Here is an 83,500-nt window from a genome sequence, read left to right as displayed (position 1 = left end):
CTCAGCATGCGGATTAACCACTACAGCCACAAGAATAAAGGAAAACAATAACAATGACTCATCACACAATCATCCTGACAATCGCCGCTGTGTTAGCCCTAAGCGCATGTACCGACAAAAATCCGGCAGCACCCACCTTAACCATCAAGGTGACACCACCCTCTGCTTACTCTGCTAGTGAAACTATTCATCTGGTCGGCAGTTTTAATGATTGGGCGCTGGAGGGTGACAAGGCTTACCCACTTAAAACCGAAAAGGGGGAGCTGAGCGTTACCATTCCCATCACCGAAAAAAATGTATTTTTCACCTTGGTCAAAAACAAAAATTGGCAATTGATGCCCGCCAACGAAATGGCAAAAAGCCAATGTATCTATCTACACAAAGCAACGGGTGGTGATGCCGAAATGACAGCGCATATTCCGCTTTGGACCGGTGATAAGCCGTTAAAAACAGCTGAGCCGAGTTTAAGCGGCAGCATAATACAGCATAAAGATTTTACGCTGCCCCAATTTGCCCGCAGCACTGATATATACGTTTATCTGCCCAAGTCTTACCAACACAACACCGACAAAACCTACCCGGTTTTATATATGTTGGATGGCCAAAATATTTTTAGCGCGCACTTAGCTCATAGCGATGAATGGCGCATTGATGAGCTGCTGGAAGAGCTGACCACTGCTGGCACTCTGGATGAAATGATTGTGGTGGCGGTGCCCAATAGCGCGCAGCGTTGGGTTGAATACAACCCCTGGGATTTTAAAGACCGCGATGGCAAGGCTGCACAAGGCCAGGGTGAATTAACGATTCGCTCGATTAAGGACACACTAAAACCCTTTATCGACAGTCGCTACCGCACCGATCCACAGCCAGCCAGCACAGGTTTAGCGGGCAGCTCGCTGGGCGGCTTAATGGCCATTTATGCCGCGCTGGAGCATAGCGATACCTTTGGTTTTACCGCCGCATTTTCACCGGCTTTAGCCATTGAAAATATGGATGGAATTAATGTGTTATTCGAAGCCATCAAACAGCAGCAAACTATTGGTAATAGCAAAATATATTTTGATATAGGGCAGATGGAATATGGCAATTACGAGCAAATTGAACAATTAAATAGCCTGCTGCTCAATAAGGGATTTAAACCGGAAAATCTGAAGTTGGTGAAGGATGATATTGGGCGGCACTGCGAAGTGGACTGGTCGCGCCGATTCCCTGCGGCACTGGAATGGTTGCAAGCAGGTATCTAATAGTGTTTAGGAGCAGGACTACACTTTGCTTATTTCTGCAACTCGCTCACAGCCGTCATCCGATCTAAAGTAAAACCCCAAACCAACACCGGGAGCTGCGGAGTGAGCATTCAAAAGTGAGCGCGGGAGGCGCGAACGGGCGAGCGCAGTAGTTGCCGGTGGTGGTTCGTGCCATATCTTTAGCAATTGCAGCAACGCCAATAGGGCAAAAGCAAGTATGCCTGTAATACGCTCTTTATCTATTACCAGATTTCAGCCTAAGCATGCTGCTTAAAGTACTTCTAACTCAGGTTAATGTTCCGCATCAAAGAAAAAACGCAGCAAAAGCTGCGTTTTTTTAGCTTGTGACTGATGGATGTAACAGCTATCTGGCGTTAGATTCCGCTACAAACTGCTGTCGCGATATAAAGGCTCAAGCCTCACGCCGCCATCAGATCCCAATATGCGTCTCACATCTCAATATACTGCGGCCAGCCCAGTAGTGGGTTTTGCATACCTTGTTTATGTTCAAAAGCATCCAGCTGCTCCGGTGAAGCGTTGGCCAGTGCCTTTTCGCGGTATTTCACCGCAAAGTTTAAGGTTTTTAACAGCGCAGGCGCGAAGTTTTGCCCTATGTCGGGGCGGATGGCCTCGCTGATGCCGGGCGGGAGTTCAGCCAGTGCCACTTCGGTTTGCAGCTGCAAATAAGCAACGTCGAACCAACGGTCCTGTAACTCCACCTGACGGATCCGCTGTTTTAAATCCTGTTTTACTTTGCTGTGGCCACAAAACACCCGGTAAATCACCACTTCGGCCAGCATGCCTTCCAGGTTAAAGTGCTCAAAAGGGTCAAGCACAGTTTGCTGGAAAAACTGCTGCTTCAGCACGCTGATGGCATTACGGCGGTTGGCTTCGAGCAGCGCATTTTGATAAATGCCCCAGCCTTGCCATTCTTCGGCGTCTGGCGGGCTGGAAATATCACTCAGCAGCTGCTCGTCCACATCACCAAACAACGATTTACGGTTTTGCTGTTTATTGCTGACCGTCACCAGCATGCTCCAGCCTTTTTGAAACGGCTTCATCACACTGTCGGCGCTGGTCAACAGTTGCAGCGCTTTTGGCAGATCCTGCTCCGTTAGTTCGGCCAAACCCAGGCTAATAACGCCAATTACATCATGGGCGGCCTGCTCCAGCAGGTGCATTTTGTATTTGTTGTAAAACTTGTCGGCAAATTTCAGGCTCATCAGCACAGCTTTGTTTTTCAGCTGCTCCAGCTCGTTATTGGACAGCAGTTGTTGCTCCTGCCCATAACGCAGCACCCGGCTGAAAAACGGGCCTTGATTGGTATCGCGTATCGCTAACTGCATGGCAAACCTTAATCCAGAAAACTAAACATCTCATCCACTTCGGCGTATTCGTCGGTGGCCTGGTTTTTCTCTTTGGCTTGCATCACCAGCTCAGTGGCAAACTTGTTGATGATATTTTCCCAGCCAGAATTTTCGTTACGAATGAGGCTCTTAATCGACTGTTCCACGTCAGGGGTTAACTGGCGAATCAGCGCCAATAAACTGCGAGGGTCGTCATAGCCTAAACCATGCACTTCTTCATTCAGATGACGTTCGGTAAAGCTGACCGCTTCTTCTAAGTCTTCCTCTTCTTCGTGCAGAATATCGTGAATTTCGTCTTCGTCTTCCACCACTTCGCCGCGGTATAACTCAATAAAAGGAATAGACAAATAAAATAAACCGGCCGGATCTTCAGCAATACATTCCAGAATTTCGGCTTGTTTTTCTTCGGTTTCCTGAGTGCGGATTAAATAAGTTAAAAAATCAAAAGTGTGCTGTTTGAGTTCTTCGGCATTATTTTTGATTTTTTCTTCCCAATACAACGGCTGCTGACAAACGATGTCACGGATTTTTTCCACTGTCATCAGCTCAGAAATAATGGAAGGAAAGGAAATATCGTGTTGGCTGTTAATTTGCGTCAGCGTCACAATATCAATATTTTCAATCACTTCTACTAACTGAGCATCAGACATTGTATTGGCCATCAGCTCAAATCTTTTGCTGGCTTGTTTGGGTTCTACTACGGCCAGTTCTTTGATTTCTGCAACTGCAATCTCAATCAGACTATTCATCAGCGACCTTCCCGTTTAAAGGTAATTTCATCATATTGATCATCGTAGCCTTCTTCGTCTTCATCATCGTTGCCATCGTAATCGTCGGCCGCCTGATCGCGTCTGTCGCTGTAGTCGTCATCATCTTCTTCATAACCTTCACCGTCGTCATGGCTACCCTGACTCCGTTGCACCGGCGAAGAAGTTTCATTCGACAACATAAAAAGCACAGCACAAGCTTCAATCAGCAGGCTTTCGTTATAAGCACGGATGGTTTTGACCAGCGGTAAATCGGCGTTATTAAAAGCCACTGTGGTTTTAAATTCATCCCAGAGCGGCGCGTTGCCGGTTTTTAACCACTGCGACCATTTTAATTTGGCATCCCCCGGGAATTTCACCCGGCCATACAGCGCCACCGGCAGATATTCCGGCACCGACTGCAGCATATCTGGTGCGGCCTGTAACACGCCTTTAATTTGTTCGGTAAAAGCGGCCAGCGCTTTTGGCGTGTCAGGGTCGTTGTAAGAATCAATGTTTTCAAAGGCGTCGGTTTTCAGTTGTTCTAACCGCGCTGCGTTAAATTTCTGGCTCATGGTTGGTCCTGCGGCTGTCCGGTGAAACCGGTTCTAAGCAATTTTTGTATATCTGATTGTGGCTGATGTTGGCACTGTCTGTGGTTTTACCGTGAAAGAGTTCTACCAGTTAAACCGGCGGGTAATATTGGTCCCACAACTCTTTCATGGCTGCTGCCGGGTCCGGCACTATCACATTGTTAAAATCTTTAATAAAAGCAGCCCGTTGTTTTGGGTCTGACAACACGTCATAAGCTTCTTTGACTCTTTGTAACTGCACAGCAGCTTGCTCTTTTTCATCTTCAGAGCTGCCTTGTAATTTATCCGGATGGTATTTGTTCGACAGCCTTTTGTAGGCTTTTTTAATCTCGTCTTCGCTGGCGCTGGCTTTTACACCCAACACGCGGAAATAGTTGATCATACAAGTCCCTGCTAAGTGACGGCTTTTGCTGAGTGTTTTAAAACATCAGCTTACAAAGCCGGTGGATGGCGCGATCATAGCAGAAAACATCGTGCTATCAGCAGGCTAATCTGCGTCCATTAAACATTGTTGTAATTGGCTGATATTGTCCACCACTTGCCAGGCGCCCTGAAACGCAAAACCGGCACAAAAACGGTGTTTAATCACCACACAACGCAGTCCGGCGGCAATGGCGGCTTGCAGGCCACGGGGAGAGTCTTCCACTACCAGCACCTCAGCAGGCTGGCGGCCACTCAGCGCAACACCCCGTAAATAAGGTTCAGGGTGCGGTTTACCGTTTTGCACTTCATCCCCGGTCAGCACAAAATCAAAATGCTGTAATAAGTTGCTGTGCTGGTGGATCAGTTCAAAGTGTTGGCGATGGGCGCTGGTGACAATAGCGTGCCGGTAGCGGCTGTTCAGTTGTGACAGCAGGCTGCTGATGCCTGGCACAGGCTGAATTTGCAGTTGCTGCAGCATGGCGGCATAACGTCTGTTGCGCTCTTGTCTGAGTGGCTTGATGTCGGTTTCACTCAGCTGTTGTGGCAATAAATGCCAGGCGCCGATGTTATCGAGTAAAAAACACTGAAAAAACTGTTGTTCGGAAAGCTCCAGCCCAAGCTCGCGGTAAAAGTCGCGATTGCAAAGAAAATACAACTCTTCGGTGTCGACCAATACTCCGTCGTTGTCCCACAAAATAAAATTTGCCATTGTTGTGCCTGTTGTTCAGGGTTTAAGCCAGTGCTGTCGCCGCGCCGCGATTATCTGCAGCTGCGCCATCCCAGGCAAGGTGATTGCGGCGAAAAGGGTAAAAAGGGCGGATTGTGTTGCAGCCAGAGTGGCAGTTTTGTTGTATTGCTGTGTTAGTTGCAGGCTGCAACAGTACTCTATTCTATGTGCCGGTTACCAAAAGCTCTGGCTTGAATTTTTCCTGAAATCACCGACAATGCCTGCATTCCGGCACTGCTGCCTGACAGCAAAACTCAAATGGCCCCTCTATGCAGATCATTGCTACCGACATTCCAGATGTACTGTTATTACAACCCACTGTCTTTACTGATGAACGTGGTTATTTTTTACAGAGTTTTCAGCAACAACAATATGAACTACTGCTGGGGCGTTCACTCAATTTTGTGCAGGATAACCATTCCCATTCCAAAGCCGGAGTGTTGCGTGGTTTGCATTATCAGCTGGCGCAGCCACAAGCCAAGCTTATCCGGGTTGTGCAGGGCGAAGTATTTGATGTTGCTGTAGATTTAAGGCGTTCATCCAAAACATTTGGTCATTGGGTTGGGCATTTGTTGTCGGCAAAAAACCAACAGCAGTTATGGATCCCGGAAGGTTTTGCGCATGGTTTTCTGGTGTTAAGCGACAGTGCTGATGTGCATTATAAAACCACAGATTATTATGCACCTGCAGCTGAACGCAGCATCAGATTTGATGATCCACAACTTGGGATTGCCTGGCCGCTGCAAGGCGCGCCGTTATTGTCACCCAAAGATGCCAAAGCGCCGGCATTTGCCGACGCTGAGTATTTTAGTTAAGGGTGGCCAAACAACGGCTCAGGGCTGATAAGTCACGGTAAATAAGGTTTGGGCGCCTGGCAGATGACGTTGTGTTTCTTTATTCGCTGCAGTAATAAACACATGGGGAATGGCAGGTAACTGCGGTAATAACTTCATATAATCAAAAGGTTCTGGCGCTTTTTTTAATAAAAGATGGTCAGGTGCACCACCCATTTCAATTTTACGGTATTGATAAGCAGGGTACTTTTGCTGATACCAGGCCAGAATTTCGTCGGCAGAAGCAGTGGAAGCAAAAGAAACACCAGGCAGACTGGTGACAGATTGGTCGCCAAAGCGGACTAAACCTTGTGCCGGTAAATGCACTAACACCTTACTGCCCGGATACATAGGCGCCGGAATATTGGCTGTGGTGCCCTGACTGGCATTCACCAGCATATCCACGCTCGAGCGCATTTGTGCTATGCCTTGCTGTTGCAGTTTTTCTGTCAGCTGTTCAATTTGCAGTTGTTCCGCCGCTGTTGGTTCTCTGTCGCCAATGCCATCAAAAAGTTTGCTCAGTTGCTCTTCAGCCGACGACTGCTGTTGTTGCTGTTGTGCCTGTTTGGCCAGCTGTTCACATTTTTGCACTGTTGCAGTTGAAACTCCGGACTGTTGGATCACCTGACGTTTAACACATTGTTCGTCTGGCATGCCGTTGGCGGTCAATGGGCATTGTTGCAAAGCTTTGGCTAAATGTTGTTTTAGCTGGCCACTGCTGACGCCGCTGCAAGCTGCAGCCTGTTGCAGCAGGCCCGACTGTTCGGCCATTTGCAGCAACATTTGTTGTTGGGCTGGTGGAATATTTTGTGCTGTGGCGTTATGGCTGACGGCCAAAGCCGCTGTTAATAAGGCAACACGAAACAACAGGCTGGTTTTTTGAATTTTCATAAGCTGATTTCCTTGTAAAAAGAGGCGGCTGACGACTCCGGGCTGTCAGATACTTTGCCAGTATGCTGCCATAAGCTGACTGATGAATGAACAATAAAGATAAAAGTCCTGCCGGTTTTTTCACCTCTGAGTGACAGGCTACTGACAAATTTATGATATTTGTTGCACTGTGATTAAGCCTTTGCATGTGGCAGCTAGAGTGAGCTGTGGCAGTTCAGCCACCTCATTTTATTATTCAAAGGATCATCAGATGAAAACCAGGAACATCAGTATTGCTGTGATTTGTGCACTTGGCATCAGCGCTTTGCAAGCAGCCGAACCGCTGCGGCCACCAACAACAAAACAGCTGGTGCACCCCATAGTGTATAGCTATGACGAAATGTTTAACTTTGATATTGAAGCTTATCTGGCCAGTCAGGCCCCCCATTTATTGCCTTATGCTGAGCATATTTCGCATTGGGCGGGTTACAGCAGTATCAGTCCCCGTGTGCTTCTGACGTTAATTGAACAACACAGTGGTCTGGTGACAGACCCTGGTGCTGACGAAGCCAGAATGCAACGTCCTTTTGCTTCTTTGTCAACAAAACTGGGTTTTAGTGCTCAGTTACAGGATGTTGCACATCAGCTGGCAGAACGTATTTATAGTGGGGAGCCGGCACCTGAAGCCAGCGAATTTGCCCGGCCAACTGAAGTGGATCCACTGGCTTTTTTAGTGGCGCCAGCGCCAACGGATGAAGCGCAAAAACCACAGGTGCAAAAAGTGCGTTTTATGCAGTTGTATCAGAAACTTTTTGCCGAAGATTTTGCGCCGGCACAGGTAAAAATACGGCAGCCGCAAAGTTTATTATTGGCTGGCCCTGCCAATGGATTTTTGCAGTTCCCCTTTCCAACCGGCCAGTCCTGGCATGTGGGTGGTGCTCATACCAATACCGGCAGCGGTAGTTACCCAATGTCATCATTGGATATGAGTCAGGGTGGTGGCTGGGGCAGTAATCAATCCGGTGTCTGGGTGGCCGCTTCAGCCAGTGGCAGTTTTAAACGGCATTCGTCTTGTTTTGCCGAAGTGGTGCATAGCGGCGGTTGGTCCACCACTTATTATCATTTGATGAATATTCAATATGGCACAGGCGCTACTGTGTATAAAAACACCCGCATTGCCAATCCGGCCAACAGTCAGCCACAGGCTTTGTGTAATGGCGGTGCTTCCACCGGGCCACACCAACACTGGAGTTTAAAACAAAATGGCAGCTGGACCCATTTACATGGTGCTTATCTGTCGGGCTGGCAAATTACCGCAACAGGCACCAGTTATGATACCAACTGCACCCGGTATTATTTAACCAAAAATAGTGTAAAACGTTGCGCCGGTTATTTTAGTCATTAAGCGGCAGCTGCTGGATACGCTTGTTTTTCAGGCTGACCAGAAAGACCTGATCTGAGGCCTGATGGCGTTGAATGTCGTAGTGCAATGCGAAGTCATACAGTTGTTGAGCCGGCAAGGTTTTTAACAAACAGTTCCGGCTCAAATCGGCTGAACATTGTTGCAGCGCCTGCACCAGCAGGGTCGCTGCAGCAAATCCTTCAAATGCAATATCACTGAGCGGTACTTCGGTACCTGCAGCCTTGCGGTAAGCCTGCGCCAGAGCAGATTGGGTACTGACCGGGTCTGGCATTACCATAGAAGCAAACACCTGATCCTGATTATTCAGCATCAGCGCCAGCTCAGACACTCCGGTAAAAGACACCACACTGTATTTGGGCCTGAAGTTATGCTGACTGGCCAGGGTGATGGCTTGCGCCAGCACCTGATAAGTGCCGACAGTCAGCACCAGTTCCGGCTGATGTTGCACCAGCAGTTTCACTGCCTGAGTTAAGTCGCTGCTGTTGCGCTGGAATCTGCTGATCACCAGAGGTTTAATGCCTCTTTTGTCCAGTTCGGTTAAAAAACTTTGTTCCAGCGTGGCACCAAATTCATCGGCCTGAATTAACAACGCAATTTTGCGTAATTTTTGTTGGTCAACCAGATATGCAATTTGTGCTTTGGCTTCTTCGGCATAACTGGCGCGGAAATTAAAAATAAAGTGGTCATCTTTTTGTCGCAGCAGATCGGCACCACTAAAAGGCGCCAGATAAGGAATTTGTTCATGGCGTAACAAAGGTAAAACTGCGCTGGCGGTTGGGGTGCCAATATAACCAAAAAGTGCCAGCACTTTGTGTGAATACACCAGTTGTCTGGTATTGGCAACAGTGCGCATCGGCTCATAACCGTCATCCAGCGTGACCAGCTGTAAAGCGCGGCCGGCAATGCCACCTTGTTGATTTTGTTGTTTAAATACCAGTTCAGCGCCATGGCGGTAACTTAAACCAAGCTGCGCCGCAGGGCCGGAGAAGGGGGCTGACATACCCAGACTTATTGGCTGTTTATCTTCGGCAACAACCAAAAAACTGCACAGCCATAACAAAAAGGTCCAAAATCGCCACATCAATACTAAATACCACCTGGATGCTGAATCTGAACTATAGCCTAAATACATCAAGGCCTGACTGTTTTGATACAGGTCAGGGAAGCTGCATTCAACAGCGGCAAAGATGCTGCTCAGTGAACTGATACGGCTTGTTGCAGCTGACGGATCAGTGCTTGTTTGCCCTGATGACCAACTTTGAGTTGGTTCCAGCTGTGTTTTTGCCAGAGTTTTTTAACAAAAATTGCCGCAACCTCAATCGGAACCTGTTGATAATGTTGATTAAACCAATGCAACAATAAAACTTCGACCAGCTCATAAGGCCTGTTGCCAGCGCTGAATAAGCTGAGTTGTTGTCGTTCGCTGCAAGATAAAACTTCTGCCGGCGGCCTGGCCAGTTGCAGCGCCAGCTCTGCAGCAAGCTGCCGCTGACTGTCGGCCAGCTGCCAATACAACTGTTGCCGGAATTGTTGTTGCAGCTTATCTACAGTGCTGCACAAAACTGGTGTTAACGGCTGTAACATCAACACCGAAGGTTCGCTGCTGGCTTGTTCTGCTTGTTGGCTGAGTTTCACCGCGACAAAACCGGCTTTTTGCCAGAAAGATAATAAAGGGCTGTTGCAGCCAAAACTGCTGCCAAGCAGGGCAAAACCGGCCTGGCTAAAATGGCTGTGCAGCAGCTGCAACATGGCAGAGCCTATGCCCTGTTGTTGTAAGCTGGGACTTACCGCAATTCTTTGAATTCTAGCCATTTTTTCGCATGCAACTTCAGGGCAGGCCAAGTGAAAAGCCAGGCTTTGTGCCATTAACTGGCCTTGCACCCTGCGTTCACCCTGATAAATCTGCTGGCTGAGCTCAGCTGGCAATTCACCTTCAATACTGATCACAGCACAAGCCAATAAGTGCTGTTGTTGCATCAACACAAAAAGTTGCAAAGCCGGATTATCCAGCAGTGCCCAGAGATCGGTGATACTGGTTTGGTAATGTGAAAGGCTCAGCAGCGCCATTATTTGTGGCAATAACGGCTGTTGCCCGAGTTGCTGTTGTGGCAACAGTTGTAACTGTAATGGCTGCTTGGGCTGGTATTCGGGCTGCTGATATTCTGTTGCCAGTAAAAACCTTTGAAAAATAAGCTGTTCCAGTGGGCAATCAGCGGCATAACGAATGGCTTGTTGTAACTGCAGTTTGTGCCAGCCAGGGCAGTTTTGGTCCAGATAAGGCTGAAACTTCAGCAAAAAACCACGGCCGGTGCCTTCATAACCATGTTCAGTGCTGGCCAACACCACCCGGCTATAATGCGCCACCAGCTGTTGCAGTTGTGGTGTTGGAATAGCAGCAGCTTCGTCTATCAATAACAAATCGAGTTTGGGTTTTTCTGCCAATAACACATCCACAGGCCAAAAGCGCAGCGCCAGCTCAGCCCCCGGCGACAGCTGCTGCAAATGTTGTTTTGCCATGGCAAGTGCCACTGCAGCACTGTCGGGGTGGGGCGCACAAATGGCGAGGCTGGTTTTGCCTTGATGTTGTAATTCTGCCGCCGCTATACCCAAAGCTGCTGATTTACCGCGGCCACGGTGTGCTGTCATTAACAAAGGCCGCCGTCTGTGGCCGGACAACACTTTAAAAATGCCTTGTACTGCTTGTTGTTGATCAACACTTAAATAAGGTGATGGCAGCGCAACTACCTGATTTTTATTGGTGTTACTGCTGTTATTGCTGTTTGCCGCAGGGAAAGACAAATCCTGTATTAGTGCGTTGTTGCTGCACACCAGCCAGTTATTTTGCTCTGGCTGATTGAGCCAGAATTTTAAAAAAGCCGAAGACGCCTGTGGGTGTGGGTAAGAGCGCAGTTTAGCGGCCTGATGATTGGGTTGTTGCAGCCAGAGTTCAGCGGCTGGACTCAATAAAATCCACAAGCCACCGGCCTTAACACAACCGGCGCTTGCCGCTACTAAATCCCAGTCGATACCTTGTTGTGCATTGATAACAAGCACATCACATTCAGCGCCCAATAACTGATTTTTACGCTGAATAAACTGCAGGTTTTTTTCAACGCCGGTTGCAGAGCTGGGCTCAGCGCTGCCTGTGCTGGCGCCTGAGACGCCTGGTACAGCTTCACCCAACCAGAAAATATCTGCTTTTTGTTGCTGTTGCAAAATGCCGGTAAGCAGCAAATTATCTGTGTTATCAGCGCTTTGCAGCCAGATGGGCAAACGCCAGCCGAAGCTTTTACATTGTTGCTGGCGCTGATTGATCAGTGTCAGTAAAGCTGTAAACCCGGCCTCGGCTGCCATATTAAACCGCCTCTAACCTGGCATAAGCTGTCACCAGCCATTTGCTGCCTAAATCGTCAAAATTCACCTGGATACGCGACTGATTGCCGGTACCTTCGTAGTTCAGCACTACACCTTCACCAAACTTTTCATGGAACACCCGCTGGCCCAGTTTAAAACCGGTGTTTTCAAAGGCGCTGTGGGTGGCGGCGCTGCCAAAACGGTTAAATTGGGTAGGGCGGCTGACACTGGTGGTCAGGCGGATTTCTTCGACATATTCGGCCGGAATTTCGCGTAAAAAACGCGACGGTTTGTTGTATTGCTCCTGACCATATAAACGACGACTTTCGGCGTGGCATAAATACAGTTTTTGCATAGCGCGGGTCATACCCACATAACAAAGCCGGCGTTCTTCTTCCAGCCTTGTTGGGTCGTCGCCCGACTGTTGGCTTGGGAACATACCTTCTTCCAGGCCACAAACAAACACCAGCGGGAATTCCAGACCTTTGGCGCTGTGCAAAGTCATCAGCTGCACAGCGTCTGAATGTTCTTCGGCCTGATATTCACCGGCTTCCAGCGCCGCTTGTGATAAAAAGGCCGACAGCGGGCTCATTTCTTCATTGGCGGAAAAATTCTGGTTGGCGCAGGCGTTGACCAATTCGTTTAAGTTTTCAATCCGGGTCTGGGCTTTTTCGCCTTTTTCCGCCTGATACATGGCATATAAGCCGGACTGATGAATGACATGGTCGGCTTGTTCATCCAGCGGTAAATCACGGATGTCGTCGTCCAGTTTGTTAATCAGCTCCATAAAAGCCGAAACCGCATTAGCGGCGCGGCCGGTCAGCTCTTTTTGAAATACCATTTGTTGCAGGCTTTGCCACAAAGTTTGTTGTTCACGGCGGGCAAATTCACGCACTTTATCCAGGCTGGAGTCGCCAATACCACGGGTTGGCGTGTTGATCACCCGCTCCAGTGCAGCGTCGTCCTGCCTGTTATTAATCAGCCGCAAATATGCCAAAGAGTCTTTAATTTCCTGACGTTCATAAAAACGCAGGCCGCCATAAATGCGGTAGTTCATGCCATCCTGAATGAGCGCTTCTTCCAGCACCCGCGACTGGGCGTTATTGCGGTACAACACTGCCGCTTCTATTAATTTGCCACCCTGACGGCGCCATTCGCGAATGCGGCTGACAATAAAACGGGCTTCATCCAGCTCGTTAAAAGCTGTGTAAAGTGAAATGGCTTCGCCGTCGTCGCCGTCTGTCCATAAGTCTTTGCCCAAACGGCCCTGGTTATGCGCAATCACCGCATTGGCGGCTTTTAAAATAGTGCCGGTTGAGCGGTAGTTTTGTTCAAGACGGATAGTGACAGGGTCCGGGAAGTCTTTTAAAAAGGTCTGGATATTTTCCACTTTGGCACCACGCCAGCCGTAAATTGACTGGTCGTCGTCACCGACGATCATTACGCGGGCATGGTTACCGGCCAGCAAACGTAACCACTGGTATTGAATAGCGTTGGTATCCTGAAACTCGTCGACCAGAATCTGGCGGAAACGCTGCTGATAATGGCTGCGGATCTCGCTGTTGTTTTTCAAAAGCTCAAAACTACGCAGCAGAATTTCGGCAAAATCGACTAAACCGGCGCGGTCGCACATGTCCTGATAAGCGGCATAAATTTTAATCATGGTTTCAAGGTTAAAATCGCCACCATGGGCCATTTTATTCGGCCGTTCGCCTTCATCTTTGCGGCCATTAATAAACCACTGAATTTGTTTAGGCGGCCAGTGTTTTTCATCCAGATTTAATGCTTTGAGCACCCGGCGTACCAAACGGTATTGGTCGTCCGAATCAATAATCTGAAAACCCTGTGGCAAATTGGCTTCGGCATAGTGGGCGCGTAACATGCGGTGGGACAAACCGTGGAAAGTGCCCATCCATAAATTGTTTAAACTGACGCCAACTGTTTGTTCAATCCGGGCGCGCATTTCTTGTGAGGCTTTATTGGTAAAAGTTACCGCCAGTAAACTATAAGGCGCCACACGTTCCACCTGCATCAGCCAGGCCAGCCGGTGTACCAGCACCCGGGTTTTGCCCGAGCCGGCACCGGCTAAAATCAGCATATGCTGGCTGGGTGCAGCCACAGCATCACGCTGTTTGTCGTTTAAACCATCAAGTAATAAAGAAACGTCCATTACGCCAGCCTATGGTTATACCCTTGATCGCTGAAGTTGCAGGGGTTTTGGCAACCTGCCCGCACCTGCAATGAGGTTGGGTATATACCCTGAGTTGCTGAAACCGTTGTTTCAGGCAAGGGGTATATATATGTACAGTGGTTTTCAGATTTCGGCAGTATATCAGGGCTTGTTGATAGGCTAAACCCGTTTGTCGGTTTTAAGCCTGGCAAGCTGACATCTTGCCGAAGAACAACAGTGTTGTTCGACAAAATAAAGGCTGGATAGCGGCAGCCAGCGGTTTTGGTTATGCTGCAAAAAAAACAACAGGATAAGGTGGGCAGGATGCGGGCAAAAGGGAAAATCAGTGAATGGCAGGACAATAAAGGTTTTGGATTTATCCGTCCCATGCTTGGCGGTTCAGATGTTTTTTTGCATATTTCCGCTTTGCAGAACAAAGGGCGCAGGCCAATGCCGGGTGAAGTGGTGACCTACAGCAAAACAACAGATAAAGCCGGGCGGTTGCAGGCTAAAGAGGTGTTATTTAGCGGCGAAACCCTGCGGGTTAAAGCGCCCAAACAGACTGCAACAGCGCCGGATTTTTTGGCTGTGGTTTTTTTATTGTGGCTGGCGGCGGCAGCTGCTTTCCAGCTGTTGCCCTGGCAAATTGCCGTGTATTACGCCGTTTTGTCTGTACTGACTTTTGCCATGTATGCCAGCGATAAAAAAGCAGCCCAACAAGGGCGTTGGCGTACCGCAGAATCGACATTGCAAATATTTGCAGTCGCAGGTGGCTGGCCAGGTGCTGTGTTGGCACAAAACAGGCTCAGGCATAAATCCAATAAAAACAGCTTTTTATGGATATTCCGCCTGATGACTATGCTCAATCTTTCGGCCTTTTTTTGGTTGATGTTTGCTGACAGCGCCGCGCCGCTTTGGCAGTGGCTGGCTTTGTGATGGCAACAAAACTGTTATTGGTGCCAGGCACCTTATGTGATGAACGTTTGTGGTTACCTATGTTGCAAACAGCTGCCGGGCAGCAACTGCAACAAAACTTTCAGTTGCAGCATGCCAATATCTGGCAAGCACAAAACCGCGCTTTGATGTTGGAAAGCATTCACCAGGCCGAAGCAGAACATCTGGTTGGTTTTTCGCTGGGCGGTTATTTATTGTTGTTGTTTCTGTTGTCACAGCCAGGCTCTGTTGCTGCAACAAAGCAAATAAAATCGCTGGTACTGATAGCAACCAGCGCCGGTGCTTTAACGGCCGAAGAGCAAAAAATACGGCAACAAACGCTGAGTTGGTTACAACATCATCAATATCAGGGCATGTCGCAAAAAAGACTCAGTGAATTTGTGCATGCATCAAAACTCAACGACCCGGCAGTGACTGATCTTATGCTGAAGATGGATCGGGAGCTTGGCCATCCAGTGTTGCTCAATCAATTAGCACAAACCAGCGAAAGGCCCTCTTTGCTGGACCAGCTTTATCAAATTCAATGCCCTGTGCTGATTATTGGCGCCGCAGACGATCAAAAAGTGCCGCTGGCTGCTTTGGAACAAATGGCAAAGCGCTTGCCGGATGCGCGTTTAGTCGTGTTGCCTGATTGTGGTCATATGCTGCCGCTGGAACAACCAGAGCAACTGGCCTTGTTGTTAAGCTCGTTTTATCAGCAGTGTGGCATTGTGGTTTAAAGTCTGAACCTGCCCAACAGCATCGGCCAAACCTTACTGAAAACAGCTTGCTGACATTGGGTTAATGAACTGATAATGTTGTGTAATTACAAAGCATTGTAGTAATGGCCCTTGCGGCTTTGGCTTTGATATGGGTATCCACATTATCCGGAGTGCTTTGTGCAGGCTCCATTTGCAGGACGCTTTTATGCCACCACTTTCTGAAGAAGCCACACCAGAGCCAGGCCGGCCGTCACAGTTGTTATTGGCATGGGTGCCGGCCTCAGTCCGGCAGCCACAACATCCGCTGTACCGTTTTGGTCAGCAGTTCAGCAGATTCAGGGTTGCTTGTTCCCAAAGATGGCAGTTATTGCATCTGGCGCAGCGTTGTTATCTGCTGGCTGTGTCGGCGTTAATATTGGCGCTGTTTGGGCTGATCCCTGCTGCTGTGGCCTTTTTGCTGGCAACTGTTGCCAGCATGACGGCCTTTACGCTGGATGCCTGGCCACAACTGGAAAAGTTCTGGCATAGCCTGTACGGCAAAGCATTGATGATATTTGTGTATGCCATTTTCCTGAATGTGGTGTTGGCTTATGCCGAAGCTTCAGTCAACCATCTGACCGGCGTAAAACCCGACGCTATGCGTTATACCGTCAACCTGGTGGCGCTGATGTTGGCACCGGCCTGGTTAATCGGCGGTTCTGCCTTATTAATGTTGTTATATATGATGTTGCATCTGAGCAAAATCAGTTTGTTTTTGTTGTTGCGGCCTTTGGGTTTGCGCAGCAAGCATTTTTTTGAAGGTGAAGCTTATCCGCTCAGTTCATTATTGCTGCGTATTTTGTTATTACCGTTCACCTGCATTATGTTGATCCTGATGACCGATGCTTATCTGGACGGTCGTGCTTATGTGAAGCTGGATGAAACTTATATTGGTTTTGCCCCTGATGTTGCCGATAACGACAAACAACAAGACTCCGGGCAACAGGACAATCAGCAACCAGGCTATCAGCAACAAGACAGTCAGCTGCAACAAAACAGAGACTGGCACTGGATCAGCAGTGACGGACCTTATCCGGACGATAACAAAATCAACACTTATCATTGGTATGAAATACTGGCGGCCGATTTTTTATATCAGGTAGAAAGTCAGGGCAAATCCAGTTGTGTGTTACAGGCCGAAGAACATGGGGTGCAGGTCGGGGAGTTTGACTTATTGGTGATAAAACCAGATAAGTCCGATGCTTCCGGTTACCACTTTAGTGTCAGACCCTGTAATTCTCCCGGGCAACAACAATGGCTGCAAGCAGGTGCGGCACTAAAAGCTGCTGCTGGCTGAGCCAGCGGATACAGTGCCTCGCAGCTTATTCAGACTTTGGCATTAATCATGAAAGCGGTGATGGCAAAACTAAAAATAATTGCCATCAGCGGGGCGTCCGGCAGCGGCAAATCAACACTGATTAAAAAGCTGGCGACTTTGCTGGGTTGTGGTTCGTTAAATTTTGACGATTTTATTGATGCCGGCACTTATCCGCCGGCTATGGCTTTTTGGCCGGCGCAACAACCAGCTTAGAGTGCCGCTAATTCTTCCAGCTGATGAATTTCAAGTTGTGGCAAAGTTTTAAGTTTTAACAAGGAGCCCGGTGTCAGATTGAGCCAGGCCGCCTGACAACCGGCGTTCAGCGCGCCTACGACATCAGATTTTACATGGTCGCCAATATGCAAAATCTGTTTGGGCTCTAGCTGCAAAAGCCCGGCAGCCTTTAAAAACAAATCCGGATAAGGTTTCATCCGGCCATCAGGCCCGGCGCGCAGCGCACACTGAAATAAATCGGCAATGCCCATTTGCTGAATGTCGGCATTGCCATTGGTTATGGCTACTAAAGGAAAACGGGCGGCCAGCTGCTGCAATAACGGCCGCACTGTCGGCGGCAGCTGAATATCGGTGCGCGCCTGCAAAAAAGCCGACATGGCAAGTTCAGCAATTTCACCCGCTTCACACACACTCAGACCTTGTGTGGTTAAACCCCGCTCTAACGCCAATAAACGCCAGCGACTGACATCGTGGCGCACCTCAACATCTTCTCTGGCCAGAATTTTACGTTGTTCAAACCAATACAGGCTGTTGTTGTGAAAAGATGCCGGTAACAACTGCGCCAGCCTTTGTTGCATCGCAACTTCGGCTTTGGCAATTACAGCGCTGTTTGGGTACAGCGTATCGTCTAAATCAAAAGACAAGGCCCGGATGGGGCTAAGGGCTTTATAAATGCGCATTGGGTTTCACTGCTTCACAACAAGTCACAAGGTGGATTATCCGGCTGCCGCCGTCTTTTTGCCAGCCGCAGGTTCAGTTAATTCAGGAAAATATGTTATTCAGATGTGTACTTTGTTAGTATCTGGCCGCTTTTTGGCGGCGTGACAGCCAATTTATACATCTTACAACAAGGAATGAATGTGATTTTTCGTGGATTAATTTTAACTTTAATGCTGCTGCTTGGCGGTTGTGCTTCATCATCAATGGTCAAAGCGCCTAATCAGCAACTGGCGGCTGTACCTGCCGATAAAGCGCAAATTGTGTTTATGCGCTCGTCAATATTTGGTGCTGCCATCAGTGCTCCTATGTTTGACGTCACTGCAGCAGAACCTGCTTTTATTGGCATTCTCGACAACTCCAGTAAATTGATGCTGGAAGTGCCAGCCGGTAAACACACCTTTATGGTGGTGTCAGAAGCGGCTGACTTCCTTGAAGCCGATCTGGTGGCCGGTAAAAGGTATTATGCAATAGTGACGCCGCGCATGGGTGCCTGGAAAGCCCGTTTTTCTATTTGGCCGGTGCGTGCTGACAACAGCGGCGAATTTAACAAGGCCGATGCAAAGGTGCAAAAAATTATCAGCAACACAGTGCTGATGCAAAATTCAGCGAAGTCTGAAGCCTGGTATCAAAAGAATAAAAACGACGTGAAAAACAAACAAGCTGAATATTGGCCGGTATGGCAACAAAAACCGACGGCTGAACTGTTAGAACGTACTTTATTACCCACTGACGGTGAATAAGCTTAAGGCAATTGTTGCAGCTGAAGTTGATTCAGCTGCGTGATTGTTTGCTGGCTGGCAACACAGAACTGATAACGCTGTTGTTGCCAGCAAATAAGCTGTCTGGCAAGCCGCGGCTCAGCTTGTGCCAGCATGGTCAATAACTGCCCACCTTTTAGTTTTAACGAAGCTTCCAGCTGGGTCCAACGCTGGTAAAAAGCTTCGTTGGAATCACAAAAATTCAGCAGTGCCGGATACAACAACGCATATTGTTGTTTGTCTCTTTTATGGCAGATGTATTCAATATCCAGCCCCACCGGCTGTAAAGGGCTCAGCAGCACGGCCACCACATGCTGGCTGTGGCTGACCGAACAGAAATAACGTTGGCCTTTGATATAAAGTTCAGGTGCCGCTTCAGAGGGCAAGCTGATCTGAACCTGTTCCGGCAATACTTGCAGTTGTTCAACACACAAGTGGCGCAACAAAGCCCTGGACCAGGCAAAACTGCGGGCGCGTTTGGCAGATTTGCCGCTAAGCCATTGCAGCTCTGTGGTATTCAGCCAGTGCAGCGGCAAGCTGTGTTCAGGACAAAGCAACACATAATGCAGAAATACAGCTTCAGCAGCAGCTGAAGAAAATGAGTCTGGCAACGGGGTTGTCAGCATAACGGGGCGCTCAGAGCTGTATTCTCATGTTTACAAATTTGCTGCGATTTAGGTATGATGTTCCGATTGCATGCAGCTATTGTCGGCGAAGCCGCATCTTTTTAGAAGAGCTTCATGAACATGTTTTGGTTGAGTCGTTTTTATGGATTTTTTTATCAAAGGCTGGCAATTCTGGCCAGCTGAAGCCGGCGCGGATGCCACTACTGCCGACCAGACATCTGCTGAGCAACTATGGCCGGCTTTGCCTCAGGTTCCCGCCATGCAAAGGCGCCGGTTAAGTCCACTCACCAAAATTGCCTTTGAGGTTGCGTTTAGCCAACCTATCCAAGCCGGTACTCCGCTGGTTTTTGCTTCCCGTCATGGCGATTTACATAAAACGCTTGAACTGTTAACCGACGTAGTGCAACAACAAGCTTTGTCACCCACTCAGTTTGCCTTATCAGTGCACAATGCCATTGTGGGCCAATACAGTATTTTTCAGCAGCATCAGGCGGCCCATTCGTCCGTTGCCGGTGGCGACAGCAGTTTGCATTATGCGCTGCTGGAAGCTGTTGGCTTAATGCTGGACCCTGAAGTTGATGAAGTGTTGGTGGTGTATGCTGACCAGCCGGTGCCTGAGTTGTATCAATGTTTTGAACAACAGCCGGCACAGGCGCAGGCCGCGGCTTTGTTATTATCAAAACACGAAGGTCTGGCGGTGCGGCTGCAGTATCAGGGCGGGGCGCCACATGCTTGCGGGCAACAATATGGCGCTCAGGCTGCTGCCGTTTACCCTAACCCCTTGCAACAGCATCAGGATGAAGTGCAGGCACTAAAAAGCTTTTTGTATTCTGAGCAGTCAGGCTCTGTGATCCGGACCCAAAGTGCCAGCTGGCAATGGCAACGGAGGCCTTATGTGGCAACAGCTTAATCACGGTTACCGGGTGCTGGCCACCGGCTTTTGTTTTAGTGTTTTTGGGATAGGTGGCCTGGTGTTGTCGTTGTTGTTATTTCCGGTGCAACGGTTGTTTATTCAAAATGCCACTAAGCGCCGTATTGTTGCCCGTTATACAGTGCACCGCAGTTTTAAATTTTTTATTAGTCTGATGCGCCTGGTGGGGGTTTTTCATTTTAATTTCCCGGACAAAAAACAGCTGGCCGCCAGCCGCGGCAAAATTCTGATAGCCAATCACCCCAGTCTGATTGATGTGGTGGCGCTGATTTCGATGTTGCCCCATGCCGACTGTGTGGTGAAAGCGCAGCTGTTTCGCAACCCATTTATGCGGGGGGTTATTCAGTCCACTGGTTATTTAACCAATGCTGATCCGGATTTATTGTTGCAGGACTGTGCCGCTTCGTTAAAAAGTGGCAATACCTTAATTATTTTTCCGGAAGGAACCCGCACCACACCAGGTGTGGCACTACATTTTCAGCGTGGTGCCGCCAATATTGCGTTGCGTACTGGTTGTAATTTTTTCGCTTGTTTTATTCAATGCAAACCCACTACCTTAACCAAACAGGAAGCCTGGTATCAGGTGCCGGCACAAAGGCCAACCTTAAGTATTCAGGTGCTGAAGGAAATTGATATTCAGCCATTTTTGCAGCAAGAATCGGCGTCTTTGGCAGCGCGGCAACTCAGTCGGGAATTAGAAACTTTTTATCATCAGGTAATGACAACTCATGGAACAACTGAAAGCAGAACTTAAACAACTGATTATTAGCAGCCTCGAATTAGAAGATATCAGTGCTGATGATATAGAGGATGGCGCCCCGCTTTTTGTTGAAGGCCTTGGGCTGGATTCAATTGATGCGCTGGAACTGGGGTTGGCGATTAAAAAACGTTACAACATCAAAATAGACGCCAACGAAAAACAAACCCAACAGCATTTTGCCAGTATTAACAATCTGGCGGCTTATATCATGCAGCAAGCAGTGGTGGAGAACTGACATGAAAACTAAAGAAGAAGTACTGAGCCTGTTAACCAGAATTCTGGTGGACGAGTTTGAACTGGATGCAGCGCAAATTCACCCGGATGCCCATTTGTATCAGGATCTGGATTTAGACAGCATTGATGCTGTGGATCTGGTGGTGAAACTACGTGAACTGACAGGCCGCAAAATAGAACCTGAAGCTTTTAAACAAGTACGCACTGTTGGCCATGTGGTTGACGAAGTGTTTGCCTTGTCACAAGCCTGATTTTAGCCGCAGTGAAAAAATTTTTGTTGGTGTTGGCCACGCTGTTATATCCGCTGTGGGTTTTTGTGATGGTCAGTTACCACTGGCTCTGGCTGGCGCCTGTGCCGCTTGTGCTGTTGTTAGTGTTGCGGATATTTAACAACAAAGAACAGCAGAGCCAACGTGGTTTTGCTGCCCTGACTTTGCTGCTGCTGACACTGGCCTTGCTGGCCGGACAAACTGAACTGGCGTTGTTGTATTACCCGGTTTGGATCAACGCTGGTTTGTTGTTGTTATTTGGCTGGTCCTTGTATTTCCCGCCCACAGTGATTGAACGTGTTGCCAGGCTGATGGAAGGGGATTTGCCGGAATCCGGTGTGCGTTATACCCGTAAAGTCACCCAGGTCTGGTGCCTGTTTTTTTTGTTCAACGGCACTGTGGCAGCAGGCTTAGCCTGGTATGGCAACTGGCAGTGGTGGCTGTGGTACAACGGCGCCATTTCATACGCCCTGATGGGCCTGTTAATGGGCCTGGAGTGGCTGGTGCGCCAACAGGTGAAAAAACATGGCTGAATTCTGGCACTTTAGCTGGCCTTCTTTACAACAACCGCTGTTTTTATCTGACAAAAACAACAACACAGCTGCTGTGACAGTGGTTGAATTTCTGACGCAACTGGCGGCCTGTAAACAACAGGCAGAGCAGCTGCAAGGGCAGAGGGTGTTGTTGTATCAGTCAGACAGTTATTGTTTTACCTTGTGGTTATTTGCGCTGCTGCAAGCAGGTAAAACCGTGATACTGGCGCCAAACGGATTACCCGATACCCTGGCCCAAGCCGGTTTATCTGCCGATATTCAGCTCTGTGACGATAAGCTTTGTGCCGATCTGCCTGCGCCTGTTACCTGCAGTATCGGAAATCAGCAGCCAGGCACAGCTGCATGTCAGTTGCCGCTTTTGGCAGAGCTGGTGTTTTTTACCTCAGGCTCCAGTGGTGAACCTAAGCTGGTTTATAAAAAGTTATGGCAATTGCAACGTGAAATAGCGGTGTTATCGGCCACTTTTGCTGAGCTAGGCCGTCCATCCGACAGCACTCAATCCGAAAACAGCAACACTCATCTGCTGGTGGCTGCCACAGTGCCGCCGCAGCATATTTATGGTTTGTTATTCCGGCTGTTATGGCCACTGAGCTCTGGCTGGACTTTGGCGCGTGACACTGTGCATTTTGCCGGGCAATGGCTGGCGCTGAGCCGTTATCAGATGCCGGTGTTGCTTATCAGCAGTCCGGCGCATTTATGCCGTTATGATGATGTTGTTGAGTTATTGCCGCAGTATCCGGAGCACAAGCAGCAGTTTATTGGTGTTTTTAGCTCTGGCGGGCCTTTGGCCAGCGCAGACGCGGCAAAGTTTTATCAGCAGACTGGCCTGGCGCCGCTGGAAATTTATGGCAGCACCGAAACCGGTGGTATTGGCTGGCGTCAGTACCAGCAAGATACACCAAACCCGGCCTGGCAGGCATTTACCGGCCTGCAACTGCGTCAGGATGAACAAGGTTGTTTGTGGTTAAAATCGCCTTATTTGCCGGATGAAAACTGGTTTGCCACTGCCGATCTGGTGAGTTTTATTTCGCCTTCGCAGTTTAGCCTGCAAGGCCGGGCCGACCGTATTGTCAAACTGGCGGAAAAACGGCTGGCGCTGGGTGAAGTTGAGCTTTGTTGTACCGAATTGCCTTATGTGGAAAAAGCGGTAGCACTGGTATTGCCGGGGCGTAGCGCGGCTTCAAGGCCACAACTGACGCTGGTGGTATTGTTAAATACACAAGGCCGTGATTTGCTGGAGCAGCTTGGCAAATTTCAGCTGAATCAGCAGATACGACAGAAATTGGCGTTACGTTTTGATACCGTGTTATTACCAAGACGTTTTTGTTATCCAACGCAGTTACCTTTTAACGCCCAGGGCAAATTGCCACGTCAGGCGCTGGAGTTATTGTTTTTAGCATGAATAAACTGTTTCCAACCATTTTGCAGCAACAACAGACAGGGCAAGGTGTTACCTTGCTGCTGGACATCAATGCTGATTTGCATTATTTCCAGGGCCATTTTCCCGGCGCGCCGGTATTGGCTGGTGTGGCGCAGCTGGACTGGGCAGTGCAATTTAGTCAGCAGTTGCTGATGGGGCAGCGTGCCGTGCTGGCGGTTGAAGTGTTGAAGTTTCAGCATATGGTGCAGCCTGGTTGTCAAATCAGCCTTGAATTACAACAACAAAAAGCCGACACCAGCACTTTTTGTTATTGGCTTGACGGCAATAAAGTAGCGTCGGGCCGGTTAAAATGGGAGCAGGTGGTTTGAAACGCTGTTTTGTCATTCCGGTGTATAACCACCCCGACACTATTGCCGCTACTGTCAGGTCTTTGTTGCAGTTTGAGTTGCCCATTATTGTGGTGGATGATGGCTCCGACGCACCCACCAAAGCACAGCTGGCAGCGCTTGCCACCCAAGTGCCGGCTATGGAGCTTTTGACTTTACCGCAGAATCTTGGCAAAGGCGGCGCTGTGATGGCCGGTTTAAACCGGGCCTTTGAGCGCGGTTTTAGCCATGCACTGCAGGTGGACGCAGATGGTCAACATAACCTGGCCGACATTCCACTGTTGTGGCAAAAAGCCTTAGAGCAGCCGCTGGCGCTGGTCAGCGGCGCGCCGGTTTATGACGACTCCATTCCTACAGGCCGTAAAATTGGCCGTTACATCACGCACTTCTGGGTTTGGGTTGAAACTTTAAGTTTTAGTGTCAAAGACACTATGTGTGGCTTTCGGGTCTATCCGCTGGCCTCTTGTATGCAGTTATTTGCCAGCAAAAAACCGGGCCTTCGTATGGATTTTGATATTGAAGTGATGGTGCGTTTGTATTGGCAACAAGTGCCGGTGGTGTTTGTGCCCACCAAAGTGATTTACCCTGAAGGGGGCCGTTCACATTTTAGGGTGCTGCGGGATAACTGGTTGATCAGCAAAATGCACAGCAGATTGTTTTTTGGCATGTTAAAACGTTTGCCCTGGTTGTTATGGCGCAAATGCAGGAAAACCAGCTAATGCAACAGCAACACTGGGCAACACAGCAGGAAAGTGGCAGTTACAGCGGCATCAGGTTTTTGCTGTTTTGTTATCGTCTTGGCGGTAAGTTTCTGATTTTACTTACTCTTGTGCCTGTGCTTTGGTATTTCGTTTGCACCAATCGCCGTGGCCGTGATGCGTCTTTGCAGTTTTTAACCAAAGTGCATCAGCAACTTGGGCCACAAAGTCCTTTTCAGAAGACGCCGGGTTACCGCCAGGCTTATCAGCATTTTTATAGTTTTGCGCTGGAAGCACTGGCCAAAATTGATGGCTGGCTTGGGCGCATTCCTGCTGACAACATTCAGCAACAAGGCCAGGTGCAGTTTGCTGATTTAGTGGCCGCCGGCAAAGGTGGCGTGTTGATTGGCAGCCATTTGGGCAACCTGGAATTATGCCGTGCTATGTCGGCCGGTAAATACAATAGCCGTATTCATGTGCTGGTGTTTACCCGCCATGCCGCCGCTTTTAACAAAGCGTTGCGCCAGACCAACCCGCAGGTGGAAATTAACTTAATTCAGGTCGACAGCATTAACCCTGTGCTGGTGATGCAGTTAAAAGAGTGGGTCGAACAAAACGAATTTATTGTGATAGTGGGTGATCGCATTTCGGTGACAGCACCGGAACGTGCTGTGTATATGCCTTTTCTTGGCACGCCTGCGCCTTTTGCCATAGGACCATGGGTGCTGGCCAGTGTGCTGGAATGTCCGGTGCATTTATTGTTTTGTATGCGTCAGGGTGACGTTTACCAGCTGACGCTGGAACCTGTGACTGAGCAGGTGCTGTTACCCCGCAAAAGCCGGCAACAGGCACTGGAAGCTTATATCCGCCATTACGCCAGCGTGCTGGAGCAATATGCGCTGCGTTACCCGCTGCAATGGTTTAATTTTTACGACTTCTGGCAGCAGCCAGGCGCTGCCAACAACAAGGATGCCCAATAGTGACTTCTGCAGTTTTTACTCCGGCTGAATTTTCCACCACCATGGCTGGACCCAAGCGCCAGCCACAAGCTACCGTGAGTTTTGGTCAGGGCCGTTTATCCTTGTACGACATCACTTCGCTTGCCCGTGCTGAATGCAGCGCAACTCTCACCAGCGACCACAGCTTCTGGCAGCGTATTGATGCCGGCGTGGCTTTTCTGGACAAACTGCTGCAGGAAGATGGTGTGATTTATGGCGTGACTACAGGGTATGGCGACAGTGTTACTGTGAAAGTGCCGCTGTCGCAAGTGTATGAATTACCAATGCATTTAACCCGTTTTCATGGTTGTGGTTTAGGCGCTGAACTCAATAAAACCCAAAGCCGCGCTGTGCTTGCTACCCGTTTATGTTCTTTGAGTCAGGGTTATTCCGGTGTCAGCCGTGATTTGTTAACTCTGCTGCAGGATTTTTTAAACCACGACATAGTGCCTTGTATTCCGGAAGAAGGCAGTGTGGGTGCCAGTGGTGATTTAACACCACTTTCTTATGTGGCGGGCGCCATGATAGGTGAACGGGATGTGATGTTTCGTGGTGAACGTCGTCGCTCTTTGGACGTGATGGCGGAACTTGGTCTCACTCCGTTAACTTTAAGGCCCAAAGAAGGGCTGGCCATCATGAACGGCACTGCAGTCATGACAGCTTTGGCTTGTCTGGCTTATGAAAGAGCCGAATATCTGACACGCTTATCCAGCCGCATTACCGCGCTGATGAGCCTGGCACTGAAAGGCAACAGCCATCATTTTGATGAAATTCTGTTTAGTGTTAAACCGCATCAGGGCCAGAATCAGGTGGCGGGCTGGATCCGGCACGATCTCAATCATTATGAACATCCGCGTAATGCCGACCGTTTGCAGGACAGGTATTCCATTCGTTGTGCACCGCATATTATTGGCGTGTTACGCGACGCTTTACCCTGGTTTCGCCACACTATTGAAAACGAATTAAACAGCGCCAACGACAACCCAATAGTGGATGGTATAGGTGAACATGTGCTGCATGGGGGCCATTTTTATGGTGGCCACATTGCCATGGTGATGGACAGCATGAAAACCGCTGTGGCCAACCTGGCAGATTTGCACGACCGGCAAATGGCTTTGCTGATGGACACTAAATATAACAATGGCTTACCTGCCAATCTGAGTGGCGCTGCGCCGGAGCGCCGTTTTATTAATCATGGTTTTAAAGCGGTGCAGATTGGCTGCTCCGCCTGGACAGCGGAAGCGTTAAAACTGACGATGCCGGCCAGTGTGTTTTCCCGTTCAACCGAATGCCATAACCAGGACAAAGTCAGCATGGGTACTATTGCCGCCCGTGACTGTTTGCGGGTGTTGCAGCTGACAGAACAAGTGATGGCTGCGTCTTTATTGGCCGTGCAACAAGGGGTGCAACTGCGTATTAGTCAGCAGGAATTATCACCACAGAGTTTAATCCCTGAGCTGCAACAAATGCTGGCGCAATTACAGCAGGAACATGGACTGGTGACAGAAGACAGGCCGCTGGAAAGCAATTTAAGGTCGCTGGTGGATGCTATTCAACACCAGCAATGGCCTTTGTATCAGGAGTAAATGATGAAAAAGGCCAGTGTTGTGATTGAAGTGCCGTTTTTTGATGTGGATGCGATGCAGATTGTCTGGCACGGCCATTATGTCAAATATCTGGAAATTGCCCGTTGTGCTTTGTTGCGTACTTTTGATTACGACTATCCACAAATGCAGCAGTCGGGTTATTTGTGGCCTATTGTCGATTTAAACCTGAAATACCGCGGTTCAGCCCGTTTTGGTAAACAAATTGAAGTGACCGCCACCTTAGTGGAATGGGAACACAGATTGAAAATTAACTACCGTATTATTGATCTTGAATCCGGCCAGACCCTGACCAAAGCCAGCAGTATTCAGGTGGCTGTTGATATGCAAAACCAGCAAATGTGTTATGAATCACCACTGATTTTGCTGCAAAAATTAGGCTTACAGCCATGAGGTTGTGGCACCAGGTTGTTGCAGCTGCGCTGCTGATATTGTTATGGCCAGTGGCGGCCACTGCCAGTGACAAAGTTATAAAAACCAACACCGCTAATGCCAGCACAGCTAAAACCAGCACAGCAGCACTAACAGCACCTGCCGTTTCTGCACCAGCGCAGTTGGCAAAGTGGCAGATGCTACAAGGCCGGTTTTATTTTCAGCAGCAAAAATGGATCCGCGGTTTAAAAAAGCCCCTGCAAAGCAGCGGATATTTGCAGCTTGAGACAAAACGTCTGCTGTGGATCACCGAAAAACCGGTGCAACAACAGATAGTGCTGGATAACAGTGGTGTGCAGCAACAGCTTGATGGTGCATTAAAACTGCAACCTGGCACAGAGCTGATTGGCAGCCTGATGCTGGCGGTAATGCAACAGGACATTACTTTTTTACAACAGCATTTTGTGTTGCAACAAATGCCAGAACATTGTGTACAACTACAACCGCTGAAAAAACCTCTGACAGATTTTTACCGCCATATCACGCTTTGTGGTGCTGACAAACTGCAACAAATCACCTTGCTGGAAATATCAGGCAACCGCAGTGACATTCAGCTCAGCACAGGTGCTACGCAGTGAAGCTGAAACAAAAAGCCGTGTTTATCTGGGCTGGCTGGCTGGCCACTGTGTTGTTGCTTGGGCTTTATTTGCTGTGGCAACTGCCACAAAGGCACTGGAGCAGCAGTATCACTGCGGCTTTTCCGGCGGCAGAGGCCGACTGGCAAAGAGATTTAGTGTCGCAGCACAGCGCCAATCGCCAGTTAAGGCTGGTGCTGACCGGCCTGGACGCTGAACAACTGGCACAGGCTGCCACACAGCTTCAGCAAGGGGTGTTGTCGACACAAAACCATGGGCTTGATGACAAAAAACCGCTGTTAAGCTGGGTCACGCCGGATCAGCAGTTGGCGCAGTTACAGCGTTATCTGCAGCATTCAGCGGCTTTAGTGGCAAGCCCAGAAGCAAAACAACAACTGGCAGCAGCACAATATCAGCCATTACGTGATGCCGCCTGGCAAAGGTTATTAAGCCCCCAACCTTTTGCCGATGCCGCACTGGCGCAAGATCCGTTGTTATTGTCGCAGCAGGCCACAGAAAGTTTGCTGAACCTGTTGAATCAACAGCAGCTCATACCGGCCGGTGGTTATCTGACAGGCAAGCTCGAAGCAGATCCTTTTGTGTTATTACATGCCCAGCTTGAGATAGACCCTTTTGACACTGCGCTGGCAACAGAGCTACATGGGGTGCTGATGCAACAACTAGAGCTGTTACAACAACAATATCCAGAACTTAGGTATCATCACAGCGGTGTGTTGTTTCATGCAGTCAAAGCAGCGGCCCGAGCGCAGGCTGAAATGAACTGGTATGGCGGTTTGTCGATGCTGGCCATCCTGTTGTTGTTAGGCTGGGTATTTGCCAGTGCCAAACCTTTGTTGCTGGCGTTGCTGACTTTATCTACCGCAGCTCTGGCCGGTTTAGCCGCTGTGATCTGGTTGTTTGACGCGCCGCATTTATTGGCTTTTGTGTTTGCCACCACCTTAATTGGTGTTGCCATTGATTATTCTTTTCATGGTTTGCTGGCGGTGCAACAAGGTGCGGCTTTTTTCCGCCGGATGTTGCCTGGATTAAGCCTGAGTTTGTTATCGACTTTGCTTGGTTATGCCGCTTTGTTGTTGTTGCCGTTGACGATTCTGAATCAGGTGGCGGTATTTATGCTGGTGGGTTTAACTACAGCTTACCTGATGGTGCGCTGGTTATACCCTGTGGCACTGGCGCAATATTCGTTGCAGGTGGCACCGCTGGCAAAACGTGCTGCAGCCGGTTTTATTGGCTTGTGGCAAGGGGTCAGCACAGGCAGGGCATGGGGTTTATTGCTTGGTGCAGCGCTGTTATCTCTGTGGTGTTTTGTGCCTTTGATGCACTTTAGTGATGATGTGCGGGGTTTTAACCGGCTGGATCCTGCGCTGAAAACACATGAACAACAAATGCAACTTTATAGCGGCCAGAGCTGGGACAACAAGTTTTTATTAGTGTCAGCCACCAGTCTGGAAGCCTTGTTACAACAGGAAACAGCGTTGCGGCCCTTATTAAGCAGCTGGCAACAACAAGGTGTGTTGGCCGGCTGGCAGGCGTTATCGGATTGGTTGCCGTCCCAACAAGCTCAGCAGCAGTTACAACAGCAGTTACAACAAGCTTATCAGTCGGATGTGCTTAAAGCTTATTTCACCGAATTGGGTATTGAAGCGCCTGCACCTGTCAGCAGCTGGTTGAGCGTCGCTGATGTACCGGCAATGGTGGCGCAACAATTGTTTCAGCCAACTCAGCTGGGCGGTGCCCCTGCTTATGTCAGCCTTATTTTATTAAAAGATGCCCGTTTGACAACAACACAATTGCAGCAGTTGCCCGCCAATGCTGCTGTGCAGTTATTTGACCCTGTTGCCGATGCTTCTGCCAGAGTGGCCGGGGTGCGTCAGCAGCTGATGCTTGGGTTAGCTGTGGCAGTTGCGGCAGCCATGTTGTTATTGGGCTGGCGCTACGGTGTACGTCAGGCCACTGCAATAGCGTTATTTTTGTTGGTGGCAGTGCTCAGTGCACTCAATGTCAGTCTGGCGCTGGGTTATAGCTTAAGTTTATTTCATCTGGTTGGCGTGCTGCTGGTGGTGGCGCTTGGCTTTGATTACGCCATCTTTTTTGTGTCGGGCCTGGAGCGGGCAGAAGTGCAGCTGGCGGTAGGGTTGTCGGCCCTCACCAGCATGTTGGCTTTTGGTATGTTGGCTTTTAGCCAGACGCCTGTGATCGCAGGTTTTGGTCTGACAGTGTTGATTGGCATTTTGGTGGCTGTGCTGACAGCACCTGTGTTAACAAAAATCGGTATCAGGGAGTAACCAAACCGATGAATAAAGATTTTTTACCTTTATACGATGTGATTATTATTGGCGCCGGGCCTGCCGGTGCTTGTGCCGGTGCTTTGTTACGCCGCGCCGGTAAAACAGTGCTTTGTGTAGAAAAAGCCCATTTCCCGCGTTTTTCCATTGGCGAAAGTTTATTGCCGCATTGTATGGAGTTTTTAGCCGAAGCTGGTTTGCTGGACAGGCTGGAGCAACAAGCGGACAGCTTAGGTTTTCAGTTTAAAAACGGTGCAGCTTTTTTAAAAAATGGCATGCGGACTGAATTTGATTTTACCCGCAAGTTTTCTAAAGGCCCGGGCACGACGTTTCAGGTCAAAAGAGCAGCTTTTGATGCTTTGCTGGCCGATGGTGCTGCGGCTCAGGGGGTGGATATCCGTTATGGGCTGGAAGTGACAGACTTTTTATACCCTGATGCTGAGTTGGTGCAGTTAAAGGTCAACAATGAGCAGGGTGAAAGCCGCTTGCTCAACTGTAAATTTGTGCTGGACGCTTCAGGTTTTGGCCGGGTGTTGCCGAAATTATTAGATTTGGAAACTCCGTCCGGTTTCCCGGTGCGTCAGGCCTGTTTTTGTCATATCCGTGATGGCATCACAGACCCAGGGTTTGACCGCAATAAAATTTTAATTACCGTGCATCCCACTTTGCACGATGTCTGGTATTGGTTGATCCCTTTTAGCGACGGCACTGCCAGTTTAGGTGTGGTTGGCGCCACGGAACGTTTTGCCGCCACTGACACCGCAGCTGCTTCGTTATGGCAAAAAGTGGCAGACGAAGCTGATTTATCGTTGTTATTGGCCAATGCAGAAGCCATTAACGAGGTACGCAGTCTGGTTGGTTATTCTGCCAATGTTGGCGATTTGGCCGGTGACAGGTATGCGCTGCTTGGCAATGCCGGTGAATTTCTTGACCCGGTATTTTCGTCAGGCGTGACTATAGCGCTGCGTTCAGCCAGCACTGCGGTGCCGCTGGTACTGAAACAGCTGAGTGGTGAAGCGGTGGACTGGAATGCACAATACACCAAACCACTGCGTCATGGCATCAGCACCTTCCGCCAGTTTGTCGAAGCCTGGTACGACAGCCGTTTTCAGAACATTATTTTTAACGAACAACGGCAGGAGCAAGTCAGTCAGATGATTTCTTCTATTCTGGCCGGTTATGCCTGGGATCAACAAAACCCTTATGTGGCTGACACCAAAAAACGTTTACAAACCCTGAGTGAAATATGCGCTTAGTGCTGCTGTTGCTGCTGGCTTTAAGCCTGAGCGCCTGCCAGTTATGGCCAAAACCGCCATTGTATTATGCCTTTGGCGGCGGAGGTTATCAGCTGCTGACACAATGGCCAGGCCCTTCGCAGCAGTTGTTGCAGCAGGTGCAGTTTAAAACCGCAAAACAACAACAGGAGTTTTTACTCAGTGTGCAGCTGTTGCCGGAGCAAATGTTGCTGGTGGCCTTATCGCCGCTGGGGCAGGAGCTGGGGCGGGTAGAATTAACCGCCGATGGCCGTCTGCAACATCAAGGGCAAGCACCTTTTTCTGAACCTGCTTTTGCGCTGCAGTTATTAGCGCAGATGCAATGGAGTTTATGGCCGGTAGCGGCGCTACAACCCCGGTTCAGTGGTTTGTTGTTACAGGAAAAACAACAGCAGCGACTGTTGCTGGATAGTAAATTACAGCAGCTGTTGGTAATTCAGGGCGCTGGCGGTCCGGTGGCTGGCCAAATCACCGACATCACCCAACCGCATTACCAGTTGCGCTTAACTACTTTGCAGCAGGACTTTTTATGACAGAAGTGCAGTGCAACACAGCGGATACAACTCAGGCGCCGGTATTGGCGGCGCTGGGTATTTGTTGTGCTTTGGGTGCTTCCAAACAGCAGGTCTGGCAGGCGGCAGTGGCCGGCAGCAGAGCTGGCATGGTTTGGCGGGACGACTTATTGCTGGCCGGGCAAGCTGTGGTGGTTGGTGCCGTGACTGAAAAGTTGCCGCAGATAGACCCTGCTTTTGCCCATCTGAGTAGCCGCAATAACCAGCTGGCTTATTGTGCTTATCTGCAAATTGCCGCTGAGGTGCAACAGGCAAAACAACAATATGGCGCTGAGCGTATTGCCGTCGTGCTTGGCAGCAGCACCTCGGGTATTGCCGATGGTGAAGATGCACTACAGCAGCGCTTAAACAGCGGTAACTGGCCTGCGGATTATCACTATCAAAAGCAGGAAATGGCAGCACCTGCGCATTTTATTGCTGCAGTTGCCGGTGTCAGCGGCCCTGCTTATGTGATTTCCACCGCTTGTTCATCGAGCGCCAGAGCGCTTATCAGCGCCCGCAATTTATTAACTTCCGGCTTGGCAGATGCTGTGATAGTGGGTGGGGTGGATTCGTTATGCCGTATGACCTTGCAGGGTTTTGCCGCGCTGGAATCTGTGGCGGCCGGTTTTTGTCAGCCTTTTGCAGAGGGTCGGGACGGCATTAACATTGGTGAAGGTGCAGCGCTGTTTTTAATGTTGCGCCAGGCTGATGTAACAGCGCAGCAACCGGGCGCTCAGCAGCTGATTGAGCTGGCAGGCGCCGGTGCTGCAGCTGATGCTTATCATATGTCGGCACCACACCCACAAGGGCGGGGTGCAGAAGCGGCCATTCGTCAGGCGCTTGCTCAGGCCGGTGTCAGCGCCAGCGAACTGGGTTATATCAATTTGCATGGCACTGCCACGCCACTGAATGACGCTATGGAAAGTACAGTGTTACAACGCCTTGGCGCAGATAAAGTGCCGGCCAGTTCCACTAAAAGTATGACCGGCCACACTCTGGGTGCTGCCGGTGCTATTGAAGCTGCCTTATGCTGGTTGTTATTGTCAGACTATAATGCCGCTTTTGCGTTATTGCCTCAGGTGCGGGATAACCCGGCGGATGCAGAACTGCCAACACTGAATTTTGTGTTGGCCGGGCAACAACAACCCCTGTCCTTATGCCTGAGTAATTCTTTTGCTTTTGGTGGCAACAATGCCGCTGTTATTTTGAGAAGACAACGATGATAAGCGGTTATGCGCTGGAGCAGTTATTGCCCCATGATCACCCGATGATTTTACTCAGCCGTTTTATTGTTGCTGATGAAAATTCAGTACAAACCGAAGTAGAAATCAGCAGTAGCAGCCCGTTTTTTCAGGATGTTTTACAGGCAGTGCCGGCTTATGTTGGCCTGGAATATATGGCGCAAACTATTGCCTGTTATGCCGGTGCCAATGCTTTGTTGAACGGTAATGAAGTAAAAATTGGTTTTTTGCTCGGTTGTCGTAAATATGCGCCTGCTGTCAGCCAATTTGCGCTGGGAACAAAATTGCAGCTGAAAGCTGAAAAAGTGGTGAGTGAAGACACTGGCTTAAGTGTGTTTTTATGTGAAATTTCGGCCAACGGCTTTGTGCTGGTGCAGGCCAATTTAAATGTGTTTCAACCAGAAAATCATCTGGACTGGTTAAAGGAGTTTTAAATGCAACGTTGTTTAGTGACAGGCTCGGGCCGCGGAATAGGTCGTGCTATTGCATTACAGTTAGCCAAAGATGGTTTTGATGTGACAGTACATTGCCGCAGTGATGTGGCAAGTGCGCAAGCGGTGGCAGCACAAATCCGTGCTTTGGGGCGGCAATCTCATGTATTGCAGTTTGATGTGGCCGACCGCGCCAGTGCCAAAGCCATACTGGAGCAGGATGTGGCCAGCCACGGTGCTTTTTATGCGGTGGTGTGTAATGCCGGTATCAGCCGCGATGGCGCTTTTCCTGCGCTGACAGAACAAGACTGGGATCAGGTGATCCACACCAATCTGGACGGTTTTTATAATGTGTTGCATCCGCTGGTGATGCCAATGATCCAGCTGAGAAAAGGCGGCCGTATTGTCACTATTGCTTCTGTGTCCGGTATTGCCGGCAACAGAGGTCAGGTGAATTATTCAGCGGCCAAAGCCGGTTTAATGGGCGCCACCAAAGCGCTGGCGCTGGAGCTGGCCAAACGCAAAATTACTGTCAATTGTGTCGCCCCAGGTCTCATTGAAACCGAAATGGTCAGCGACTTGCCGATAGATGAGATGTTGCAAATGGTGCCGCTGCGCCGCATGGGCACAGCAGAAGAAGTGGCGGCAACAGTCAGCTTTTTATGTTCTGAGCCTGCCGCTTACATTACCCGGCAGGTAATTTCAGTGAACGGCGGTATGATCTGATGAAAAGAGTGGTTGTTACCGGCATGTCGGCTATTACTGCGTTGGGGCAGGACTGGGCAACGTTCCGGCAGAATATCAGTGTGGGCAAAAGTGCCACCCGCTATATGCCGCAGTGGGATTGTTATGCAGATTTAAACACCCGCCTGGCAGCACCAGTGCTGGATTTTGAACGTCCGGCGCATTATTCGCGCAAGTTAACCCGCTCTATGGGCCGGGTGTCTTTAATGGCCACCCGCGCGACCGAACTGGCGCTGCTGGACGCCGGTTTAACTGAACATCCGGCTTTAACAGATGGTCGTTGTGGTATTGCGTATGGCTCTTCCACCGGCAGTACCGAACCTATCAGCGCTTTTGGCCGTATGCTGGATCAACACAGTATGGCCGGTGTCACAGCCACCAGTTATATCCAGATGATGGCGCATACCACAGCGGTCAATCTTGGGGTGTTTTTTGGCATTAAAGGCCGTATTTACACCACCAGCTCGGCCTGTACTTCGGCGTCACAAGGCATAGGTTATGCCTACGAAGCTATTAAATTTGGCCGCCAGACATTAATGGTGGCCGGTGGTGCTGAAGAGCTTTGTGTCACAGAAGCTGCGGTATTTGATACTTTGTATGCCACCAGTACCCGCAATGCTGAACCAGCTTTGACACCAAGACCTTTTGACAGCAAAAGGGATGGTCTGGTGATAGGGGAAGGTGCCGGTACTTTAATTCTGGAAGAGTTAGAACATGCGTTGGCCCGTGGGGCAAAAATTTACGCCGAAGTGGTGGGTTTTGGCACCAACTCCGATGGTTTGCATGTGACCCAGCCTTCAGCCCCGACCATGGAGCAGGCGATGCGACTGGCATTGGCGGATGCTGAATTAGCGCCAGACGCTATTGGCTATGTGAATGCCCATGGCACAGCAACAGACAGAGGGGATGTGGCGGAAACTCAGGCTACGGCTCAGGTCTTTGGCGCTTTGATGCCTATCAGCTCGCTGAAAAGTTATCTGGGCCATACGCTGGGCGCTTGTGGTGCTATTGAAAGTTGGGCCAGCATTATGATGATGCGTGACAACTGGTACGCACCCACTTTAAATCTGACCGAAGTGGATGCCGCTTGTGCTGAGCTGGACTATATCAGGACATCAGCACGCGAATTACAAGCGCAATATGTGATGAGCAATAACTTTGCTTTTGGTGGCATTAACACTTCACTGATTTTCCGCAACTGGAGCGATACAACAACAGCGCAGGGTAACAGCTGATGCAAAAGCTGCCGCCCGGGCTGTCGTTATTAAAAGTGCTGTTATTTATAACGTCGTTATTGGCGGGCGCCTCAGGCGCAGCATCGGCAGCACAGGGCCAATATCAGTTGGGTGTTGGGGTATTGGCCGGTGCTCAACCGCATTATCCCGGCGCTGCTCAGTCGGCACATTTTGTGTTGCCTGTGCCTTATTTCAGTTACCGCAGTGCGCAGTTACAAATTGACCGTCAGGGCGCCACAGGTTTATTGGCTCAAGGCGACCACTGGGCGCTGAACCTGAGTCTGGCCGGTGCTTTTGCTGTGGACAATGATAAAAACCAGCTCAGGCAAGGTATGCCGGCGCTGGATTGGATAGCCGAAATTGGCCCGGCTTTGGATGTTCAGCTCACGCCCAATCTGCAATTACGTTTACCTGTCAGAGCAGCTTTTGCCACTGATTTTCAACAAGCTTCAGGGATTGGCTGGCGCTTTGAACCTCAGCTGCGTTACCAACAAAAAATGGCAGCAGGTTTCACATGGGAGTCGGTATTGTCGCTTGCAGCAAGCAGCAAAGCTTACCATCAGTATTTGTATGGGGTTGCGCCAGAGTACCAACAAATCCAAAGGCCAACGTACAGCGCCACAGCTGGTTTTAGTGGTTGGCGTTTTGCCAATGGTGTCAGCCTGCAACAAGGGCACTGGTGGTTTGCTTTGTACAGCAGGTATGACTATCTGCACGATGCCACTTTTGCCAACAGCCCGTTATATGCCAAAACACATCAGCTCAGCGCCGGTATTGTGGTGGTGAAAATTCTGAAAACCGGCGCCTGGTAAAAACTGCGCTGGCAAAGATACGCAGTTTTCGGGTTCAGCTGTGTTGCTGCGCTGAATTGTTTTATCTGTTGCTCAGGCTCGCCTGATTCATTTTTAACCGGATATCCTGCCGCAGATTGTTCACCCAGTTGCCATACTGGCGGTGAATTTTGCCTTTTTTCGCGTCCATATTGACTGAGTCAACATAGGTAATAGCAAAAGACTGCGGATTGTAAGTCAGCATGGTCACGACTTTATGTGAACGTATATTCAGTTCTGCATGAATTTTTCCCGGTGCCTGAAGTGTCATCAGCCAGCCGCGGTTGGTACCCGCATCCAGAATGGCTTGTTCCATTTGTTTTGGTGTCAGGTTATAAGGCACAGGGTCGGTATAAACCTGTTGTAGCGGGGAGGATTGGCAGGCAGCCAATAACAAAACCAGTGCAGTTGCAGTAACTAATTTCCCAAATGACATCATGCGCTCCTTGTAAAAAGAGCGGTATTGTTAAAGATTTTTTAGCAAATATCCAGAGCAGGGTGGCAAAGTTTAACCCGCTACTTGCAACGACAAAGCGTATTTTTGCCGCAATTTTTCGATGCTGCCATCCTGTAACATTAAACTCAGTTCTTTATTCAGTTGCCGGACAAAAGCCGGACTGACACTGTTGCGGCTCAGCATAAAATACACCTGACCAATCTGCTGTGGTGGCAGTGGATGTTGCACTATCAGTTGTTGCTGGGCTGTATTTTGTAATGCCAGCACCCCATTAGGGTAATAATCCAGATAGAGTTGAACCCGGTCGCGCAATAACAGCTGGCCAAGGGATTGCCGGTCAATGGCTTCCACTATTTTGCTTTTTGTATCAGGTTGTTGAAACAAGCTGTTGATGGTGTCGCCATAATAGTTACCTCTGATCAGCCCAACCTGATAACCAAGGCGGACAATATCCTGCAGCTCTTTGATAGGCAGTTGTGTGCCGGCTTTCACAAATAATGCCAGTTGTTCTTGTTCATAAGGTATCGAAAACCAGGCAAATTCGGCTCTTTGCGCCGACATGGACGCGTTCATTAACACATCCACTTCACCTTCTTTTAGTAGCATTAATGAGCGTTTCCACGGCAAATCGGTCAAAATTTCCAGATCACAACCTAATCTGGCAAACAATTGCTGAATAAACTCTATGCGGTAACCGGTGAGTTTGTGTTGTGGGTCCCGAAAGGAAAAAGGCGGCATCTGATCGCTGGAACGGCTGACCACAACACGCTGACAAGGCCAGTCCAGCAGTTCTGTTGCCATCAGGGCAGAAGATTGCAGCAGCAAGCAGGCCGGTAGCAGCCATAACACCGTATGTTGGAATAGTTTCAAAGACACCCCACTGTTGAATTGGCTACAAGCTGACGGCGATTTTTTATTCTATAACAAAAGCTTAAAATCAAACACCGTTCATTTTATCGCCACATGGTCTGCTGCCGTGGTTATTTTTTTGCCCTTGGATGGGCGGCGTCATACACCTTGGCCAGATGCTGAAAATCCAGATGGGTATAAACCTGGGTGGTGCTGAGGTTGGCGTGTCCGAGTAATTCCTGCACTGCACGCAGATCGCCGCTCGATTCCAGCAGATGGCTGGCAAAAGAGTGGCGCAGCATATGTGGGTGTACATTTTGCTCCATGCCCTGGCGTGCCGCCCAGAGTTTCACTCTGCTGCGCACATGACGGGCACTGATCCGGCTTTTTTGCCGGCTTAAAAACAAAGCATCCTGCTCTTGCCCCAAAAATGCCGGTCGCAGTTGCAACCAACGTTGCAGCGCCTGCATTGCCAGCCGGCCTATAGGTAAAATCCGTTCTTTATTGCCTTTGCCACGCACGCGAATTTGTTGTTCGCTAAAGGAGATATCCCGCACATTGGCACTGACCAGTTCATCCAGCCGCAGACCTGAGCTGTAAAAAAGCTCCATTATCGCCTGATCACGGCAGGCCAAATCGTCGTCGCTGCTGTTGAGATCCAGCAAACGATTCATCTGATCAACATCCAGGTTTTTTGGTAAAGGTCTGGCGGTTTTCGGCACTTTTAAATAAGCGGCCGGATTGTCACTGAGCTGTTTTAAGCCAACAAAATAACGGTAAAAACTACGTAAAGCGGCAGCGCGTAGGGCCAGACTGCGAGGTTTTAAGGTTTTACGGCAGGATAATAAATGTTGTTGCAGCTGTTCCTGGCTCAGTCCACGCCAGTCACTGGCCTGATGTTGTAATTGACTGGCGACGGCACTGAGTTGTTGCTGGTAACTGGCAAGGGTTTGTGCGCTGTAACCACGTTCAAACTGCAAATAAGCCAGAAACTGACTCAACCAGGGTTGAAAACCGGCCAGCTCAGTTTTTGTCATAACGTGGCAACACCACGGCCAGCAGTTTGGCGATATGGTCGAGAAACAGCGTGTCCATACTGGGTTGGAAATGGTCATCCAGCTCGCTGCCAAAAGCCAGCAGCGCCAGAGGTTTATCCACCTGACTAATCAACAACAAAGCGACCGAATGAATATTGGGGGTAAACAGCGTGGCCATTTCGTCTTTATTCAGCCGGCCAAAATAATAACTGCGGTGTTGCAACCTGTGTTGCAGCACCAATTGCAGGCCGCTGAAATGTTCACCCATAGCTTCATGGTTAAAATCGAGCAGGGTACAGGCATGCACCTGTGGCATTTTATTGGCAAAAGCGCTGAGCGCTATGGTGATATCGGTGCGCTGGCGCGCCGATAATAAATCCAGATGCAGCTGATTAAGCGCAAAAAAGATATGTTCGTTTTGCCGGGCAACACTCATCAGTCGGGTGATGTCTTCTTCCATACCACGAATACGTTCACGTTGCATTTCCAGCTGACGTTCCACCAGCGAGATGGCGCCCCGCTGGGCATGAGGTAAACGCAGCCGGTTCAGCAATTCTGGGTGATGCTGAAAAAACGCCGGATGCTCCAGCAGATACTGGTACACCAGCTCGTCCTGCAACAGCGCTTTTTCCTGGTCGTTCAGTTCGGTAACGTCGGTTTTTACACCCGTTTTTACATCTGTCATAACACCAGTTGTCCGTCAAATACATGTTCTGCCGGGCCTGTCATTTTGACTGGCTGGCCTGGACCGTTCCAACGAATATGCAAGGTTCCACCAGGTAAATCAACTCTGACACTGTTGCTCAGCGTTTTTTGCAGTTGTCCAATGACAGCGGCAGCGCAAGCGCCTGTGCCACAAGCTTTGGTTTCACCGGCGCCACGTTCCCACACCCGCAATTTAATATGCGAAGGGTTTAACACCTGCATAAAACCAATATTGGCGCGCTCCGGGAAACGTTCGTGGTTTTCAAACTCCGGCCCCCAGCTGTGCACTGGTGCCAGGTCTACGTCATCAACTGTAATCACCGCATGTGGGTTACCCATAGACACTACACCACACAAAGTGGTAGCGTTTTCGGCGTGCAGAATGTAATTCACTTCCTGCTTTTGTGCTTTAAAAGGCACTTTAGCTGGCTCAAATTGCGGCACACCCATATTGACTGTGACCTGGCCATCCTGCTCGACATAAAGCACAATTTTGCCGGATTTGGTGCTGACATTAATTTTGTATTTGTTGGTGAGGCCTTTAGTGCGGACAAACTTGGCAAAACAGCGGGCACCATTGCCACATTGTTCTACTTCAGAACCGTCGGCATTAAAAATCCGGTAATGAAAATCCAGATCCGGATCATAAGGTGGTTCCACCATTAACAACTGGTCAAAACCAACACCAAAATTACGGTCGGCCAGCGCTTTGATTTGCTCTTTGGTCAGAAACACGTTCTGACTGACGGCATCGACCATCATAAAGTCGTTGCCAAGTCCGTGCATTTTAGAAAACTGTAATAACATGCCAACCTTATATCTTGCTGCGCATTTGCTGTTGTTGATGCCGTTATTCTGGCAACAGTTGTTCACCTTGCCACAAGTCCTGCCATTGTTCACGCTGACGGACCAGATAAGTGTTGTTGCCGTCAACCAGTACTTCAGCGGCACGTGGCCTGCTGTTGTAATTAGAACTCATGGTAAAACCATAAGCGCCGGCTGAACGCACCGCCAGTAAATCACCGGGTGCTATGGCTAAATCACGGTCTTTACCAAGGAAATCACCGGTTTCGCACACAGGGCCTACCACATCATAACGTTGGGCCTTCAGATCTGCTTTCAACTGCACAGGCACAATATTCATCCAGGCACTATAAAGCGCCGGACGAATCAGGTCGTTCATGGCGGCGTCTACTATGGCAAAATTTTTCTCTTGCCCTGGTTTTAAATATTCCACTTTGGTCAGCAAGACACCGGCGTTGGCCATAATGGCACGACCAGGTTCAAACAGCAGCGTTAAATGTGGATAATTGGCCAGACGTTTGACCACTTCAGCGGCATATTCGGCCGGATGGGGTGGGGTTTCATCCAGGTAAGTCACGCCTAAACCACCACCAATATCAATGTGCGATAACACTATGCCGAGGTTTGCCAGTTTATCAATCAGCACTAAGAGTTTATCCAGTGCATCTAAAAAGGGTTGGGTTTCAGTCAGTTGTGAGCCGATATGACAATCAACACCACAAACTTTTAAGTGACTGGCGCTGGCAGCCACCTGATACATGGCAACAGCGTTATTAATATCAATACCAAACTTATTGGCTTTAAGACCCGTTGAAATATAAGGATGGGTTTTGGCGTCGATATCCGGATTCACCCGGATAGAAACAGGGGCAATTTTATTCAGCCGGCTTGCGACCTGCTGAATGCGGTACAGTTCGGCTTCGGACTCGACATTAAAACACTTGATGCCGGTATTGAGCGCAAACTCAATTTCAGACTCGGCTTTACCCACACCGGAGAACACTACTTTGCTGGCATCACCACCGGCTTGCAACACGCGGCGCAGTTCACCTTCAGACACAATGTCAAAACCACTGCCGAGGCGCGCCAGCAAATTTAACAAGGCAATATTGCTGTTGGCTTTGACCGCATAACACACCAGATGTGGATGTGAACCGGCGGCATTGGCAAAAGCCTGATAATGACGCTCCAGCGTGGCGCGGGAATACACATAAGTTGGCGTGCCATATTGGGCGGCGATATCGGCCAGTCTGACCTGTTCGGCCAGCAGATGCGGGCCCTGATAATTAAAATAATCCACCAAAATTACCTTTGCTGTTGCATGGGCTGTTGGGTTGCGTCCTGCTGTGCAGAAGCAGCAGGCTGCGCGCTGGTCTGTTCTTGCTGTTGCTGCGTATTGGTTGTCGCTTTGGTGTTGGGCAGGGTCAGGTCACCTTTTTGGCCACAACCAGTCAGTAGCAGACAAAGAACCAGCAGGCAGAACAAGGATTGAGTCACAGCTTTCATCGTTTCTGTTTCTTTAATTTTTGAGCGCTCTATAATCGCATCCTTAGCAGCAAAAGCAAACAGGTGAAGCCGATGAATGACGTAGAATATGATGAGTTGACCGACAGTGTTTTGCTGGCGGTAGAAGAAGCCATCGAAAATATCGATCTGGATTTAGATTATGAGAACCACGGCGGTTTGCTCAGTATCGTTTTTCCGGACAAAAGCAAAATTATTATTAATAAACAACCACCACTGCATCAGCTGTGGGTGGCGACCAAATTTAATGGCCACCATTTTGAATACCAGAACGGCCAGTGGATTGATAACAGAACCGGCACCGAATTCTGGACTTTGTTAAAAGACGCCGCTTCGCGTCAGGCCGGGCAGAGTGTGGAGTTTGTGCGTTAAATGAATCAGTTACCTTTTGTAGATGTAAAGTCCCCTGGCCCAACCACTGCGGCCGTGATTTGGTTACATGGTTTAGGCGATTCCGGCCATGGTTTTGCGCCTATAGTGCCGGAACTGCGCCTGCCGGCCGGTCACGGTGTAAGGTTTTTATTTCCGCATGCGCCTGAGCAACGCGTCACCATCAATAACGGCATGGTGATGCGCGCCTGGTACGACATTAAAACCTGGGATTTACAAAACCGCGCTGATGAAGAAGGTGTACGCCAATCTGCTGCGCTGGTGCAGGCATTAATCGATAAAGTGATTGCCACTGGTGTGCCAGCCGAAAAAATTCTGCTGGCAGGTTTTAGTCAGGGGGGCGTGATAGCGCTGCACCTGCTGCCGCGGCTGCCGTATAAAATTGCCGGTGTGATGGCACTTTCTACTTATATGGCGGTGCCGGATAAACTCAAAGAAGAAATGAATGTGCTGAATAAAAGCACGCCGGTATTTTGCGCCCATGGTGTTGCTGACCCTGTGGTGCCACTGCAGGCTGGTCAGGCGGCATTTAACAACCTAAAATATGCAGGTTTTAATGTGCGTTGGCTGGATTACCGCATGGAGCACAGTGTTTGTGCCCAGGAAGTGGATGATATGAGCCGGTTTATTCAACAGTTATTGTGCCAATAAAGCAAAGCCAATAAAACAAAACCAGCAATACAAAATCGTAAAAGCAAAAATCAGTAACCCATGTCAGAACCCGCAGCCGGAGTGAACAACCGGCTGCTACTGACACCAGAGAAATAAAGTGTCTGAATCAGCTGCCAAACTCAGGGTAAAAGTAACCTTGCACCGCGACTTGCCGGTGGAACCTATGCCGCAACTCAAACGTGCCAAAACATCAACTTCAAAATTGAAGTTGATGCTGTTGTTAGCAGCCTTGGTTGCTGCTGGTTTTTGGGCCTGGCAACAACTGAATAACAGCAAAGCCATGGCAGAACAGGCCGTCATTGAAGATGTTGTTGCAAGCAGTGATGTCCCTGACACAGAGCTGGCGGCAAAAGAGGCTGAACCCGCAGCTTTGCAGCAAAAAGAAGAGACAGCGCCTGCTGAAAATGACATTCAGCCGCAGGGCAATACCAGCAATAGCGTCGAGAGTGGCCTCAATCACAACGATGTGCAGCTTCAGCTTGTTGCTGCGGATAACAGTGCAGCTGTTACTGCAACTCAGACGGCGGCTCCAGAAACACCGCAGGCGGACGCTGAATCGCCATTGGTGCAAACCGCTACTGCAAACAGCAAGCCAGATACGAATGTGCCCGATACAACCGCAAGCGGAATCAAATTACCCGAAGGTTTTAGCCGTATTGTGCTTGTTGCCGATATGGAACAGCTGGAGCCAGGCGCACCAGTGGCGCAGCTGGTGGCGAAAAAAGATATTCAGCGTTTGTATTTATTTACTGAACTGAAAGGTTATGCCGGCCAGCAGCTGAAACACCGTTGGTCTTTTAACGGCGTGGTACAGACAGAAGCTTTACTCACTATCGAAGATTCGCCCTGGCGTACTTATAGTGAAAAATGGCTGTTACCAGACCAGCTTGGCGCCTGGCGGGTCGAAATTATTGATCAGCAGCAAAATGTGCTCTACTCGCACGACTTTCAATATCAATAGCAGTTATACTAGCGCCAGTTTTTTAACCGACGGTGCCGCTTCACCGCACCGTCGCGTTTAGCCTTCAGACTCAGGTTTTTTGCATGACCCAATTGATCCGTATTGCCACCCGAAAAAGTGCCCTTGCTTTATGGCAAGCCGAATTTGTTAAAGCACAACTGGAACATTTTCATCCGGGTTTGCAGGTAGAGCTGGTACCTATGTCCACTCAGGGCGATAAAATTCTCGACACTCCTTTGGCGAAAATTGGTGGTAAAGGTCTGTTTGTCAAAGAGTTAGAGGCTGCCATGCTGGAAGGCCGCGCCGATATTGCCGTGCACAGCATGAAAGATGTCCCTGTTGAGTTCCCCGAAGGTTTGCAGCTGCAAACCATTTGTGAACGGGAAGACCCGCGTGACGCTTTTGTCTCTAACAACTTTGCTACGCTTGCCGATTTACCAGCAGGCGCAGTGGTGGGCACCTCCAGTTTACGCCGTCAGTGTCAGCTGAAAGCACAGCGGCCGGACCTGCAGATACGTGATTTACGTGGCAACGTGAACACCCGTTTAGCCAAACTGGATGTCGGTGAATACGACGCTATTATTCTGGCGGCCGCGGGCCTTATCCGCCTTGGTTTTGAAGAGCGCATCCGCACCCATTTGCCGGTAGAACAAAGCCTGCCCGCCAATGGCCAGGGTGCTGTTGGTATTGAATGTCGCAGCGACGATACAAACATTCAGGCGTTATTGGCGCCGCTTGAGCATTTGCCAACACGTCAGGCCGTGCTGGCCGAACGGGCGATGAACCGTCGTTTACAAGGCGGTTGTCAGGTGCCTATTGGCGCTTTTGCCGTGCATCAGGGGGATGAACTCTGGTTACGCGGTTTGGTGGGATCCCTGGATGGCCAGCAAATTTTACATGCAGAGGTGCGTGGCTCTGCTCTTGATGCCGAAGCTTTAGGTTTGCAACTGGCAGAACAACTGCTGCAGCTGGGCGCCGGTGCTATTCTCAAAGCTGTTTATCAGACGACTCCTTAATTAATGAACAAACTGCAGCACGGCATGCAAGAACCCGCTTCCGCTGATTTTCCGGTGCTGATCACCAGACCTGCCGGTAAAGCAGATAATCTGCTGGCCGGCCTCGATGAGCTCGGAATTACCTATACCTATCAGCCGCTGATTACCACTCAGTTGATGCCACTGCGGGGCAGAGACAGCCAGCACCTGCAACAAGCGGAACTGGTGATTTTTGTCTCTGTTTCTGCTGTTACCTGCCTTGAACAACAATTTGATTTAACCCGCCTGACTCAACCTTTGTTGGCCGTTGGCGCCACTACGGCCTCAGCGCTGGAGCGTAGTTGTGGTCATCCGGTGACAGCACCAGTGGACCAGCGTAGTGAAGGAGTTTTGGCCTTGCCACAACTGCAGAATGTCGCCGGCAAAGAAGTGGTGATAGTGCGGGGGAACGGCGGCAGAGAGCTGATTAAACAAGGTTTATTGGCCCGCGGTGCCAAAGTCACTTATGTGCAAAGTTATAAAAGAGTACCCTTGCCGCTGGATGGTCAGCGCTTGTCTGACCAGTGGCGTCAGCAACAAATTCAATGTATCGTAGTGACCAGTAACGAAATTTTATCCCTGCTGCTACAATCCCTGCCCGAAACTGCTTTGCCCTGGCTGGCAGAGCGGCAATGGATCATGGTGAGCCAGCGCATGGCTGAAACCGCCATTGCCAACGGGATCCCATTAAGCAATATTTCTCTGGCCGCCAGTGCCAACGACCAGGCGTTGTTAGAAGCCATTTGTCAGTTAAGAAGGAAATTTCATGAGCGAGCTCAGTCCAATGCTGAATAACGAATCTGCAGCCCCTGCTGCTGTGGCGACAACGCCGGTAAAACCGGCGGCCAGAACAGGTTCTGCCGTGATGCTGGGCATGATGGCCTTATTGATTGCTTTGGCTGCTGCCGCTATGGTCGGCTGGTTTTTTTATGTCTGGCAACCGCAGTTAGTTGCACTGCAACAACAGCAACAAACGCTACAGAATCAACAACAAAGCCAGACTGCACTATTTCAGAGCAAACAGGAAGAATTACAGCAGGAAATGCAACAACAGCTGGTGAATGTCGTTGCCGACTGGACTAACAAAGAGCAGGCGCAGCTGGAAAAGACTCAGCAGGAACTCAGCAAACTGCAAACGCAGCTGGACCAGCAAAGTGGCAACGTCAAAGGCTGGCAACTGCTGGAAGTAGAATATTTCCTGCGTCTGGCCGAACAAAAACTGTTTTTAGAACAAAATGTCACTGGTGTAGTGCAGGTGCTGGAGCTGGCTGAACAAAGGTTAAAACAAATGCAGGACGCCAGTCTGGTGGCAGTGCGTGAAGCCATTGGCCAGGACAAACATATGTTGTCTGAGCTGAACACACCAGATATGCACCAGTTGCATCTGACCTTGTCGGCGCTGCGTCAGCAAAGTCTCACCTTGCCGCTGCGTCAGTCAGAAAGGGCGATGGACAATCAATCTGAAGAAGAAATTACCGAAGACGCCGCCGACTGGCAGTCTAATCTGGCGTTGTACTGGGGTAATTTCTGGCGGGGTCTGGTGCAGGTGCGTGCCAGCTTGCCTGAAGATGGTGTCAGCTTAACGGCGGAGCAACAAATCAGTGTACGCAACACTTTAACCCAGCAGCTTCTGTTGGCTGAGCTTGCCGCCATGCAACACAATCAGGCGGTTTATGCTGCTGCTATTCAGCAAAGTGCTGACAGTTTACAACGTTATTTTGCTGCCACTGAACCAGCGGTACAACAAATGGCCGATGACTTAGTGGCGCTGTCGGCGCTGCAGGTGAGTTTACCTTTGCTGGCACCCTTAAAAAGCCCGGCCTTGTTTGAAGCTTACCGTCAGGGCACTGCTGAAGCGGAGCTGACCTTATGATCCGGCTGGCATTTTTTATTCTGGTGCTTGGCCTTGCCATGTTGCTGGGGCCTATTCTTGCCAACCACCCTGGTTATGTGATGCTGGTGGTGGCCGGTGTCACTATTGAAGCCACTTTTATTGGCCTGATGCTGGTACTGTTTGTCAGTATTTTTGGCTGCTGGTTGTTGTGGTGGGTTTTTAAACGTTTATTCCATTTACCACGCTTAAGTTTCAGCTTTTTGCGTTCACGCAAAGAACGTCGCGCCCGTCAGGCGATGCAACATGGTTTGTTGGCTTTTGCCCGGCAAGACTGGCAACAGGCTGATCAATATTTTGATATTGCCAAAGCCGATTCTGACTGGGACAAAATGAAACAAATTATGGCTTGTTATGCCGCGCAGCAAGCCGGTGACAGCCAAAAAGCCAATCAAAAAGCAGCGCAGCTGGACAGCGATGATAGCGACACCTGGCTGGTGGTGGCTGATTTATTATTGCAACAAGGTGACGCCCAAAAAGCAGTAGCTTACCTGGCGCCTAAAATGGAGCAAAACCAAAAAGATGGCCGTATTGGTCGCCTCTGGCTGGCTGCTTTGCAACAGGCAGGGCAGTGGCAGACTTTGTTAGAGCAGGTGCCGGTAGCTATTAAACAACAATGGCTAAATAAAGCGCAGTGGCAACAATACCGTTATCAGCTATATCCGGCTGCTATTGCCGGTTTGGCTCAGGCCGGTGTTTTTGATGAAAACCTGCCTTATTGGAACAACTTACCGGCCAAAGAGCGTAAATCTGTTGCGGCAACCCTTGGCAAAGCCTGGGCCAAAGCTGTCAGTGGTGAGCCGGAGCAAGCAGAAAAAATCCTGCTCGATAGCCTGGCTTTGGCTGACGTACCGCTAGCCTGGCGTGCGTTACAACAAATTCCGCTGGGTCGTTCGGTATTAGGTTTACGTAAACAGGTGCAGCACTGGTTACGCGACCACAATAACAACGGTTATTTGTATGCGTTGTTAAGTTATTGCGCCGCGCAGGAAGGTGAGCTGGAACAAGCGCAGCATGCCTGGGACAAAGCGCTGCAATATCAACCTGATTTAAGCAAAACAGCAACTTTGCCGCGTTGATTTAATTGCAGCTGAACAACGAACTCCCCTTGTTATCCGGGCTGGCGCCAGTGGCACAGCCCGATGCTAAAATTCTGATCCTGGGTAGCATGCCGGGTCAGGCCTCGCTCGACGCCCAGCAATATTATGGTCACCCGCGCAATCAGTTCTGGCCTTTGATGCAGCAGTTGTTTGGCGTGGATAGCACTTTGCCTTATGCCGGACGTTTAATAGCCTTGCAACAGGCTGGTGTGGCTTTGTGGGATGTGATTGGGGTTTGTCAGCGTCAGGGCAGCCTTGACAGTGCCATCCGGTCTTCTTCAGTGCAGTTGAATGATTTTGCCGCCTTTTTGCCTGAGTTACCGCAGTTGCAGGCCATCTGGCTCAACGGCAGCACTGCCGCAAAGAGTTGGCAAAAACTGCAGAAATCCGGTTTAACCTTACCTGCAACCATACAATTATGGTCGTTGCCGTCCAGTAGTCCGGCGCATGCGGCCTGCAGTTTCAGCGACAAGCTGATGCAGTGGCAACATGCCCGGCAACAAAGTCAGAATTAAAGCAAAAGCGGGGAGCACAGATGGACCTAATCAGCTGGCATGACTTTATGCAGGTCGAACTGCGTGTTGGCACTATAGTGGCGGCAGAAGCCTTCCCGCAGGCGCGTAAACCAGCCTGGAAGTTGACCGTCGATTTTGGTGCTGATATTGGCCAGCGCCGCTCCAGTGCGCAGCTGACAGCCTTGTACCAGCCAGAGCAGCTTATTGGTAAACAGGTGCTGGCGGTGCTGAATTTCCCGCCAAAACAAATCGGGCCTTTTGTGTCTGAATGTCTGGTGACAGGGTTTTACCGCGACGATGGTGCTGTGGTATTGGCGGTGCCGGATCAGCCGGTGCCCAATGGCGCCCGGCTGGCCTGAACAGTTGTTATAAAGCGGCTTTTAACTCTTTGGCTGTGGCATGGCCTTTGGCAATAGCGGCATCCAGCAGTTTTTCACCTGCAACTTTCTGTCCGTTCAGAATAAGCGCTGTGCCGGCCCATGACTGTACTACAGGGTCTTGTTGTTCCAGCAGATACAATTCCCACTCGAGCCGTAAGGCCGCCAGTGCTCTTTGTGCTTCCAGATTGCCACCACGGGCTGCCTGTTCCAGCCAGTAGTCGTTGGAATAAGTTTGTGGGATCCGTTGTGCACTCAGCAGCCGTGGGCTTTTATTGCCATCCTGATTTTGTAATTTGTAAAAACCAGCTGTCACTTGTTCGGTGGTCAGACGTTTGCCCAGCAGCACTGCAGCTTGTTTGGCCTGACGTTCAGCGTTGTTGTCATGCACCGCCTGTACTACAGCTTGTGCGTCCAGCGTGACAAAAGTATGGTCTTTAAAACCTTCGGGTAACTGCAACTCTTTGCTGACGACCTTGCCATTTTTGACAAAATCCGCCGTGATAGGCCCCAGCGCCGGTGGCAGCGATTTGTCCACAAACTGGGTCATGGCGCTTTTGCTGCGGGCCAGATCGAGAATATTCGCCAGCGCATTCTGGTGCATTGGTGACCCCAGCGCCGCATATTGCCACATCTGGTATTCGCTGAAGATGCGCTCGACCTTTTGATGATCAATATCACCTAACGAAAAAGTCAGCATCACCCTGCTGATAAATTTATTGTTGCCAGCTTCATATTTCCAGCGTTTTAACGCGCGTATAGCCTCGCGTTCAAACAGGCCTTTCGGGAAAGCATTCAGTACATCCACGGCTTCCACATCCCCTTGTTCGTTCACCAGCAAACGCATGGTGACAGAACCAAATGCCCCCCTGGCTGCCGCTTCTTTTGGATATTCAGGTGGAATACGTTTAATTGCTTTGCGCTTATCACCAAACAAGGCTGATAGTTCTGGTTTAAGTTTGCCTGTCACTTTGACTTGTTGCAGCAATTGCGTCAGCAGTGTGGCGGCCTGTTGTTGTTCTGCTGCCGTCAGTTTAGTGCTGATTTTGTCTGCCAGCGCTTTGGCGCTTGGGTGTTCACGTGTTGCGGCAAACTCAAAATAAGCCAGCGCTTTGACCAGATCGCGTGGCTGGCCTTCAGCGTTGGCAGCCATGGCTCCTAAATTAAATGCCGCCTGTCCATTGGCCAGGGGTAACAAGGCAGTAAACTGCTGCGTTGCTGTTTGAAAATCTTTGTTTTCATAAGCCTTCATCGCATCCAACAAATCGGCCTGACTGGCAAAAGTGCTGCACAAGATTGCCATCAATACAAGTTTACGCATAAGAAGTTCCTTTTCCGGTAACTGGGTTTTACAACTCAGACATTGTTACATATAAAGCGCAAATAATTGATATTTTGTTTGCGAAATTCCCTTTTTTTGTTGATTGACAGCAGGTTAGCTCTGCCGCATATTAAAACTCCACTGATAAATTTTTATGCAGAGTCATTGTGAAAAAGCCGATACCACTTTCAGGGTTACCGCTGTCACAACAGGTGCACAAACCTGCCAATCTGCACGCCTGCGCTACTGACTACCACTTGTCGGAGTGGTTTGATCTATAAGTTTTCCCCCGCTCTGTAATCCGGAATTCCGGAGTCATGCCGTTTTGCGCCGGCGTGGCGCCTGAAGCCATGGGCCTTTTTGGCCTTTTACTGTTCGACCTCAATCTTCAAAAAACAAAAAACAGGAAAGCAACAATGAAAGCAACGATAAAAGCCGTCGCCTTAGCGACGCTGTTGTCAGCGGCTGGCCATGCCAGTGCCGCCTGCCTGCAGCAGGAAACAGAAAATAACAACACTGAAGCAAAGGCCAACACGGGTTTGTGCAGCACTCAGGCCGTAACTGGCAGTATCGGCAGCAGCAGTGATGTTGACTGGTACAGCTTTGATACCACCAGTACTGGTGATATCAGCGTAAGCCTGAGTCATGGCAGCACAGCCGATTTTGATTTTTATCTGTACCGCAGCAGCGGCAGTTATATTTTGTCCGGCCAAAGCAGCGCCCGGCCAGAAACCGGTACTTACAGCGCAGCCAGCGCCGGCACACATTTTATTAAAGTCAGCCGTTATAGTGGCACTGGCAGTTACAGCCTGAATGTCACTTTTAACGGCAGCGGCGGTGGCAGCACCCCACCGGCCAGTTGCAGTTATGGTGTAAGGCCAGCCAAACCCAGCAACCTGACCAGCTATCTGCTGGGCGGCAGCAGTGATGTTTGCCCGGTATTAACATCGGGCCAGGGCGCATTATTGTTGATGGGGGGTGGCACTGATGTGGACGCGGCCTTTAGCAACCGGATGGCGCCCCAAATCAAAGGCGGCAATATCGTTGTGCTGCGCGCTACAGGTACTGATGCTTACAACAGTTACCTGCAGGGGTTGACTGGTGCTGCGTCAGTGGAAACCCTGATTGTGGATACCCAAACCAAAGCAAATTCTGCTTATGTGGAGTGGGCTATTAAAAGTGCGGAAGCGGTATTTATTGCCGGTGGTGATCAATCTGCTTATCTGAACGCCTGGCAAGGCACGCTGGTGCAAAGTGCTATTGCCCATGTCTATCAAAAAGGCGGGGTTGTGGGTGGTACTTCGGCGGGTGATCATGTGCTGAGCCAATATGTGTATGATCCGGACGGTGTCAGTGGAGCCATCAGCAGTGAAGTGGTGACAGATTATTGCCATAACACTATTAATATCAGCAGCAACTTCCTCAGTTTCCCACTGCTGGCCAATACACTGAACGACACCCATTTCCGTCAGCGTGACCGGATGGGCCGCTCTGCGGTATTTCAGGCCAAACTGGGGCAAAATGGCCGGGTGATAGCGGTATCTGAAGCAACCTCTTTGTTTGTCACTGCGGACGGCCAGGGCATAGTGGATGGCAGCAATGAAGTTTATGTGCTGCGTGCTGATAGCCAGACCCAATACAACCAGACCAGTTGCGGGCTGCCGGTGATTATCAAAGATTTGCTGCGCTTTAAGCTGTTGCCGGGGGAAAGATATAATCTGCTGGATAACAGCACTTTAGTCACGCCGGTACGTATCAGTATCGACGGTCGTAACAGTGCGTTTTATAACCCTGTTAGTCCTTATTAACAGCTGATGGTGACAGCTTGTAAAGCCGGTCTCGGCTTTTGTTGCCTTGTTGCCGGCATGCCGTTGCTGAGTCAGCTTAGCAGCGGCAATTTAGCCGGTAAAACATGATTAAAAACAGAGGATAAACAACAGCTTTATTCAGGCGAGGCGCTGATAAGGGGTGTTGGCTTTGCTGGTCATCACCTGCAGCCGGCGTGAGTGGCGCTCAAAACTGCGGGCCGGAAAAGCGTCCAGACGTGCTGAAGCATCGGCGGCAGCATTTTCTTTCATTAGATAATGAAACTGCACTGCACTGACAGGTTGTGCTGCAGGGAGTTTTTTAGCATTTTGTGCAGAGGTAACAACAGGGGAGAAATCCGGTACGACGCTTATCGTAGCTAACAGCAGCAATACACCGCAGTGCCGCCAGAGCGTACTGCTAACGTTTTGATTTCTTTTTAATTGCTGTCGCATCTTTAAGCCATCACATCAAATGTTGCAGGCTTGAGCCTAACCCAAGCCATTCGATTCTGCAATCGCTTCAGGCTTTTTTGCGGCAAAGACTTGCCGCTATGCTGTCAAATGCGCTGAGGCCTCAGGGGCTTTGGTAACAGCAACAAACTCAGTCGTTCAGATGTTGTTCCAACCGTTCTTTCAGCGCACCTTCAATCAAGGCGGCTTTGCCGGTTTTACGGTTCAGGCAAACAAAGGTAATGTCGGCGTCTGCCACCACAGTGTCAGTGCCCTGAATTTTAATGACTTGATGGATCACTGCACTTTTGCTGCCGATCTGGCTGAATTTGGTGGCAATTTCTAAGGTTTGGCCATTGGTGGCGGCAAAACGGTAATTAATATTGATGTTGACGATCACCCAGGCCAGATTCAGCTGCTCAAAATAAGCCACATCACCGCTGTCTTCCAGATAACTCCAGCGCGCTTCTTCTAAAAACTCCAGATAACGGGCGTTATTCACATGCTGATAAATATCTAAATGGTATCCACGAACTTTAATAGTGGTCAGATGTGGCATTGTTCTCTCTCTGGTTAGACCTGTTGCAGCGATAGTGGGCGATTGTGCCGTAAATCGGTTTTTGCCACAACCTGCTTATTCCCTTCAATCTTCAACCATCCCCCATAAAACGGCACCAGGCCGCTTCTGGGTAAAACCTTTAACCGCGCTTGCGACGCCAAATCACCAAGGCCAGCGCCAGTAAAACAAAGCCCACAGCCGGCACTAACCAGGGCTTGGCTTGCCTGAGTTCGTGACGCCAATATTGTTGGTTATTTTGTGAAAGCCTGTTTTTGGCGCCGGCAAAATCCGGCGCCGGGCAACGGATACCAAAGTCGCGCCCCCAGCTGACATAAGGCCCTTCATTTAAATATCGCCGGTAATATTGGGTTGCAAGCGCCGGGTCTGAGTTAATCAGCCAGGTGCTGGCATGACACAAAGTTGCGGCAAAAGCCTGACTGTTGGCCGGCACTAAGCTGGCGGCTTCATTGGCAAATTCTGCCGCCAGATAACGGTAGTGAAAACGTTTTTCCGGTTTGGCTGCACTTTGCAAAACCCTTTGTTGTTCAGCGTCCGGAATGGCTGGTGTTGTTGTGGGCTCAGGCTGGTAAAACTCAAACTGGCCATAAAACACCTGATAATCCGGTGCCATTTCATAACCCAATAATTCCAGACCATGCTGGCGGCTTATAGTTGCCAGCTGAAACAATGCTTTGGCGTTATCAATACGGCCCATATCCAGCCCAAACCGCTGTGTCATGCTGGCAAAAGTACCAGGTTCGCTTTGACTGTCGGCCTGCTGATAGTCGTTGGCCAGTTGTTGCAGTTTGGGGTCAACAAAATAACTTTGTGCCTGTTGATACTGGCCTTCACGCATCAGCCTTCTGGCCAGCAGGTTTCTAAGCAAAGTGCTGGGTTCAGTGTCGCCAAAATAATTCCACTGCGATTCGGCTTTTACTTTGCCCGGTGGCACTTGTGCATCCACAAAAGTTTGCAGCTCTTGGGTGGTCAGTACCCGCTCGGCAATATAAGCGCTGTCCTGCCAATATTCGCCACCCGCCTGATACAGCAGCTGCATAGCGGCCAGGTAATCACCGCGTTGTAATTGCAACACCCCGGCTTCGGCCTGAATACGGCATTGGGTGGCTGCCATATTGCGTTGCAGCTGCTCGCTGATGGGCACAGCTGCGTACGGATCGGCCTTGAGGGCCGGTTCAGGTAAAGCCGCTGGAAAGGACTGCGCAGCTTTGGCATAAGCTTGTGCCGCTTCGGCTAAATTGTTGTCACGCACTGCCATTTTGGCGCTCAGCCAATAAAACAGCGGCTCAGGCTCAGCATAGGTTAACAGCTGCCGCACCAGCGCAAAGTCGCCTTGTTGATAACTAATAGCGGCCAGCGCCGTGGCATTGGCGAGTCGGATATCAGCTTCAGCGCTTAACAAAGTTAATAAACGGCTGACAAGGGCAGGGTCACTGTATTTCAGGCTGGAAGCCTGAGTGAACAAATAGCGGCTGAGTAGTTGGGGCACAGCCGGTTGTGTGAGCAAAGGTTTAAGCGCTGCATCTGGCATTTGCAGCAATTCGCGGCTCAGTTGTAATAACGAAGCGCGGCCAGACTCCTGATAACCGGCCTGCGCCGCATATAAACCAATGGCCTGTTGCCAGTCGCCGTTGTTTTTATAAATTCTGGCCTGCTCGCCTAAACTGGCGACAGCCAGCTGCAAAGGGTCGGCTAAACCTGCTGCAACTTCCTGTTGTAACTGTTGATAAAGCGCCAGTGCTTCGGTTTCTGCAGCTACGTTGTTGTTCGTTTTTTGCAGCACCCGCGCCAGGCTGTATAAAGCCCAGCTGCGTCTTTGTTGTTGCTCTGCGGAAGGCAATGCCAATACCTGACGCAACAAAGTTTCGGCCAGGCTGAAATCCTGTTGCTGAAAAGCAACAGCGGCAGCGGTATACAACTTCAGTTCATTGCTCAGTGGCGCGCCAATGGCAAGTGCGGCTTCAACAGTGGTTTGTTGGCGCATTTGCGCCACTAACAACGCTTCTTCTACTTTCAGCAGCTGCTGTTCAGCCTGACTGGTGGCGCTGATGGTTTTGTCGGTGGACCAGTCATATTGGTTGGTAAAAGTTTTTTCTGGGACTGGCAAAGCTGCTATTTTCATTGCCAAAGCACGGATTTCACTGGCAAAAACCGGTTCAGGTAGCTCGGTTAAACTCTGAGTGCGATTGGCAACAAGTTGTTGCGGAAAATCCGGGCCACAAGCCAAAGCCGGCGTGAGTGCTGTGCCAAGCGCCAATAACAGCAGGCTTTTTTTCGCTGAAGTTGTGACAAATAACATCTGAAATTTTATCCTTAAAAAGTGGAACCCTGAACTCAGGTTTCAGCCAGCAGCTGCAGTTTCTGGCAATTAAACCAGGCCAAAGTTCGGGTGCTGTTTACCGCCAAAGGCTGCACCGCTGTTGTGGGCGCTAGCTGATATTCTTGTTGTTGCTGGCTTAGTGCAAAACCAGCCAGAGCATCTGCACCAGTGCAATTGTGCGCTTTAAGCCGGATGGGTGTGGCAAATAACAACGCTAAATTGCCATAATTTTCTGCAATCAGGTCAAAACCTGTTGGCGTTTTTTGCAGGCGCAGCCGTAAATCAGCTTTAAGTGGCTGCCCGCTGGCGACAGCAGCCAAAGTGGCATAAGCCCAGCTGCGTTGATCAGATGGCAGCGGCAAACGAAACCAGACAATACCTTTTACCCTGGCAAACTGTTGTTGCTGCAGCCAAAACAGCCATTGTTGCACCAATAAAGGGTCAACCCGCAGTTCCCTTCTTTCGCCTTTGATATCCAGCGGTACTTCACTTTCTACCCAATATTGTTGTACCGCTGTTGAAGACTGCGCAGTTTTTTTATTGGAAGCCGCGGTGATCAAAGCCGAATGATAAGCAGGCAAAGCAAAATACAAGGGGCTCTGGCTTTGCGCTGCCGCTGCGATGGCCCATTTTTTGGCTAGTTCAGGTGCAAACAAACCTTGCTCCGGCGACAACACCGCATGCAGTTGCATCGTCACCTGACTGACTTGTGCTGTTAAAGGGCCAAATTCAGCCGATTGCAGCCAGTCGGGTAAAGCGGTCATGCTCACCGGAATGTCTTTGGGGAGCGCCGCCCGGAACTTTGTCAGCCACAACCGGTAAGCCGCTAACTGACTACGGGCGCAGTCATAGTCAATTTCAATACCAGCAAGCTGAATTCCGGCCTGTTGATACAACGCCAATATCGGCTGAAGCTTTTCAGTCAAACTTTGTAGTGGCAGTTTTGGTATTTGGCCATCAAGGCGCAGCACCAGAGTGACGGGCCTGCCATCTTTTTTTAGCAGCGCCAAATTTACATCGGCCTGATGCCAAAGCGGGCCTTGGGCAGTGGCCATATACTGCAACGCCAGAATGCGTAACACAGAAAAATGGGGTCGGCTTTGTTCAAGCGCCTGCTGATGTTCATCAGTCCAGACGCGCTGCCAGATATACAGCTCTTGTTGAAACTGTTGTTTTAACTTCTGTTGAAGCGGCGGCGCTGCTAACTGAGGTGTTGCTGTTGGATGGCTTGTGGCTGCCAGCTGTTGTTGCTCACAGCCGCTTTGGCTAAGCAGCAACAACAGCACAGAAAAAACACGCCACCACACGGCTTAGAGCCAGGCAAAAGCGTCGGCGTACATCTGCTCACGTTTGGCGCCCTGGGCTAAAAAGGCGTCGCGCACCACACCCACCATGGCAAAAGGCCCGGCGATATAAATATCATAAGCGGCTAAATCAGCATGGTCGTCCAACACTGCCTGATGCACCAGACCAGTGCGGCCTTGCCAGCTGTTATCCGGCTCCTGCACCACCAGATTCAGCTGATATTGCGGGTTTTGCGCCTGCCAGGCGGTCAGCTCTTCGGCAGCATATAAAGCCTGCGGATTGCGTAGACCCCAATAAAGCTGCACGCTGCGGTGCAGATTGGCATTGGCAATAGCGCTGGCAATGCTGTGTACATAAGAAAAACCAGTGCCACCGGCCAATAAAATAATGGGGTTGCTGCTTTCTTCACGCCAATAAGCTTCACCTAAACCCACCTGCACCAGCACTTCAGCGTTGTCGGCCAAATGCGCTAAGGCCTGACTGGCATAATTGTCGCTGACAGCACCGCCAATTTGCAGCTCCAGAGCCGGTTCACCTTGATAGGTAAAACCAGGTGCGCAGGCAATAGAAAACGGCCTTTTGTCGCTGTCGGATAAATAAATTTGCAGGTATTGGCCCGCTTTAAATTCTACCGGCGCTTTGGGCGTTAAAATCACCTGTTGCACTGTGGGCGTCAGCGGCTGAATACGGCTGACGGTGCATAACACTTTGTTTGACGCGGCTTTTAATTGTGATTCAGTCATGGGTTCTGTTCTTAGTGTTTGGCTCTGTGCTTTGGCTATGCGGTGTTAATGGCCTTAGCCGCGAATAAAAGGGTGGTGTAATACCAGATCGCTGTCAGCATAAGCTAAACAGCAATAGGTAAAATTCTGGCTTTTGTCGAGCTCAGTTAAAGGCTCTGGCGGTAAATAACGCACTTGTCCGCTTTTGAGTTTGCAAACACAAGAAGTACAAACCCCTTGCCGGCAGCGGTTGGGAAAGTCGATGCCATGTTGTAGCGCCGCCTGCAAAATAGTTTCGCCTTCACGCACCTGAAAGCTCAGGCCGCTGGGTAAAATAGTCACCAGATGGCTCATGTTTTTGTTCCTTTGGGCGGCAGCTTAATACCCAGACTGGCCCACAGCTCATCCACTTTGTGTTTGACTTCTGGTGTCATTTCTATCGGCACACCCCATTCGCGGCTGGTTTCACCCGGCCATTTATTGGTGGCGTCCATCCCCATTTTTGAGCCTAACCCCGAAACAGGTGAAGCAAAATCCAGATAATCAATGGGTGTATTTTCAATTAAGGTGGTGTCACGCGCCGGATCCATTCGGGTGGTAATGGCCCAAATTACGTCCTGCCAGTCGCGGGCGTTTACATCGTCATCACAGACAATGACAAACTTGGTGTACATAAACTGGCGCAGGAAAGACCAAACACCCATCATCACGCGTTTGGCATGACCGGGATATTGTTTTTTCATCGTCACCACCGCCAGGCGGTAAGAACAACCTTCAGGCGGCAGATAAAAATCCACAATTTCCGGAAATTGTTTTTGCAAAATAGGCACAAAGACTTCGTTCAGCGCCACACCTAAAATAGCCGGTTCATCCGGCGGCCGGCCTGTGTAAGTGCTGTGGTAAATCGGGTCTTCTCTGTGGGTGATATGAGTGACGGTAAAAACCGGAAACGAGTCCACTTCGTTGTAATAACCTGTGTGGTCGCCATAAGGGCCTTCCGGTGCCATTTCGCCTGGCTCTAAATAACCTTCCAGCACAAATTCAGCGCTGGCCGGTACCTGTAAATCATTGCTTAAACATTTCACTACTTCGGTGTTGTCACCCCGTAATAAGCCGGCAAAAGCGTATTCAGACAAGGTATCAGGCACTGGCGTTACTGCACCTAAAATAGTGGCGGGGTCGGCACCTAAAGCAACAGCTACCGGAAAACGTTCACCCGGATGGGCTTTTTGCCATTCGAGAAAATCTAAAGCGCCACCACGATGGGACAACCAGCGCATAATGACTTTATTTTTGCCAAGCACCTGCTGGCGGTATATGCCGAGGTTCTGCCGCTCTTTATGCGGGCCGCGGGTCACAGTTAAACCCCAGGTGATCAGCGGCGCAGCGTCGCCTGGCCAGCAGGTCATTACAGGTAATTTGGTTAAATCAACGTCATCACCTTCAAGCACCACTTGTTGGCAAGGGGCTTTTTTCACTACTTTGGCCGCCATATTTAAAACTTGTTTAAATATCGGCAGTTTGTCCCAGGCGTCTTTTAAGCCTTTTGGCGGTTCCGGCTCTTTTAAAAAGGCCAATAACTTGCCCACTTCACGCAAAGCGCTGACATCGGGCTGACCCATACCAAGCGCCACCCGCTCTGGTGTGCCAAATAAATTGGCCAGTACCGGAATATCGTAACCTTTTGGATTTTCAAATAATAACGCCGGGCCACCGGCACGCAGGGTGCGGTCGGCAATTTCGGTCATTTCCAATACAGGGTCTACTTCTACTTTCACACGGTGTAATAAACCCCGTTGTTCCAGCTGAGCGATAAAGTCGCGCAAATCTTTATATTTCATGAGGTTCCAAAAGTTATTTGGCTCTGAAGGCAGCAGCAAATTTACGTTGAGCACAATGCCGGCATTATACATGGCAAGCGGCGGCTTGCCATGTCCGGCTGATACGGATAAAAACAGCGAATGGACCGGCAACAAGGCTGTTGTTGCGGTGCTTTTGCTGTAACTGCAGTGTATATAAGCCGGCGCGCCATAAAATTGAACCACAACTAAATATTGAATTGTTCTTGATATGTAAACTATTGATGTTTATTTTGTTTCATTTTGCATAACTCGTAAGGAAATGAAGATGCATCTGAAACACATTGCACCCCGCGTTTTTTCAATTACGCTGATATCTATGTTGACCGCCTGTTCGACTGTTAAAAACCCAACCACTACTTATAGTTTGCAACGTTTTGTTGTTCCTGAAGTCGCAGCACAAAGCTGGCGGCCTGCCATTTATGCCGGTGTTGCGCAAACGCATAAAGTGGTGTTGCCGGTGCACAGCGCACAACAGCCCAACTTTAGCTGTAATGACCAAACCAAATGTAAAAACGAAGAGCCAATATTTAGCATGTTGGCATTGTCGGTTGCACCTGGCGTGGTTTTTCACTACAACACGGCGCTACGCCGGGTGAGTGCTACCTGGCAATATGCCGGGGAATATGCCGGACAAGCCAAAGCCGGTAATTTTTCCCAGGCGCTGGTACTGGGTTATGGCTTATTCAAAGATAGTGGCAATTTTGGTGATGCTTCTGTGGTTGTTGATGCCAATCCGACACTGTCGTGGGATCAGTCGACCCAATCAATAGATATTGGCTGGGTCGCCGGTTACCGGCTAAATGACCACTGGCTGCTATATGGCGGCCCTTTTGTGCTGAAACAGGATGTGGATTTGTCTTCGCGTTTTATGGCGCCTGGCGACGGCTACGAAACCATGAATGCAAAACAAAACTTTAAAGGCACACAAGTGGGCGCCAATATTGCCACCCAATACCGGCTTTCCCGCCGCACCACAGTGAATCTGGAACTGGTAAGCGCAAAATACCGCATGGAGCAAAGCCAAAAAACCAATACTCAGCTTAACCTGATGTTGGGTATTCACTTTTAACTGCTGCATCAGTGGTAGTTGCTGTACTGTCATTGCAGTACAGCCATGATTTGTGTGTTAGACATTTATAAAACAACCGATGCCCGCGCTGAATTTAAATCCTTTGCATAACGACTCTTTATCCTGCATCCATAGCGTATTAGCGGCTAATTTTCGCATAAGGCTTTGCAAAGCAGTTAAATATGCTCACACTAAGAAAAAAACGCTAAGTGAGGCTGTGATGGAATTTCCAAGTCAAATCAAACAACAAAGCTGCATGGACTGTTTAAGTGGTCAGTCGCTGGGGTTTGACATCAGAATGGCATTTCAGCCCATTGTCGACTGGCAGAGCCGGCAGGTTGCAGGTTATGAAGCGCTGGTGAGGGGGCCTCTGGGTGAAGGTGCGGCCTGGGTGTTTGAGCGTATTAACGAACAAAACAAATATTATTTTGACCAGGCCTGTCGGGTAAAAGCTATTGAAACAGCAGCAAAACTCGGGCTTGATAAAATGCTCAGCATTAACTTTTTGCCTAATGCAGTGTACAACCCGGAAACCTGCATCCGCGCCACTATTGAAGCGGCCGATATGTTTGGTTTTGATATCCGCAATATTATGTTTGAAGTGACCGAAAGCGAGCAGATTGTTGACCGCACTAAACTGATGAAAATTTTCGACAGTTACGCCAAAAGAGGTTTTATTACCGCGATTGACGATTTTGGCTCTGGTTATGCTGACTTAACCTGGCTGGAATCTTTGCGCCCCAGGGTATTAAAACTGGATATGTCGTTAATTCGGGATATAGAGCAGCATAAAGCCAAACAACATCTGGTGACTGAAGTGCAGCGGCTTTGTCTGGACATGGGCACTGAAGTATTAGCCGAAGGTATTGAAAGCAAAGCCGAACTTGATTATCTGGCCGGCACTGGCATTCGTTATTTTCAGGGTTATTATTTTGCCAGACCAGCCCTTGAGCAGTTAATTTTGGCGCATGATATTGCTGCGCTGCAGCAGAATTGACAACCATCTTTCAGGCTGCAACCTTATTGTTGCCGCCAGTTTGCCCGGGCTGAGCGTTCGCAGGGAGTCCTGACTTTTTGCTCAGGGTTGGCCCGCATCCAGTTTTATCCAATGTTCTTTAATATAAACGCCATCTTCCATGCCCTGATGCAGCCAGTTGTTGCCGTTCAGCTCACATTGAAAATGATAAGTTTTGCCTTGCAAACGCGGCAATGAAGCTGCTTCTACCTGTTCGTGATAACCGGTGTTGTCGCTGTAAAAAGTGCCGGTTGCTGCCACCTCAAATTTACCCTCAGCTTGCCAGGTAATAAAACTAAAATACTGTCCTGCAATCAGCTTGCGACTTTTGCTGCTCTGCTGCTGAATTTCAGCCACAACTTTGCCTGTGCTGTCGCTATAAATGGCGGATTGCAACTGCCAGCTGCCTTGCAATAGCTCAGAGCTGCAGTTATTGCGGCTTTGTGTTTTTATCTGCCGGGTGTCGGCGGCGGCAGAGCTTGTTGCCAGCACAAAAGCCAATAACAAGGCCCTGTGAAACTGGCGGTTAAACTGCTGAAATTGCATATAAATGTCCTTTTTTTGTGCCTGAAATGGTTAACTTGCCGGAAATGACCGCGATATACAACAGTAAAAACAGCCGGGAGCAGCAGCTACAGGCATCACAGCAGTCTGGCAATTCCAGCTGGGCTATGTCTACAATGCAGGCATCCGGATGTCTGAGGAAGAATAATGAAAATCGCAAGTAAAATAGTGCACGCCGGTCGTGATAAAAAATGGACAGGTTACAGTGTTAATGTGCCTGTGGTGCGGGCGTCCACTGTGGTGTTTGACACTGTCAGTGAACTAAAACATGCCACTGCCAAAAGAGGCGAGCAGGTGCCTTATTATGGCCGCCGTGGCACCCAAACCCACTTTGCTTTTAGCGACGCTATTTGTGAGCTTGAAGGCGGCGCCGGTTGTGCTTTATACCCTTGTGGTGCTGCTGCTATCAGCGGGGCTTTGCTGGCGTTTTTACAAAGCGGCGACCATCTGCTGATGGTGGATTCTGTCTATGAACCTACCCGGGCTTTGTGCGATAAGTTACTGAAAAACCTCGGCATTGAAACCACTTATTATGACCCTCTGATTGGCGCTGCTATTAAAACGCTGATCCGCCCTAATACCAAAGTGATTTTCCTCGAGTCACCCGGTTCTATTTCGATGGAAGTGCAGGACGTACCGGCCATTTGTGCTGTTGCCAAACAGCATGATGTAGTGGTGATGCTGGACAACACCTGGGCTTCACCTTTGTTATTTAAGCCTTTTTCTCATGGTGTTGATGTGTCTATTCAGGCGGCCACTAAATATATAGTGGGTCATTCTGATGTGATGCTGGGCACGGCCAGCGCCAATGAAAAACACTGGCCACAATTGCGGGAAGCCGGTTATTTGCTGGGTTATTGTGCATCGGCTGATGATGTATATCTGGCGGCCCGTGGCTTAAGAACTATCGGTATCAGGCTAAAACAACATCAGCAAAACACGCTGGAAGTTTTAAATTACCTGCAACAAAGGCCTGAAATAGCACGTATTTTGCACCCTTCGTTGCCGGATCATCCCGGCCATGCCGAATTTAAACGCGACTTTTCCGGCAGCAATGGTTTGTTGTCTTTGGTGCTCAAACAAGGGGATGCCAAAGCTGTCACGGCTTTTGTCGAAGGTATGCAGTTTTTTAAAATGGGTTTTTCCTGGGGCGGTTATGAAAGTCTGGTCACTTTTAATCTGAATTTACAAAGTATCAGAACAGCAACCAATTGGCCTTATCAGGGGCCAGTGATCCGCTTGCATATTGGCCTGGAGGACCCAGCCGATTTAATTGCCGATTTAGAAGCAGCTTTTGGCCGTTTTGCCAAAGCCCTGACGGCATAAGGGTCAACACTTCTGCCGCATTGCAGCGGCAGCTTGGGCTATAGTGGTGAATATCTGATATATGCCTGATGGAGTTGGTTGTATGCAGTTGGGCTGGTGCAGCTTGTTGTTGCTGTTAAGTTTTGTAGTGAGTTTTGTGGTGAAGGCCGGTGTTTGCCCGGCCGAACTGCGTATGCCGTATAACAGCACCTGGTTGCCTTATGTTGAAGTGCGCGACGAAGCTGTGACAGGTGCTGATATTGAGCTTATCCGCAAAACTCTGGCCGCAGTTGGTACTGAACTCAAATTGTTACCTTTGCCGGAATCCCGGGCATTAAGTCAGCTGGAGCATGGCCAGGTTGATTTGTTGTTTGCCGCGTCTTACACCAAAGAAAGAGCCCTTTATGCCTGGTTTTCAGCACCTTACCGGCGCGAAATTAATCAGCTGGTAGTGCATCAGCAGTTGTTGCAAAAATACCCTGAACTTCATAGCAAACAAGGTTTTTTAACCCTGGCGAGCCGCCGGCTGGCCGGCACTTATAATCCCAAAGGTTTTTACGGTGAAGAATTTGAAGTATTAAAACAATTACCTGCGGTAATTCAGCGTTCTCTGGCGATTTTTGACCCTGAGCAGCGGCTGGAGCTGGTGTTGAGTCAACGCGCTGACTACAGCATTGTGGACCAGAACTGGCTTGAGTTGCGCAACAAGCAACGTGGACCGGAAGCCATGCTGGCGGTGTTGCCTTTTATTTTATATCAGGCTGATATCCATCTGATGTTCAGCAAAAAAACCGTGACTGCTGCTTGTGTAGATGCGTTAAATGTTCAGTTACAACAAAAAACAAAACCTGGTGTTGCCACCAGGTCTTAAGTCACTGTTATTCCTGCGTTTGTTCTTTGCCGATCATTTTGTAAACGCCAGCCCCCAATACTGCACCCACTATAGGTGCCAGCCAGAATAACCAAAGCTGCATCACAGCCCAGTCGCCGACAAAAAGCGCCACGCCTGTGCTACGTGCCGGATTCACTGAAGTGTTGGTTACCGGAATGCTAATCAGGTGAATTAACGTCAGGCACAGGCCAATTGCCAGCGGCGCCATGCCTTGCGGGGCTCTTTTGTCGGTGGAACCCAAAATTACCACCAGAAACATCATGGTCATCACCACTTCACACACTAAAGCAGCCAGCAAAGAATATTGGCCTGGTGAATGTTCGGCATAACCATTGGCGGCAAAACCGGCCGACAACTCAAAACCTGCTTTACCACTGGCAATCAGGTACAGCACGGCACCAGCTGCTAAGCCGCCTAACACCTGCGAAATAATGTAAGGCAACAGTTCTTTGGCGGGAAAACGACCACCAGCCCAAAGCCCTATGGACACAGCCGGGTTCAGGTGGCATCCGGAAATATGGCCTATGGCATAAGCCATAGTGACAACGGTTAAACCAAAAGCCAGAGAAACCCCAAGTAAACCAATACCCAGGCCGGGGAAAGCTGCAGCCAACACCGCACTGCCACAACCACCCAATACCAACCAGAAAGTTCCAAAAAATTCAGCGCTATATTTATTCATCGACTTGTCCTTGTTGTGAACCAGAGGTACACCTGTTATCGGTGCCTGTTAAGTGAAGCAGATTTTTGGCAACAAAATATGAAGGCAAGCAATAAGTTGCAGAAAATATATCAGGAAGGTGTTTTAAACAGCGCTGCTATGGCAAACAGCAGCGCTTTGGCAAAAGCAGGTTTTATTGCAAAAAGGTTTCGATATCTTCGCCGGTCAGTTTGCCAATCTGGCTGAATAAATACCACAGCGCCGCCATCATCAGCACCATACTCGGCAGTGCTATCACGGGGTAACTTAAAGCCGTCATCCGGCCCAATTCTTCGTTATAAGCCGTAGTGCCGGGTGGGCTGACTAAAATCCATTTGGCGAGCAGGTAATTTAATACCGATGACAGGAAAAAAGAACCAGCCAATAACTGATTGGTAAAATTCATTTTTTGTTCAAAAAGTGCTGCATTGTCTTTTTTGGCCAAAGCCGCCTGCAGTTTTTCCATATTTAGCAGCTGCGCGTTTTCTAACATGGTTTTAATCAGATGAAATTTACTGTGCTGACTAAACCACACCAACAAACCAATAATGCCGGGCACTGCCGCTTCTTTAATGGCGATATATTTGGGGTCCAGCTGCAGCAGGCTCATGCCACCTGTTAATAACACTGAAATTAAACCCACCACCGAAAAGAAGTTCACTTTGCCGGACTTTTTCAGCTCCCACAGGCCATAAGCAATAGGAAACATTAAAGCCACGACTAAACCCCAGACCGGGCCTAAATAAGCTTCGGTGCTGAACTTGCTGAGAATAATGACGGGAATGGCGATATTAAACAGAAGGTTAGGAAGAAGACCTTGTGACTTTTTTTCCGGTGCTACTGACTGCGACATAAAAAAACCTCGGTACGAACTACAACTGAAACTAAAGGCTCAGTCTGACTGCGCCTTTTTACCACAGTCTCAGGCTGGATTGCTATCGGGCAACTGGCTTTGCACTGCAGCCTGAGCTGAAACCGGTCTTGCCAGTTGAAAGTTATCGCTTTGCTGACTATGGCTGTACCACAAGCCGCCGAGCCTGGCTAAAAAATCCAGTTTTGTATGTTTAAGTTTTTGTTTTTCGTCCAGAAATTCATCAGCAATATCAATACATAACACTTCAGCCAGCACAATGTCGCAACTTGGATTTTCGGCCGGGTAAGGCGTCAGGCTTACCACTTTACATTCAAAACACACCGGGCTTGCGGTGACTCTGGGTGGGCGCACCTTTGTGGCAGCTTTGGTTTGAATTTGCAGCGCGGTAATTTCACTGACGTCTTTGCTAAAACCTGCTGCTGTGGCATTCATCAGGCCAGCAAGTTCAGGTGTGACCAGATGCACCACCAATTCAGGACAGAGTTGTAAATTCAGGCTGCTGTCTTTTTGGCTGCCATCGCTGTGGCGGTTGATGGAAATCATCAAAGTAGGTGGGTTGTCGGTGACCAGCTGAAAAAAGCTAAAAGGCGCCAGATTGTGCTGGCCTTTATCATCACAAGTGCTGAGCCAGGCAATAGGCCTTGGGATCACTGTGCCTGCCAATAACGGATAAATCCCGGCTGCGGTCATGACAGCACAATCAAAAATCATCTGAAATTCCAGTGTCGGCTTTAGGGAAAACCCTTGTTATACCACAAGGACAACGTTGTTGAAGCCCGGCGTGGTGCAGCCTTGGTTAAAATTCACACAAAAAACTTGCGCTTTCACTGTGTGACGCATAGTATTTGCTGTGTAGCATACAGTATGTGATGCACAGTATGGATTGGCTTAAGGCTGGTTCTACCAAAGCAGCAGCCCGTATTGCAGAGGGTGGCGTCACCACAACACAGCGCTAAAGGAAACTACATGACAGAAAGCCGGTTGGACAAAATGCGCGGAGAGCTCAGGCGGGGTGTGCTGGTGCTGGCGGTTCTGGCATCGTTAGAGCAGCCACATTATGGTTATTCACTGCGCAAACAGCTGCTGGATGCTGGTATTGATATAGACGAAGGCACTTTATATCCGCTGGTGCGGCGTCTGGCCGAACAAGGTTTGCTCGACAGCGAATGGCAGCAGGCCGAAGGGCGGGAGCGGCGTTATTACCAGTTGTCGTTACAAGGCAAAGAGCTGTTGCAGCAGCTGTCTGCTGAATGGCAATTACTCAATGGTGCGCTTGGAAATTTACTGGAGAAAACTTCATGGAACTCGTAAAACGTTATGTCAGCGCCGTGGCGCGTTATTTACCCGAAGCCGACAAAGCCGCCATCAGCCGCGAACTTGACGCCGATATTCAGGACAAAATTGAACATCAGGCCCAACAGCAGGGCCGGGTTTTAAGCACTGATGAAATTGCTGCCTTGTTGCAACAGTGGGGCAATCCACGCCATGTGGCGGCTCAGTATGCGCCGGCGCAGCCTCTGGTGAGCAGTGAACTGATGCCGTTGTATTGGCAGGTACTGAAGTTCGTATTGGCGGTTTTGTTTGTGTTGCAGCTGCTGCAAAGTGGCATGTCGATGTTGCAGGCCGAACACTTTAAGTTGTTGCAGTTTTTATTGCAGCTGAGTTTTGGTTTTTTTGACGAAGTAGCAACAGCTTTTATGGTGGTCACGCTGGTGTTTTATTCCGCTGCTTTTGGCAACCCTTTGGCTGGGTGGTTGCTTCAGCAAAACTGGCAAGTCAAAGACTTACCTGCGGTTGAACGGCCATGGCAGCAGATCCGGCTGATGGATATTTTTACGGATCTGGTCAGCAGCGGTTTTTTATTATTGTTGTTATGGCACCCGCTCTGGATGTCGGCTGACACCCTGGCTTCGTTAAGGCTGGTTTTTTCCGCCGACTTTAAAGTTTTTATGCCGCTGCTGAGCCTGTTGTTGTTGTGCTCTTTGTTATTCAGCCTCTGGTGTTGGTACCGGCCTTATTGGCAACAAACAACTTTATTGCTGAATGTGCTGCAAAACCTGTTGTATGTATTGGCTTTTAGCTGGATTGGTTTTTTACCCCAACTAGTGCTTGCTACCAATAATCCGCTGCCACGGCTACTGGAGCTGTCGGACATTAACAGAGTGCTGCAGCATGGCGCTTTATTGCTGGCCTGTTACCTGTTTTATGAAGTGCTAAGGGATTTATATCGCATCAGGCAGCTGCGGCAGATAAAAACTGACGAATGATGCTCTGATCTCACCAGCAGAGTGCAACAAAGACCAGACAACAAACACCATATAAACAGTGCCGGTCAAAAGTTAGCATGTTGAAAAGGCATCAGTTTTTCTTGTTGAGCGCAAAGGCTTTGCACTCAACAAGAACTCTGGTGTTAAAGCGAAGCGTTCGCAATTGCATGTATATGATTTTATTCATGTTTTTATCGAATTAAAACTCGACATTTCGTTATCTCCTACTAAAATAGTCAACATTTCCAGACCCACTTTTGCAGGAGCTTCACGATGAAAGGTCATCCGGCGGTAATAGCCGCTTTAAACGAAGTGTTAACTTCAGAACTCACCTCCATCAATCAGTATTTTTTACATGCCCGCATTTATAAAAACTGGGGTTTGGCTGAGCTGAACAACGTCTGTTACAAAAAGTCCATCCGCGATATGAAACAAGCCGACGAGCTGATAGAGCGGGTGTTGTTTCTGGAAGGTTTACCCAATTTACAAGCACTTGGCCGTTTGCGTATTGGTGAAGACACCGAAGAAATGTTGCAGTGTGATCTGGATTTTGAATTGGAGCAGTTGCCGTTATTAAAACAGAGCATTGCGCTTTGTGAAAAAGAACAGGATTACGTCAGCCGGGAGATTCTGCAGGAAATTCTGGAACACGAAGAAGAACATATCGATTGGATTAACGCCCAGCAATATCAGATCAGTGTGATGGGGCTGGCCAATTATCTGCAGAGCAAACTGGGTGAAGGAGATAAATAATGCAAGGCAAACAACAAATTATCAATGCGCTGAACACCCTGCTTGCCAATGAGCTCAGTGCCATGGACCAATATTTTATCCATTCACGCATGTATAAAGACTGGGGTCTGCACAAGCTGTTTGAGCGTATTGACCACGAAGTAGAAGACGAAAAAGGTCATGCTTCGTTAATTATCGAACGTATTTTATTTCTTGAAGGCACACCGGACATGGTCACGCGTGACGGCCTGCAAATTGGCACTGATGTGCCTTCCATGTTGCAAAACGATTTAAATGTGGAATACGCAGTGGGCGCTTTATTAAAGAAAACCATGGCCTTATGCGAACAGCAGCAGGATTATGTCACCCGCGCTATGTTACAAACATTATTGGATGACACTGAAAACGACCACGCCCATTGGCTGGAACAACAGTTACGGCAGATTAAAATGTTGGGTTTACCCAACTATCTGCAGGCTCAGCTCTAAGTACCGGCTGATTAACTTTGCAAAAAAACACCGGCCATGGCCGGTGTTTTTTATTGGCTGCAGCTGCATTGGTGCGGCAGATGGTTATTCGTAAACCGCTTTAGTCTCTAAGGCTTTTTTGGCTTCCAGTTCACGCAAGCGGCGTTCTTTGGTCGCTTCTAAGTCTTTTTGTTGTTGTTGCACTTTGGAAGGTGCTGTTGGCATTGGTTTACGTGGCAGTTTTTTCTCAGCCATCGCTGCTTCATACAGGAAACCAGCCATCAGCACAGAGGCTTGTTTTAAGTCCTCTTCAACCACATGGTCGATAGAGTCGATATGGGTGTGGTGCAGTCTGGTGCTGTAATCCAGCGGATCCTGAATAAACTGGAAACCAGGTAAACCCACATCATCAAAAGACTCATGGTCGGTGCCGCCGGTCGATAAAGGCGAAATGGTGCCTGTGCTTAAGTCGCTGTAAGGGCCAAACCAGTCAGTAAATACCGGTTTCACTGCCACATTGCCTTCGGTATAAATGCCGCGGAACTTACCACTGCCGTTATCCATATTAAAATACACCGACAATTTGTCGTAACCTGCTTTTGGCTGAATTGGCCAGCCCGGGCTTGACCACAAATACCTTGGCAAAGCTTTTTCGGCGGCGTCTTCCGGCTCTGGCCGGCTCGCCAGGAAGTCATTGACATAAGCGCGGGAGCCGTATAAACCCTGCTCTTCACCCGACCAGAGGGCAATACGGATAGTGCGTTTAGGTTTAACATTCAGTTTGCTTAAAATACGCACCGCTTCCATCGCCACTGCCACACCGGCGCCGTTATCTACAGCACCATCGCTGGCATGCCAGGAGTCGAGGTGACCACCCACCATCACCACTTCATCTGTGCTGCCCGGAATTTCGGCAATGGTGTTATAAGACTTCATATCTTCGTCGTGGAAACGGGCTTTAATATCCAGCGTCAGTTTGGGTTGTTCTTTGCGGTCCAGCATCCGCAGCAGCAGGCTGTAGTCTTCCTGTTCGATGATCATGGCCGGCACTGGGAAGGTTTCCCCTTCTTTATGTGATTTGCCAAATACCCGCACCAAACCACCCTGACGGCTGCTGCGGTAAATTACAGCCGCAACTTTTTCTTTTAATAAAAATGCATCTAACTCTTTGTTAAATTTATAACTTTGCATGCGACTGTCGCGCAAAGCTTTGGTCATAAAAGACTCATAACTGGCGCGGGCGCTGGTGTCGTAATCTTTCAGTTCTGTTAGTTTTTGTGCGCTTAAACGTTCAAAAATAACGGTTTTTGGTGCTTCTATTTTTACATCTTCGCCCATCAGCAGCACTTTACCCGCCAGTTTGCCGGCATAAGCCGCCAGATCAGCAGTGGTATTGACGTCAAATAACATCACTTCACCTGTGACCGCGCCCTGGGTGCCAGGTGTCCAGGCCACCGGAATACCGTGTAACGATTGCTGACGTGGACCTGCCAGCGTGATGCTGGCCGATTCGCTGCTCCAGCCACGGCCAAATTCAAAAGCATGTAACTGGCCGTTTTTTAAACCCCAGTCTTTCAGTTGTTGTAAGGTCCAGTGGTTGGCTTGCACCATCTGTGGCGAGGCTGTCAAACGGGGTCCAATCTTATCGGTCAGATGCTCCAGCGTATGCATCACCTGAGACTGGTGAAAACCTTCATGACGGATTTTATTGGCCATATCCAGATCGGCAGCAACAAGGGCCGCTGGTGAAAACAGCATCACAGGTAAAAAAAGACGTTTCATAACAGTTCCCGGCATTAATAAGTTATTGTTTTTAAATACTGTGGCAAATAACAAAACTGCCAAACCCCAACAGATTTGTTTGACCAGCAGTAAATGAGCCGGCAAGCAAAGGCAATATGTTTGCGGTCATTGTGAGCAGCGGGGCGATATTCTGTGGTTTGGGCCGACATGGTGGCGGTTATTTGTCTTTAAAGCGGCAAAAAAAGCAGTGTTGTTACAGTAAAAAGCTGGAGCGGGTGATGGGAATCGAACCCACGGCTCTACCTTGGGAAGGTAGGGTATTACCATTATACGACACCCGCTTTGGCGGTTAAGTTACTGAAGGCACAAGCTTATGTCAATTGCCTGCTTTTGTGCTGCCCTGTCGGCAGCCAGGCCGTATTTTGACAGGCCGCACGCCGGTGCAATGTGCAAAGGCGGCGTTTGTATCTGCCTGATGTGTTGTCAGCGTGTTAAAGTGGCGCTGTTTTTTGCCTGCCACGGAGTGTTGTGATGTCTGGATCTGCCGCCGCTATTTTGGCCCGTCGCCGCCAACAAGGTGAAGTTGCTGCTTTATTGCCACAAGAATTGCGCCCGCAAAATTTTGCTGAGGCTTTTGCATTGCAGCAGCAAGTGGCCACTTTGATGCCTTCGGCCATTGCCGGCTGGAAATGCGCTTTGCCTGGTGCCGACAAACAAGTGGTAGCGCCTGTTTATGCGGATGATCTCACTATCTCACCTGCGGCAATCTGCCCCATTTGGCCTTCGGTGCTCCCTGCTTCTGCTGGTTTAGCCAGAGTAGAGCCGGAACTGGCTTTTGTATTCAGCCGTGATTTGCCAGCACTTGGTGCTGATGCAAAACCTTACCAGCAAGCAGAAATAGATGCCGCCATTGGCGAAATCAGACTGGCGCTTGAGCTGATCCAAAGCCGGTTTTTAGCCGACAGTGCTGCTGGTTATTTTGATCAACTAGCCGATGGTTTATTTAATCAGGGCTTGTATCTGGGGCCTGTGCTTGCGGCTGAACCTTTGCAGACCAGCCAGTTTTGCCTGCAGATTCGCTGTGCAGATGGCCGTTGTATTAAGCAAGAAGCCAAACATCCGAATGACAATGCCAAATCGGCTTTGTATTGGCTGGTGAACTTTTTATCGACTCAGGGTATCGGAATCAAAGCCGGACAGGCGGTGATCACCGGCTCTTATGCCGGTGTTATTGAGTTGCCGCTGAATCAGCCAATTCAGTTCCAATATGGCGACTGGGGGCAATTTCAGTTGCAGTTTCAGGCCAAACAGGCGCTGTAAGCGTTATACCGGCTGCAGCTCACAATATCAGTTTCTGCTGTCCGCCTTTACGATCTGCAGCGCCATACAAAGCGTTGTGGCTAATGTGTTTTTGCAATCTATCTGCTGTAACCTTTTTTATAACAGCAATAACAACAAGGATTTGGCATGGAGTTTTTGCCGCAACATGGGTTAAGCATGACACCCTTATTGTCTTTTGGCGTGCTGCTGGTGGTAGGCACTTTGGGCGGTTATCTGGCGCATCGCTGGTCCTGGTTGCCCAGTATCACAGGTTTTATGGGGGTTGGTTTTTTAGTCGGCCCCAGTGTGTTGGGTTTATTGGATTACAACACCTTAAAAGACGCCCGTATTTTAATCGATATAGCGCTGGCACTGATTTTATACCGGCTGGGTTCGTCACTTGATTTACGTTTTATCCGCGCATCTCCCAGATTGTTGGCGGTGGCTTTGCTGGAGTCTGGTCTGACTTTTATGGCGGTGTTTAGCGTCAGTTTCTGGTTGGGTTTTAGCCCGGTAATAGCCGCTGTGATAGCCGCCATTCTGATTTCCTCGTCGCCGGCAGTGTTATTACACGTGGCGCATGAAGTGGGTGCCAAAGGCCCGGTGACAGAGTCGGCCAAAACCCTGGTAGCACTGAATAACTTATTGTCTTTTCTGGTGTTTGCGTTGGTGATCCCGGCTTTATTGCTACATGAAAATGCCAGCTGGCAACAAGTAGTGCTGCAACCTTTGTATTTATTGTTTGGTTCGGCCCTGCTGGGTATTTGTATTGGGCTTGGCCTGCATTTTGTCAGCAGCCGCACTGCCAAAGCGGCGCAATATAAGCTGGCGCTGGTGGTGGGGGCGCTGATGTTAACCCTTGGGCTGGCCCAGCAGCTGCAATTGTCGATGTTATTTGCGCCTTTAATAGTGGGCATAGTGGTGCGTAGTGTAGAGCAAGAGGAAGTGGTGTCTGCGCTGGAGTTTGGCAGTGCTTTTGAGCTGTTTTTTATTGTGTTATTTGTATTTGCCGGTGCCAGTTTACATCTGAAAGAGTTAATTGCTTATGCGCCAGCCATTCTGGCTTTAGTGTTAACCCGCTCTTTGGTGAAAGTGCTGGCGGTGAGTGTAGCGCTGCGGTTTGGTTTGCAGCCCTGGCGCAAAGCACAGGCAACAGGTTTGTTGTTAATTCCGATGGCGGGCCTGGCCATTGGTCTGGTGCAAACCAGCGGCAAGCTGGTGCCGGAGCAGGCCGCTGTGATAGCAGCAGTAGTGCTGGGCGCTGTCACTTTGTTTGAAACCTTTGGCCCGCCTATTGCCGCTTTTGCTTTTGGTCTGGCCGGAGAAGCGGCCGACAGTACGCCGGTAAGGCCAAAAAGCCCATGGCGGCAAGGGGTCTGGCGTCAGCAACATGAAGTGCAGGTGGATGTGTCGGCGCTGGTGGCTGCTGAGCCGGAAGATAACGCGCTTGTTGAGACTAAAAACCAGAGCAGCCGCAGTTTTCGGTTTTGGCCTTTTGGCCGGGAGAAAAGTTAAAACCCAGCTTTGATCTTGTGCTGGTGGCCTGATTATTTCAGTGTCAGGCGCTGTTTTTTTCTGTGGAGTTGTGTCAGCTTTAAAATAAAGGCCATCTAAAGGGCTAAAAGTCCATTTTGTTGCCTGTTTTGTAATCTGTCAGTGTTGAGTACCAACAAAGAACAGGCTAGGGTGGATTAAAAATAAGCAGTTATTACGACAACAGCAGCAACAGCAAAACAACAGACGCCACAGCGCGCAGCAAGAGGAATGGGACATGTCACAATATGCTGCCTTGAGGGCAAATGTGGGTCTGCTGGGCACTCAGCTCGGCGACACAGTACGCAACCAGTTAGGCGACGCAGTATTGGAGCGGATTGAACAAATCCGTTTGTTAGCCAAACAAGCCCGGCAGGGCACCGACACTGAAAACCAACAACTGAAACAAATTCTGGCAAGCCTGGGTGATGATGAAATTTTGCCGGTGGCGCGTGCTTTTGCCCAGTTTTTAAATCTGGCCAATTTAGCCGAGCAGTACCACACCATTTCTAAAGCCGGCCACAGTGCTATTGAAAAACCAGAACCTTTGGCTGAATTGTTGGCGTTGTTACAGCAAAAAAATGTCGATGTTGCCAAAACCCGTCAGGCGGTGGCTGATTTATCGATAGAGCTGGTACTAACAGCACATCCGACTGAAGTGACCCGCCGCACCCTGATTTATAAACTCACCCAAATTGCCGATTGTCTGGCCGAGCTGGAGCAGGATGTTACCCCGGCGCAGCGCCATAAAATTGAGCTTAGGCTCAGTGATTTAATTACCCAGGCCTGGCATACCAACGAAATCCGTGAGCAGCGGCCAACACCAGTTGATGAAGCTAAATCCGGTTTTGCCGTGATTGAAACCTCGTTGTGGTATGCCATTCCGGACTTTATCCGTGAGTTGGATGACGCATTAAAACCAGTGCTTGGCCATGGTTTGGCGCTGGACGCCGCCCCTATTAAGTTTTCCAGCTGGATGGGTGGCGATCGCGACGGTAACCCTTTTGTCACAGCCAAAGTCACCCGTCAGGTGTTGTTATTAAGCCGCTGGAAAGCCGCCGATTTATTCAGCCGCGACCTGGAAGTGCTGGGCAACGAACTGTCGATGAACCTGGCCAATAACGATTTATTGGCCGCCAGCGGCAACTCGTCAGAGCCTTACCGTGATGTATTAAAACAGTTAAAAAACAAACTGGTGTATACCCGCGACTGGCTGGGTGAAGCGCTTAAACACGACAGATTACAAAAGCCGGATGATTTGCTCTGGCATAACAATCAGCTGTTAGAACCACTGCTGTTGTGTTACCGCTCGCTTATCGACTGCAAAATGCAGGTGATTGCCAACGGTCAGCTACTGGATACCATCCGCCGTGCTTATGCTTTTGGTTTAACTTTGTTAAAACTGGATGTGCGGCAGGAGTCGGGCCGCCATACCCAGGTGTTCAGCGAATTTACCAAATATTTAGGTTTGGGGGATTATGCGCAGTGGGACGAAGGCGCCCGCCAGGCGTTTTTACTGAATGAACTCGCCAGCAAAAGGCCGTTGTTTCCAAAAAACTGGCAGCCCAGCGCCGAAGTGCAGGAAGTGCTGGATACCTGTGACATTGTTGCCCGCCATGGCAGTGAAGCGCTTTCTACTTATGTGATTTCGATGGCAGGTCAGCCGTCTGATGTGCTGGCGGTGCAGCTGCTGCTTAAAGACGCCGGCATTAGTTTCCCAATGCGGGTAGCACCTTTATTTGAAACTCTTGCCGATTTAACCAATGCGCCTGAATGTATCAGCAAGTTACTGAGCATCGACTGGTATCGTGGTTATATTCAGGGCAAACAGGAAGTGATGATTGGTTATTCCGACTCAGCCAAAGACGCCGGCGCTATAGCGGCAGGCTGGGCGCAATACAGTGCGCAGGAAGCTTTGGTGGCTATTTGCCAACAAGCCAAAGTGCAGCTGACGTTATTCCACGGCCGTGGTGGTACTATTGGCCGTGGCGGCGGCCCGGCTCACGCCGCTATTTTGTCGCAGCCACCAGGTTCGTTGGCCGGTGGCCTGCGGGTCACCGAACAAGGCGAAATGATCCGCTTTAAATTTGGTTTAAGTCAGTTGGCGCAGCGTAGTCTGGCGCTGTACGCCTCTGCGGTGCTGGAAGGGGTATTGTTACCACCACCGGTACCAAAAACAGAATGGCGGGCGTTGATGCAACAACTGGCCACAGATTCTTGTGAAGCTTATCGCGCTATAGTGCGGCATCACCCTGATTTTGTGCGGTATTTCCGCGCAGCCACGCCAGAGCTGGAGCTTGGTCAGTTGCCGCTTGGCAGTCGTCCACCCAAACGTAACCCCAATGGTGGAGTGGAAAGTTTAAGGGCTATTCCGTGGATTTTTGCCTGGTCACAAAACCGCTTAATGCTCCCCGCCTGGCTGGGTGCTGGCAGTGCTTTGGCTAAAGTGGTGGCCGCAGGTAACACCACAACTATCCACCAGATGCGCCGCGAATGGCCGTTTTTTGCCACTCGTTTGTCGATGCTGGAAATGGTGTACCTCAAAGCCGACGCCCAGATTGCCGCTTATTACGACGAAAAACTGGTGCCGGCTGAGCTTAAACATTTAGGGGTTGAGCTTAGAAGCCAATTGGAAGCCGACAGTAAGCTGCTGCTGCAACTGATTGACGCTAAAGATTTTATGGCCAACGAAAGCTGGATCAGAGAGTCGATAGTGCTGCGCAACACTTATGTCGACCCATTGCATATTTTGCAGGTGGAACTATTAAACCGCGTGCGTCACGCCCCGGAAACGGTCAACGACAATATTAAACGCGCTTTAATGGTGACTATTGCCGGTATAGCGGCGGGTATGCGTAACTCGGGGTAAAACCTATTGTTGCCTTGGTAAATTCAGCATGAGCAAATAAGGCGCCGGATGGCGCCTTTTTTGTGGTTTTTTGCAAAGCCTGTGATGCACTGAGTGGATAATCAAGCTTGCAGGCTCAGCTTTTCTTAATTTTCTGATAAAAAACAACAGCAGGCGAAGCCTTGTTATTGCTGAAATAAACCTATTTTAGAAACTAATTTTGTCGCATAGTTGGATTTAATGTATAGAAATTGTTCATAAGATTAATTATGTTTGTGTCTGCTGATTAACGATTTGCTGTATTAACTCAGCAGATCAATAACTATAAACTCAGACCCAAGGAAACAACTTATGTTGATTGGAACAACTCCATTTAAAAAGTCACTGCTCGCAACTATGTTGTTTGGTGGTGTGTTTGCTGCTGCCGGTGCGCAGGCGCAGGACACAACAGCAGCAACAGCAGAAAACAAAGAAGAAGTTGAAGTTATTACCGTCACTTCACGGAAAAGAACTGAAAGCCTGGTGCAAATTCCAATGGCGGTTTCTTCAGTATCAGCGGTAGAAATTTCTAACCGTAACCTGTTGAATAAAGAAGACTTATTCAGAACGCTGGCCGGTGCGGCCAACCCGCGTGGTGAATTAATTTTACGCGGTTTGTCAGGTGGTAACAGTTCAGCGCCCGGTACCAGCTCGTCTTTTACCGACGACATTCCCTTTGATTTTGGCGAGTTATACGACGTAGACGCAGTTGAAGTATTGCGTGGTCCACAAGGTACTTTGTGGGGTTCTAACGCTATTGGTGGTACCGTCCGGGTGTTAACCCGCAAGCCACAATTAAACGAATTTGAAATCTCTACTGCGTTGCAGAACAAAACGGTGAAAAATGTCGACGGCCAGGATTTACGTGGCTGGACAGCAGTGAATATTCCGTTGCTGGACGACACTCTGGCACTGCGGTTTACCGGCCATTCATCTGACAAACCTGGTGCTATTAAAAACGCCCAGACCGGTGTACAGCGTAATCGCAAAGATAACTACACCCGCACTCAACTGTTATGGCAACTGACTGAAGACACCAGCTTTAACCTGGCGTACTGGAATGTCACCTCAAAACGTATTGGTACCTTGTCGTCTGATATGTCGGTTCCTGGTTATTACTGGACGGCAGATTTAACCCCCAATGCTGAATCACCTATTGGTTACGACATTGATTACAACAGAGTGAACTGTGCCAACCCAACGGACAACAGACCACAATGCCGCAGCGGTAGCAAAATTGGTGGTGTAGACAAAAAATACACCATTTGGGAGCAGCTTGATGGCTGGCTGGAAAACAGCACAGATTTACTGACGCTCAAAGGTGAGTTTGACAATATCGGCAACTTTGCCAACGGCAGCTACACCGGTTCTTACCGGGTGTTTAAAGAAAACAGCCTGGACAACTGGTCGCGGCTGGATATGGAAGACATGGTCAAAACCTGGATCCTGAACGACGATGAAACCAGCAGAGTGACCCATGAATTCCGTTTGCAGGACAATAACCAGGGCAACCTGAAGTGGACAGTTGGTTATTTTTATGACAAAGACTGGCGTGGTGTGTCACCGGACACCCAGTGGCAATACCATGAAACCGACGCCCGCAGCATTGCTATTTTCACTGACTGGTCGGGTATGGCTTATGATCCGGGCTGGGCAGAGCAAGGTATCAACACTATTGCGCAGTTAGGTCAGCAGTTATACGGCGACAATTCGAAAAACTACAACCTGTCTTACAACGGCAGCTGGGCACTGGAACAAGCACTGTTTGGTGAAACCAGCTACCTGATTGAAACCGGCAGTGTTGGTAATTTTGAATTAACCGCAGGTATCCGTTTTTACGAGCTGGAAGACTACAGCAGCTACAACCAATCCGGTGTCTGGATTGGCTCGACCGCCAACAGCACCACTTCCGGTGGTAAAGAGTCTGGCAACAGAAAAAAATTCAGTCTGGCCTGGTTACCTGAACAAAACCAGTCGGTGTATTTGTTAGCGGCTGAAGGTTATCGCCCTGGTGGTAACAATGCGCCTCTGGCAAATGCCTGTCAGAACGACGAATTTGCCGGCGCCCGCAAAGACCGTTACACCAGTGACAGCATCATGAACTATGAGCTGGGTTATAAAGCCAATCTTGATAACAAGCTGCAATTTACTGTAGCGGCTTATCAGATCAACTGGGATGACGTGATTGTCAGCGTTTATATGCCAAGCTGTGGTTTCAGCTACACCGGCAATGCGGCAAAAGCCCGTTCACGTGGTCTTGAATGGGAAAGTAAATATCAGTTAACTGAACAAACCAACCTGGTATTTAACACTTCTTATACCAACTCTAAGTTGCTGGTTGATGTAGCGTCACTGCAGGCCAAAGCTGGTCAGGAAATGACCATGGTACCTAAATACAATGCGTTTTTAGGTATTGACCATACATTGCAGTTATTTAACCGCGACGCTTCTGTGCGGTTAGATGTGGAAGCTTATGGCAAATATAACTCGCACTTTAACGCCCGTGCCGACGGTTCAGATTCTGTACCTTCGTACCACCGTCTGAACTTATCTACCCGTTTTGATGTAAATCCAAACACCAAAATCAGCGTTTTTGTGAAAAACCTGCTGGACGAAGAAGTGATTAACTACAAACGGGCGCGTAGCCGAGGCACCAACACCCGCAACGATTTGGCGGTGGATTTTGCCGAAGAGCGTAGCTTAACCATCCGTCTGGATTACACCTTTTTCTAAGTTGTGACAGGACGATAAAAGCAGGCTGACATTGGGCCTGAGATAAAAATAAAACCCCGGCTTTTGCCGGGGTTTTTGCCGGGGCTTTTGTTAAAGAACGCCGCTTAACCACAGGTCTGAATTACAGCTTTTTCTAAGTTGTGACAGGACGATAAAAGCAGGCTGATATTCGGCCTGAGATAAAAATAAAACCCCGGCTTTTACCGGGGTTTCTGCCGGGGCTTTTGTTAAAGAACGCCGCTTAACCACAGGTCTGAATTACAGCTTTTTCTAAGTTGCCACAGGACGATAAAAGCAGGCTGATATTCGGCTTGAGATAAAAATAAAAAACCCCGACTTTTGCAGGGGTTTCTGCCGGGTTTTTTGTTGGGCGTTTTGCTGTGGCTACGGCGCTGGATCTTCCCATAATAAATTATCAAAATTGGTGGCCAGCAGCACCAGACTGGCTGTGGCCAGTAAATCCTGCTCAGCAGCGTTGCCTTGTTGCCATAACAACACCCGGCCTTCGTTGATTTTTTCCACCGACCAATACAGTTGTTGTTGTTTTTTTAAGTGAAAACCAAGCGGCACTGCACTGCTGAACAAACCACCCTGGAGCTGATGTACTGAGCTGATGTCGTACACAGCGTTGCCGCTAACCAGCTGCCCCTGCAGACGATTGAGATGATCCTGACGCAGCGACAGCTCGCCCTGCAAAGCGCCTGCGAAGGTACAGGATAATACCGGCAAGTTGCCAAAAGCCGGATCAACAGCCAACGTGCCTTTACTTGCGCTCAGCAGCAGACCACTACAACGCGCTGCGCTGCCGGTGTTGGTGCTGATGGTTTTGCCATGATAAGTGCCGCCAATCCCAATCTTGCCAAAGTTCAGCCCGGCATCAAGCCGGCCTTTATCCTTAAGCTGGGTGGTATGCCAGCGACCAAATTGCAGCGGTTTATCCCAGGCAAAAGGATTGGCACCACTCACCGTATATTCAACAGCTGTGGCCGCCGACTCAGGCAGCGCCATTTTTGCGGTCGACACACATGCGGTTAAAGTCAGTACAGCGGGCCATAAACACCAGCTTAAGCGGTTCGAAACTCTCATTATCAATCCTCCGGGGACACTGTTACAGCCTGCTGGCTGGATGCCAGGCCATAGTAAAAAAGCACCGCTGGCGGGATCTGTAATTCTTTGTCAGCAGATGTTGTTTCTTGTGTGCAGGAAGTTGTTTTTGTTGTGGCCGTTGCTCAGTTGGCAACAGCTTGATTTCGGGGAAAAACAAACACAGCGGTAGCGCATAGGCCGCTGTGTTTAGTAATAAGCGTGGTGTGAAAAACCGCTGTCTGATCAGCTGTTACGCTGGGCGTCAGTGGGCTAAGCCGGTGCTGAGCAGGCTACGCAGTGGCTGATAAGGCGCTTCATCCACAGGTGCCAGTTGGGTGCTCTGGCGAAATTCCGCCCAGCCCTGTTGCAGGCCTTTTAATACAGCTTCAGCTTGTGGAGCCTTGCTAAGCTGTTGACTTAGTTTGTTACAAGGCAAAGTCTGACTGTTACAAAGTAAAGCGCCAAAAGGCAGTTCGGCGGAACGCCAGATTTCGCGGACGCCTTTAGGCAGCTGTGCCGGTAAGGTTGCGGTTGCCACTATACCAAGGCCTTGTTCGCTGGCTGCCAAAGCCGGAACTACCGCCTGATGACTGCCAACATAATCAAACTTCAGCTTTGAAAACTGCCCGGCCAGTTGCTGTTTGAGTTCTGCAGTGGCAATAAGTCCGCCGGACGCCGAATCAGGCCAGACCGCAAATACCGTCAGTGGCTGGCCTTGTGGTAACAGCAGTTGCAGCTGCTGAAAATCTGTTACATTTTTGCCAAGCACACTCGAGGTATACACAGCTTGTTGTTGCGTTTGTTGGCCAGCGGGCACCAGAAAATTCAGCATGGTTTTAGTCTGTTGCTGAATTTGCAGATAGGCCACCAGATTGGGCACCACCAGATCAGCCTTGCCCTGCACAGCAAGCTTTACCAGCTCATCCGGTTTGTTTGCCACTAGCACTGTCACCTGCTGTTGTTGCTGAGCAGCCAGCCAGTTGGCTAAAGGGGTGACAGCCGCCTGCCGGTTGATATCAGGGTAGGCATAAGTAGCCACCACCAGCGGTTTGCTGTGGCCCTGCAGGCTGAAAAACACAGAGCACAGCCACAGGCAAAGCGGCCGCGACATAAAACGCAGCGGTTGCCGCAACAATGCAGAACTTAAAGGTATCAGTGGCGATGACATAAAAAAAACTGTGCTGATTGGAATGAAACTGGCAGCTTAGCGTTTTGCCTGCTGGTTCGTCCAGTGCAGGCAGCGTGCATCAGCAGCAGTGCTAAAAGGCGCAGGCCCCTGGCTGTTTTGGCTTGTCAGGGGCGCATCCAAACAATGATTTATTTAATTCTGTTGGCAAATTTTGACACTGAATCAACCACTTGTTGGGCGGCGAGCTGAATATCGTCAATCACCAGCCGCGCCTGACCTATCAGCGCATTCACATCCTGAGCTTGTTGTTGGCTCTGTTCTATCATTTGCACCGCATTGGATGACAGCTGCTGATTGCGGTTCACTACATCCACTATCTCCACAGTGGCAGCACTGGTGCGCGACGCCAGCTGACGCACTTCGTCGGCCACAACAGCAAAACCACGGCCTTGTTCACCGGCCCGCGCTGCTTCAATGGCAGCATTCAGCGCCAATAAATTGGTTTGATCGGCAATACCCTGAATACTCTGGATAATACTCTGCACCAGCTGGCCCTGGCGGGCGAGGTCGTTAATGTTCTCTACTGCTTTACTCATCTGGGCTTCAAGCTGCTGCATCAGGGCGGCGGTGTCGTGCATCACCTGTTTACCCTGACGCGAGCTTTGATCAGTGGCCTGTGAGGTAGAAAAAGCCACCTGGGCGGCACTGGCTACTTCCCGTTCCTGCAGCACTTGATCTGTGATCACAGTGGCAAACTTCACCACTTTGTAAAATTCACCACGGGCATTGGCAATAGGGTTATAAGAGGCTTCCAGCCAAACTTCACGCCCGGCATTATCTACCCGGCGAAAACGGTCGGCGACAAACTGGCCCTGGCCTAAACGTTGCCAGAACTGGCTGTATTCGGCACTTTGCTGGATATCGGCCGGGCAAAACATTTTGTGATGTTTACCGGCAATATCATTTAACCGGTAGCCCATAGCCTGTAAAAACAAGTCGTTAGCGCTAAGTACATGGCCTTGCATATCAAATTCAATCACAGCGGTAGAGCGTTGCATGGCTTTGATCAGCGCGTCATGCTGCTGCGACGTTTCAATGGTGCGGGTGAGGTTATTGGCATAAATTTCAAAATGATCAAGCTTACCTGCACTGGTTTTTACCGGACAAAGCGCCGCCCGCAACCAGAATTCCTGCCCCTGCCGGTTGGCAATTTGCCAGGCACCTATCCAGAATTCACCGTTTCTAAGCGCAGTGGCCAGCTTTTTAAAATGTTCGGTTTGCTGCAAAAAAGACGGCACCAAATCCAGCACTTGCCGGCCAATGACGTCCATTTCACTAAGTGTACTTTCACTGCAAAAATTCGCATTCACAGCCCGGATTTTGCCGTTAGCGTCCATGGTTAAACGCATCATTTGTTTACCGACGCTGTCACGAATTTGCGCCTGCATACTGACTTGTTCTTTTAACTGTTCGTTTTCTTCCCGCAAAGCCTTCAGGCCGAACCAATCAAACATAAACAATCCTCTGATTTGAGTGCACTTATCAGGTGGCAAGTACTGCATTGACTCTATACAGCAAGTATCGATAACTCAAGTTGTCGGCTTATGCTCTTTGGCAGGAGTACTGTTATCTGCGATTGGCTTTTGATTCTTTTTCATGGCCTGGGGCACGGTTCACACTTATAGGTGACACTTTAGTTTAAGCACATAGGTAACAGGTTCGTGCACAGACGTAGGCTACACATTATTTGGTTTTGTTGATGCCTGCGGCATGGCGCTAAGCGGAGACTCGCCTCCGCGGGCGAATCACTTTTTGTGTCGACAAAAAGTGACGCAAAAAACGACCCCGGTACGGTTCACACTCATAGGTGACACTTTAGTTCAACCACATAGGTAACACTTCTCTGGATGAAATTAACCACATCCGGAGGAGATTATGCCGTGGAATGAGGTGAAGCCTATGGATG

84 protein-coding genes and 1 tRNA gene are annotated in these 83,500 nt (G+C 49.5%); 50 read left to right on the top strand and 35 right to left on the bottom strand.

The window, feature by feature from the left end:
- The first annotated feature begins 53 nt into the window (after positions 1-53).
- Entirely contained in the window at positions 54-1,244 is a 1,191-nt protein-coding gene (locus RCH83_RS15020; RefSeq protein WP_306523564.1) for an alpha/beta hydrolase, read from the top strand.
- A gap of 449 nt (positions 1,245-1,693) precedes the next feature.
- Here the strand turns inward: RCH83_RS15020 and RCH83_RS15015 are convergent, their stop codons facing one another.
- The 5 genes from RCH83_RS15015 to RCH83_RS14995 all read right to left on the bottom strand — a co-directional run bounded on the left by RCH83_RS15015 (position 1,694) and on the right by RCH83_RS14995 (position 5,082).
- Positions 1,694-2,590, bottom strand: coding sequence for a hypothetical protein (locus RCH83_RS15015; RefSeq protein ID WP_306523562.1), 897 nt, complete (start codon positions 2,588-2,590; stop codon positions 1,694-1,696).
- Between the two features lie 8 nt (positions 2,591-2,598).
- The gene (locus RCH83_RS15010) at positions 2,599-3,360 is read right to left on the bottom strand and encodes a hypothetical protein (protein ID WP_306523560.1); all 762 of its coding nucleotides are present in this window, start codon (positions 3,358-3,360) and stop codon (positions 2,599-2,601) included.
- Positions 3,360-3,932, bottom strand: coding sequence for a hypothetical protein (locus RCH83_RS15005; RefSeq protein WP_306523558.1), 573 nt, complete (start codon positions 3,930-3,932; stop codon positions 3,360-3,362). The genes RCH83_RS15010 and RCH83_RS15005 overlap by 1 nt, the downstream gene beginning before the upstream one ends.
- A gap of 109 nt (positions 3,933-4,041) precedes the next feature.
- On the bottom strand, positions 4,042-4,332 hold the full coding sequence (locus RCH83_RS15000) for a DnaJ domain-containing protein (protein WP_306523556.1): 291 nt from the start codon (positions 4,330-4,332) through the stop codon (positions 4,042-4,044).
- A gap of 105 nt (positions 4,333-4,437) precedes the next feature.
- Complete coding sequence (locus RCH83_RS14995; protein WP_306523554.1) at positions 4,438-5,082, bottom strand: HAD family phosphatase; 645 nt, start codon at positions 5,080-5,082, stop codon at positions 4,438-4,440.
- A 287-nt stretch (positions 5,083-5,369) separates the two neighbouring features.
- Here RCH83_RS14995 and rfbC point away from each other — a divergent pair, with 287 nt between their 5' ends.
- The gene (rfbC, locus tag RCH83_RS14990) at positions 5,370-5,915 is read left to right on the top strand and encodes a dTDP-4-dehydrorhamnose 3,5-epimerase (RefSeq protein ID WP_306523552.1); all 546 of its coding nucleotides are present in this window, start codon (positions 5,370-5,372) and stop codon (positions 5,913-5,915) included.
- Between the two features lie 18 nt (positions 5,916-5,933).
- Here the strand turns inward: rfbC and RCH83_RS14985 are convergent, their stop codons facing one another.
- The gene (locus tag RCH83_RS14985; protein WP_306523550.1) at positions 5,934-6,824 is read right to left on the bottom strand and encodes a hypothetical protein; all 891 of its coding nucleotides are present in this window, start codon (positions 6,822-6,824) and stop codon (positions 5,934-5,936) included.
- Between the two features lie 250 nt (positions 6,825-7,074).
- Here RCH83_RS14985 and RCH83_RS14980 point away from each other — a divergent pair, with 250 nt between their 5' ends.
- Positions 7,075-8,208: a M23 family metallopeptidase gene (locus RCH83_RS14980; RefSeq protein ID WP_306523548.1), complete on the top strand. Its 1,134-nt coding sequence runs from the start codon at positions 7,075-7,077 to the stop codon at positions 8,206-8,208.
- Here the strand turns inward: RCH83_RS14980 and RCH83_RS14975 are convergent.
- The 3 genes from RCH83_RS14975 to uvrD all read right to left on the bottom strand — a co-directional run bounded on the left by RCH83_RS14975 (position 8,198) and on the right by uvrD (position 13,750).
- Positions 8,198-9,307, bottom strand: coding sequence for an ABC transporter substrate-binding protein (locus RCH83_RS14975; protein ID WP_306523546.1), 1,110 nt, complete (start codon positions 9,305-9,307; stop codon positions 8,198-8,200). The genes RCH83_RS14980 and RCH83_RS14975 overlap by 11 nt on opposite strands.
- A gap of 113 nt (positions 9,308-9,420) precedes the next feature.
- Positions 9,421-11,580 carry a GNAT family N-acetyltransferase gene (locus tag RCH83_RS14970; RefSeq protein ID WP_306523544.1) on the bottom strand — a complete coding sequence of 720 codons (2,160 nt, stop codon included), beginning with the start codon at positions 11,578-11,580 and terminating at the stop codon, positions 9,421-9,423.
- Position 11,581: 1 nt separating this feature from the next.
- Positions 11,582-13,750, bottom strand: coding sequence for a DNA helicase II (uvrD, locus tag RCH83_RS14965; protein ID WP_306523542.1), 2,169 nt, complete (start codon positions 13,748-13,750; stop codon positions 11,582-11,584).
- A 324-nt stretch (positions 13,751-14,074) separates the two neighbouring features.
- Here uvrD and RCH83_RS14960 point away from each other — a divergent pair, with 324 nt between their 5' ends.
- The 4 genes from RCH83_RS14960 to RCH83_RS14945 all read left to right on the top strand — a co-directional run bounded on the left by RCH83_RS14960 (position 14,075) and on the right by RCH83_RS14945 (position 16,975).
- Positions 14,075-14,686 carry a cold shock and DUF1294 domain-containing protein gene (locus RCH83_RS14960; RefSeq protein ID WP_306523540.1) on the top strand — a complete coding sequence of 204 codons (612 nt, stop codon included), beginning with the start codon at positions 14,075-14,077 and terminating at the stop codon, positions 14,684-14,686.
- Positions 14,686-15,423 (top strand): alpha/beta fold hydrolase, encoded by a 738-nt coding sequence (locus RCH83_RS14955; protein WP_306523538.1) that lies wholly within the window; start codon positions 14,686-14,688, stop codon positions 15,421-15,423. The genes RCH83_RS14960 and RCH83_RS14955 overlap by 1 nt, the downstream gene beginning before the upstream one ends.
- A gap of 187 nt (positions 15,424-15,610) precedes the next feature.
- Positions 15,611-16,741 carry a hypothetical protein gene (locus RCH83_RS14950; RefSeq protein ID WP_306523536.1) on the top strand — a complete coding sequence of 377 codons (1,131 nt, stop codon included), beginning with the start codon at positions 15,611-15,613 and terminating at the stop codon, positions 16,739-16,741.
- A 48-nt stretch (positions 16,742-16,789) separates the two neighbouring features.
- Positions 16,790-16,975 carry a hypothetical protein gene (locus RCH83_RS14945; RefSeq protein ID WP_306523534.1) on the top strand — a complete coding sequence of 62 codons (186 nt, stop codon included), beginning with the start codon at positions 16,790-16,792 and terminating at the stop codon, positions 16,973-16,975.
- On the opposite strand, the gene RCH83_RS14940 is transcribed toward RCH83_RS14945, so the two are convergent.
- Positions 16,972-17,676: an HAD-IA family hydrolase gene (locus RCH83_RS14940; RefSeq protein WP_306523532.1), complete on the bottom strand. Its 705-nt coding sequence runs from the start codon at positions 17,674-17,676 to the stop codon at positions 16,972-16,974. The two genes, RCH83_RS14945 and RCH83_RS14940, sit on opposite strands and share 4 nt — an antisense overlap.
- Positions 17,677-17,856: 180 nt before the next feature.
- On the opposite strand from RCH83_RS14940, the gene RCH83_RS14935 reads away from it, so the two are divergent.
- Complete coding sequence (locus tag RCH83_RS14935) at positions 17,857-18,456, top strand: hypothetical protein (RefSeq protein WP_306523530.1); 600 nt, start codon at positions 17,857-17,859, stop codon at positions 18,454-18,456.
- A 2-nt stretch (positions 18,457-18,458) separates the two neighbouring features.
- On the opposite strand, the gene RCH83_RS14930 is transcribed toward RCH83_RS14935, so the two are convergent.
- Positions 18,459-19,100, bottom strand: coding sequence for a 4'-phosphopantetheinyl transferase superfamily protein (locus tag RCH83_RS14930; protein ID WP_306523528.1), 642 nt, complete (start codon positions 19,098-19,100; stop codon positions 18,459-18,461).
- Positions 19,101-19,242: 142 nt separating this feature from the next.
- On the opposite strand from RCH83_RS14930, the gene RCH83_RS14925 reads away from it, so the two are divergent.
- Genes RCH83_RS14925 through RCH83_RS14830 form a run of 20 tightly spaced genes read left to right on the top strand, consistent with a single transcriptional unit; the run spans position 19,243 to position 36,519 of the window.
- Complete coding sequence (locus RCH83_RS14925; RefSeq protein ID WP_306523526.1) at positions 19,243-20,010, top strand: beta-ketoacyl synthase chain length factor; 768 nt, start codon at positions 19,243-19,245, stop codon at positions 20,008-20,010.
- Positions 19,994-20,785 (top strand): 1-acyl-sn-glycerol-3-phosphate acyltransferase, encoded by a 792-nt coding sequence (locus tag RCH83_RS14920; protein WP_306523524.1) that lies wholly within the window; start codon positions 19,994-19,996, stop codon positions 20,783-20,785. Before RCH83_RS14925 ends, RCH83_RS14920 begins: the two co-directional genes overlap by 17 nt.
- Complete coding sequence (locus RCH83_RS14915; protein ID WP_306523522.1) at positions 20,760-21,026, top strand: phosphopantetheine-binding protein; 267 nt, start codon at positions 20,760-20,762, stop codon at positions 21,024-21,026. The genes RCH83_RS14920 and RCH83_RS14915 overlap by 26 nt, the downstream gene beginning before the upstream one ends.
- A 1-nt stretch (position 21,027) precedes the next feature.
- The gene (locus RCH83_RS14910) at positions 21,028-21,276 is read left to right on the top strand and encodes an acyl carrier protein (protein WP_306523520.1); all 249 of its coding nucleotides are present in this window, start codon (positions 21,028-21,030) and stop codon (positions 21,274-21,276) included.
- A gap of 11 nt (positions 21,277-21,287) precedes the next feature.
- A complete protein-coding gene (locus tag RCH83_RS14905) occupies positions 21,288-21,827 on the top strand; it encodes a hypothetical protein (RefSeq protein ID WP_306523518.1) in 540 nt (179 codons plus the stop codon).
- The gene (locus RCH83_RS14900) at positions 21,820-23,250 is read left to right on the top strand and encodes an AMP-binding protein (protein ID WP_306523516.1); all 1,431 of its coding nucleotides are present in this window, start codon (positions 21,820-21,822) and stop codon (positions 23,248-23,250) included. The genes RCH83_RS14905 and RCH83_RS14900 overlap by 8 nt, the downstream gene beginning before the upstream one ends.
- Complete coding sequence (locus RCH83_RS14895; protein WP_306523514.1) at positions 23,247-23,597, top strand: 3-hydroxyacyl-ACP dehydratase FabZ family protein; 351 nt, start codon at positions 23,247-23,249, stop codon at positions 23,595-23,597. Before RCH83_RS14900 ends, RCH83_RS14895 begins: the two co-directional genes overlap by 4 nt.
- Positions 23,594-24,334: a glycosyltransferase family 2 protein gene (locus tag RCH83_RS14890; RefSeq protein ID WP_306523512.1), complete on the top strand. Its 741-nt coding sequence runs from the start codon at positions 23,594-23,596 to the stop codon at positions 24,332-24,334. Before RCH83_RS14895 ends, RCH83_RS14890 begins: the two co-directional genes overlap by 4 nt.
- Positions 24,334-25,293, top strand: coding sequence for an acetyltransferase (locus tag RCH83_RS14885; protein ID WP_306523510.1), 960 nt, complete (start codon positions 24,334-24,336; stop codon positions 25,291-25,293). The genes RCH83_RS14890 and RCH83_RS14885 overlap by 1 nt, the downstream gene beginning before the upstream one ends.
- On the top strand, positions 25,293-26,897 hold the full coding sequence (gene hutH, locus RCH83_RS14880) for a histidine ammonia-lyase (protein WP_306523508.1): 1,605 nt from the start codon (positions 25,293-25,295) through the stop codon (positions 26,895-26,897). The genes RCH83_RS14885 and hutH overlap by 1 nt, the downstream gene beginning before the upstream one ends.
- Before the next feature lie 3 nt (positions 26,898-26,900).
- A complete protein-coding gene (locus RCH83_RS14875) occupies positions 26,901-27,308 on the top strand; it encodes a thioesterase family protein (protein ID WP_306523506.1) in 408 nt (135 codons plus the stop codon).
- Positions 27,305-27,925: an outer membrane lipoprotein carrier protein LolA gene (locus RCH83_RS14870; protein WP_306523504.1), complete on the top strand. Its 621-nt coding sequence runs from the start codon at positions 27,305-27,307 to the stop codon at positions 27,923-27,925. The genes RCH83_RS14875 and RCH83_RS14870 overlap by 4 nt, the downstream gene beginning before the upstream one ends.
- Positions 27,922-30,228, top strand: coding sequence for a hypothetical protein (locus RCH83_RS14865; RefSeq protein WP_306523502.1), 2,307 nt, complete (start codon positions 27,922-27,924; stop codon positions 30,226-30,228). Before RCH83_RS14870 ends, RCH83_RS14865 begins: the two co-directional genes overlap by 4 nt.
- An 8-nt stretch (positions 30,229-30,236) precedes the next feature.
- The gene (locus tag RCH83_RS14860; RefSeq protein ID WP_306523500.1) at positions 30,237-31,484 is read left to right on the top strand and encodes an NAD(P)/FAD-dependent oxidoreductase; all 1,248 of its coding nucleotides are present in this window, start codon (positions 30,237-30,239) and stop codon (positions 31,482-31,484) included.
- Positions 31,475-32,035 carry a DUF3261 domain-containing protein gene (locus tag RCH83_RS14855; RefSeq protein ID WP_306523498.1) on the top strand — a complete coding sequence of 187 codons (561 nt, stop codon included), beginning with the start codon at positions 31,475-31,477 and terminating at the stop codon, positions 32,033-32,035. Before RCH83_RS14860 ends, RCH83_RS14855 begins: the two co-directional genes overlap by 10 nt.
- On the top strand, positions 32,032-33,279 hold the full coding sequence (locus RCH83_RS14850) for a beta-ketoacyl-ACP synthase (protein WP_306523496.1): 1,248 nt from the start codon (positions 32,032-32,034) through the stop codon (positions 33,277-33,279). The genes RCH83_RS14855 and RCH83_RS14850 overlap by 4 nt, the downstream gene beginning before the upstream one ends.
- Entirely contained in the window at positions 33,276-33,731 is a 456-nt protein-coding gene (locus RCH83_RS14845; RefSeq protein WP_306523494.1) for a 3-hydroxylacyl-ACP dehydratase, read from the top strand. The genes RCH83_RS14850 and RCH83_RS14845 overlap by 4 nt, the downstream gene beginning before the upstream one ends.
- A complete protein-coding gene (locus RCH83_RS14840; RefSeq protein WP_306523492.1) occupies positions 33,732-34,454 on the top strand; it encodes a 3-ketoacyl-ACP reductase FabG2 in 723 nt (240 codons plus the stop codon).
- On the top strand, positions 34,454-35,707 hold the full coding sequence (locus tag RCH83_RS14835; RefSeq protein ID WP_306523490.1) for a beta-ketoacyl-ACP synthase: 1,254 nt from the start codon (positions 34,454-34,456) through the stop codon (positions 35,705-35,707). The genes RCH83_RS14840 and RCH83_RS14835 overlap by 1 nt, the downstream gene beginning before the upstream one ends.
- Positions 35,707-36,519 (top strand): MipA/OmpV family protein, encoded by an 813-nt coding sequence (locus tag RCH83_RS14830; protein ID WP_306523488.1) that lies wholly within the window; start codon positions 35,707-35,709, stop codon positions 36,517-36,519. Before RCH83_RS14835 ends, RCH83_RS14830 begins: the two co-directional genes overlap by 1 nt.
- 61 nt (positions 36,520-36,580) lie before the next feature.
- Here the strand turns inward: RCH83_RS14830 and RCH83_RS14825 are convergent, their stop codons facing one another.
- The 7 genes from RCH83_RS14825 to RCH83_RS17645 all read right to left on the bottom strand — a co-directional run bounded on the left by RCH83_RS14825 (position 36,581) and on the right by RCH83_RS17645 (position 41,895).
- A complete protein-coding gene (locus RCH83_RS14825) occupies positions 36,581-36,973 on the bottom strand; it encodes a hypothetical protein (protein WP_306523486.1) in 393 nt (130 codons plus the stop codon).
- Positions 36,974-37,045: 72 nt separating this feature from the next.
- Positions 37,046-37,864 (bottom strand): ABC transporter substrate-binding protein, encoded by an 819-nt coding sequence (locus tag RCH83_RS14820; RefSeq protein ID WP_306523484.1) that lies wholly within the window; start codon positions 37,862-37,864, stop codon positions 37,046-37,048.
- Between the two features lie 110 nt (positions 37,865-37,974).
- On the bottom strand, positions 37,975-38,880 hold the full coding sequence (xerC, locus tag RCH83_RS14815) for a tyrosine recombinase XerC (RefSeq protein WP_306523482.1): 906 nt from the start codon (positions 38,878-38,880) through the stop codon (positions 37,975-37,977).
- Positions 38,867-39,565: a DUF484 family protein gene (locus tag RCH83_RS14810; protein ID WP_306523480.1), complete on the bottom strand. Its 699-nt coding sequence runs from the start codon at positions 39,563-39,565 to the stop codon at positions 38,867-38,869. The genes xerC and RCH83_RS14810 overlap by 14 nt, the downstream gene beginning before the upstream one ends.
- Positions 39,562-40,392 (bottom strand): diaminopimelate epimerase, encoded by an 831-nt coding sequence (gene dapF / locus RCH83_RS14805; RefSeq protein ID WP_306523478.1) that lies wholly within the window; start codon positions 40,390-40,392, stop codon positions 39,562-39,564. Before dapF ends, RCH83_RS14810 begins: the two co-directional genes overlap by 4 nt.
- Before the next feature lie 43 nt (positions 40,393-40,435).
- Positions 40,436-41,689, bottom strand: a complete 1,254-nt coding sequence (gene lysA / locus RCH83_RS14800; RefSeq protein ID WP_306523476.1) for a diaminopimelate decarboxylase — start codon at positions 41,687-41,689, stop codon at positions 40,436-40,438.
- Between the two features lie 5 nt (positions 41,690-41,694).
- A complete protein-coding gene (locus RCH83_RS17645; RefSeq protein WP_373689778.1) occupies positions 41,695-41,895 on the bottom strand; it encodes a lipoprotein in 201 nt (66 codons plus the stop codon).
- 72 nt (positions 41,896-41,967) lie between these two features.
- Between RCH83_RS17645 and cyaY the strand changes: the two genes are divergently transcribed.
- The 9 genes from cyaY (at position 41,968) to RCH83_RS14755 (ending at position 48,835) form a co-directional block, all read left to right on the top strand.
- Positions 41,968-42,285 (top strand): iron donor protein CyaY, encoded by a 318-nt coding sequence (gene cyaY / locus RCH83_RS14795; RefSeq protein ID WP_306523474.1) that lies wholly within the window; start codon positions 41,968-41,970, stop codon positions 42,283-42,285.
- Entirely contained in the window at positions 42,286-42,954 is a 669-nt protein-coding gene (locus tag RCH83_RS14790) for an alpha/beta hydrolase (protein ID WP_306523472.1), read from the top strand.
- Between the two features lie 118 nt (positions 42,955-43,072).
- Positions 43,073-43,936: a DUF2914 domain-containing protein gene (locus RCH83_RS14785; protein ID WP_306523470.1), complete on the top strand. Its 864-nt coding sequence runs from the start codon at positions 43,073-43,075 to the stop codon at positions 43,934-43,936.
- Between the two features lie 83 nt (positions 43,937-44,019).
- A complete protein-coding gene (gene hemC / locus RCH83_RS14780; RefSeq protein WP_306523468.1) occupies positions 44,020-44,952 on the top strand; it encodes a hydroxymethylbilane synthase in 933 nt (310 codons plus the stop codon).
- Between the two features lie 24 nt (positions 44,953-44,976).
- Positions 44,977-45,765, top strand: coding sequence for a uroporphyrinogen-III synthase (locus RCH83_RS14775; RefSeq protein ID WP_306523464.1), 789 nt, complete (start codon positions 44,977-44,979; stop codon positions 45,763-45,765).
- Positions 45,737-46,843, top strand: coding sequence for a uroporphyrinogen-III C-methyltransferase (locus RCH83_RS14770; RefSeq protein ID WP_306523462.1), 1,107 nt, complete (start codon positions 45,737-45,739; stop codon positions 46,841-46,843). The genes RCH83_RS14775 and RCH83_RS14770 overlap by 29 nt, the downstream gene beginning before the upstream one ends.
- A complete protein-coding gene (locus tag RCH83_RS14765; protein WP_306523460.1) occupies positions 46,840-47,940 on the top strand; it encodes a heme biosynthesis HemY N-terminal domain-containing protein in 1,101 nt (366 codons plus the stop codon). Before RCH83_RS14770 ends, RCH83_RS14765 begins: the two co-directional genes overlap by 4 nt.
- Positions 47,941-47,945: 5 nt before the next feature.
- The gene (locus tag RCH83_RS14760) at positions 47,946-48,476 is read left to right on the top strand and encodes a DNA-deoxyinosine glycosylase (protein ID WP_306523458.1); all 531 of its coding nucleotides are present in this window, start codon (positions 47,946-47,948) and stop codon (positions 48,474-48,476) included.
- A gap of 20 nt (positions 48,477-48,496) precedes the next feature.
- Positions 48,497-48,835, top strand: a complete 339-nt coding sequence (locus RCH83_RS14755) for a tRNA-binding protein (protein WP_306523456.1) — start codon at positions 48,497-48,499, stop codon at positions 48,833-48,835.
- 7 nt (positions 48,836-48,842) lie between these two features.
- Here RCH83_RS14755 and RCH83_RS14750 read toward each other — a convergent pair whose 3' ends face one another.
- Complete coding sequence (locus RCH83_RS14750) at positions 48,843-50,174, bottom strand: TonB family protein (protein ID WP_306523454.1); 1,332 nt, start codon at positions 50,172-50,174, stop codon at positions 48,843-48,845.
- A 416-nt stretch (positions 50,175-50,590) separates the two neighbouring features.
- On the opposite strand from RCH83_RS14750, the gene RCH83_RS14745 reads away from it, so the two are divergent.
- Positions 50,591-51,982 carry a pre-peptidase C-terminal domain-containing protein gene (locus RCH83_RS14745; RefSeq protein ID WP_306523452.1) on the top strand — a complete coding sequence of 464 codons (1,392 nt, stop codon included), beginning with the start codon at positions 50,591-50,593 and terminating at the stop codon, positions 51,980-51,982.
- Positions 51,983-52,120: 138 nt separating this feature from the next.
- On the opposite strand, the gene RCH83_RS14740 is transcribed toward RCH83_RS14745, so the two are convergent.
- The 7 genes from RCH83_RS14740 to ubiD form a co-directional block, all read right to left on the bottom strand.
- Positions 52,121-52,252 (bottom strand): hypothetical protein, encoded by a 132-nt coding sequence (locus RCH83_RS14740; protein WP_306523450.1) that lies wholly within the window; start codon positions 52,250-52,252, stop codon positions 52,121-52,123.
- A 331-nt stretch (positions 52,253-52,583) separates the two neighbouring features.
- Entirely contained in the window at positions 52,584-52,991 is a 408-nt protein-coding gene (locus RCH83_RS14735; protein ID WP_306523449.1) for a thioesterase family protein, read from the bottom strand.
- Between the two features lie 139 nt (positions 52,992-53,130).
- Positions 53,131-55,308 carry a hypothetical protein gene (locus RCH83_RS14730; protein WP_306523447.1) on the bottom strand — a complete coding sequence of 726 codons (2,178 nt, stop codon included), beginning with the start codon at positions 55,306-55,308 and terminating at the stop codon, positions 53,131-53,133.
- 35 nt (positions 55,309-55,343) lie between these two features.
- The gene (locus RCH83_RS14725) at positions 55,344-56,636 is read right to left on the bottom strand and encodes a DUF3142 domain-containing protein (protein WP_306523445.1); all 1,293 of its coding nucleotides are present in this window, start codon (positions 56,634-56,636) and stop codon (positions 55,344-55,346) included.
- Positions 56,637-56,639: 3 nt separating this feature from the next.
- On the bottom strand, positions 56,640-57,377 hold the full coding sequence (gene fre / locus RCH83_RS14720) for an NAD(P)H-flavin reductase (RefSeq protein WP_306523443.1): 738 nt from the start codon (positions 57,375-57,377) through the stop codon (positions 56,640-56,642).
- Positions 57,378-57,431: 54 nt separating this feature from the next.
- Entirely contained in the window at positions 57,432-57,710 is a 279-nt protein-coding gene (locus RCH83_RS14715; RefSeq protein ID WP_306523441.1) for a 2Fe-2S iron-sulfur cluster-binding protein, read from the bottom strand.
- The gene (gene ubiD, locus RCH83_RS14710) at positions 57,707-59,197 is read right to left on the bottom strand and encodes a 4-hydroxy-3-polyprenylbenzoate decarboxylase (protein WP_306523439.1); all 1,491 of its coding nucleotides are present in this window, start codon (positions 59,195-59,197) and stop codon (positions 57,707-57,709) included. Before ubiD ends, RCH83_RS14715 begins: the two co-directional genes overlap by 4 nt.
- Before the next feature lie 286 nt (positions 59,198-59,483).
- Here ubiD and RCH83_RS14705 point away from each other — a divergent pair, with 286 nt between their 5' ends.
- Positions 59,484-60,287 (top strand): hypothetical protein, encoded by an 804-nt coding sequence (locus tag RCH83_RS14705; RefSeq protein WP_306523437.1) that lies wholly within the window; start codon positions 59,484-59,486, stop codon positions 60,285-60,287.
- A gap of 220 nt (positions 60,288-60,507) precedes the next feature.
- Positions 60,508-61,284 carry an EAL domain-containing protein gene (locus RCH83_RS14700; RefSeq protein ID WP_306523435.1) on the top strand — a complete coding sequence of 259 codons (777 nt, stop codon included), beginning with the start codon at positions 60,508-60,510 and terminating at the stop codon, positions 61,282-61,284.
- An 81-nt stretch (positions 61,285-61,365) separates the two neighbouring features.
- Here RCH83_RS14700 and RCH83_RS14695 read toward each other — a convergent pair whose 3' ends face one another.
- Complete coding sequence (locus RCH83_RS14695; RefSeq protein ID WP_306523433.1) at positions 61,366-61,848, bottom strand: hypothetical protein; 483 nt, start codon at positions 61,846-61,848, stop codon at positions 61,366-61,368.
- A 165-nt stretch (positions 61,849-62,013) separates the two neighbouring features.
- Here RCH83_RS14695 and RCH83_RS14690 point away from each other — a divergent pair, with 165 nt between their 5' ends.
- Together RCH83_RS14690 and RCH83_RS14685 are read left to right on the top strand one after the other, a co-directional pair.
- Positions 62,014-63,192 (top strand): cystathionine beta-lyase, encoded by a 1,179-nt coding sequence (locus tag RCH83_RS14690; RefSeq protein ID WP_306523432.1) that lies wholly within the window; start codon positions 62,014-62,016, stop codon positions 63,190-63,192.
- An 82-nt stretch (positions 63,193-63,274) separates the two neighbouring features.
- Positions 63,275-64,042 carry an ABC transporter substrate-binding protein gene (locus RCH83_RS14685; RefSeq protein WP_306523430.1) on the top strand — a complete coding sequence of 256 codons (768 nt, stop codon included), beginning with the start codon at positions 63,275-63,277 and terminating at the stop codon, positions 64,040-64,042.
- Positions 64,043-64,049: 7 nt separating this feature from the next.
- On the opposite strand, the gene aqpZ is transcribed toward RCH83_RS14685, so the two are convergent.
- The 3 genes from aqpZ to RCH83_RS14670 form a co-directional block, all read right to left on the bottom strand.
- On the bottom strand, positions 64,050-64,745 hold the full coding sequence (aqpZ, locus tag RCH83_RS14680; RefSeq protein ID WP_306523428.1) for an aquaporin Z: 696 nt from the start codon (positions 64,743-64,745) through the stop codon (positions 64,050-64,052).
- A gap of 172 nt (positions 64,746-64,917) precedes the next feature.
- Entirely contained in the window at positions 64,918-65,616 is a 699-nt protein-coding gene (locus tag RCH83_RS14675; RefSeq protein WP_306523426.1) for a VC0807 family protein, read from the bottom strand.
- Positions 65,617-65,685: 69 nt separating this feature from the next.
- Positions 65,686-66,348 carry a flavin reductase family protein gene (locus RCH83_RS14670; RefSeq protein ID WP_306523424.1) on the bottom strand — a complete coding sequence of 221 codons (663 nt, stop codon included), beginning with the start codon at positions 66,346-66,348 and terminating at the stop codon, positions 65,686-65,688.
- 255 nt (positions 66,349-66,603) lie between these two features.
- Here RCH83_RS14670 and RCH83_RS14665 point away from each other — a divergent pair, with 255 nt between their 5' ends.
- The 4 genes from RCH83_RS14665 to bfr (RCH83_RS14650) all read left to right on the top strand — a co-directional run bounded on the left by RCH83_RS14665 (position 66,604) and on the right by bfr (RCH83_RS14650) (position 69,124).
- On the top strand, positions 66,604-66,948 hold the full coding sequence (locus RCH83_RS14665) for a PadR family transcriptional regulator (RefSeq protein ID WP_306523422.1): 345 nt from the start codon (positions 66,604-66,606) through the stop codon (positions 66,946-66,948).
- Positions 66,936-67,904, top strand: a complete 969-nt coding sequence (locus tag RCH83_RS14660; RefSeq protein WP_306523420.1) for a hypothetical protein — start codon at positions 66,936-66,938, stop codon at positions 67,902-67,904. Before RCH83_RS14665 ends, RCH83_RS14660 begins: the two co-directional genes overlap by 13 nt.
- 273 nt (positions 67,905-68,177) lie before the next feature.
- Positions 68,178-68,657: a bacterioferritin gene (gene bfr, locus RCH83_RS14655; protein ID WP_306523418.1), complete on the top strand. Its 480-nt coding sequence runs from the start codon at positions 68,178-68,180 to the stop codon at positions 68,655-68,657.
- Positions 68,657-69,124 (top strand): bacterioferritin, encoded by a 468-nt coding sequence (gene bfr / locus RCH83_RS14650; protein ID WP_306523416.1) that lies wholly within the window; start codon positions 68,657-68,659, stop codon positions 69,122-69,124. The genes bfr (RCH83_RS14655) and bfr (RCH83_RS14650) overlap by 1 nt, the downstream gene beginning before the upstream one ends.
- Positions 69,125-69,208: 84 nt before the next feature.
- Here bfr (RCH83_RS14650) and RCH83_RS14645 read toward each other — a convergent pair whose 3' ends face one another.
- Positions 69,209-70,885 carry a M20/M25/M40 family metallo-hydrolase gene (locus RCH83_RS14645; protein ID WP_306523414.1) on the bottom strand — a complete coding sequence of 559 codons (1,677 nt, stop codon included), beginning with the start codon at positions 70,883-70,885 and terminating at the stop codon, positions 69,209-69,211.
- A 228-nt stretch (positions 70,886-71,113) separates the two neighbouring features.
- Positions 71,114-71,187: transfer RNA gene (locus RCH83_RS14640), tRNA-Gly, on the bottom strand.
- A gap of 190 nt (positions 71,188-71,377) precedes the next feature.
- Between RCH83_RS14640 and RCH83_RS14635 the strand changes: the two genes are divergently transcribed.
- The 4 genes from RCH83_RS14635 (at position 71,378) to RCH83_RS14620 (ending at position 79,319) form a co-directional block, all read left to right on the top strand.
- Entirely contained in the window at positions 71,378-72,166 is a 789-nt protein-coding gene (locus tag RCH83_RS14635) for a fumarylacetoacetate hydrolase family protein (protein ID WP_306523412.1), read from the top strand.
- A gap of 147 nt (positions 72,167-72,313) precedes the next feature.
- Positions 72,314-73,681 carry a cation:proton antiporter gene (locus RCH83_RS14630; RefSeq protein ID WP_306523410.1) on the top strand — a complete coding sequence of 456 codons (1,368 nt, stop codon included), beginning with the start codon at positions 72,314-72,316 and terminating at the stop codon, positions 73,679-73,681.
- Positions 73,682-73,937: 256 nt separating this feature from the next.
- Complete coding sequence (ppc, locus tag RCH83_RS14625; protein ID WP_306523407.1) at positions 73,938-76,568, top strand: phosphoenolpyruvate carboxylase; 2,631 nt, start codon at positions 73,938-73,940, stop codon at positions 76,566-76,568.
- 330 nt (positions 76,569-76,898) lie between these two features.
- Complete coding sequence (locus tag RCH83_RS14620; protein ID WP_306523405.1) at positions 76,899-79,319, top strand: TonB-dependent receptor; 2,421 nt, start codon at positions 76,899-76,901, stop codon at positions 79,317-79,319.
- Positions 79,320-79,703: 384 nt separating this feature from the next.
- On the opposite strand, the gene RCH83_RS14615 is transcribed toward RCH83_RS14620, so the two are convergent.
- From RCH83_RS14615 to RCH83_RS14605, 3 genes are all read right to left on the bottom strand, one after another.
- A complete protein-coding gene (locus tag RCH83_RS14615; protein ID WP_306523403.1) occupies positions 79,704-80,405 on the bottom strand; it encodes a hypothetical protein in 702 nt (233 codons plus the stop codon).
- A gap of 262 nt (positions 80,406-80,667) precedes the next feature.
- On the bottom strand, positions 80,668-81,573 hold the full coding sequence (locus RCH83_RS14610) for a PhnD/SsuA/transferrin family substrate-binding protein (RefSeq protein WP_306523401.1): 906 nt from the start codon (positions 81,571-81,573) through the stop codon (positions 80,668-80,670).
- A 149-nt stretch (positions 81,574-81,722) separates the two neighbouring features.
- Positions 81,723-83,048, bottom strand: a complete 1,326-nt coding sequence (locus RCH83_RS14605) for a PAS domain-containing methyl-accepting chemotaxis protein (protein WP_306523399.1) — start codon at positions 83,046-83,048, stop codon at positions 81,723-81,725.
- Between the last annotated feature and the right edge of the window lie 452 nt (positions 83,049-83,500).

The organism is Rheinheimera sp., assembly GCF_030824435.1.
Taxonomy (GTDB): Bacteria; Pseudomonadota; Gammaproteobacteria; order Enterobacterales; family Alteromonadaceae; genus Pararheinheimera.
The sequence above is the reverse complement of the archived record's forward strand: the minus strand, read 5'-3'. Positions and strand labels throughout refer to the sequence as shown.

What these genes read in the sequence shown, in the direction of transcription:
- RCH83_RS14825 (WP_306523486.1), bottom strand. Translation starts at nt 36,973, where the DNA reads ATGTCATTTGGGAAATTAGTTACTGCAACTGCACTGGTTTTGTTATTG.
- RCH83_RS14755 (WP_306523456.1), top strand. Translation starts at nt 48,497, where the DNA reads ATGGACCTAATCAGCTGGCATGACTTTATGCAGGTCGAACTGCGTGTT.
- aqpZ (WP_306523428.1), bottom strand. Translation starts at nt 64,745, where the DNA reads ATGAATAAATATAGCGCTGAATTTTTTGGAACTTTCTGGTTGGTATTG.
- RCH83_RS14665 (WP_306523422.1), top strand. Translation starts at nt 66,604, where the DNA reads ATGACAGAAAGCCGGTTGGACAAAATGCGCGGAGAGCTCAGGCGGGGT.
- RCH83_RS14700 (WP_306523435.1), top strand. Translation starts at nt 60,508, where the DNA reads ATGGAATTTCCAAGTCAAATCAAACAACAAAGCTGCATGGACTGTTTA.
- RCH83_RS14730 (WP_306523447.1), bottom strand. Translation starts at nt 55,308, where the DNA reads ATGTTATTTGTCACAACTTCAGCGAAAAAAAGCCTGCTGTTATTGGCG.
- RCH83_RS14810 (WP_306523480.1), bottom strand. Translation starts at nt 39,565, where the DNA reads ATGACAGATGTAAAAACGGGTGTAAAAACCGACGTTACCGAACTGAAC.
- RCH83_RS15000 (WP_306523556.1), bottom strand. Translation starts at nt 4,332, where the DNA reads ATGATCAACTATTTCCGCGTGTTGGGTGTAAAAGCCAGCGCCAGCGAA.
- RCH83_RS14945 (WP_306523534.1), top strand. Translation starts at nt 16,790, where the DNA reads ATGAAAGCGGTGATGGCAAAACTAAAAATAATTGCCATCAGCGGGGCG.
- RCH83_RS14735 (WP_306523449.1), bottom strand. Translation starts at nt 52,991, where the DNA reads ATGCCACATCTGACCACTATTAAAGTTCGTGGATACCATTTAGATATT.
- RCH83_RS14940 (WP_306523532.1), bottom strand. Translation starts at nt 17,676, where the DNA reads ATGCGCATTTATAAAGCCCTTAGCCCCATCCGGGCCTTGTCTTTTGAT.
- RCH83_RS14630 (WP_306523410.1), top strand. Translation starts at nt 72,314, where the DNA reads ATGGAGTTTTTGCCGCAACATGGGTTAAGCATGACACCCTTATTGTCT.
- fre (WP_306523443.1), bottom strand. Translation starts at nt 57,377, where the DNA reads ATGACTGAATCACAATTAAAAGCCGCGTCAAACAAAGTGTTATGCACC.
- RCH83_RS14950 (WP_306523536.1), top strand. Translation starts at nt 15,611, where the DNA reads ATGCCACCACTTTCTGAAGAAGCCACACCAGAGCCAGGCCGGCCGTCA.
- cyaY (WP_306523474.1), top strand. Translation starts at nt 41,968, where the DNA reads ATGAATGACGTAGAATATGATGAGTTGACCGACAGTGTTTTGCTGGCG.
- RCH83_RS14870 (WP_306523504.1), top strand. Translation starts at nt 27,305, where the DNA reads ATGAGGTTGTGGCACCAGGTTGTTGCAGCTGCGCTGCTGATATTGTTA.
- RCH83_RS14830 (WP_306523488.1), top strand. Translation starts at nt 35,707, where the DNA reads ATGCAAAAGCTGCCGCCCGGGCTGTCGTTATTAAAAGTGCTGTTATTT.
- RCH83_RS14900 (WP_306523516.1), top strand. Translation starts at nt 21,820, where the DNA reads ATGGCTGAATTCTGGCACTTTAGCTGGCCTTCTTTACAACAACCGCTG.
- hemC (WP_306523468.1), top strand. Translation starts at nt 44,020, where the DNA reads ATGACCCAATTGATCCGTATTGCCACCCGAAAAAGTGCCCTTGCTTTA.
- rfbC (WP_306523552.1), top strand. Translation starts at nt 5,370, where the DNA reads ATGCAGATCATTGCTACCGACATTCCAGATGTACTGTTATTACAACCC.
- RCH83_RS14675 (WP_306523426.1), bottom strand. Translation starts at nt 65,616, where the DNA reads ATGTCGCAGTCAGTAGCACCGGAAAAAAAGTCACAAGGTCTTCTTCCT.
- RCH83_RS14775 (WP_306523464.1), top strand. Translation starts at nt 44,977, where the DNA reads ATGCAAGAACCCGCTTCCGCTGATTTTCCGGTGCTGATCACCAGACCT.
- RCH83_RS14995 (WP_306523554.1), bottom strand. Translation starts at nt 5,082, where the DNA reads ATGGCAAATTTTATTTTGTGGGACAACGACGGAGTATTGGTCGACACC.
- RCH83_RS14645 (WP_306523414.1), bottom strand. Translation starts at nt 70,885, where the DNA reads ATGAAACGTCTTTTTTTACCTGTGATGCTGTTTTCACCAGCGGCCCTT.
- bfr (WP_306523418.1), top strand. Translation starts at nt 68,178, where the DNA reads ATGAAAGGTCATCCGGCGGTAATAGCCGCTTTAAACGAAGTGTTAACT.
- RCH83_RS14610 (WP_306523401.1), bottom strand. Translation starts at nt 81,573, where the DNA reads ATGTCATCGCCACTGATACCTTTAAGTTCTGCATTGTTGCGGCAACCG.
- RCH83_RS14840 (WP_306523492.1), top strand. Translation starts at nt 33,732, where the DNA reads ATGCAACGTTGTTTAGTGACAGGCTCGGGCCGCGGAATAGGTCGTGCT.
- ubiD (WP_306523439.1), bottom strand. Translation starts at nt 59,197, where the DNA reads ATGAAATATAAAGATTTGCGCGACTTTATCGCTCAGCTGGAACAACGG.
- RCH83_RS14960 (WP_306523540.1), top strand. Translation starts at nt 14,075, where the DNA reads ATGCGGGCAAAAGGGAAAATCAGTGAATGGCAGGACAATAAAGGTTTT.
- RCH83_RS14635 (WP_306523412.1), top strand. Translation starts at nt 71,378, where the DNA reads ATGTCTGGATCTGCCGCCGCTATTTTGGCCCGTCGCCGCCAACAAGGT.
- ppc (WP_306523407.1), top strand. Translation starts at nt 73,938, where the DNA reads ATGTCACAATATGCTGCCTTGAGGGCAAATGTGGGTCTGCTGGGCACT.
- dapF (WP_306523478.1), bottom strand. Translation starts at nt 40,392, where the DNA reads ATGTTATTACAGTTTTCTAAAATGCACGGACTTGGCAACGACTTTATG.
- RCH83_RS14855 (WP_306523498.1), top strand. Translation starts at nt 31,475, where the DNA reads ATGCGCTTAGTGCTGCTGTTGCTGCTGGCTTTAAGCCTGAGCGCCTGC.
- RCH83_RS14620 (WP_306523405.1), top strand. Translation starts at nt 76,899, where the DNA reads ATGTTGATTGGAACAACTCCATTTAAAAAGTCACTGCTCGCAACTATG.
- RCH83_RS14615 (WP_306523403.1), bottom strand. Translation starts at nt 80,405, where the DNA reads ATGAGAGTTTCGAACCGCTTAAGCTGGTGTTTATGGCCCGCTGTACTG.
- RCH83_RS14740 (WP_306523450.1), bottom strand. Translation starts at nt 52,252, where the DNA reads ATGAAAGAAAATGCTGCCGCCGATGCTTCAGCACGTCTGGACGCTTTT.
- RCH83_RS14750 (WP_306523454.1), bottom strand. Translation starts at nt 50,174, where the DNA reads ATGCGTAAACTTGTATTGATGGCAATCTTGTGCAGCACTTTTGCCAGT.
- RCH83_RS14975 (WP_306523546.1), bottom strand. Translation starts at nt 9,307, where the DNA reads ATGTGGCGATTTTGGACCTTTTTGTTATGGCTGTGCAGTTTTTTGGTT.
- RCH83_RS14765 (WP_306523460.1), top strand. Translation starts at nt 46,840, where the DNA reads ATGATCCGGCTGGCATTTTTTATTCTGGTGCTTGGCCTTGCCATGTTG.
- RCH83_RS14715 (WP_306523441.1), bottom strand. Translation starts at nt 57,710, where the DNA reads ATGAGCCATCTGGTGACTATTTTACCCAGCGGCCTGAGCTTTCAGGTG.
- RCH83_RS14860 (WP_306523500.1), top strand. Translation starts at nt 30,237, where the DNA reads ATGAATAAAGATTTTTTACCTTTATACGATGTGATTATTATTGGCGCC.
- uvrD (WP_306523542.1), bottom strand. Translation starts at nt 13,750, where the DNA reads ATGGACGTTTCTTTATTACTTGATGGTTTAAACGACAAACAGCGTGAT.
- RCH83_RS15010 (WP_306523560.1), bottom strand. Translation starts at nt 3,360, where the DNA reads ATGAATAGTCTGATTGAGATTGCAGTTGCAGAAATCAAAGAACTGGCC.
- bfr (WP_306523416.1), top strand. Translation starts at nt 68,657, where the DNA reads ATGCAAGGCAAACAACAAATTATCAATGCGCTGAACACCCTGCTTGCC.
- RCH83_RS14925 (WP_306523526.1), top strand. Translation starts at nt 19,243, where the DNA reads ATGGATTTTTTTATCAAAGGCTGGCAATTCTGGCCAGCTGAAGCCGGC.
- RCH83_RS14985 (WP_306523550.1), bottom strand. Translation starts at nt 6,824, where the DNA reads ATGAAAATTCAAAAAACCAGCCTGTTGTTTCGTGTTGCCTTATTAACA.
- RCH83_RS14875 (WP_306523506.1), top strand. Translation starts at nt 26,901, where the DNA reads ATGAAAAAGGCCAGTGTTGTGATTGAAGTGCCGTTTTTTGATGTGGAT.
- RCH83_RS15015 (WP_306523562.1), bottom strand. Translation starts at nt 2,590, where the DNA reads ATGCAGTTAGCGATACGCGATACCAATCAAGGCCCGTTTTTCAGCCGG.
- RCH83_RS14685 (WP_306523430.1), top strand. Translation starts at nt 63,275, where the DNA reads ATGCAGTTGGGCTGGTGCAGCTTGTTGTTGCTGTTAAGTTTTGTAGTG.
- RCH83_RS14980 (WP_306523548.1), top strand. Translation starts at nt 7,075, where the DNA reads ATGAAAACCAGGAACATCAGTATTGCTGTGATTTGTGCACTTGGCATC.
- RCH83_RS15005 (WP_306523558.1), bottom strand. Translation starts at nt 3,932, where the DNA reads ATGAGCCAGAAATTTAACGCAGCGCGGTTAGAACAACTGAAAACCGAC.
- RCH83_RS14690 (WP_306523432.1), top strand. Translation starts at nt 62,014, where the DNA reads ATGAAAATCGCAAGTAAAATAGTGCACGCCGGTCGTGATAAAAAATGG.
- RCH83_RS14790 (WP_306523472.1), top strand. Translation starts at nt 42,286, where the DNA reads ATGAATCAGTTACCTTTTGTAGATGTAAAGTCCCCTGGCCCAACCACT.
- RCH83_RS14850 (WP_306523496.1), top strand. Translation starts at nt 32,032, where the DNA reads ATGACAGAAGTGCAGTGCAACACAGCGGATACAACTCAGGCGCCGGTA.
- RCH83_RS14605 (WP_306523399.1), bottom strand. Translation starts at nt 83,048, where the DNA reads ATGTTTGATTGGTTCGGCCTGAAGGCTTTGCGGGAAGAAAACGAACAG.
- RCH83_RS14745 (WP_306523452.1), top strand. Translation starts at nt 50,591, where the DNA reads ATGAAAGCAACGATAAAAGCCGTCGCCTTAGCGACGCTGTTGTCAGCG.
- RCH83_RS14845 (WP_306523494.1), top strand. Translation starts at nt 33,276, where the DNA reads ATGATAAGCGGTTATGCGCTGGAGCAGTTATTGCCCCATGATCACCCG.
- RCH83_RS14915 (WP_306523522.1), top strand. Translation starts at nt 20,760, where the DNA reads ATGGAACAACTGAAAGCAGAACTTAAACAACTGATTATTAGCAGCCTC.
- RCH83_RS15020 (WP_306523564.1), top strand. Translation starts at nt 54, where the DNA reads ATGACTCATCACACAATCATCCTGACAATCGCCGCTGTGTTAGCCCTA.
- RCH83_RS14895 (WP_306523514.1), top strand. Translation starts at nt 23,247, where the DNA reads ATGAATAAACTGTTTCCAACCATTTTGCAGCAACAACAGACAGGGCAA.
- RCH83_RS14670 (WP_306523424.1), bottom strand. Translation starts at nt 66,348, where the DNA reads ATGATTTTTGATTGTGCTGTCATGACCGCAGCCGGGATTTATCCGTTA.
- RCH83_RS14660 (WP_306523420.1), top strand. Translation starts at nt 66,936, where the DNA reads ATGGAACTCGTAAAACGTTATGTCAGCGCCGTGGCGCGTTATTTACCC.
- RCH83_RS14695 (WP_306523433.1), bottom strand. Translation starts at nt 61,848, where the DNA reads ATGCAATTTCAGCAGTTTAACCGCCAGTTTCACAGGGCCTTGTTATTG.
- RCH83_RS14910 (WP_306523520.1), top strand. Translation starts at nt 21,028, where the DNA reads ATGAAAACTAAAGAAGAAGTACTGAGCCTGTTAACCAGAATTCTGGTG.
- xerC (WP_306523482.1), bottom strand. Translation starts at nt 38,880, where the DNA reads ATGACAAAAACTGAGCTGGCCGGTTTTCAACCCTGGTTGAGTCAGTTT.
- RCH83_RS17645 (WP_373689778.1), bottom strand. Translation starts at nt 41,895, where the DNA reads ATGAAAGCTGTGACTCAATCCTTGTTCTGCCTGCTGGTTCTTTGTCTG.
- RCH83_RS14955 (WP_306523538.1), top strand. Translation starts at nt 14,686, where the DNA reads ATGGCAACAAAACTGTTATTGGTGCCAGGCACCTTATGTGATGAACGT.
- RCH83_RS14930 (WP_306523528.1), bottom strand. Translation starts at nt 19,100, where the DNA reads ATGCTGACAACCCCGTTGCCAGACTCATTTTCTTCAGCTGCTGCTGAA.
- RCH83_RS14770 (WP_306523462.1), top strand. Translation starts at nt 45,737, where the DNA reads ATGAGCGAGCTCAGTCCAATGCTGAATAACGAATCTGCAGCCCCTGCT.
- RCH83_RS14920 (WP_306523524.1), top strand. Translation starts at nt 19,994, where the DNA reads ATGTGGCAACAGCTTAATCACGGTTACCGGGTGCTGGCCACCGGCTTT.
- RCH83_RS14885 (WP_306523510.1), top strand. Translation starts at nt 24,334, where the DNA reads ATGCAACAGCAACACTGGGCAACACAGCAGGAAAGTGGCAGTTACAGC.
- RCH83_RS14705 (WP_306523437.1), top strand. Translation starts at nt 59,484, where the DNA reads ATGCATCTGAAACACATTGCACCCCGCGTTTTTTCAATTACGCTGATA.
- RCH83_RS14970 (WP_306523544.1), bottom strand. Translation starts at nt 11,580, where the DNA reads ATGGCAGCCGAGGCCGGGTTTACAGCTTTACTGACACTGATCAATCAG.
- RCH83_RS14835 (WP_306523490.1), top strand. Translation starts at nt 34,454, where the DNA reads ATGAAAAGAGTGGTTGTTACCGGCATGTCGGCTATTACTGCGTTGGGG.